We start from the raw sequence: 115,343 nt of genomic DNA, 5'->3' as shown, positions 1-115,343 counted from the left end.
TTACCAATACACCTCTACAGAGGCAGAAGGAAATAACGTTCACAACCGCCAACGTCTCGCCCAAGAACACCGACGTCTATCACAGACCCGTCAACACGGCGAATCCCTTGTCAACACGCTACAGGACGAAACCTCCACCACATTACTCATCACCACCGATGATATGAGCTACCTCGTTAGCTCCATCACCGCCGAAATTGCCGCAAATTACGGCGGTATTGCAACATTGAACCACCCCACCTTCATCGCTGAACGAGACGATAACGGAACACTCATCAGCCTAGAAGGAACAGGCGTAGAACAACCGGTCGTCAGCGGAGACACCGCAGCGTTACCCGTACTAGACCAAAAAACACCCTCGAACGGCAACACGCTCACCGTAGAATCATGGATATCCATCCAGCTCATCAAAACTCTTGACCCACAAACACAACAAGAACTCACAACACGTATTCACCAGATTCTCAAAAATGTACGTAGCGCCGTTACGGACGCTGACGCCATGGCACAACACGTACAAACCATCGCCCAACAACTCAGCGAGCGCACGAACACCACACAACAAACCTTTAGCGCCCATGACCCCATCCAAAAAATAAGCACTGCTCAAGAATTTCTTAACTGGTTAACCGAAGGAAACTTCTTGTTCTGGGGGATGGAAGAACGGCGCATTAACCCCGCAACAGCAACACTAGAGACCTCACCGCAGAATCGTTTAGGAATCTTTACCCAAAGCCAAGAACATCACGTCGAACTACCTGACCTCGACATCACAACGGTATATTCCCAACAGCCATTACACATCACGAAAGCGTATTCTCGCTCAACCATTCACCGTCACGAGTATCTCGACTATATTGGTGTCAGCATTGTGGACGACTCCGGTGCAATCATCGGGGAGCACGTTATCTTAGGGTTGTTCTCTGCTCAAGCGTATACACTGCCAGCTACACAAACTCCATTGATACGAGAACGTATTAATTCTATTCGTCACCGACTCGGGTTCCACTGCTCATCCCATTCAGAAAAAACTCTTACCGGAATGATCGAGCAGTACCCTAGAACAGAACTGTTCCACACCAACGTTGAAACTCTCAGCGAAACCTTCCGAGCTATCATGGGGCTTGAAGAACGACGCCTTACGAGGGTCTTTATCCGCCCCGATAGCTTAGGGCAGTTTATCTGTGCCGTTATTTTCTTACCGCGAGACCGTTATAACACTGGAGTCCGCCAACGAATCGAATCTGTTTTCTGCGAACAATTTGATGTCGCAGACATCGACTATGACGTACGTTTGTCGACTTCTTCCTTAGCTCGTCTTTTCCTTCGTATTCGGTTGAGTCAACCCAATACGATCCTCGAGATTAACACTGAGGACATCCAACAAAGAGTCCAACGAGCTGTGCGCTCATGGTCAGAAGCAACTGCTTCGGCACTAGAAAAAGCCCAACCAGAAGATAAAGCCCGTACGATTTCTCAGCTATGGGCTGATGCGGTTCCTGCAACCTATCGTGCCGACTATTCCGTTGAAGAAGCCGTCAACGATGTTGACATCTTTGAAGAGCTCTCAACACAACATAAAAAACCTGTAGCAGTCAGACTCTACACAAAAGATAGGCAAACTCGCCTCAAAACGTATCTCAATAGCCAACACACACTAACCGAACTACTACCGGTTATGCAGAATATGGGGCTGATCGTAATCGACCAGAGACCCTACCGTATCACCCCTGCAGACGGGCGAGACTTTATCCTCTATGATTTCGGTGTGGTGTTCCCTGAAGGGATTGACGCACAAGAAGTCGTAGATGTTTACGAACAAGCATTAAGCTCATTCCTTCAAGGACGCCGTGAAACAGACACCCTTGACCGTCTCATTCTCAAAGAAAAAATGAGCTGGAAATATGTGACTGTTCTGCGCGCTTACACACACTACCTTGGTCAACTTGGATGCGGATTCACCCCAGAATTCATGTCCGACACGCTGCTAGGGTACCCTGCTGTTACGAGCCTACTTAACGAATTCTTCGCTATCAGCTTCGACCCGAAACGCCAGTACAACACTGACGAAGAACGAGAACAAGCACGCCAAAAAACATGGGAAGAGCTCCTCTTAGAACTTGGCAAGATACCAACTCTTGACGCAGACCGTTTTATGCGTTCAATGGCTACCGTTATCGCAGCTACTTTACGCACTAACGCGTACCTACCAGATGAGTTCCTCGCGCTAAAAGTCTCTCCCGAATACATTGATTTTGCGCCTTTGCCTCGACCTAAATTTGAAATCTATGTGTATTCTCCCCGAGTAGAAGGCGTACACTTACGCTTCGGCTCCGTTGCACGCGGCGGACTCCGCTGGTCTGACCGTCGTGAAGACTTCCGCACTGAGGTCCTTGGCCTTGTCAAAGCCCAGATGGTCAAGAATGCGGTTATCATCCCAACTGGAGCTAAAGGCGGGTTCTTCCCGAAACAGCTTCCTTCCCCAGCACAAAATCGTGACGCATGGATTGCAGAAGGACGAGAATCCTACAAAATCTTTATTCGTGCGCTCCTCTCTGTAACCGACAACCTGCGTATCGATGAGAACGGCGTAGAACACATCATCCGCCCCGAAGGTATTATCGCTCGCGACGCAGACGACTACTACCTTGTTGTAGCCGCAGATAAAGGGACTGCAGCGTTCTCTGATACAGCTAATAGCATCAGCGAAGAATATGGATTCTGGCTTGGTGACGCGTTCGCGTCCGGTGGCTCTATCGGATACGACCATAAAGCAATGGGAATTACCGCAAAAGGCGCATGGGAATCTGTTAAACGTCACTTTGCCGAACTCGGTAAAGACTGCCAACAAGAAGAATTCACCGCAGTAGGTATTGGAGATATGAGCGGTGACGTCTTCGGTAACGGAATGATGCGCACACAAACAGTCAAACTCCTTGCCGCCTTTGACCACCGCGACATTTTCTTAGACCCCAACCCCGATCCCGAAACCTCTTTCAAAGAACGCGTACGCCTCTACGAATTACCACGCTCCTCGTGGCAGGACTACGACCGTTCACTCATATCTGAAGGCGGCGGAGTCTACTCTCGCGATAGTAAATCTATTCCGCTGACACCCCAAGTACGCTCCGCCCTAGGTATTGATGAGGACATCACAGAGATGTCACCACCTCAACTGCTTTCGGCTATTCTCAAAGCTCCCGTCGAACTCATCTACAACGGTGGTATCGGTACATATATTAAATCGTCTGCAGAAACTCACGCAGAAGTTGGCGACAAAACCAATGACGCACTTCGTATCAATGGTTGCCAAGTACGAGCCACCATTATCGGTGAAGGCGGAAACCTCGGAATGACCCAACGCGGCAGAATTGAAGCAGCAGAAGCAGGCGTACTTCTCAACACTGACGCTATTGACAACTCTGCCGGCGTAGAAACCTCCGACCGTGAAGTCAACATCAAAATCCTAATTGACCGACTCATCGCTCAAGGCAAACTATCGCCAGAGGAGAGAGCAACATTTATTGAAGCTCAACGGGAAGATGTGGGCCAACAAGTTCTTGAAACAAACCGTGAACAAAATGTTCTACTCCAAGCAGAACGGCACGGTGTTATCCCAGGGGTAAGCGCCTACATCCGACTCATCCACGACCTTGAAAAACATGCCGGACTGGTGCGTGAAGTAGAGTTCATCCCTGACGACGAACACATCCGCGAACGCTATGAACAGACCGGAATTACTCTCACTAGCCCTGAATTTTCAGTGCTTACCGCATACGTCAAAATGCACCTCACTGCGGAGCTTTGCAAAACATCTTTTGCAGAAGACCCCTATCTGCACCGTATTTTGCAAGAGTACTTCCCTCCAGCACTTGTAGAGCGATTCGGAGAAGACCTAAACACCCATCCGCTACGTCAAGAAATTATCTGCACGCGGGTTGCAAACCAGATAGTGAACACTGCTGGTATTACGCATGTCTTTAGGGTTCAAGAAGAAACAGGCGCCAGCGTAGACACTATCGCACGAGCCTTCTTCGTTGCCCGTGACCTTTTCGACATTGACAAGGCTTCTACCGTACACCGCGGACTTCCTGCACACACCCCGATTCAGGGTTGGCAGGCAACAATGCGAGACTGGCAACGCGTACTTGACCGTCTCGTACGCTGGTTTATCTCTGAGCGTTCTGTTGTTACAGGAGCACCAATCCTTGACATCATTAACACCTATTCAGAGGTTCTGCGACTGCGACGCAACCTCCCTGATTATCTTTCTGATAATTCTCGCGCTCGCGTTCGTGCTTTGCGCGAGCAGGGTGAGCAATGGGGTCTTCCTGAAGAATTGTTAGTTGTCTGGATTCGTGGTTTTGAAGGTTTCGCATTGATGGATGTGGTGCGGACTGCTCAGGCTCATCAACTCAGTGTTGATGCTGTTGCCCTGATTTACTTCTCGGTGTATGACCGTTTCGGAGTAGATTCTTTGTTGACGCTCATTAGCCGTCTGCCTCGTACTGACCGTTGGGAGATTCTTGCTCGTTCAGCTCTTCGCGATGACCTCTATGAGATTGCTGCTGGCCTTGCCCTAGCAATTTTGAAGGCTCAAGGTGAAAATGCCTCGGCTCGCTCGGTGGAACAAGGAGATTCTGCCGTTCAACAATGGGTCAAAGAACATCCTGTTCGTATGGAACGAGTTGATGACACTTTAGCTGAGGTGGTTCAGGCTGCTACTGGGTCTGATGGTCGCCCCCGTTTTGATGTGCTCTCTGTTGCGTTGCGTGCTTTGCGTGGTGCGTTGAGCTAACAGACACTGTGGTTCAGGTGTGGAAGTCATCGCTATTATTTTGATAAATAGCGATGACTTCCTTGCATTTGTTGATGTGCTAGCACCCTTGGAATGAATCACAATGCTACTCTAGAATAGTTATGTCTTTACAAAAGGACATATAGACACTATCCCCAGCAAGGTTGATGATGGCTACTATAGATTTTCCTGCAATTACTATTGATCGTTCTTCCCCTATTCCCCTGTACCATCAGCTTGTTAACGGCATTAACCACCATATTGCTGAGGGAAAGATTCCTACTGGTTCAATGCTCCCTAACGAACTAGAACTTGCTGCTCAGCTGCATTTATCACGTCCAACTGTGCGTAAAGCTATGGATGAGCTTGTTCGTGGTGGGCTACTTGTTCGTAAACGTGGGGTAGGTACACAGGTTGTTTCAAACGAAATTCGTCGCCCCTTGAGCCTGTCTTCTCTATACAACGATTTGCAACGAAGCGGTATTGAACCAACAACACGTGTCATTACCTATGAAGTGGTTGAAGCTGATGAGCAAATTGCAGAGAAACTTGCCTTAACTGATGACCTATCGGTTTATCATCTGGTTCGTGTTCGTTACGAAAACGGTACTCCACTAGCTTTAATGGAGAACTGGGTTCCTGTTAGTGCGGTCTCTTTGACGGAGGACGAATTAAATGAACGCGGTTTGTATGAACTCATGGGATCTCGTGGGGTGACGTTCTCTCTTGCTCAACAAAAAATTGGTGCCACTATAGCTAATAAGTATCAGGCGGTAGAGCTTGATACCCATGAGGGTGCACCGTTGGTGACGATGTTCCGCACCACTATGAATGACACCGGTGTTCGTGTTGAAACAGGAAAGCACGTATACCGAGCAGACCTATATTCCTTTGAAATGACGCTTTCAAACTAAAATTCTGAACTCTACGATAGGAGAGTACCGTGACACAGCAGTGGTTCTACCCAGCAGGTTCTGCTTCCCAAGACCAGTGGGAGGTTTCTTTAGGGGCTTCTGACTCTACAACGACTGTAGAAGGCTGGAAACATACTGGTATTCGTGTTGCTACTTTGGGGGAAGAACCTCTGAGCTTAGATGCAGCAGATGAAGAGCGTATCATCATGCCCTTGAACGGTGATGTTCACGTCACGATAGGTGACGAACAGTACCTTCTTGAAGGTCGCGAATCTGTATTCCACGGCCCTGCAGATATCTTATATACCGGTATTAATACCCCTGTGGTGATTAGCGGAGTCAAAGGTGCGCGAGTTTCTATTTCTTCTGCACCAGCACGTGCACACTATCCGGTTCGTCATGTTAAAAAGAGTGAGATTCCTGTAGAGCTCCGTGGTGCCGGTAATTGTTCTCGTCAGGTTCATAATTTTGGTACTCCAGCAGCGTTAGAAGCAGACCGTTTCATTGTCTGTGAAGTGATTACTCCTGCTGGTAACTGGTCTTCATATCCTCCTCATAAGCATGATGTGGAGCAAGAAGGGGAAACTGCTTTAGAAGAGATTTATTATTTTGAGACTCGCCCTGCAGTAGGTGCACCGGCAGAAGCGCAGGATGCGATTGGTTACCAGCGTGTATATGCTTCAGATGAACGTCCCATTGATGTCAACGCTGAAGTGCGTACCGGTGACGTGGTGTTGGTGCCTTATGGTTGGCATGGGCCAGCCATGGCGGCTCCTGGCTACGATTTGTATTACTTGAATGTTATGGCAGGTCCTGGACCTGTTCGTGATTGGCTGATCAGCGATGACCCACACCATGGCTGGGTCCGTTCGACATGGGACAATCAGGAGATTGATCCTCGTCTTCCTTTCACCGCAGAACAATAAAAATATAATATGTCCAGAGGTGCTAAAGAATTATTCTTTAGCACCTCTGGCTTTAACATGATGGGGCAAAAACAATGCTGAATATTATAGGGGAGTACTCTCTAATTTCTTGGGCTCTTCTAGGATGTGCAGCCTTTTTAGTGGGTATCTCTAAGACGATGCTTCCGGGAGTTAATCTTATTTCTGTTATTATTTTTGCTTCTCTCATGCCAGCAAAAATATCAACGGGCGCATTATTAATATTGCTCATCATCGGCGATATTTCAGCGTTAGTAGCGTATAGAAAACATGCTCATTGGAAAACACTCTTGACCTTGGTGCCGGCTGTGCTTTGTGGCTTAGTTGTGGGTGCTGCGTATCTTTTTGTTTCTAATGATCAGGTGATTCGTCGTAGTATTGGTTGGATTTTATTGGCTTTGATGGTGCTGACTCTTCTTCAGCGTCAGAGCCGTCATTCAGCACAGAACACTTCGCAGAAGTTTGCTTGGTTTTATGGGGGACTTGGTGGTTTTACCACGATGGTCGCTAATGCTGGTGGGCCAGTCATGAACATGTATTTCTTGGCGAGCCGTTTTAACGTTCAGCTTTTCTTAGGGACAACAGCTTGGTTTTTTGCGGTGATGAACGTGCTGAAACTTCCTTTTTCTGTGAGTTTAGGGTTGGTGAACCCTCACACGTTAACATTAGGTTTAGTCTTACTTCCGCTGCTTCTTCTGGGAAGTTTTATAGGCTGGTTTTATGCTCGACGTATTCCACAAAAAGTTTTTGAGCGTCTTGTAATTGTTGTGACGTGGGTGGGGGCTCTTTACCTAGTTTTCTAAAAGATTTTGAGTATGCTTAAGGCTCTTTGAAACCGGTTTCCCCTCCAGTTTCAAAGAGCCTTAAGCATCTCTAGGAGTTATTTTCTTCTTATCGTTTGGAGAGGTCTTCTCCGCTGGCACTAGTGCCAGTAACAGGTTCCACTACCTGCCATGTCTGCGTTTCCGCAGAGTCTACTGCCGCTGAGATGACGCGGTTAGCGAGGAGTGCGTCGTGAATATCAGCGTGAATCTTTTCTTGTCCAAGATATGCTTGAAGGAATTTCTTCGCTTCAATAATTTTTAGGTCGTCATATCCCATGGAAGTTCCTGCCCCTGGCTGGAAGAAGGAGAAATCTCCAAAGCCTGGGCCGGCAAAAATACGAGTGTATCCAACCTGCTCGCCAGCTGATCCAAGAGCTAATTCGAGTTCGTTCATACGCTCAAAATCCCATTTGAGGGAGCCCTCAGTGCCGTAAATTTCAATAGCGTATTGGGCGCGTGGGCCAACACTCACACGAGAAGCTTCAAGAGTTCCTACCGCGCCTACGCCACCAAGACGTACTAAGAGTGCGGCGTAATCTTCATTCTCGACCGGTGCCATTTCACCATTTTCAATGACTGCGAAGTGGGTTCCGCTTCCCATAGGAAGTTTGGGGCGCTCGGTATGGACGGTATGGGTGAGCGCACAGACCTCAGTGATAGGGCCGACGGTGTAGTGAATAAGATCTGCTAGATGCCCTAAAAGGTCTCCTAATACGCCGGTACCAGCAAGGTCCCGTACAAAACGCCAAGAGAGCGCTCCACGGGGGTCTGAAGAATAATCTGCAAAGAATGAACCACGAACGTTGGTGATTCTTCCAAGTTTTCCGTCGCTGATGAGTTGACGAGCGTATTCAATAGCTGGTGTGTTGCGATAGTTGAATCCCACAGCAGTGACTACGCCATTTTTGCGAGCTTCATCAACAATTTCTTGGGTCTCTGCCGCGGAGCGTCCTGCTGGTTTTTCAATCCAGAAAGCTTTACCAGCTGCTGCTGCTTCCTTGCCGATTTGTGCGTGCAAGAAGTTAGGTGCACAAATAGAAACAACATCAATATCGGGGTTTGCGAGGACATCTTGATAGTTAGTTGTTCCGCTTTCAAAACCAAGAACGTTAACAGCGTAATCGACGCGTTCTTCGGAGGTATCTGCGGCTTGAACGAGACGAGTCTTGATGCCTAACTCAGGGTAGACCTGTGGAACTGCTGCGTAGGCTTTGCTGTGGACTTTTCCCATCCAACCGACACTGATAAGACCAACGTTAATGGTACGTGTTGTTGTCATGACGTGACCTTTTCAAAAAAGTAGTAGATGTATAGAACTGAGGAAAATGGAACCGTAGCCCCTATGCCCATCGTGAGCAATAGAGGCTACGGAACATCAAGAGAGGTTATTTCAGTGGTAGTTTATTTGTTCTTGACAATGTAGATAGCACCGGTAGTGACGCCAACTTCCACTTCTTCAAGGCTCTTACCGCGGGTTTCGGGTAGGAACTTGAACATCACGAACGCTGCGATTGCGTTGATGACGGCGAATCCGAAGAAGGTGGAGTTTAGTCCAACTGCTTTAAGGATTGAAGGGAACGCGAAGGAGATTGCAGCATTTGCAAGCCAGAGACAGAGAACTGCGAAGCCCATACCGAATGCGCGAATCTGCTGAGGGAAAATCTCCGAGAGAAGAACCCACGTTGCAACGTTCAAGAAGGTCTGCATCGAACCGACGAAGCCGACGATGAGAAGCAAGAGAATGTAAGGGCGAGCTGCAGAGTCAGTAGGTAGTACCAATGCTGCAGTACCGATGAGGAGGTGGAAGATAGTAACCAAAGTGTAGCCGGTGATAACGGTGGTACGACGGTTAATCTTTTCCATCATCCACAATGCGATGAATGCGCCAACAACAGCGATAATACCGGGGGCGATATTAGCGATAAGAGCTGCGTTCTTAGAGAATCCAGATTCCTGAAGAACAATCTGACCGTAGTACATGATGGAGTTGATACCGGTGAATTGCTGGAATACCGCAAGTGCAACACCAACAAGGACGATGCGAAGAATCCACTTGTCTTTGAGCATGGATGACACGCTAGGAGCAACCATGGTGGATTCTTTTTCGAGGGTTCGCTGAATGTCCTTAGCCTCAGCTTCTGCACGTTTTTCGGTGCGAATCTGTCGGAGGACTTCAGTTGCCTCGTCAAGACGACCCTTAGAAACTAGCCAACGAGGAGATTCTGGAACGCGGAGCATGCCGATGAATAAGAATACTGCAGGAATTGCGCAGATAGCGAGCATGATACGCCAGACACCATCAAGGTGGCCCCATACGTTACCGATAAATGCGTTGATGACGAATGCTGCCAACTGACCGACAACAATCATCATTTCGTTGCGTCCAGAGAGAGAACCGCGAATTTCGTAAGGTGCAAGTTCTGCAAGGAACACGGGAACGACGGTGGAAGCGCCACCGACGCCGATACCGAGTAGGACGCGTCCAAGGACGAGTAGGCCTAGGCTTGGTGCGAAGGAGCACGCTAATGCGCCGAGGAAGAAGATAATTGCGAGCCCCATGATGGTCTTACGACGACCAAATTTGTCGGAAATGCCACCGGAGAAGAGTGCGCCAAATGCTGCAGCGAAAAGGAGTGAAGAAGTAACGATACCTTCTGTTTTTTCGTTGAGGCCTAGCTCTTCTGACATGGGAAGTAGAGCACCGTTGATGACACCGGTGTCGTAGCCAAAGAGCAAACCGCCGAGAGTTGCTACAACCGCGACCTGGCCGAGGCGTTTACTGTGAGGCCCCTTGGTGAGAGGCGGTAAGTTCGCCTCCGACGCACTAACAGAGTGTCCTGACATTATGACTCCTTCGTCTATAAGAAATGTCGATAGTAGATATATGAGGTTAAACGATAGTCTCTGTAGGCGAGCTTACCTAACCTCATGCTCTATAGAGTGTGTGGTTTTAGTAACCGATTACTCAACAGAGAACCCAATGTGTTACTAAACACTATATATTTGTCATGACATAATGACAATCTTTTTAAGAAAATTTTTTATCCCCTTTTTCTTGAAACGACAATCAGCCCTAATCTAAGAAAAAGAGTGCAAAGACAAGCAGATACGCGAAGAGGGGGTACCAACGTGTTGGTACCCCCTCTAGCGTAGATACCCGAAAATATCTTTAGCGATACAAATCAGGTTTCTCTTCGAGAACAACCTGCTCAACATTTCCGGAATTCAACGCCGCAAAACCAGCTTCACAACAAGCAGCCGCCGCATAACCATCCCAAGCAGATGGGCCAGTATGCTCACCCTTGCTGATGGCATTAATCCATGCCTGAACTTCTTGATCATATGCATCAACAAAGCGAGGCTCAAAACTGGGGCAGGTCAAATCTTGACCGACAGAAATGTGGTTTTCTTCAAATACCGCGCGAGTAGTTACAGAATATCCAAAACGAGCAGTGACATGAGTGCTAACCGTTACCAGTACGCCAGACTCAGTCTCCATAATGACCTTTGCCGGATCAGCAAGCTCACCTTGAGCATGCTTGGTCTTCTTGCCAGAGATTACACGGACTGTCTTAATCTCTTCACCAGTCAGATAACGAACTCCGTCAAACTCGTGAACAACAGTGTCGTCAATGAGATTGCGCCCCGTATAAGAATCCAACACATACGGATTAATATGTTCGCAATCAAGCTGCAAAAGTTCACCATAAGAACCAGCTTGAACAGCTGCACGAATAGTGCGGTAACCGCCATCAAAACGACGCATGAAGCCAACCTGAATCAACTTCTTGCCGGTAGCAACTTCAGCCTTAACAATTTCATATGCAGAGGCTGAATCTGGGGTGAGTGGCTTCTCGCAAAGAATAGGCAATCCAGCCTCTAATGCAGGCTGTAAAACAGGTGCATGTAAGAAACCAGGAGTCGCAATTAAAACAGCGTCAACACTGTCAGACTCAAGAGCCTTGTGGAAATCAGTATAAACCTGAGCTCCATCAATACCTTCAAGAGCTTCAATAGCCTTAGACTCATCAATATCTACTACTGCGCTAACGCGTGCGCCATCAATACGTTCGTGAATACGACGAATATGGTCGTATCCCATACGTCCAGCGCCAACAACGGCAACACGAATATCCTGAGACATCTTTACTTCCTTTTCAATAACAGATGAAGTTGGGTTATCTTTAGCCAATTACGGTGCGAGAACCGCAACCAAGTAGATAAGTTTTGGTGCGCTGAGCGATAGGTAGTGGGATATCAAAAGATTTCACAGGATACATATCCTGCTCAACAATGCCAAAGAGTGGTCGGTTGAGAGCCTCAGCAGCTTCAATAACTTTCGACAAGTCAGGCAATCCGTGAGGTGGTTCGCACATCACTCCACTTGCGGTTGCATCTTTGAAAGTCATGTTTTCTTCACGTACTCGGCGAAGAATCTCAGGGTCTACCTGCTTCAAGTGCAAGTACCCGATGCGTTCAGGATACTTTTCAATGAGTTCAACAGAAGAAGCTCCACCATACTGGGCATGTCCGGTGTCCAAGCAGAGAGTAACAAGCTTCGGGTCAGTTACAGCAAGGAACTTTTCAATCTCTTCCATGGTCTCAACATGAGAATCTGCATGGGAGTGGAACTGCTGGAACAAGCCGAAGTCGCGCTGAAGGGTTTCTCCAAGCTTGTTATGTCCTTGAGCAAGATTATCCCACTGCTGTTCGGTCAAGGTTGATGGCTCTAGTTCTTCGCCGGTCTTGTCATCGCGCCAAAGAGCCGGAATAACAACAATGTGCTTTGCGCCCATAGCTGCTGTTAGTTCAGCAACCTTGCGAGCGGGCTCCCATGCGATATCCCACTGCTCCTGTCCGCCTCGATGGAAAGCCGTGAAAACAGTTCCAGCAGAAATTTGCAAATCGCGCTCTTTAAGTTCGCGAGCCAAAACCTCTGGTTCTGCAGGGAGGTAGCCGTAAGGTCCAAGTTCAATCCACTTGTAGCCAGCTTCAGCAACTTCATCTAGGAAACGCTGCCACGGTGTTTGAGCGTCGTCGTCGGCGAACCATACGCCCCAAGAGTCGGGGGCTGTGCCAATGATGAGGTTATTCTCGGTCATGTTCTCACGCTTTCATCGTTGAAAAGTGTTGTCTGGGTGAAAATGAAGAGTTTCAAAAACCCTTAACTATGTAAAGACATACTATCAAATAATGTGTGGTGGTGAACATAGTAGAAGAAAAAGTTTGAGAAAAATTATGAACCCTCAAAGAACCTACATCAACCCTAGCCACAACCACAAAAGAGGAGGGGCTAGTAACCAGTAATCACTAGCTACTAACCCCTCACAACCATCACACATCCAATAAAGGATCCTTTTTAGTCACTAGTTACGTGACTCAAAATTAAAGTTCGCTCCAGAAGCTTGCTTCGGCTCAGGCCAACGCTGAGTAATAGCCTTGCCACGAGTGTAGAAGCGAAGACCATCTTCACCATAAATATGGTGCTCACCAAAGAGCGAATCGTTCCAACCACCGAAAGAGTGATTTGCCAACGGAACAGGCAACGGAACATTGACACCAACCATGCCGACCTTAATCTTTCGGCTAAAGGTACGAGCTGCAGCACCAGAGGAAGTGAAGATGCAGGTACCATTTCCGAAGGGATTGGAGTTAATCAAATCAATACCTTCTTGCAAAGTATCAACACGAATAACTACCAAAACAGGACCAAAAATCTCTTCACCATAAGCGCTCATCTCAGGTGAAACATTATCCAAGATGGTCGGGCCAACAAAGTTACCCTTCTCATGGCCAGGTACAACAAGGTTACGACCATCAATAACAACGGTAGCGCCAGCCTTCTCAGCCTCAGTAATAATGCGCTGAACACGCTCACAAGACTGCGGAGTAATCAAAGGACCCATATCAGCGTCCTTATCCATACCGTTAGAAACCTTGATGTTACGAGCTAAAGCGGTCACCTTCTCGATGGTCTTCTCAGCGGCTTCTCCCACAGCAACAGCAACAGAAATAGCCATGCAACGCTGACCCGCTGCACCAAAAGCTGCAGCGTTAAGGTGCTCAGCAACAACATCCATATCAGCATCAGGCATAATCAACGCATGGTTCTTCGCTCCGCCAAGAGCCTGAACACGCTTGCCGTACTTCGTACCAGTCTCATGAACATAACGAGCAATAGGAGTAGAACCAACAAACGAAATGCCATCAACATCAGGATGAGTCAAAAGACCGTCAACGGTCTCTTTACCACCGTGCAAAACGTTGAAAACGCCATCAGGAAGACCAGCTTCCTTCCACAACTTTGCCATGAAGTTTGCAGCAGAGGGGTCACGCTCAGAAGGCTTCAAAATGAAAGCGTTACCAGCAGCAATAGCCAAAGGCGCCATCCACAACTGAATCATGACAGGGAAGTTGAATGGAGTAATACCAGCAACAACGCCCAAAGGCTCACGAACAGAATACGCATCAATACCAGTTGCGGCCTGCGGAGTGAAACGACCACTCACAAGGTTGGTAATACCGCAAGCATACTCAACGATTTCCTGACCACGAGCAATCTCACCGCGAGCGTCAGAAAGAACCTTACCGTGTTCTGAAACAACAAGTTCTGCTAACTCTCCAGTGTGCTTTACAAGAAGCTCACGGAAACGGAAAAGAACAGCGGTGCGCTTTGCCAAAGATAGCTCAGACCAGCCTTTTGCAGCAGTCTTCGCAGCAGCAACAGCCTTCTCAAGCTCGTCCTGAGAACCAAGGTGCAAAGACCCTAGAACATCTCCGGTAGCAGGGTTAAAAATTTCCTGACGAGCAGAACCAGAGCTAGGTACTTCTTCGCCGTTGATGAAGTGTAGAACTTCGTATGACATATTTACTCCTTGTATAGAGATAGAAAAATATCGGGATAATGCGTGCTGTAACACTCATGCGCCACAGCACACACGACAACTAAAACTTAAGGTCCAAGAAGAGAACGCTGCATGGCCTTCTTCTCACGATAGGTCTCATAAGCATTCTGAGTAGAAGAAAGCTCACTCACACCCGTAATAGGCACATCCCACCACGATTCAGAAGACGGCGCATCAATCATCGGATCAGACTCAACATGAATAACAATCGGGCCAGAACCTTCTGGTGCTGCTTTCGCCTGAGCCACAGCATCTTGCAAACGCTCGCGAACATCCTCACCCGGTTCAACACGAATAACCTTCGCACCCAAAGACTGAGCATTCGCTGCCAAATCAATAGGCAAAGTATCGCCATGATCAAAACTGTGAGTCTCTTTATCCAAGGTGCGGTACTTCGTACCAAAACGCTGAGAACCAACAGACTCAGAGAGTGCACCAATAGACGCATAGCCATGATTTTGAATCAAAACAACAATCAGTTTGATACCTTCTGCTACCGCAGTGACCAACTCAGTGTTCATCATCAGATAAGAACCATCGCCAACCATCACCACAACATCACGACCATCTTGGGTATCTAACGACGCACGCTTCACACCCAAACCGCCAGGAATCTCATAGCCCATACATGAATACGCGTATTCAACGTGGTAACCATAAGCGTCCTTAACTCGCCACATCTTGTGGAGGTCACCAGGTAATGAACCCGCTGCACACACCACAACATCGCGGTCGTCCATTGCCTCATTGACAGCACCAATAATTTCGTTTTGGCTCATCAACGGACGATAACGCTCAGCAAAAGCATCATCAACAATGCCATTCCAACGAGCCTTTTCTGAAGCAACTTCCTCAGTAACAGCAGAAGAAACTTTGAAACCGCTCAATGCGTCATTGAGCTTAATAAGAGCCTTCTTTGCATCAGCAACCATCGCAACAACACCACTGTGCTTATACGCATCAAATGCTGCAACGTTGATATTGACAAACTTAACATCAGGATTTTGGAATGCCGTACGAGAAGCCGTCGTGAAATCTTCATAACGAGTACCAATACCAATAATCACATCAGCATCACGAACAAGAGCATTAGATGCCGTAGAACCAGTGGAACCAACAGCACCCAAGCACAAAGGATGATCCCAATCCATCACACCAACAGCAGCCTGAGTGTATGTGACAGGAATGCCTGTTGCTTCTGCAAACTGACGTAGCTCATTTTGAGCAAACGCATAATGTACGCCACCACCAGCAACAATGACAGGTTTCTTCGCTTCGCGAATAACACTCATCGCTGCTTGAATATCAACGTCTTCTGGCTCAGGGCGACGGATTCGCCAATGGCGAGGAGCAAGGAACTCATCAGGAACAAGAATTTCTTCTGCCTGAACATCCTGAGGCAAAGCAATCGTCACTGCACCTGTATCCACGGGGTCAGTCAAAACACGCATACCGTTCAAAAGTGCAGAGAAAACCTGCTCCGGACGCCATACACGATCAAAATAGCGGCTTACAGGACGGAAAATATCATTAACCGTCACATCTGCTGCGTCAAAACGTTCTAGCTGCTGAAGAACAGGATCCGGAACACGAGTAGCGAACTGGTCTGACGGGAAAAGCAATGCCGGAAGACGGTTCGTTGTCGCAAGAGCTGCACCCGTAACCATGTTTGAAGCACCAGGGCCAATTGACGTGGTAACCGCGTATGTTGCACGACGACGAGTATGGCGAGCATACCCAACAGCTTGGTCTACCTGAGCTTGCTCATTACGGCCTTGATAGTACGGCATCAAGGAAGGATCTAATTCCTGATACTGGCGAAGAGCCTGCCCCATGCCGGCAACATTGCCGTGCCCAAAAATACCGAAAATACCAGGAATAGTGCGCTCACAGTATTCCTGCCCATCAATGGTGTCTACGGTGTACTGGTTCGCTAAGAACTTCACCACAGTCTGAGCTACAGAGAGTCTTTGAAAACCCATAATTTGTGTCCTTATACGTCAAAAGGTGAATGAAAGAAGATTAATCGGTGATGGTGTGATGTAGAAGCGAAGCGGCTGTTTCAACAGCACCAGCAACATTGCCATCTGCAGGGTATAGCAAGGTACGCCCTACCGTAAGACCCTGAACACCAGGGAGCTTCAACGCATTTTCCCAGCTAGAGAATACCTCTTCGGGAGAACCAGAAGGATCTCCACCCAGAAGAACAGTCGGCATCGTCGTAGCTGCCATAACTCGTTCCATCTCCTCAACAACAGGAAGTTTCATCCACGTATAAGCGGTGTTAGTTCCAAGAGCTTCAGCAATACCGATAGAGGTAATGACGGCATCAGCAGAGAGATTGTTACGAATAGCGCCGTTATGAGTTTCTGAGATAAAAGGCTCAACCATCGCGTAGAGTTCTTGTTCTGCTAAAGCATTAACTGCCTGAGCGCAAGCCTCTAGGGTAGCTACAGTGTTCTCATCACCGTAGTGAATGCGGGTGAGCATTTTGCCGCCGTCAGCGCCAATACGCTTGAGATATTCGGCAGTGTGTCCGGTGAAGCGGTCGTCCATTTCGTTGACAAGCCCACTAATACCACCACGGTTCATCGACCCGAAGACGAGCTTTCCGTCAAGAGCACCTAAAAGGAGTAAGTCGTCGAGAATGTCGGGAGACGCGAGAACACCGTCCACCGCTGGGTTTTTGAGTGCAATTTGTAGGCGGTCAAGAAGATCGCGACGATCTGCCATCGCCATTGCACGATCTTTGACGCGGTTTGCTCCGCGTGCAGGGTGATCTGCAGCGACGATAAAGTTTTGTTTTCCATAACGTGGGCCTTCGTGGCGAACACGGTTGTCGGCTGCACGTTGGATAGCTTGAGGGTCCTCTAGACGGATACGTGTGAGATGCTCATATCGTCTAGGGTCACGCTCTTCATCATGAGAATGGGACATTGTAATCTCCTGAAAAATTTGGCTCGTGCGGTGCTTAGAAGTTGCGCCCATATTGAGCGAGGAACTCTTGTACTTCAGATTCGGTAGGCATAGCATCCGAACATGCAATTTGTGATGCGACGATAGCGCCTGCACCATTGGCAAAGTCGAGTACCTTATCGAGTTCCCAGCCAGAGAGCACGCCGTGCACAAAAGCTCCGCCGAAAGAGTCTCCAGCGCCAAGACCATTAGCTGTTTCAACTGGTGTTGGTGCGCATACCACACGGCTGGTTGCGGTCTTTGCAAGAACACCGTTGGCACCCATCTTCACGACAGCAAGTTTGACGCCTGCTTCAAGGAGTCGGTCTGCTTGTTCATCTGGGGTGCCGTCTCCAACTGCTACGGCGCATTCTTCGCGGTTTCCGATAGCGATAGTTGCATAGGAGAGAAGCTGTTGAGCAGCTTGTTGTGCCTGCTCAATGTTTTCCCAGAACATGGGGCGGTAATCTAGATCGAGGATGGTGTGTTGTTCGTCGGAGAGGAGATCTCGTGGGCGTGCCTCATGTGCTGCAAGTTGCGCGCTACGAGCTGGTTCTTGGCACATTCCTGTTAGAGTGCTCCAGAAGATACGGCTCTCTTTGACAGCTTCTTTGTTGATGTCTGCTTCGGTGAGCTGTAAATCTGGTGCGGTGGGGAAGCGGCCGTAGAAGTATAGAGGGAAATCTTCTGGCGGCTTGATAGCGCAGAAAGTTACGCATGTTTGCAGCTGAGGATCAGTTGAAACATGAGCTTCGTCTACACCGTATTTTTTGAGTTCACGGCGAAGAAAAGTGCCGAAAGGGTCATTGCCAACGCGGGTAATGACCGAAGTTTTATGTCCGTAACGGGCAGCTGCTACCGCTACGTTTGCAGGGGAGCCACCGAGGTATTTACCGAATGATGTGACGTCTTCTAGTCCGACTCCAATGTCGTTAGGGTATACGTCAACGCTGATGCGGCCCATGGTGAGAAGGTCGTACATGAAATCTTTCCTTAGTGGGGTCGTATGGGTTTGGCGTCCTCGCCGAAAAGCTGTTAGTTATAGCGTGCCCCATCACACACCCAAATGTCAATGTTTGTACTGACATAGTTACAAAGTTTCTTTATTTTGCGTTAAAGACTGGAAAAAATTGCAAAAAACCTCACCCTGATACCCCACCCGAAAAAACAAGAACCCCCTACTTCTTGTCACAATAGAACGCCTAGAAAACCCCGTATAAACTATCTGGCTAGCAGAACATTTCCACCTGCCCCATACACCTCAGCCCCAGAACGTGATACCTAACTTGCACCGTGCACACCAGAACTGAAAAAACACTCATACCAAACAAACACCATACGAAAAAGGTCGCTCCACCAAACAGTGAAGCGACCTTCTACACCAAAAACGAGAAGAACTACCCTCTCAAAGTGCCTTAACAGGAACCCAAACCTGCATCATATAATTCTCAGAACTAGTATCCCCAGGACCATACACCTCCAGTGCAGGACCAGACGCCGTCAAAGCTCTCTCAGGCAAAAACGTACCCAAAAGATAATCCAAACCCGTCATAGACGCTAACGGGGCAGGGCCACGAACATCAACAATGGCATAATCACCAGCAGGAACCTCTGCAGCATTCAAACCCAAAGCCTGCGCGTTATCCCGAGAATTCACCACCAAACCAGCCATATAATCAAACTCTTGACGCATATTAGCACCAAAAATAATGGCAACCTGCTGAGTATCCTCAGTGCTAAAACCAGCCAGCTTAACCGTATTCAAAACACTCTCCCACACATCAGCATTGCCAACAGCAGGATCAATCGTCTCACGTAAACCAGCAAGAACAAGCGATGGGCGATGCTCCACTCGCGCAAAATCAGACATCATAAACGCCAGTATCCCTTAACGTGCAGCAACCGGAAGAACAAGCTCCATCATCTGAGTAAAGCTCTTCTGACGCTGCTCACTGGTGGTCTCTTCACCCTTAAACAAATGATCAGAAACCGTGAACAAAGCCAACGCCTCAACACCAGCATGTGCCGCAACAGAATAAATACCAGCAGTCTCCATCTCAACCGCAAGAACACCCATCTGAGCCCAACGCTGAGCATCAGAAGGATCATGACGATAAAACACATCAGAAGACAAAACATTACCCACATGCAACTGAACACCCTGAGACTCAGCTTCCTGCGCCACAGCAGAAAGCAGACTCCACGATGCAGTCGGGGCAAAAGTACCAGGAAGCTTGTACTGATGCATGAAATGAGAATCTGTAGAAGCTGAAGCCGCAACCACAATATCGAATAGTTCAAGCTGATCTTGCATGCCACCACAAGAACCAATACGAATCAGGCGCTCAACACCGAACGTATGAATCAGCTCATAAGCATAAAGACTCGCAGAAGGAATACCCATGCCAGAGCCCATCACAGAAACCTGCTGACCATTAAACATTCCTGTAAACCCAAACATGTTACGAACAGTATTAAACTGCTGAACATCGCTCAGATAATTCTCCGCGATAAACTGCGCACGAAGAGGATCCCCCGGCAAAAGAACAGTTTTTGCAAGAGGAACACCCTGAGGGTTGATATGAGGAGTGCTTGTCATAGGAGCGTCCTTTCAAAGACCATACAGAACTTCAACATCACTGCTGAAGAACACGCTAATAATTCTCAATACTTTAGTTTAGGTGATATGAACGGATAGACCCTATCCGCAACCACAGCCACCGCAACCACAACCCCCAGAAGCCGGCGCACCAGAGAGTCGACGCTCTACCTCAGATAATTCTTCGTCTGAAAACTCATCCTGATTCTCCGCAGACTCCATCAGGTTCTGACGCTGACCAATATCCGGTGCCCCAGAAGGATTCTGAGAAAGACCCGCTAACGTTGCAGCAAAACCTGCCGGAGCTGAAGGCTTTGCAGGGGGAGCCGACTCTGTGGCGACAGGGCCACAACCAGCGGCAGTCGCCGACACCTTTTTCTGCTGCACACTACGAGCGCGCGAAAAACGCTGTAACTGTTCAGCATCAGGGTAGTGATAAGACACCTTCACCTCACCATCAACCAACAAAATAGGGAGCACATCAGCACCCGATATCTCAATCTGATCAGCTACCGGAACACACTGCGTAAAAGCGCTCGGATAAGAATCTGTTGAATAAACAACAATATCTAAACCTTCATCAAGAAGTTGCTGAGCTGTCCTAAGAAACTCCTCACGCTCTATATCTTGCGGGTCGTCAGGATTCTCTCCCGGAGCGGGAATAAACACCTCAAGTTCAGCATTTTGTACAGTATCAGCCACAATTCTCCTCATCATGATAGAACTCGTATCAACGTTACCCGTGCAGAAGATACTTTGTATATAACAATGTCGAGACAAGCCAAGAACACGTAAAATTTCTGTATCTATGAGTGGCTAAATACCACTCAAGAGTGTTCTGGGTTACTCTCATGGTGTGTAGAGAAACAACATGCGTCCAAAGGAGAACGATGTTTGGATTCAGACGAAAAAAGAGAACAGCCACGCTCTCAACCACACCATATACGCCAGAAGAACTCTTCTCGCCAGTACAAGGAACATATAAGCCACTAAACCTTGTCGGAGACCCCGTATTCTCCAGCGGGCTACTAGGAGAAGGCTACGCCGTAGAAGCGACAGAAGAAACCATCAACGCGCCCGTGAGTGGACGTATCGTTCTCATTCAAAACACCCTCCAAGCATGCGCCATCTGCACGCCACAAGGGGCAGAAGTACTCATACACATTGGAGTAGACGTCGCCCAACGAAACCACTACGGGCTCAAAGCGTTAGTCGAAACAGGAACTCACATCACCGCAGGAGAACCCCTACTACGCATCAGCAGAGAAAAAGAATACGCCTCCACGCCACTGCCAGAAGTCATGGTCATGGTCACTAACATGAAGAACTTCGGCGTGAACATCACTAACAATGACGTACGTGAGGTCTCCAGCGGAGAGCACCTCGGCTACACTAAGCCACGCTAAAACGACTCCTAGCCAAGGAAAAACTTTTTGACCGCAGCTTTAAGAACACTCTCAGGCTCAGATTCTGCAAAATGACGTCTCTTCGGCTCCTCACGCTCTGCCTCAAGATTCTTCTCCTGAGCAGAAACAGGAAGTGACTCATCTGAAGAAGGTGACGATGTCTCGGGGTCAACAGCAGAAGACTCCTCGGAATCACCAAAAGCATGAGTCGCAAAATCTTGAGCAAACTCTTCCTGAGATTTCTGCTCAGCCTGCCTTGTCTGCCGTACAAACTCATCAACTTGTGAGCGATAAGATATTGTGTCGGATTCAGTAGAAGGAGTCTCTTCTTCTACCGGTAAAGAACCATCTGCAAGAACCTGAGAAGATGCAGGCTCTGTAAGAGAATCCATCGTCACCGCCGAAACAGCCTGCTCCTGCTGTGGCTGACTCTCATATGCGCTGTCATCTTTGATGGTGGTAGAGCTTATCCACTGAGCAGCCGACGAATCCTCCAAAACGCCCCAACTCTTACGGCGCTCCTCTTCGTTGACCCAGTTGCCAGTCACAAAATCTGAGAAGGAACGAGCAAGAAGACGAGGCGGCTCTGCAATACGCGGGTCGCGGCTAATAACCTGACCCTTTGCGCCAGAAGCTCCAGGGGCAAGATCTACCGCATAAAGAGTATCTGTGTCATGGGCAATCTCTACCCACAGTCGATGAGATAGCAACGGCTGTACAACATCGCTTGGTTGCGCTGGAATACGTGGAAGCTGAGCATCTGCAAGGTCGCTCGCTCCAAAATCTTCTTCAATATGTGATGCAAGAATATCCCCAAAGGGGCCGTCTGCAATCTTTCCATCGCGTACCGTCGAACGATAAAAACGCAACTCCGGCAATGTGATGCCACCACGTTTTTTAATAATGTAATCAATATCTGAAGGAGAATAACCCTTGGTATGCCCTAAACGAGTGAGCGTACGATGAAGCGCTAAACCATCATTTTGGGTGGTTGGTACGCCCTCTAAATCACCGGGGTTATCCTCAACGGCATAATCCCCAATATCTTCATGAGAAAGCGAAGTGTCAATATTGATAACGGCATTCGGGGGAATAGTGCCACTATTCAATAAATTCTGAGTAGCCACAAGAAAATTCTGGGTGAGCGTTGCATCAATAACAAGATTTCCGCTGTCGTTGGTCAACGAAAATTCAACTATTTCACCGTGAGAGCTAAGAAGGTGCGCGTGAATAGGCTCTTGCGCCTGCTGTGAGTAATTCTCTAGAAGCGAGGTCAGAACCGGTAAATCTACAGTGTTTGTGGGGGAGCTGTTCAAACTCATGGGGTCATTTTCTCATACCGTCGCATTGTGTACAGACTCTTGCGATAAGAAGATTAAAAATACCTTCAACAAAAGCCATTAATATCGTGATAACGGTAGCAAAAATAATAAAACCTCGCCAAAATTGCCTTAACCCATTAGGTTGGGGTGTGATAGAAGAATCATCATCTTCCCCCTATCATTCCAACATTCAATGAAGAACATGGAGAAAAGGACTAACGTGAACACCGCAATCACCGAACTCATCAACAAAGTACCCACCGGCTTACTCATTGGCGATCAGTGGAAAGAAAGCTCCACCGGAGAAACCTTTGACGTGTTAAACCCTGCAACTGAAGAAAAACTAGCAACTATTGCCTCAGCAACTTCTCAAGACGCTACTGAAGCGTTAGACGCCGCATGTCACGCCGCATATAAAAACAAGGGGTGGGTTGAAACTCCTGCACGTGAACGAGCTGAAATTCTTCGTCGCGCCTACGAACTGGTCACAGAACGTGCCGAAGACTTCGCCCAACTTATGACACTTGAGATGGGTAAACCGCTTGCAGAAGCTCACGGAGAAGTAAAATACGGTGCTGAGTTTCTTCGCTGGTTCTCTGAAGAAACCGTTCGCAACTACGGGCGATACGTTAACACACCCGAAGGAACAAACCGTATCCTCACCTCCCGCAAACCCGTTGGTCCGTGCTTGCTCATCACCCCATGGAATTTTCCTCTTGCTATGGCAACACGCAAAGTCGCTCCAGCTATCGCCGCTGGCTGCACCATGATTCTCAAGCCAGCACGACTCACCCCTTTGACCGCGCAATACTTTGCGCAAACAATGCTCGATGCTGGACTTCCTCACGGAGTGCTCAACGTCGTACCCTCAGCCTCAGCATCTGCTATTAGTGCACCCCTCCTTGCTGATTCTCGACTGCGTAAAGTGTCCTTTACTGGATCAACGGAAGTTGGTAAAAAACTCCTCGAACAAGCTTCCGCAAATGTTCTGCGCACCTCCATGGAACTCGGCGGAAACGCGCCGTTTATCGTCTTTGACGATGCTGATATTGATGACGCCGTCAACGGCGCAATGGGCGCAAAGATGCGAAACATGGGTCAAGCCTGCACCGCTGCAAACCGTTTTATTGTGCACGAATCAGTTGCTGAAGAATTCACTGAAAAATTTGCCGAAAAAATCCGTCAGATGAAAGTCGGCAACGGCATGGATGAAGGGGTTACTTGCGGTCCTCTCATCGAAAAGAAAGCACAAGAACAGATGAGCGAAAAAGTTGCTGACGCGGTAGCTCACGGTGCTCGTATCGTTGTGGGCGGTCACGCAATAGATGGTGCAGGATATTTCTTTGAACCAACCGTGTTAGCTAACGTTCCAGCAGAAGCATCTGTGATTCGTGAAGAAATCTTTGGGCCTATTGCACCCATTATGACCTTTAGCGATGAATATGAAGCTTACCGCATGGCTAATAACACCGAATACGGGCTTGCCTCCTACGTTTACACTAAGGATTATCAGCGTCAACTGCGTGCCGCTGACCACCTAGAATTCGGTTTGGTGGGTTGGAATGCTGGGGTTATCTCTAACGCGGCTGCACCCTTTGGCGGAGTTAAACATTCTGGTTTAGGTCGTGAAGGAGCCGCAGAAGGCATCGATGAATACACCTACACGCAATATATCGGAGTTAAAGACCCCTACGCTCTTTAGCAGATATGCTGTAAGTAATGCACGTCACCCCAAGACACAATGAAGGGTTCACCCCATGAAACGCCTACAATACTTCATTAACGGAGAATTTATCGACTCGCTTTCAGTCGAGACACTCGATATCGTTAACCCCGCAACCGAAGAAACCGTCGCACAATCACCTATTGCAACAGCAGAAGAGATCGAAGCCGCCATGAGTGCTGCTCGTGAAGCCTTCACTAGTTGGCGACGAACCACCCCATCACAACGACAAAAATACCTCCTTGAGCTGGCAACAGCCATGGAAGAAAACGCCGACAAACTGGTTGAAGCGCAACACCGCAATACCGGTCAGCCACGAGAAATCATCCGCAACGAAGAAGTTCTCGCCGGTGCAGACCAAATGCGCTTCTTTGCTGGTTGCGCACGCACCCTTGAAGGCAAAGCAGCCTACGAATACATGGCCGACCATACCTCCTATATTCGCCGTGAACCCGTAGGTGTTGTTGCCCAAGTCGCCCCATGGAACTACCCGCTCCTAATGGCCGTGTGGAAACTGGGACCAGCTTTGGCGGCCGGTAATACCGTTGTTCTTAAACCCTCGGACACTACCCCAGAATCCACTCTGGTGCTGGCCCAGCTCATTCAGAATATTTTCCCTGCCGGTGTGGTAAACGTACTCTTAGGAGACGCAAGTGTTGGGGCTCAGATGGTAGAACACCCCACCCCGTCCATGGTCTCTATTACCGGTTCAGTGCGTGCAGGCCAAGCAGTGGCCGCAAGCGCCGCAAAAGACCTCAAACGTGCACACCTTGAACTTGGTGGTAAAGCTCCCGCCATCGTTTTCGCTGATGCAGATTTACCTCGCGCGGCTCGTATGCTCACCGAATTCGGGTACTTTAATGCTGGTCAAGACTGCACTGCTATTACTCGTGTTCTTGTTGAAGAGTCTGTCTACGAACAATTCCGTGCACTGCTGGTGCAAGAAGCCGAAAAGATTACGACCGGAGACGCAGACGACTCAAAGAACTATTATGGCCCGCTCAATAACGTCAACCATTTCAAGACGGTTATGCAGAAGCTAGAGAACCTTCCTGAGCACGCGGTTGTTGATACGGGCGGTGTTCGTTGCACTGAGCGCGGATACTTCATTGCACCCACGGTGATTAGTAACGTCAAACAGCAAGACTCTATCGTCCAAGAAGAAACATTTGCGCCGGTTCTGACTGTGCAACCTTTTAGTGATGAGGCAGAAGCTCTAGAACTAGCTAATGACGTCTCGTATGCGTTGGCGTCTTCTGTGTGGACAAGCAACCACGGTGTTGCCATGCGCATGTCTCGTGACCTTGATTTTGGTGCTGTATGGATTAACACTCACGTCATGCTCACCGCAGAAATGCCACATGGAGGATACAAACTCTCTGGATACGGCAAAGACCTCTCCCTGTATTCAGTAGAAGAGTACACCCGCGTTAAACACGTGATGAGTGATATGAGCGTGTAATTCCTCTACGGCGGGAGTCTTTAGCTCCTGCTTGTGAAGTGACTGAACACAAAAGCTGCCGAGAAGAGACCCGAACGTTTCACGTGAAACGTCAACTCTTCTCGGTTGCTTCCTCTAAGAGAAAGTACATCAATGACAAACATAACCTACCGCCTGCCACAAGAAATCAAACTCAACGGCACCTTCCCCGGTGAACACTCACAACAACTAGCACAACGACGAGCAGACGCCGTACCCGCCGGAGTCGCCTCCACTGCGCCCATCTACGCACAAGACGCAGACGGCGGAGTAATCCTCGACGTCGACGGAAACTCCTTCGTAGACCTCGGCTCAGGCATCGCCGTAACCTCCGTAGGCGCAAGCGCCCCACGAGTGGTCAAAGCCATCCAAGAAGCCAGCGAACATTTCACCCACACCTGTTTTATGGTCACCCCCTACGAGGGATATATTGCGGTAGCAGAAAAACTCAACGAACTCACCCCCGGTAACTTCCCTAAACGGTCCGTCCTCTTCAACTCCGGAGCAGAAGCCGTAGAAAACGCCGTAAAAATCGCGCGCGCAGCAACCGGACGTAACGCCATCATCGTTTTCGACCACGCATACCACGGGCGAACCAACCTCACCATGGCACTCACCGCAAAAGCCACCCCCTACAAAAAAGGCTTTGGCCCATTCGCACCAGAAATCTACCGTGTGCCCATGAGCTACCCCTACCGTGACGGTGAAGAACTCACCGGCGCACAAGCGGCACAACGAGCTATCGACATCATCGAAAAACAAGTCGGAGCAGAATACATCGCCGCCGTGCTCATCGAACCCATTCAAGGTGAAGGCGGATTCATCGTCCCCGCAGAAGGGTTCCTCTCTAACATCGCACAATGGGCAAAAAGCAAAGACATCGTCTTCATCGCCGACGAAGTACAAGCCGGATTCTGCCGTACCGGACGATGGTTCGCCAGCGAATATGAAGGCATCGAACCAGACCTCATCACCACCGCAAAAGGCATTGCCGGTGGTATGCCACTATCAGCCGTTACCGGACGAGCTGAACTCTTCGAAAAAGTGCAACCAGGCGGACTCGGTGGCACCTATGGCGGAAACCCTGTCGCCTGCGCCTCAGCTCTCGCCACCATTGAAACCATGCAAGAATGGAACCTCAACGAACGCGCGTTACGTATTGAACAACTCATCCGCCAAAAACTTGAACCGCTCGTCCACGAACTGCCTATTCTTGGTCAAGTACGTGGACGCGGCGCCATGATGGCACTAGAGTTCGTTCTCGACACCGACTCACAAGAACCACACCCGCAAGCAGCACGAGATATCGCAAGCTACTGCCTAGAACGCGGAGTGCTTATCCTCACCTGCGGAACATACGGCAACGTTGTACGCTTATTACCTCCTCTGACCATCCCAGAAAATCTCCTTGAACAGGCATTAGATATTCTGGTTGAAGGTATACAACTGGTGTGACTTGTTTCACTGTTTTAGACATGTGGCAATGGTGATTTTATGATAAAATCAACGTGTAAGGAAAACGCAGATTGGAGATTTTGATCAACTGGTGATTTAGTATATTGTTAGACAGTTTATAATAGGTAGTGTTATATGAACCAGAATCATGTGAGATAGTAGCTGGTATATTAGGTGTCCTATCAAAGACTGTATGATTGGACGTAATTTTGCGCTTTGGGGATTGTTTTCCATGCGTTTACGCATAAAAAGACTTGCCATAAGGGATTGTGTCTTTTTTGAATTCGGTCTATCGAAGATTTTCGTTATCGACGGTTGCAATATTGATTCTATTCGGTATAGCGCGAATTGGTGAATTAGTAGTATTGCAAAGACCATGATTTTATGTTTCACCGTTGAGTTATCTGTGATATTTTCCGCGTAAAGGATTGTGGCTAATATCCTTAGTATTATTTTCATTGTTGTCCTTGTGAATTTAATTTTTCTCATCATGCTCCTTATGTTGATTATGATGTTTAGTCGACACTTTTGTGTCTACACGATATTTTAGTTGATTATTGTAACTTAAGTTAAATAAGTTTTAAGCTCTAAGCTTATTATCTTCTACTTCGATGTCGAACAGTTGGTTTCAGTCCCTATTCAGGATAATTTTTCCACCGAGAGAACCTTAAACGTTGAAAGCGGTTTTTCTCCTTTACCGCAAGACTCACGTGCCGGAGCAGTCTTCGTTTTAGCTGTGACAACAACCCACGAACGACCATCCTCATGGTGAACAATAGAGCGCTGAACACCCTTATGCGCGGACGAAAAAACTTGAGAAGACCCAGTATCCTGCCCACCATGAAGCAACGCATACTTTTCACGACGGTACTGCTCTTTAACCTCACGATACCGCCGATTAAGCTCATTGAGCTCTACCAGCTCTTCAACACATGCCTGACCATAAGACAACTTTTTGCGTAGAACCTTCGCCCGCGCCTTCTGCTCACGCCACAGTCGACTCTTACGCAACCGCGCATACTTCTTCTTCAACTGCCGATACTCTCGAGACTTCTTAAGATTCTTCTTTTTCTTTGAGGACTTCTCACTTTTAACAGAAGAAAACGACAGCTGAGAAATAGTAGGCTCTTCTCCACCCTGAGCAAGATACTCACGAACAGCAACCTCTGCCACCTGATGAACCACCGCAAGAGAAGAACAACCACGAATACCAGCCAACGACGGAACCTGATACTCCTCTAAAGACACCACCGCCATAAGAGCAGTAGCAGGAGTTAGCCGACCATACATATAACCAGCAGGCAACACCACACCTGTGGGAGCTAAACGATGCCCACCAATATGCGAACACTCCCAAACCGTCTCCGGAGGGCGAACCTGCTTGAGATACTGTGCAATAGGTCGTCCTGCTAACGCACAACACCGATCACGCTTACCATGAGTACACAAAAATATGAGACTATGAGGAACCTTCTTAACACCCTTAATCTTCTGCGGTGAGTGCAACGGAAGAGAGAGCATCTTCTCTAGATGAGGAACCTCAAAACGGTACGTGTGCTGCTTCCCCTGTGCACTATTAACAATAAAAATGCGGTGTGTTTGACGCTTCTGCTGAGATTGACTTCCACGTGAAGCCGGCTCCCTAATAAACAACAGCTTATATCCGCGAAGTTTTTTAACCTTACGCGCAATTCTTCGAGCAAGTGCAGAATGAACACTGCCACCTTTGAGGATATCTCGCCCCCACTGCCCTGGCACCTCAACACCAACCCACCCGCGGGTACGTGTAGCCGTCCCATAAGTTTCACCCTCAACATTCTGAGAACAAGACTCTGGTGGAAGAACAGGGAAACGGATAGTAGAAAGAATCTCCTCATGCGAGCAGGGTGGGAGGGCGAGGGTGGTAGTCATATCTTCAGCTTAGCTGGGTATGCTAAGAGAGTCATATTTGTTTTGAGGAAAGGCACAGAAAATGAGTCAGGACAACCTCAGCTCATCTCATCAACATAATCCACCAGTTCGGGTTGATGTGTGGTTGTGGTCTGTGCGTATCTTTAAAACACGATCCTTAGCGCAGAGTGAATGTAAAGCAGGGCACGTACGTATCGACGATAGCGCTGTTAAACCCTCGCGAACAGTAAAACCGGGAGACGTGATACGTGTACGATACCCCGGATATGAGAAGGTCCTGAAAGTTATTCGTACCATTTCTCGTCGAGTAGGCGCACCTATTGCGGTGACCTGTTACGAGGACTTATCCGAACCATACCCATCATATTTACTGCGTGGCGGTGTTCCCCGCCGTGAACCTGGTGCGGGGCGCCCAACAAAAGCTCAACGTCGTGAACTCAACAAACTTCGAGGATACGAAAAATCTTAAAATCTGATGCTCAACCTATAGAGAGGAAAAGCTCTCTTCCGTCGACTCACCCCTACCACTAGGATAGAGCGAGTGATACATGAAGAAACCCCAAACTACCGGTTAGCAAACCTCAACGACGCACCCATACTGCACACCTTCGCACAAAAGATGTTCCCCGACGCAACACCGTCCTACATCCCCCAAGAAGCAGTACAAACCTTCATCAACGAAAAACTCTCACAAAAAATCTTTGAAGAATACATCCGCTCAGAACACTACCAAGTAGGCATCCTCGAAAAGAACAAACAACCTGTCGGGTACACCGTCCTCTGCACCAACACCGCCGAAAACCCCGAAATCGTTGCAGAAGCAGCATGCTTAAGCAAGTTCTATCTAGACCCATCCGTACGCGGCAACGGAACAGCCCAAAAAATGATGGATGCCGTCTGCGAACAAGCACGACAAGCAGGATTCACAACACTATGGCTCGGCACCGCAAAACTCAACATACGTGCCAACAAATTCTACGAAAAATACGGTTTCCGTATCGTCGGAGAACGCAAATTCTACCTCACCCAAGACATCTACGGAGACGACGTCATACGCCGTCTCAACCTCTAAACACCTGCCCCACACAAGTAGAGTAAAGATTATGTCAGCTACCCGCCCTGCACCCTCCAACACCTTGCACCGACAAATCCTTCACCTAGCAATACCAGCCTTCGGCGCACTCGTCGCTGAACCGCTCTTCGTCATGGCTGACTCTGCCATGATCGGACACCTCGGCACCGACAAACTAGCAGGACTCACCCTCGGCTCGACCATCATCCAAACAGTCATAGGGCTAATGGTGTTCCTCTCATACTCCACAACACCGGCAGTTGCCCGAGCCTACGGAAAAAATAACCTCGCTCAAGCCTACGCTGCAGGACGAAACGCGCTCTGGGTCGCCCTCGGACTAGGGGCACTACTTGGCATCTTAGGGTGGGTTTTCTCTCAACAGCTCTTCACCGCATTAGGAGGAGACACCGCCACCACCATCAACGCCCAAGAATACTTACACCCCTCACTACTTGGACTGCCCGCCATGCTCGGTGTACTCGCAATCGTAGGGGTGCTACGAGGTTTACAAGACACAAAAACCCCGCTCTATGTTGCCACCGTCGGCGCGATTGTGAACATCGTCCTCGACTGGGTGATGATTTACCTTCTGGGGTGGGGACTTGCCGGCTCTGCTATTGCTACCGCCACCGTACAATGGGGCATGTTCGCTGTCCTCAGTGTGAGTCTGTGGCGGGGTATCACCCGATACGGTGTGCAACTTTCACCCGAACTTTCGGGGCTTCGCCACGTATTTGCTCTCGGCTCATGGCTCATGTTGCGCTCGCTTTCTATGCGAGTGGCGTTACTCGGCACGGTTATTGTTGCCACACATCAAGGGCAGACAGCTCTTGCAACCTATCAGCTCACCATGAGCTTTTTCAGCTTTCTTGCTTTTGCACTCGACTCTTTGGCTATCGCTGCACAGGCTCTTTTAGGTAAAGAACTGGGGGCGCAGAACCTCAACACGGCACAAGGAAAGAACGCTGTTCTTGATCTTAAAAATGCTTTAGTGCGGTGGAGTCTTTATTTTGGTGTAATTACAGGAATTTTCTGTGCACTCATCGGCTTTACTGGTAGCTGGATTTTTAGTTCTGACCCGCACGTTCAACACCTTTTTGCGTTGTCCTTATTAGTTGTGGGACTCACCCAACCATTAGCCGCATATGTTTTTGTTCTAGACGGGGTGCTGATGGGCGCAGAAGACATGCGTTATCTTGGCATTGCTTCACTCATTGTTTTAGGTGCCTACGTGCCGTCACTTCTACTCGTTGACGTCCTCACCCCGCTCATGGGGCAGAGTGCGGCCTTTATCGCTCTATGGTTAGCGTACTCCACGATTTTTATGGGTGCTCGTGCCGTGACTCTTGGCCGACGCGCTCGCACTGAGATATGGGTTCGGTAGGACTTGCTCCACATCGAATGCTCATAGAACCTAAGACGCTTGAAAACCTACATGACGACTAAGACCAAGACAAGGCTCACCACAGCCGCAACAACACTCGCAACAGCACCCAAAACAACAGCACTCAACCCCGTCGTCATAATCTTCCGAAGATGAACATTAGTGCCCATCGCACCCATCGCAACAGTAATCAACACCGTTGACAGAACCTCAGCACCCCTCAACACGCTGCTAAGAACACCATCAAACCCCATATAGGTCAACACCGAACGCAAAAATACTGCAACAAGGAAACCCACCACAAAAAGTGGCAACAACGGTGGCCGCTTCTGAGACGACACCCCACGACGAGCTTTCTCTTGCCCCTGCCGATACCCCACATAAGCAACCAAAGGAGCAAGAAGAACCACACGACCCAACTTCGTCACCGTAGCAGTTGCCACCACATCCGTACCGATAAACCCAGCACCCGCAACAACCTGACCCACCTCATGGATAGAAGTACCAATCCAAACCCCAGCCTGCTCGGACGAAAGACCAAACTGAACAGCTAACGCCGGAATAAGAAACATCAAAAATGTTCCAAACAGTGTTACACAAGCAATAGCAGTAGTCGCAGAAGACTCCACATCCTCTTCGGAATCATCTTTTTTCTCTAACACCGCAGACATACCAGCAACCGCAGAAGCACCACAAATAGCTGTACCCGTCGCAATAAGCATACGAGAATTATGGGCAACACCCATCAAACGTCCGCACCACAACGTCACCAGATACGTGCTCAGCACCGTGACCGCAATGATAAAAAGCACGCCCCAACCTAGCTCAAGAATGTCAGGAATTGCCAGACGCAACCCCAAGAGCACAACACCAACCCTCAAAAACGTTTTACTCGAATACGTCAAACCTGCTGAACAAGAATCGGGGATAAAACCCACATTCCGCATCAAAATGCCGAGAACAATCGCCAACAGGAGAACGCTAACAAGCTGAAACCCCGGAATAAACGTGATGAGATAAGCTCCCACTGTTAACGCAATTGCAAAGAGAATACCGTGTAAGCGGGAGGTAAAAGTACTGAACATAAACTAAACATAACCCATATCTACGATACGTACACCAAGATATGACAGCTTCAACGTTTAAGACAGAGAACAGAATGATGATTTAAAATTCGTCATGCTAAGCAGCTCACGATGAATCGTTGTATCGCCCGTAAGTTCAGGGTGAAAAGAAATACCCATAACATTGCCCTGCCGAACACCGACAACCTGCCCACCATGATGAGCTGTTACCTGAACATCTTGACCCACTCGACTCACTCGAGGAGCCCGAATAAAAGCCGCATGAACAGGGTGTAGCTGTTCATCTGCCCCACGCCAAAGAACCTCTGTCTCGGCAGAATCAACCTGCGAACCAAAAGCGTTACGATCTACAGAAATATCAAGAATATCGAGTGTTTGCTGACCCGGTGCAGGGTCGTCTACAGTGTGCGCTAACATGATGAGCCCAGCACAAGTACCTAACGTTGGTACACCTGAGATAATAGCTTCGCGTAAGGCATCCCGTACCCCAAAAATACGAGTAAGACGGTCAATGGTAGAAGACTCTCCACCGGGAAGAATCAACGCGTCTAACCCATGAAGGTGCTCAGCCTTTTTAACAAGAACTACCTGCGCGCCCAGAGATTCCAGCATCTGTGCGTGTTCTGCGACGCCACCTTGAAGGGCAAGAACACCAACAGTTTTACCGTTCCCAGAATTGTTAACAATAGTGGTCAATGTTTGTACCCTTCGTGTTTTTCTCGCGCAAACTTATACAGATAAAATCTGTGGCTAAACTAAGCATACTCGTTTTATTGATTCGTTCTGATAAGGAAATATGTCTCTACTGTTTATAAGAAATGTATTATCAAACTCATATAAGAGAGAATGACGTCTTAGAAAGACCTATATAGAAGAGAATATTCATTAAGCACTTCGAGAAAGCTGATACCTTGAAACCAATCATTGTTGCAGAAGGCTTAGTCAAAAAATTTCCCAAGAAAACAACACCGGCAATAGACAACGTAAACCTGACTATCAACCCAGCAGAAGTCATAGCAGTAGTAGGACATAACGGCGCAGGAAAATCAACCCTTTTTGACCTCGTCAGCGGTTTTACACACCCAACAGCAGGAACACTATCAACGAATATCAACCGTTCAGAGATAGGGTGGTGTCCTCCAACGAGAAATCATCGATTGGTCTCTTACCGTGCGTCAAAACATTGCACTCGGTGTAGAGCTTCGACGTAGTGCCTTACAGAAATCACAGCGTGTTTCCATAGACGAAGTCGCTCACACCCTTGGGCTGAGCGATTATCTCGGAAAAACTGCAGAAACTCTGTCTGGGGGAGAGCTGCGACGAACTCAAATTGCACGTGCAATCGTCGGAAACCCCCAACTAATGATTCTTGATGAACCAACTACCGGTCTCGACCCTGAAGGTATAGAAACAGTTTTTAAATATCTTGATGAACGTAAAGAACACGGAACAACAGCATTAATAAGCACTCACGAAACATCACGATTCTCGAAACACTGCACCCGAGTAGTGGCTATCGACCACGGAAAAATAATCGCTGACTTACCCGTTGAAGACTATCTAAGCCTTTCCCCTAGAGAGACAGATGATTTATGGGATATCTACACACATATTAGGGAGACTGTTTTCTAATGCTACGCCCTCTAACCCTTATAAAATTTCATATCCTCTCCTTATGGAATTGGCGTACGTCCTATCTTGGCCGTTTTATAGAACCTGTTGCTTACTTAGTTTTCCTGTCTACAGGGCTTCGACCTTCGTTGGAAAATAAGGTCGATGTGTATAGCGAATTTGTGTTGGCAGGACTGGTATGTTTGCTGGCCTTTCGTTCTGCCACAGCAAGTATGAGTGATGTCGCTAATGACCGTAAGTGGGGAGTGCTGGCCTTATATATCCTTCAAGGCGGTTCGGTTATCGGGTATGTAGTAAGCATTGTGCTCTTTGGAGCATTGGTATTTATTGTTCAGTTTGCGCTCTTGTTTGCGTGTTCTCTGCTTATTTTCCCTGAGTCTGCACCAGATATGTGGAGGGTTTTAACCTTATTAGGTGTGGGTGTTCTTTTTGTTGCTGGATGGTGTGGCTTTGGTGCAGCCTTAGGTGGGAAAGTGGACTCGTACGCTACACGTGATTTTGTTGTTACTGTGACGTCACTTCCAGCAGTTTTTACTGCTCCCTTGTTTTACCCCATTCAGGGGAATTGGCTTGCTGTTCTTGCTGGTTTTAACCCTTTGACGTATCAAGTTGGTGTTTTGAGACAGATGAGTTCTTTGGGTATTTTATGTGCGGGGTTATGGGTCATTCTTGGTGTTATGACTGCAGTGATGCTTTTGCGTAAGACTGAGTATCTGAGCCGAGAACGCTAAATTTATGTATTTAACGTGGTAGTTGTGCGCACCCTTTCCCTAACTTTTGATACGTCCCGCTGGTCTCAGCATAAAACCGTGCGCAACTTTTTGTGCGCGGACAATACTCGGCGCAGAGCACCGATGTGTTGAGTAGATGGTACGGGTTCGGTCTGAGGTATTGGGTTGGTGGCGCCTACGCGCTGGTGCTGATTGCAAAACTATAATGTCTAGTTAAAGCTTCTAGAACTTAGGAACTGAATCTGCCAGCTTCCTGACTTTTTAGAGGACTCTACAGTAGCTTTTATACCCCCTGAGAGTGCAATCTTTTGGATTTCATGAATCTCATAAACTGATTTATCACAAGGTACAGTTTTTTCGATTTCTGAATCGATAGATACAGTCATCTCCTCTCCTTCACTGCATGCTATATAAGCAGTGAAAGGGCCTTTTCCGGAAGCGTCAGAAGCGACTAAAGAACTCTTCGGATTGTCCAGCGGAAAATTGCTGTAGAAAGTCCTGGTATAAGAACCATCCTTTTCAATTGGTGAAAACAGTTCAGGAACTTTTGTTCCAGCGCTGGACAGTGATGAAGATGAGGGAAATCCACAAGACGTAATAGCTAAAGAAAATAGCGTAAAAGTAGTCAGAAAATAAAATTTCTTCATATGTTCATCAATCCTTTATACGCTTACATTATTTTCTTTCTCGAATTCTTTAATATATCGTGCGACACTGCTTTTGGAAATATCTAGTTGATATGCGATAACTCGGATGGATAAGCCGGTAGCGCCTAGCTCTGCTACTTACTGTTTTAACCCTTCGACGTATCAAGTCGGTGTTTTAACGTGATAGTTGTGCACATCCTCGATGAGGAATACGCACAACTACCACAAGAATTTTTGTGTAATTACAATTCTTACCAGCCGCGCTCAGCTAAACGATGAGGTGCTGGAAGGTCCGCAACATTAATACCAACCATCGCTTCACCCAAACCACGAGAAGCCTCAGCGATAACAGCAGGGTCGTTATAGAACGCAGTGGCCTTAACGATGGCACGTGCACGAGCAACAGGGTCACCAGACTTAAAAATGCCAGAACCAACAAAAACACCATCTGCACCAAGCTGCATCATCATTGCAGCGTCAGCGGGGGTTGCCACACCACCAGCAGTAAAAAGAACCACCGGAAGTTTTCCTGTGCGTGCCACTTCCACAACGATGTCGTACGGTGCAGCAAGCTCTTTAGCTTTCACATACAACGCGTCAGGAGAGGTCGCATGTAGTGCTTGTAGCTCAGCAATCTCAGATTTAATCGTGCGAATATGCTTTGTCGCTTCAGAAACATCGCCCGTGCCAGCTTCGCCCTTAGAACGAATCATCGCCGCACCTTCAGCAATACGGCGAAGTGCTTCACCCAAATTAGTTGCACCACACACAAAGGGAACAGTGAACTGCTGTTTATCAATATGATTCACATAATCAGCAGGAGAAAGAACCTCAGATTCATCAATATAATCCACCTTGAGAGATTGAAGAACCTGCGCCTCAACAAAATGTCCAATGCGTGCTTTAGCCATCACAGGGATAGACACCGCGTTAATAATGTCTTCAATCATGTCAGGGTCACTCATACGAGCAACGCCACCTTGAGCACGAATATCGGCAGGCACACGCTCCAGTGCCATCACCGCAACCGCACCAGCATCTTCTGCAATTTTTGCTTGTTCAGCGTTGACGACGTCCATAATGACGCCACCTTTGAGCATATCTGCTAATCCTCGTTTGACGAGGGGAGATCCATGAAGTTCAGTATTTTCAGTCATGGTCTCTACTGTGCCCTAAAACGCTGGTCTAAGATAGAGCCAAGAATCAACAAAAATTTTAGACCACTAGGTGGAACTACTACACTCCTATGCACACCTCAGCTTCCGTAGAACTACCCATCACCCTCAACCGCAACCTCACAACCTCACTACCAAGCCAACTGGCAGAAAAAATACGCGAACTCATCCTCAACGGCACACTCATCGCATCAGACCCGCTACCCTCAACACGAACACTCGCTCAACGCCTCAACGTCTCCAGAGGAACAATCGTCTCCGCCTACGAACAACTCACCGCAGAAGGATACCTACACACCACACACACCGGAACAACCATCAACCCCCACCTACCTCACCCCCACAACCAACACCACACCAACACACCACAGCCCACCACGCCAACACACCTTTCCACTAGTCACCTGAGAACACCTCAAAACACCCTTATCGACCTACGCCCAGGCACCCCAGACACCTCCACACTCGCCAGCACACCATGGAGAGCAGCATGGAGAACCGCAGCAGCCAACGTCGGAACAACATACCCTGCCACCGGTTCTCCCACCCTCAAAAAAGAACTAGCCGAACACCTGCGAATCACCCGAAGCGTCATCACCCACCCCGAAGAGCTACTCGTCACATCAGGAGCACGAGACGGATTTAGACTCATCCTCTCAACACTAAGAACCATCATCAAAGACCGCCCACTACGTATCGCCGTTGAAAACCCAGGGTACCCCTCACTACAAAAAATTCCTGCCACCTTCGGACACACCATCATGCCGATACCCCTCGATACACAAGGACTCAACCCCCAACACCTACCTCCTCACACCCCACCAGATATCATCCTTCTTGCACCAAGCCACCAATACCCACTAGGCACCACCATGCCTATCACACGCAGACTCGAACTGCTCGAATGGGCACACAAAAACAAAGCCCTCATCGTCGAAGACGACTACGACTCCGAACTGCGTTACACAGGAGACCCCGTCCCCGCGCTCGCTTCACTCACTCGCTCACATCATCTAGCATCACACTATGATTGTGTCGTTACTCTCGGATCGTTCGCTAAAACCCTTTCCTCAGCCGTTGGGCTAGGCTACCTTCTCACTCCGCAACACCTACATGAGCCACTTAGCAGGCTCAGAACCCAGCTCGGCTCACCTGTCTCTGCCATTACTCAAGAAGCGATGACACTCCTCCTACAAAACGGTACGGTACGTCGCCATATCGCAAAGATGCGAAGAATTTACGCCACAAGACGTCGTCTTGTACAAAACTATTATGACCACAGCAAACTTTCTCAACAATGCACACTCCTACCCATGGACGGCGGGCTACATGCCATCCTCAAATTCACGTCGAGAGCGCACCTCAGCGCAGAAGAACAATACCTCAAAGAACAAAAGGTTGTAGCGCGAGCTAAAGAACAAGGAGTATCCGTCAGAAGCTTAGGAGAATACTGGTCGCATAATGGTATGCCGCGTCAAGACTACGGGCTGATCATCGGCTTCGGTGCAGTATCAGAACGGCACCTTGAACAAGCGATGACGCTGCTAACCCGCATCATCTGCAATCCCTAAAAACAGACTCTGAGAATTATCAGTTCTCTACTCGCACGAAAATACTCTTTTCCGATAGCCTTATACCGTGACTCAAAACCGTACCCACTCAAAATCTTCAAACAACCAATCAGAGCAGAAAAAACAGTTGCTAAGCCAGTGGACTGCCGTCCACGCATCAATATACGTTGTATTCGGTCTCATCACGTTATTCATGGTGAACCCCAGTCTTGACGTACTTCGCTATACGATTTCACCATTTATGGTCATGTTGGCAGTTGTGCATAGCTACCTATACAAAACTTTATCTGCAACAGAAAAAGACAAGAGTCGGTTTCTCTTTGTCACCTCGTCCGTAGTATTGTGCATAACTACGCTGATATATTTATTTTTTGCAAGGGAAGAGACTTCAGCCGGAGTTATCCTCGGAATAGGATGGTGTATTTCTGGTGCGGCGCAAACCATCTTTTCAAACAAGTTAAAGAACAACAACGCACTTGCTAAAGATTGGCGTTTTGAAGGAATCATGATGCTTGCAACAGGGCTGAGCTTCTGGGCTGTGAGCGGTATCGGCGATAGAGCCATGCTTGGAGTGTTCAGCTGTGGCGCAATCATTACCGGTGTGTTTCTGAGCACCGGTGTTATCACGTGGTACCGGCTCGGGAAACCTCTAGAAATATAGAACACCTACAAAACGACGTCTCTTACCTCATCCAAGTTCCCAGTAGCTTGAAGTTTTCTTTGGGGAAATACACACGACAAGCTGAAAGATTAACATTCTCTGCATGCTCGCCGGTTAACGAGTAGACTGGATGAGACACATCAGGAGGAAAGTTTAGTGGTACAACAGCGCCCTAGAGGTTTCAAAGAGCAGGTGACAGGGCCGCTCGTCATCGCCTCAATTCTAGCCGTCGTTGCGTTTTGGGGAACCTTCATCACTGCAACAGGTGGAACAAATAACCGCCCACAATATGTTTTAGCGTTTACGGTTGCTGGTGCAGTTTTTATCGTTACCATCGTTGTTTGTGCAACATTAATTCTTGTTGAAAAACCGAACTCTCCTGAACTAGGGCAAGGTACCGGAATCAACCGTTCGTCAGCAAAACTTTACGCCGAAGCCCGTGCCCGACGTGAAGCCCAAGCACGCGCAGAAAAAGCACAACAGAAAACCTCTCAAGAGGAGAAAAACCCTCAAGAACGCTAAAGACGTTATGGCGATAAAACTTAAAATAAATATGCTGGGGACGAGGGAAAACTCGTCACCAGCATATTCTTTTAGCTATTGACAACGTCTATATGAAGAACCACTGGCTCTTCCACAATACGACGGACAACCTGCGCTACAGTCCGTACAGTATCTGGAACATTCGCACTCGAGGTTGTTCCTAAACGAAGAACAATATTTAGTTGGGGAGTCTGCACCGCACTCTGTGAAGAACGAGAACGATCAGAGTCAATACCTTTTTTCTGCTCAGATGAGGCAGACCCGTTAAGGGTTTCTCGAACCGTTGAACCCACCGTAGAGTTAACCGCGCTCATCGCCCGCAAAATACGTGTAGCACCAGCATAATGAGGGTAGATTTTCTCTACACCCTCTACCGCTAATACTTCCTTGCGTATCCGAGAAATATCAATTGATAATTCAGAACCTTGGTATTCTTCTTGCGTGTTATTTTGGGAATCAGAATCGTGGGAGGAATGTGGCTCAACATGAATGATTTGTGGCATATCACGCACCTTTCCGGTATTCGAAGGCAGCTTCGTCGCGGAGCATCCCCCAAGCACCAGTTTTCTTCTGACGTGTGTGTTGCGTTTGAGCAGCATCAAAAATATCTTGAATCGTCACGTTCACCATCTGAACGTTCAGCTCACTAATACGCTCAATTTCTTTGAGAATCAGTGTCCGTAACTCTTCAGCAGCGTTGTCAATAACTGTGCCAAAACGAATAGATGCAGTGACATTAACCGTAATGGGGGAATCGATAACAGTCACATCACCATCAAGATGGCATTTACCAATAACGACATCCTCTAACTCATCAGCAGCTGAACGGATAGCTGAGATAACTGAACCTTCCGTCTGCGTTAGACGGTCAAACTCGTTATCTGAGCGTAGGGGGATAGAACGTCCAGCTTTAGTTTCGAGAGCAATATTATTCAAGAGCGTATCAATCCAGCTCGTATCCTTATTTTGCTCTTTAAGGTCATGCTCAGAGAGCTCAGCGGTGAGTGTGCCGAGCTTACGTAGCGCCTTGACCCGTTGTGTACATACAGGACATTGATCAATATGTTCTGTTGTTTTTCTATGGGCTACCGTTTCATTATTTTCGTGTTCATCATCCAACCAGTCACTTAAGACGCTGAGAGGGATTCTACAATCAGACATTATTTCCAGCCCTCCAATCCATCAAGCAGTGCGATTCTTGCTCGAGCAAGTTTTCCTCGAACACTAGATTCGCTAATCATCAATGTCTGTGCAATTTCTTTATATGAGGCTCCACCAAGTTCCCTCATCACCCATATCTGCCGTTGCTGAACGGGTAATGTTTTGAGCACTTCGGAGAGCGCACCCATCTGTGAACCCGTAATAGCACTTTGCTCAGGAGTAGCTCCTGCAGCGACGGGTTCGGGTGAATTATCAATGTCGGCGTTGAGCTTACGCGCTCTAATAAGATCGATTCCTTTACGGTTGACAAGCATCATGAGCCAGCTTTTAACACGTTCAGGGTTCTCGACCGTATCCATTTTCTTCCACGCCTGAATAAAGGTTTCTTGGAGAACATCGTCTGCGTCAGCGGCGCTTCCTGTTAACCGAATAGCGTAGGCCCTCATGGAAGGAGCATGTCTACGTAATAGAGCTTGAAATGCGTCTGAATCGCCGTTTGCAGATCTTTCGCACAATAATGCGTCAGATAGTCCTGCTACTCTATCGGGGGTGAGTAATGCCATGTGTTTTCCTTCCCGGTCTCACAAAAACACAAGGCAGAACCAACAACATTAATAACTCGTGTGGTTCTGCCTTATGTGTTCTAAGGGTTAGTTTACCCGTTGTGTGTCCTTGGACATCATGGTGCGAATCCCGCCGGTCAAATAGACCGTTACAGGAATTTCTTGTCCTGTAAGGGCATCTAAACCAGCAACAGTCTTATCAACTGTTTCCCGTAGTGAGAGAGGGTTTGCGCCCTGTCGAACTTCAACCTTGACAAATAATCCAGAGGTTTTCTTGGGGAGTTTAAGTGCCGTAACACTTGTACTTAGAACGTCAGGGTTTTGCTCAAAAGACTCTTTGACAGCGTCTTTAGCGAAACTAGCAGCAAGTTCTGTGCGTCCCTGAGAGCCCTGCGACTTTACCGAGTGCTGACTAGAAGCTACAGAATGAGCGCGGTTACCATGCTGAGCAAAAATCCAACGTACCAGAAGGAAAACGGTGATGACCGCTAGAACAACAACTCCGACTGTTACCCAGCTAAAACCCCAAGGAGTCGCAGCTGCCGCAAACACATCGCGTGCTGGCTGTTCTACCTGATCAACAGCATCATTCCAGTACTGTGCCAAAGGCTCAGAGACTTTCAATGCGATAAGCCCTGCACCTAAAGCAAGGAATACTAAGCCGAAGAGGGTCAGTAAGATTCTATTGAGTGCGCGAGGTGCGTTACCCATCTTTATGCCACCAGCCCTTCTCCAGCAACAGTGACCGAAGCGCGCATTGTCGGTACAAAACCGTATGCGTCCAAGGTTTTTTGTGCAAAATCAGTGATTTCTTGAGTCGGTACAACCGAACCAGATGTCGGAACAATCTCTACAACAGCCTTAGCGTGGTAGATACTTGTGGTGACCTGCTCCTGATTGAAACCGAATTGACGGCGTACCGCCTCGCTCATTGCCGCAGCGATGACTTTATCATCTGCAACAAAAGCGACTCTCTGGCGAGATCCTAAAGAATGCTTTGCCAAAGTCCCAGGTGACAACGCTTTTTGAACAGCGAAGATACCGAGGATGACGAGAACAGCACCCGTTAGGTAGAGTGCCCAGTCAGGTATGCCTGAAGGTAGCTGAGCTACACCATCAAACATCTGCTCACCGCTGAGAAAAAGAGCCTTCTGCCCTGCCATACTCAAAACTAGTTCAATACCAGCCCAAAGAATGACGGCGAGCAATAAGACCGCGAAGAAAATGGAGACGCCAGCACGTGAAGAGTGCGTTTCGCGACGAACCATATATTTAACAAACGGCCCTGGAGCGCGACGAGCGGTGGGATATTCTTCGACATATTCTTGATGACGACTCATTGAACACGCACCTGCTTTCCGTACTCGGTAATACCTGAAATGCTGACATTTACTGCGCCAATCTCACGACCAGTAATCTCACTGGCCTGTGCGATAACTAGCGCACGAGCGCGCTCCACCAAATCAAAGACCGTGCCACCCATTTCTTGAAGAAAGTCAGGTGAAGTGGGAATCTCGTCGAGACGTGGAGCACGAAGCGGTATAGAAATGTTCACGCCGAGCTTACCTGAGTGATCGGTGAGCGTCGTCTTAATATCAGACGACGCCACACCGAACGCCTCAGAAGCAACAGCAGTGCACACGGTAACCAGAGCCTTGCGGGCAACAATCGTGTTTCCGCGACTACTTGAATTCATTGCTTGTACTTTCGTGGACTATTCACCGAAGTGACATGGATTAGTTGGAGGAAGAGCCCTTTTTATTTACGAGAGACTTCCATGCTTCATCAAGGTTCAAAGAACCGTTTTCGAGCGTTGCCCCGAGGAATCCACCTGCTGCAAGGAAAATTACAGCGAGGAGGAATCCGCCAAATCCATGATCAAGTGCTGCATATGCAAGCACTGCGGCTACTAATAATCCGATTAGAGTCTTACTCACTACTTAACACGGCTTTCAGTTTTGGTTTCTTCTTCTACTTCTTCTTCGTCATCTTCAGAAGCAACATGAACATCGAGAATTTCGATGTTTACTTCAGTTACCTCAAGACCAGCGAGGTCTTCAATTGCCTTGATGACGGAGTTACGTGCGTCTTCAGCGACCTTGTAGAGGGGGTAAGGGTACTCAACAACGAGGGAGAGATCTACAGCAGCCTGAGTCTGGCCAACCTCTACAGAAACACCCTGCTTGAGGTTTTCTTCCTGACCAGCGAAGGAACGAATAGCGCCCAATGCGCGAGCTGCGCCGCCACCAAGTGCGTAAACGCCTTCTACGTCGCGAAGAGCGAGGCCAGCAATCTTAGCGATAACTGCGTCATTGACGTGGGTGGTACCCTGACCGCTATCTGCGCCAATGTTCTTTGCAGGACCAGAGGAAGCTGAAGTGCTCTTGGACTCTACATCTGCAGGGGTTACCTTAGTGTTCTGTGCCATGATTCTTTCTCCTTGCGAGTTTATTGTCATAATGGCTAAAAAAATTTTAGATAACGGCACCCCAAGAGATATTGGTCGAAGCGCCTGAGGTGCCGTCACTAATAAGACGAAATGACAAGAGAAAATGTCACGGTATTTTCTCAAAAATGTTCAGTGGACTTATGTTTTTGCTGATTTACTAGCTGTTTTACTTTGAAGAATTTTCTTGGAAACGCATCAACCTCAAAGAATTAAGAACCACAATCACCGAGCTAGAAGCCATCGCAGCGCCAGCAATCATCGGGTTCAACAATCCCAAAGCAGCCACAGGAATAGCAATAAAGTTATACCCAAACGCCCACACAAGATTAGACATAATCAGCCTCAACGTTGCTCGCGAAAGCTCAATTGCTGTCACGATAGAACGTACATCGCTACGCATCACCGTCATATCAGATGCTTCCATGGCAATATCTGTTCCAGAACCCATCGCAATACCAAGATGGGACTGTGCCAAAGCAGCCGCATCATTGACACCATCACCCACCATGGCAACACGTACCCCACCTTCTTGAAGGCGTTTAACAGTCTCTACCTTTTGAGATGGTGATACCCCAGCAAAAACATCCTCATCTGCAATACCCACTTGACGTGCGATAGATTCTGCAACAGGCTGAGCGTCACCGGTTAGCAACACTGGGCGTAGTCCCTGCTTCTTTAATGCGGCAATAGCCGTTATTGCATCATCTTTTGGCGTATCTTGAAGCGCGATGAGAGCAACTGGGGTAGCGTCAATAGCAACCATGACTACCGTTAAGCCCCGTTCTTGCTCCTGCCGTAATAAGAGGGCATCTTTCTCACTCAACTGCACTGAACGCTCCTCAAGGAAAGAACGCTGCCCAACCATCACAGTGTGCTTTTGCTCCGAAGACAGTACACATGCTTGTACGCCGCCACCTGCGGTCATCGTAAAATCTTCTATAACTGGCTCAACCACAGAACTATAATCAGCGTTTACATGACGGATAATTCCCTGAGCAATAGGATGCTCTGAACGTTTTTCAACACACGCAGCATAGGTAAGAGCCTGCTCAACAGTAAGACGCGAGGAACTACCGCTCAACGGCAACGTATGAACAACGTTAAACTTTCCTGCAGTAACTGTTCCTGTCTTGTCGAAAATAATTGCACCAATATCGCGAGTATCTTCTAGCACTTGTGCAGAACGAATTAGAATACCTAGCTGATAAGCACGCGTGGTTCCCGCAAGAAGCGCAGTAGGAGTTGCAAGACCCAAGGCACAAGGGCATGCAATCACCAAAACAGATACTGAGGCAATGAAAGCGCTATTGACGTCCTGAGAGAACACCCACCATGCAAGGAATGTCAGCACCGCAATCACAAGAACTACCGGAACAAAAACCGCAGAAATCCTATCTGCTAGACGCGCAATAGGTGCTTTAGTTGCCTGAGCCTCAGAGACAAGAGCACCTATCTGAGCTAAAGTCGTCTCTTCCCCCACACGAGTGGCCCTGACCGTCAAAGCACCAGAAAGATTGACCGTAGCACCTGTGACGGTATCTCCCACTCCAACCTCAACCGGAGCAGATTCACCGGTTACGAGAGACATATCAACAGAGGATTTTCCCTCAACCACCTCACCGTCAGTAGCAATTTTCTCTCCAGGTAAGACCATAAACTCATCATCTGGCATAACATCTTGAGCTGGAATCTTGACCTCTTGACCATGACGAAGAATACGAGCCTCTTTAGCGCCCAGCTCAAGAAGTTGATGAAGAGCGCGAGAAGAACGCTGCTGAATACGCTGTTCGATGTAACGTCCTATCAAGAGGAAAAAAGCAACCATCGTTGAAGAATCAAAATAAAGTTGATGGCTATGCGCAGAATGAGCATGCACAGCTGCTGTCATTGCAGGGTCGATCAGTAGCTGAGCTAAAGAAAAGAAATAACTCGAAAGAACACCTAGCGAAATGAGAGTGTCCATCGTAAACATGCCATGTCGCAGATTGGTCCATGCTGCACGATGGAAAGGAATCGCTGACCAAAACACCACTACACTCGCAAGGAGTGCAACCGCCCAACCCCAATGCGGAAACTGAACAGAAGAGAACATCGATATAAAGAACACCGGAACAGCAAATACTGCTGTAACCCAGATTCTTTGTTTGAGAGAATCTAACTCCGTATGCTCAGGAGAAGAAGACGCTCCTTGGCTCATCGTTGGTTCTTTAAGTTGTGCCGTATACCCAGCTTTCTCAATCGTGCGAATTAGTTCTTCAGCTTCTACACCTTCTGGAACAAGCACTCGAGCAGAAGACAATGGTAGGTTGACGGATGGGTCTACTCCGTCGATTTTGCGTAATTTGCGCTCTACACGCCCAACGCAGGAAGCGCAGGTCATGCCTCCAATATGAAGATTGATAACGCGTTGGTTTTGTTGCTCGTTCACAGTTATTTTCCTAGAGAATAAGAGGGATGTAAAAGGCAGAGGGCACCTCAGTTCTATGAGAGCTATGAGGTGCCCTCAAGGTCAGTGAGGACTAATCCACTAGGGTGAAGCCGGCTTCTGCGATGGCTTCACGAATCTTATCTTTGCTTAACTCTTCTTCGTGCGAGATCGTGACGGTGGATTCTCCATCCTTCACAACGTCCACGTTGACCTCTTGCACTTCAGAAAGCTCTTTGAGCTCTTCTTCTACGCTCATTGCGCAGTGGTTGCAGGTAAGTCCAGTTGCTTTGACAATAGTTTCTGCCATGATATTTCTCCGTATTCTTAGGTTTTATGGTGTACAAGGAAAGTTTGTTTAGGAGCGTAAAAGCCGTGAAATTGCGGCACTAGCTTCAGAAACTTTATGCTCGACGATGCGGTGGTCTCCTGTGCGCTGAGATTCTTCTGCCGCGTGAACAACACAATGTCCGATATGTTCTTCGAGCAAGCCGATAGAAACAGCATGTAGTGCCTTATTAGCTGCTGATATTTGCGTCAAAATATCAATGCAATATTGGTCTTCTTCTACCATGCGTGAGATGCCGCGAATCTGCCCCTCAATGCGACGTAACCTTTTGAGATACGCTTCTTTTTTAGAGGTGTATCCGTGAGGCGGTGAGGTGTCTGTATGGACTTCTTCTTGGTGGCACATATCGCAGTTCCCTCCGTAGTGTTTGGTGTTCTATGGTGAAACACTCACCTCTAAGATATACCCCCTAGGGGTATAAAACAAGAGGTGTCAAGAATGTATTTATTTCTGCAAAAAACCACGAAAGACGCTTCTACCCTCCCCAGAAAACTAAGCTTAGGTTAGTGTTAACCCCATGGCTTCTTTTATCGAGGACTACGCATTATTATCTGATATGAACACTGGAGCGCTTGTCTCCCGCGCAGGATCCATTGACTGGTTTTGCGCCCCAAGATTCGACTCCGGTGCCGTATTCGCCGCCCTACTAGGGGACAGAGAACACGGACGCTGGCTGCTTGCGCCCCTAGAATCAGTAAACCCCGCCCCCGTAGAAGAAGTCCGCACAGAACGCTCCTACCGAGAAAACACCTTCACTCTCCAAACCATCTGGCACATCGGAGACGCCAGCGTACGCGTCACAGATTTTATGCCGCTAACCGGCGGAACCTCCATCGTACGAAACGTCGAAGGGCTCACCGGAGAGGTCGTCATGCTCCACGAACTCACCATGCGATTCGACAACGGAAAAACAACACCATGGGTCACCCGCTACACTGACGGAGACACCGACCCCATGGTCATCGGAATGGCTGGACCTCACGCACTCGTCTTCCGTGGAGATACCATTCCCGACACCCAACATGGTGCCCATACCGACACCTTCGTTGTATCTGCCGGACAACACTATTCTTTCTCCCTGAGTTATTTCGCTTCAAACCACAACCCGCCCGCACCCATCGACTATGACACCGCCTTGACCTACGCCAACGAACAATGGAGCGAATGGTCAGAACTTTTCACCGCAGGGCGCAACGAACCAGCACCAGAAACATCATCACGCCCTGTCATCACCGCAACAGAAGCTGTCTCAGACTCAACGAACACCAACGAAACCGCTGTTTGGGCAACACGCTCTATCGGTGAAGCTCTCAACACTGAAAATGACCCTGTGACCAATACGCAACTACCAGAAATTGATTCACAGACCTACCACGAACTCGCGCAAACAGCAACGCACACCATCCTGCCAAACACCGCAGAAGACACCCAAAATGAACACGATGCACTCTACCGAGAAGCACGGCTACGCGCACTACTCACACTACGCGCCCTCATCTCCCGAGAAACTGGCGGACTCGTCGGTGCCCTCACCACATCGCTACCTGAAACCCTAGGCGGTAGTAGAAACTGGGACTTTAGATTCTCATGGCTACGAGACGTCGCCATGGCAATGGACGTGACCCTTACACACGGACACGAACGAGAAACTGCCCAACTAAGAAACTGGATACTTCGTGCCGTAGCAAATAACCCTCAAAAACTTCACGCCGTCTACGGTGTCGCCGGAGAAAAAGACGACCTAGACCGTCGCCTCGCATTACCCGGCTACGAAGGTTCACAACCGGTTCGCTCAGGTAACGGCTCAGGAGAATATTTCCAAGCAGACGCTCTAGGGCAGATGCTCGTCACCTTCGCAAACTTGCGTCATAACGGAGTAGGGGAGGACCACCTATCATGGCCGCTACAAAAAGAACTCCTCAACTCAGCCGTTGAACGAATCGGACAAGCAGACCGATCACTATGGGAGATGCGAGCAGAACCTCGCATCTACACTCACTCTCAAGTCATGCTATGGGCAGCCTTTAACGCCGGAGTATCAGCAGTTGAAGACTATGGTCTTGCCGGAGACGGAGCATTATGGGCACATTGTCGAGACAGCCTTGCAGAAGAAATTCTCGAACACGGCTACAACCCAGAATTGAATTCCTTCGTGCAAACCTACGACGGAACCACCGTAGACGCCTCCTTGTTGCAACTTCCACAGGTAGGCTTCTTAGACTGGTCTGACGAACGCATGCTCGGCACTGTCCGCAGAATTGAACAAGAATTACAGCATGCTAGCGGAATGATTTATCGCTACATTAACCGCAACGGGTTTGACGGTTTTGAAGACCAAGATAACCTACACTGCGCAGCTTCGCTCTGGTTAGCAGAACAATACATACGTTCTGGCCGAGAACAAGACGGGCGAAGAATTCTCGATACAGTACTGGGGGTTGCGAACGATCTTAACCTGATGAGCTCAGAGTATGACTACGCTGCTCAACGCATGACGGGTAACTTCCCGCATTCTCTAGCGCATATTTCTCTGATTCGCACAGTAGAAGCTTTAGTGCTATAACCGTCAGGAAATCCGAAGAATATAGGATATGACAGCTTGTCAAGAGCCGTTATATCCTATATTCCTTTTTTGGCATATTGAGTAGCTTGATGAGCGCACACCATCAATTGCACCTGATGGAAAATCATCAACGGAACAATCAAAACACCCACCTGAGTGCTACCAAAAATAACAGCAGCCATCGGAAGACCCGTCGCTAAAGATTTCTTCGTTCCACAGAACTGAATAGCGATAATGTCCTGACGGCTAAACCCAGCACGAGAAGCAACCGCACGTGTTAGCCACAACATGGCGTACACAAAAACTATTGAAAAAATTACTAGAAGAGATAACTGCCACCAGCTGATACGGCTCCAAACACCGTGAACAATGCCCTCAGAAAAAGCCATATAAACCACCATGGCAATAGAGAGACGATCCACCTGTTTTGTCACCGGACGGTGCGCAAAATCTGCACTCCAACGACGCATCAGCTGTCCTGCAATAAACGGTGCAAGTAACTGTATAGCAATGTCCAAAAAGATATTTCCACTAATGGCAATGCCATCAGAGTGCATCAAAAACATGACTAAAAGTGGTGTCGCAAAGACCCCCACAATATTCGAAACAGAAGCAGAAACAATTGCACCAGCAACATTACCGCGAGCAATAGAAGTAAAGGCCACAGAAGATTGCACCGTTGAAGGAACAAGAGTCATATACAAAATGCCTAAATATAGCTCATGCCCCAACACCATACCCATTGGGAACAGAAGGACCCCTATACAAGGAAAAATAATAAAAGTGAAAGCAAGAATCAACACATGAAGACGCCAATGCTTTAACCCCTCTAAAGCCTGCTGAGGAGAAAGGCGAGAACCATAGAGAAAGAATAATAAAGCAATAGCAATTTTTGTTGCTAATGAAAAGCTCTCAGCAAAAGCGCCTGTGGCTGGTGCGATAAAAGCAATCACCGCTGCCAGCAAAATCAACATGATGAGCGGGTCAGCGGTGATGCGTGGAATACGAAGAGCCATAGAGGCTATTTTACGATACGGCCCTCATCGTCATTGCCTTCTTCTGCAGATGTAGAAGTATATGACGTTTCTTCACTCTGTGATTCCTGTGCATGATTCTCAGCTGGCATCTGAGGGCGCAAATGCGGTGGAACCCATAGTGTGAAGAGGGTGTCGGATATGCGGCGGTCACGCTCGGTAGCTGGCTCTTTCTTCTGCGTTTGAACGATACCCCAATGCTCATTATCAGCACGTTCTGGGTAAATATTCATGAAGTCTGTTGCCTGCAACGGGTCTGGCCATAGACGAGCTGGATCAGCTGCTGGAACAGCAGATAGAGGATACTGTGGATTGACTTTTGGACGCCAAATGAGACGCCCTGGCTCGGAGCGGTCACGCAAAGCATGTGCACGCCACGTTGTTGGAGGGTGCGTCAAGGATAGGTTGCTCATCCACGTAAAGAACCCCTTTTCGTAGACTGCGCGGTTTGCTAGCTCATCGCTATTGACCTCGTTGCACAAGTATTTTCCAGCAGAAAGAACACCCATCGTTTGGAGCGCGCCTTGAGGTGCAAGACGATACCCAAAATTATCGGCGGTATATTCTTGTGCTCGTGAGAGCGTCGACCCAAGAACCGGAATCTGCATAAAAAATGACGTAAAGATGAGGCGGAAATAGCTGACGTGTCCAGCAGCAATATGCCCCACCTCATGCCCAATGATAAAGCGTAGAGCCTCGGGGTTTCTTGCTTTCCCACCTATCTCAAAAAGGTCTGAGTAGATGACAATAAAACGACGATGACCATGACCCGACGCAAAAGCGTTAATCTGCCCGTTGCCTAGTTGTACGTAGGCATCTGGTACGCGACGAAGTCCGCTAGCGCGCGCCGCGTCAACAACCATTTGGTAGGCTTCAGGGAATTGAGTGGGCGTTATACGAACGGCAGTAAGCCTAATTCTTGCGTAGGCTAAAGCACGAACAATAAATATTCCCAGCGGGGCATATATTGCTAAGAGGAGAAGCTGCTTGAGCGTTGCACCAAGAGTAGCACCTTCGGCTGCACCCGTCACCACCGATACAAAATTAACAACGAGATAAATAAAACCAGCAATATATACCCCAAAGGTCAGCAAATACGCAGCAATGACCCACGGTAATTCACCAGGGTGCCGAAGCGAATTCACAAACTTAAACGGCATCAACGATTGATATTTCAGCAACGCTGGTGCAGGTAACGGCGATATTGGGCGTTGACGCGTATCTTCTGGAATCCACCCGCGGGAGAGATCGTCAGGCAAGGGGCGTTCTCTTAGATTCGAGGCTCCTACCGGCAAACTACTGTGTGAAGCTCTGCCTTCAGAAGGCTGCCCTGTTGTGGGAACATCGTCGTGTGGAGGTTGACTCATTGCTATTTCTTTCACTCTCGACAAGGGTGTTTACTGGTTACTATAGTACGCATTATCGACGAGGAGAACCTCATCTTAGGGACGAATTAACGTCCGAAGCCGTTCCAGAGAAAACTGCAAAATACTCTGCGGGGCGTACCCATCATTGAGATGAGGGTACGCCCCGCAGAGTAGCTAGAACCGAAAAATAATTATGCTGAAGCTACAATGACTTCGGTTGCCTGAGCAATAGCCAACTCTTCATTGGTTGGAATAACAAGAACAGGAATAGCAGAATCTTCCGTGGAGATAATACGTGGATCATCACCGCGAACAAGATTTGCCTCAGAGTCAAGAGTGATACCCAGAGCACCCAATCGTTCGATAGTGAGCGCACGGAACTCAGAAGAGTTTTCGCCGATACCTGCAGTGAAAATAAGAGCTTGCATACCTCCAACAGCTACATGGTAACCGCCAATGTATTTAGCTAGACGGTAGGTTGTCATATCCAAAGCAAGTTTTGCTCGTTCATTGCCGTCCTTCATCGCATTAACAACTGCGCGCATATCATTATCTCCGGCAATCGCTAATAAGCCAGATTCTTTATTGAGAATCTGGTCCATACGCTCAGCAGTAAGCTCTGGATTACGCATCATCAAGGAGGTAAGAACAGAAGGATCGATATCACCGCTACGAGTGCCCATCACCAAGCCAGCAAGAGGGGTATAGCCCATAGAAGTATCTAGGCACTTACCGTGAGCAACAGCAGTAGTGGATGCACCGTTACCGAGGTGAGCAACAACAGCATTAAACTTTTCACGCTCAATACCAAGGAATTCTGCGGCGATACCAGTAACGTAATCGTGGCTGGTGCCGTGGAAACCGTAACGACGAACGCCATATTTTTCGTAGAACTCTTCTGGAACAGCGTAACGATACACATGTTCTGGCATGGTGGAGTGGAACGCATTATCAAAGACTGCCACCTGAGGAACACCAGGGTATGTTTCAGTCGCTGCTTTAATACCCAATACGTGTGCAGGATTGTGCAGAGGCGCTAGCGGGGATAAATCATCAATCTTTTGAAGAACTTCGTCATCGATAAGTACCGGTTCTGTGAAAATATCTCCGCCTTGAACAACACGATGTCCAATTGCTTGGATTTCACGACCGTGGAGAGGTTCCTTGAGATCTTCTGCCATGATGGCAAGAGCCTCTGTATGGCTTGGGATTTTAGTGCCAATGTTTTCGATGAGTCCTTTAGCGAGAACCTGCTCAGCTTCTGGCAAAGAGGTGTCACGTGCTTGATACTTGACGGATGATGAACCGCAGTTCACAACGAGAATAAGCAAAATATTTTCCTTTTCTATAGAGAATCTAAGGGGGTTGTGCAACAGCATATGCTGTTGCACAACCCTAACGCTTTAACGGGAAGCCTGCTATTTTGAGCAGATCCACCGTTGTACCTTTTAGAGAGTTTGAGCCTGAATTGCGGTGATAGCAACGGTGTTGATGATGTCATCAACGGTGCAACCACGAGAGAGGTCGTTGACAGGTTTACGTAGCCCCTGAAGTACCGGACCAACAGCAACGGCACCAGAAGTTTGCTGTACAGCCTTGTAGGTGTTGTTACCGGTGTTCAAATCGGGGAATACGAACACTGTTGCTTGGCCAGCAACTTTGGAGTCTGGCATCTTTGAAGAAGCGATAGACATATTAGATGCTGCATCGAACTGGATGGGCCCTTCAACCTCAAAGTCAGGGTTGTTTCCCTTGACGATTTCGGTTGCTTCACGTACGACCTCAACATCTGCTCCAGAACCGGATGTTCCGGTGGAGTAAGAGAGCATCGCAACCTTAGGTGTCACACCAAATTGACGGGCAGTTTCTGCTGAGGCTGTAGCAATATCAGCAAGCTGCTCTGCATTGGGGTTGGGGTTTACTGCGCAGTCGCCAAAGACGAGAACACGGTCTTCCATGAGCATGAGGAATACGGAAGAAACAATTTTAACGCCGGGGCGAGTTTTTACGAATTCAAGGGATGGACGGATGGTGTTTGCGGTGGTGTTAACAGCACCAGAGACCATACCGTCAACAATGCCCTTGTAGACGAGCATGGTGCCGAAGTACGAGGCATCTTGTTGCATACGGCCACGAGCTGCTTCAACCGTCATGCCTTTATGCGCGCGTAGCTGAGCATATTCTTGTGCAAAATCTTCGGTGTATTCATTATCGTTAAGGTCGATAATGCGGATGCCGTTCTTATCTTCTCCGGCAAGCGGAAGGTTGATGCCTTCAGCCTGGCAGATTTCAGAGATTTTTGCGGGATTACCGATGAGTACAAGATCACAGAAATCGCGCCGAGCAATAATCTCAGAGGCACGGAGGATACGTACATCATGGCCTTCGGGTAAGACAATGGTGCGACGGCTTTGGCGTGCTTTTTCAATGAGGTTATGCAAGAAGCGTAGCGGAGTCATGGATGCAGGACGCTCTAACTCGAGACGTTCAAGCAACTCATCAGGGTCTACAGAGCGGGACCATTCACCGAGTGCTGCAGCAATTTTACGAGGCTGTCCGTTAGAGAGTGAGCCTTCGACACGTGATACTGCTCGTCCTGATTGGAAGGTATCCATATTGGTTTCAAAGACAGGGAATGGAGCATTACTCATGAGGGAGCTAATGACAGTGTCATTTTTGACCTCAGAGAATCCGCCGGTGAGCAACATGCCAGCAGGAGCTGGGAATGTGGGGGAGAGAGCCGACGCAAGTGATGCAACAACAACATCAGTGCGGTCACCTGGGACAATGACGAAGTCTCCGTCAGTGAACTGGTCAAGGAAGTTTGCGACGGTCATTGCCGCAATTTTGACATCGTGAATATCGCGGTTGAGGTGCTCTTCATCGATTCCTTCAGCGGATAGTTCCAGTGCCGCCACCATTTCGGAGATTGAAGGTAGGGCAAGCTCAGGAATTTCTGGAAGAACGTAGACAGGGCGTTTTGAAGGACCGCGTTTGACGCTCTTGAGAATTTCCTCGCGTAATTCTGGTTTGCAACGGTTGACCATAATACCCAAAATGTCGACTTTGGCGTTGGTCAATTCGGTGCGTGCAACATCTACGGCGTTGACGATGTCTTGCACAGAGGATTCTTGTGCACCAACTATTGCGATAACGGGTAGCCCAAGATCGCGAGCGAACTGCACGTTGAGGTCGAATTCGACGGTGACTGCGTTGTGAGCCATGAGGTCAGTACCATCGACGATGATGACATCACATTCTGAGGCCATTTCTGCGTAGACAGATACTGCAATAGAGGACATTTCTTCGTGGTTGCCTTGAGCGAGAAGCTCACGGCAACGTTCGAGGGACACTCCTCCGCGGGCTTGTAGGCTGGTAAGCCCAAAGTTTTGCCGCATGAGGTTGAGCATTGGGTCTTGGGCTTCGGTTTGTCCATTGAAGACAGGGCGGAAGTAGCCGACTCGATCTGCACGTTTGATGAGGGAGTCTGCTAGACCTAAGCTCACCAAGGACTTGCCAGAAAGCGGGTTCATTGCTGAAAGGTAGATACCGGTTGTCATGTCTCGTTTCTACTATCTCTTGTACGTCCCGATGGTGGGGCGGATGTCACGGCACTCTTTTGTGTCGATAGTTCATTTGAATTTTATGCCTTAATAGGCGGGTGGTGGGGTAGATTAGTTCCCTCTGTGGGGTAACTCATGAGAATGTTCTATTTTTATGACGATGCTTTGACACGTGGTATTGAGTGTGTGTGTGATGTGTCGTAGGGTGAAAATATGTTATTTGCTTTTTCTGTTGCACCCACTGGTGGTGCCTATGAAGATGGTTCTGTCCATACTGCTGTTGCTCAGGCTGTGAAGATTGTGAATGAGTCTGGTTTGCCGAATGAGACGAATGCGATGTTCACCATTATTGAGGGTGAGTGGGATGAATGCATGGATGTTATTAAGCGTGCGACGGAGGCTGTTTCTGCTGTTGCTCCTCGAGTGTCTTTGGTGGTTAAAGCTGATATTCGCCCGGGGCATGATAGCGGTGAAATAACCGGTAAAGTGGAGCGTCTGAATAAGGCGTTGTCTCAGGAGAGTTAACTATTTTGGGTGGCTTTGTTGCCACGTGTGAGCGGTCTATTGTTCTTGACGAACGATAGGCCGCTTTTTTGTGGGTGTGGCATGAGGTGAAAATTTTACTAAAACGACATAAGTGCTTAAATATGCAACATATGTTGTAGATTTTTTATTTTCTATATACAGTAGGAATAGTTTCCCCAAGTTAAACCAATGTTTTTAAATGTTTTTAATTTTATTCTGTATATTTTTTCGCCTATTTGAAGTGTCTTCATAACGCACAAACCGTAGAAGAACACCCCAGGGCCTGCGCCATCTTCCCCCATATGCGCAACCCCACACTAATAGAAGCCCCCTCCTATGAAAAATATTGACTCTTACCTCTCAACACTATTTTCCGAATACCCACCAACCCCAGCGTTTAAACATGCCAAAAAACGACTCCGACTACGCATGAAAAAACGCCTAAAAACACTCATCAAACACGGTAAAACACCCAGCGAAGCACAAAACATCGTCATAGCAGAGCACAGCTCCTTAGAAGCTCTAGCCGATGAACTCAACATCGCAGAAGAAATCATCTCTTATAGAACGGGCAAAAGCTTTTACGGAATTGCTCAACCCATGTACTCCCTCGTCACCCAAGAATGCGCCCAAAAATATTCTCGGGCACTCAAAGAAAGCTCCGCCCAAAGAGCAACAGGAACCATCTTCTTTATCCTCGGATTAGCTTTCTTCCTGCTCTGCGTCTCAATCTGCGGAGAACACCATACCGTATCAATACCCCTTGCAACGTTAGGGCTTATCCTCTGTATCGTAATAGGCCGCTTCTTGCTCCATCGGGTCAAAAAATACATGAGCCCCTTTAGCATGGTCGAAGAATACGGTTTCATGGCAGACCCAGCCGTCAAACAATGGGCGCATGAACAAGAACAAGAACAGAAAAAACATACGCGCACCCCCAAAATTGCCGGTGTACTACTTATCGCAACCTCACCCATCGGCGTCATCGCTCCTGCTCTCTTAACGGATAATCATCGAGTATCCGCCGCGGGGCTTGCCCTGTTACTTTGTATGGTTGCTGCGGGCGTATGGATCATCATATTCTGCTCCTGGGCAACAAGAGCCGCCGACACTATCTGCGTACTATCTCAAGATTGGGGAGATGACACAACGCGCCCTACGCCCTTACTGCACCTTTTAAGGAAAGCATACTGGGGTATCGTCATCATCATTTTCTTACTCTGGGGATTTGTAGGAAAACGATGGACAGAAGCATGGATTGTTTTTCCCGTGGCAGCAATTTTGTGCTGTGCTTTGGACGATATTGTCTGCTGCGGTAAAAAGAAAAAATAACCTCGCTATTCTAAGGGCTCGAGATGCCTTAAACAGAAGTGTGATTCTCTGTTATGTCTATCCCTCGAAACATACGTCCTACGCGCATACTCTGCCCCTCGGGGTTATGCCAGGACCCCAAACAAGTCAAAGAAAACCCCTCATGGCTAAAACCATTCTTCTCATAGAAGCGTTGTGCCTTCGCGTTACCTTCGACAATGTGCAGATACGCTGGTTCACCCGATACGAGAACAGCATCCAAAAGTGCCTGACCCAGCCCGTGCCCCTGAGCCTGCTCAAGAGTATATAACTGAACTAGCTCACGAGAACCAGCAGGAACCTGTGCAAAATCAAGTTCACTCTCCCACGGCAATGGACCCAAACGAGATAACCCAAAACCTACTGGATGTGAAAAATCTGCAGAAGTATCGTACGCAAGAAAAGCGCGCGACTGAGCAGAAGAAACATTGTCCAAAAATTCCTCAACTAGCTCATCACGAGAATCATACTGACGCTGCATAAAGCCGTCATCCCCATAACCAGCATAAGTTTGGGCTAAACACTTTAACTGTAAATCAACATACACATCTGCATCTTCAACAGTGGCAGGAATAAGCCTATACTGACGGTGAATGATTTCCACGAACATCGTCCTTATCTCATGGGTAGATTGCTGATAGATACCCTCAACACTGTACCCTTAAACCTGTGGCTAGACGCAGAAGAAAAACAAAGAACACCGCAACAGACCAAAGCACGCTTGTCGAAGGAAAATACCCCATCTCTACAGGGGTAGCGGAACTCATTGAAGATGACTACACTCCCGGTGGATGGGTCCTTGAAATCAACGGTATGGAATCATCACATATCGTCTTAGACGATCCCAGAGCACTGGACTTTGAATATATGCGATGGATAGCTGCCGCCGTCGAAACCTATGCAGAAAGTACCCTAGACACCGAAAAATTGCGTTTAACACACCTCGGCGGAGGGGCGTGCTCCATGGCACGCTACTTTGTGGACGTTTACCCAAAATCACGCAATACGGTGGTAGAACTTGACGCAAAACTCGCAGAATACGTACGCCAGTGGTTCTCACTACCGCAAGCACCGCAGCTTAAAATACGAGTAGGCGAAGCGCGAGCTGTGACAGAAACGTTTACCGCCCAATCGCGTGACATCATCATTCGTGATGTTTTTGCCGGATACATCACCCCCGAACCGCTCACAACACTAGAATTCACGCGCATCGCCTCAGAATCCCTATCGCACAAGGGTCTATACATTATTAACTGTGGTGACTACCCAGAACTCTTAGGGGCAAAAGCAGAAGCTGCCGCTATCGCAGAAGTCTTTGAACATACCTGCATTATTGCTGACCCTGCCATGCTCAAAGGCCGCAGGCGAGGCAACATCATTATTGCTGGTGCTCACTCTCCGCTGCCATTAGACGGCGAATATCTTGCCACCCAACTGACCAAGAGACTCCTTGGCGGTGCCGTACCAGCACAATATAAAGATGACCGCTGGGTACGAAAATTTGCACAAGGTGCAGCCCCTCGCCACGATAAGCCGGTGACGGAAAACTAGTTTTATACGAGGAAGACAGAGGGTGCTCACCAGCTAACTGGTGAGCACCCTCTGTCTGATATGTCACTATAAAACTTTTAGTCAACTTTAAAAAAGCTGATGGGTGTTGTGCCCTTTTGTCCAAGGCATACGAGAATGAAATCTGAAATAGGCAAAAGTGTAAACAACTGCAGAAAAAATACCGCAGACAACAAGAATGAAAAATGTTGTTTTGAGGATAGCGGCCATACTCTGTAACTCCATGCCAGAGCGCCCAGTCACCATAATCGCCACAGCGATTGCAACCATAAAAGAAACAATCGCAAGGTTTCGGGGGAGTCTTTCTACTGTTTTCCGAGACATAAAAACCTCCTTGAGATGTAACTAAACTAACATTACACGAGGCTTTTAGTCAACCTACTTAGTATTTTCTTCTGGTGCCAACATCCACTACCATAAGAAACCTTCCGCCTATTTACCGGCACAAACAAAGACGAGTAAGGTAGTACCGTGAAAAAAATTCTGCAACAAATCCCCGGGTTCTCCACACCAAAAAACACCACCGAAGAACACCGCCACGAAAACACCGCCACCACACACCAACCAGAAGAAGCCCCCATCTACCTCATCTCCATGGCAGGCTACCCCAACTACGGCGACGAACTCATCACCCGCAGATGGCTCGAATTCTTTGCAGAACACAAACCCAACACCGAAATCTGGCTCGACGTTCGCGAACCCGGAACAGCCAGCGCCCTCTTCAAAAACATCCACCCCAAACTCCACATTGTCAACACTGTATTCCGCGCCATCTTCGAATACGAACACAACCTCAACCGCCACCCCAGCGAACTCATCAAAACACTCGGCTCACCACGCTTCGACGCAGGACTACTCCAACTACGCAGAGCCGGAACCATACATCTGCTCGGCGGCGGATTCATCAACAGTGTCTGGCCATCCAACGCCCTCATCATCGAAACCATGCAAGCAACAGCCCAAGAAACCGGAGCGCGACTCATCGCCACCGGACAAGGACTCATGCCACGCATCACCGAAAACTTCACCGGATTCTCACACATCAGCGTACGAGACACCCCCAGCTCCTACGCCCTAGGCATTACCCGCGGACTCGACGACGCCTACCTCATCAACCCCAACACCCTCACCCAAAACACCGCAGAATTCTCACCAGAGAACACGCAGCTCTACCTCTGCGTCCAAAACGACGCCGTAGAAGACGGACAACACCAACGAATGCTCAACTTCGTCCGCGCACAAGTCAAAAAACTCGACATACCCCGCGACAACATCCACTACGTCGAAGCAATCCCCGGCGCCGACTACACCGGATACGAAGCACTACAAGACATTGTTAACCCCCACGGATTCATCTCCTTCCAACAATTCTGGGACGAAGACTTCACTTTCTCACCAGAACAACTCTGGATAACCAGCCGATTCCACCACCACCTCATGGCATCTCTCGCCGGCGCCCGCGGAATCGCATTGAGTGGAAAACCCGACTATTATGACGTCAAACATCAGTCCCTCCTAGAACTAGGAAGCCATTGGAAACTTTCTGGCGCAGATTCCCAAGAACTCTACAACTGGAGCGACTTCACTGCGCCCGAAGATATGACTCGACACGTCCACACTAAATATCAACAAGCTTGCACACTATATAGCGTTGGATAACTCATAAAGAACAATGGGGGCTCGATAGCGGTATGCTATCGAGCCCCCATTGTGTATGAAGAGCACTTCTAATAACTAGTGGAGTACACCTTCAATGACGCCCATGCTGAAGTAGAGGACAAAAGCACCAGCAACTGCATACATAAGCGGGTGAATATCACGAGTGCGTCCCTGAACCAGACGAATGAAAACGTAGCAAATGAATCCGGCACCAATACCATCGGCGATGGAATAGGTGAAAGGCATCATAATAATCGTCAAAAATGCTGGAATACCAAGACCCCAGTCTGCCCAATCAATATGAACAGCTTGGCGGACCATCAAGAAACCAACAACAACCAATGCTGGGGCAACAGCTTCAAAGGGAACAATATTAACTAGTGGAGAAATAAAGATCGCAAGTAAGAACATCGCACCGGTGATGAGGTTGGCAAAACCAGTACGAGCACCGTCGCCGATACCTGTTGCTGATTCAACATAAATCTGGTGAGAGGAGCTCGAAGCACCACCACCTACAACAGAACCCAACGCATCAACGAGAAGAACCTGATTGATTCCTTCAATCTTTCCATCTTTGCTGAGAGTTCCATTCTCAGCAGCAAGACCAACAGAAGTCCCCATTGCATCAAAGAAAACTGCCAGCAAGATAGAGAATACAAGCAAAGATGCCGCAGCACCGCTGAGTGAACGGAACGCACCAAAAAGGTCAGCCGAACCGATGAGAGAAAGATCTGGCAAGCTAAACCAATGAGGTGGAACACTTGGAACCATCAAAGACCAGCCAGTGGGGGAATCAAGAGAAGAACCGGAAGGCGCAATGGTCTCAAGGAAAATAGATAACGCTGTTGATGCAACTACCGAAATCAGAATTGCTCCACGAACATTGCGAATAAAAAGTGCAATAGTAAGGAACAATCCGAAAAGGAATACGACAGTTGGCCAGCCCATAAGATGACCGCCAACACCGAAAGAGACAGGAACAGTTGTTCCTGCTGTGTCTGGCATACGGCGTACAATACCTGCTTCAACTAATCCGATAAAAGCAATAAATATACCGATACCAACAACAATAGCCGTTTTAAGGCTTTGCGGTACCGCGTTAAAAACAGCAGTCCGGAAACCAGTAAGCACCAGCAAAAGCATGATAATACCCGCCCAAACAACAAGCCCCATAATTTGGGGCCATGTAAGGTTCGGGGTGGTTGCAATAGTAGAGGCAAGGAGCGCATTAACGCCTAATCCTGCTGCCATGGCAAAGGGCTGGCGCGCCCAAATGCCCATGACAATGGTCATGATGCCAGCAATGAGAGACGTAACAGCTGCTACCTTCTCTGGTCCGAGGACATTACCTGCAGAATCTGCTCCAGTACCAATAATGAGGGGATTAAGTACCACGATGTAGCTCATGGCGAAGAAGGTTGCGAAACCACCTCGAATTTCTGTTCCGAAGGTAGAGCCTCGCTCGGTAATTTTGAAGAAACGGTCTAACCCATTAGTAGGGGTGGGTGCCGATGCGGATGCGTGAGCCGCGGTGTTCTCAGAAGACATTCGTTGAATCCGTAGTTACTCTCGTGTGAATGGGGATTAAAAGCCCCAAAAATGAAGAAAGCGTTAACGATGCGCAAATACGCAATGTCAACGCTGATAATTACCTGATAATAATACGTCTTGAGATGCTATATGTGTGGTAAAACCTGCCGTAATTTTCGAGAAAAACCTTAACAAAAATGCAGTAATGTTTTCAAAGGGTGCTTCACCAGAGGATTACTTGGAACAAAGCTATAGAATTCACAGCAAATCCAGGGTTACTTTCGGCATTGCCAGACTGTTAGTGTAGACGAGAAGAAAAACCGTTAGTTGATTGATGACGTACCCTGAAGGACACCCTCGTGAGTGTATATCCTACTATTGTAGAGATGGCATATTCTGCCCAAGCTGTTGTTGAGACTTCTCGGCCTGCACGATACGCAAAACAGCTGATATCGCATATGTGCCATAAAGTCCCTTGTGAAGAAATAGTTGATGGCCATCGAATCACTTTCAACCGAGAAGGTATTTTTAGTGGTTATGGTGATGTTCTCGTGACAGATATTGCTGGAGAAACGAAACTGGTTCTATGGGCGTATGCAGAGGACGAAGAGCGCTTAGAACGTGTCAAAGGTATTCTTGTACGTCATCTTGAGCGATTTGGAGAACGCGAAGGACTTACTGCTCAATTTAATAACTGAGAATATGTCGTAATGTCTTGTCAGAGATGTGAACAAAAGTTCATTTGACAAGGTGTTTTGACGAAATATCGTATTTAATAAATCCTAAATCATTGAATACCGTTCACTCGAACGATATTTGTATCATTTAGGAGGAACACCATGCTGGATTTCTTCGCAATCCGCAAAGCCCCACCGTCTGGCCTATCTACCAGCGAACAACGCAAACTCTGGCTCCGAGAATTCCTTAAAGCCTTCTTCGTTGTGTTCTTGGTGTACATGTCAATGTACCTGATTCGCAACAACTTTAAAGCCGCTCAACCGCTCCTTAAAGAAGAATATGGGCTAAGCACCCTCGAACTGGGCTATATTGGTCTAGCGTTCTCTATTACCTATGGTTTAGGGAAAACCCTTGTTGGGTATTTTGTAGACGGCAGAAATTCTAAACGTATTGTTTCTGCCCTACTCGTCTCTGCCTCCCTCATGGTTCTGCTCATGGGACTATTACTGAGCGCATTCGGCTCTGTCATCGGTATCTTTGTGGTGCTATGGGGGCTCAATGGTGTCTTCCAGTCTGCTGGTGGACCTGCCTCATACTCGACTATTTCACGGTGGACGCCCCGCGAAAAACGAGGACGTTACCTCGGCTTCTGGAATGCTTCACATAATATTGGTGGCGCTATTGCTGGTGGTCTTGCCCTATGGGGAGCTAACGTCTTCTTCAACGGCCACGTTGTTGGTATGTTCATTTTCCCTGCGCTGATTGGACTCGCTATTGGTATCGCAGGTCTTTTCATCGGAAAAGACGACCCCGAGGAGCTTGGCTGGAACCGTTCAGAAGAAATATTTGACGAACCCATTGAAGAAGAGAACACCCAATCTGAGTCTTTGACCAAATGGCAGATTTTTACCACCTATGTTCTCAAAAACCCGTGGATTTGGATTCTATGTACTTCAAATATCTTCGTTTATATCGTGCGTATCGGCATTGATAACTGGGCGCCACTATATGTGAGTGAAGAACTGAACTTTAGCACTTCAGACGCGGTAAACACGATTTTCTTCTTTGAGATTGGTGCCCTTGTCGCAAGTATGTCGTGGGGCTACATCTCTGACCTGCTCAAAGGACGCCGTGCACTGGTCTCTGTTGGTTGCCTCTTCCTCATCTTCTTCGCCGTCGGACTCTATAAGAATGCGCATAGTGTTACAGAAGTTAACATTGCCCTCTTCTGTTTAGGTGCGCTCATCTTTGGTCCACAGTTACTGATTGGTGTTTCCTTGGTGGGCTTCGTCCCTAAACGTGCAGTGAGTGTAGCAAACGGCATGAGCGGTACTTTCGCATATCTTCTAGGGGACTCGATGGCAAAAGTTGGTCTGGCTGCCATCGCTGATCCTGAACGTTCTGGCCTTACTGTTTTTGGCCATGTGCTACACGGCTGGGACTCTGTGTTCACCGTATTCTATGCTGCCTTGATCATCGGGATTATCCTTCTGGGCATCGTTGCTTATGGTGAAGAACGCAAGATTCGTCGTTTACAAAAAGTTGAGCAATAAACAGGCTTATCTCTGATAAAAAGCGGTGTTGTTGTGATGAAATCTCATCACAACAACACCGCTTTTACTATCCGGGGAAACCTGCCGAGTACACGTTTTATCTTTGCTATTTTTTAGAATGCAGAGCGAGTTGAGCACCCTAACACTAAAAAAATAAATATTATGAATACGTAATATGCCGTTGTATCTCCATAGGAATAAGCCGATGACTAGCCGTATTCGTGGAATAATCCTCATTGCCCTTGCCTCAATTGTAGGGTTGATCATGCTCTTAAACCCCCTCACTAATGTTCTAGAATCAGCTCAGCTCTTTTGGGTTTTCCTCACCTATACGTGGTTCGCTCTCGCCATACTTCTGAGTATCATCTATGTCTTCACAGAGACACTAAAACTCGGACCAAACATTCCCCTAGCAGTCTCCCTGCTGCTTGGCGGAGCTGTCTCTATGCTTACAACGGCTTTTGCCCGCCAGACAGAAAACACCATCTCTATGGTGTTCTCAATTCTCTGGTTGCTTGCCTTTTGCCTCATCGGAATTATCGAGTTCAGGCAACGCTCTCGCACTAATCAGTCATTTTAAATAAGCCCAAGAACATTCCTATGAGCCACAACGCTACGCCTAGAACACAACAACGAGACCGGCGGATTCACCACGTTATACTTCTTATCAAAACCAGCAAACTATTAGATGTACGAGCTGTTGCACCAGAATTTCGTCTCACCCGCAACGCTTACTTCCTCCTTGGCTTAGCTTGCCTGCTCATCAGCATGTTACTGGGGCTATTCCTCACGTTCTTTGTGATTGTTGCCCCCACACTATTTGCCTATATTGGCGAATCGCAGCACCTCGTCCCATCACTACTTTCTCTCGGTGGAATTTACTGCTTGACTCGTCACCTCCTAAAAATATCGGGTCGCACTGCACGCGAAATCAATGCTCCAGCTGACGCCACCATCCTTACGCACGCCGGTTTCACCCGAGGGCAACTATTCACAGCACGGCTCATTCTTCCCCTAACATTCGAAACGCTACTGATGGTCATTGCCTTGTGCTCATACTCCATCATTGCAATCTGGAACTGGGAAATACCAGCACACATCATCCTTAAACCGCTACTGATAGGGGTATTACTTAGCATCTCTGGAGGACTCTTTCGAGGCACTGCACTGTGCCTACTAGCAACAGGCAGAACGTCAATGACCACGCTACGAGTACTTCTTTGGTCTTTCTTCTTGTACGGTGCCGGAAGTATCTTTGCAGGGGTTCTACTACCTATCATGATGGGAGAAAACAGCTTCCGTGAGGCTATACAAAAATGTTTTGCTTTCCTCCTCTCCGAGCAAGGAACAATAACACTCCTCAGCCTGACACTCATCCTTTTAGGCGTATCAGCAGCAGCGTTAATCCGTCTACGACACAAAATCTTCTGGAATAACGCACCCATAGACTCTGCCCCCACCTACACAACATGGCGCATACCATTACCGCAAAATGCGTGGAGACGACTCATTGCCCTGCCACTGACCATCACCCGAGATGCAACAGACGGAGAATCTGGAGAATTTCTCATCTCTGCCCGCATCACATATTTTTCAGCAGCTTTCTGCACCGGCATGCTGGTCAATAACACCGTGATAGAGCCCTTCTTACCGGCTGAAGCCGCATGGGGCATAGCCATGGGAGCACCCCTACTATCTACCGGTGTAGCACACGGAATCTGCTCGGTAAACGCGTATCGTCCACTACTTCCTCACCTAACAGCATCACTGCTCGGGGAACGCGGCGTAGCAAGCGCAATAGTCTGCTCAACCACTTTAGTATGTGCACCATTGAGCCTATTATCTTTACCACTACTCTTGCTCATATCGTCAGTCTCAGCCTCTTCACTCCTGATCGCATGGCTGACTGGAATACTCATCTCGCCGGCTCTCACCCTCTGGGTAGACTGCCTGTTCCCCGGTCGTCTACCCTCACAATCTAACGGGCGTATCCGCCAAAACCCCATCGCCTCCACCCTCGTCTCTGTTATAGCCGGCATATTTGCGCTCATCGCCTATGCACTCCTTCACCAAAATACGCCCCTCTACGTTCTACCCCTCATCAGTATCTGCCTCACAACACTATTCACCCTGACCGCCCGAATCCCCAGAAAAACACTCTAATGGCTCTATTAACCACCACTCACCTACATTTTGGGTTTACACCCACCCAACCCATACTCGAAGACATCAAGCTCAGCCTCGACACCCATCAGGCAATAACACTCAACGGACCCAACGGCGCCGGAAAAAGCACCCTCCTAAATCTCATAGCCGGAGCACTACGACCCACTGGCGGAGAAATCACCCTAGCAGGACACCCACCCCACAGCATAGAGGGGCGACGTACCCGCTGGCATATGAGCACACAACCAGCACTCTTTAGACTCCTCACCGTCCGCGAACAACTAGAGTTCTACTGTGCCGCCTACGGCACAGACCCCGCCGCAGCACTAGACCTTCTACAAAAACTCGTGCCAGAAGACATTACCGACCAACTATGCACACAAATCTCAAGCGGACAAGCACAAAAAGTATGGTTCGTAGCCACCATCGCAGCCCACCAAGCACCACTGTTATTGCTCGACGAACCATTCTCCACTATCGACATAGGCTCCGTGCCCCTCCTGATCGATATCCTCGAAACAGAACGCCTATCAGGGCGCTCAATCATTCTCATAACCCATACACACCAACACCTTTTGCCCAATACATGGATAGAAAAAGATATACGCTCTCTGAACGCAAACCACAGCGCATAAAACCGCAACACCCCTGAAAGAAAAGTTAAGTAAACCTAAGTTTTTAGAGGTTCAGCACACAAGAGAGTCCACACAGAGGTATCTGATAGGTAAACTAATGCCCAAGTGTGTAAATCATCCAGCCAGCCCCACCACATCAGGGAACTGGCACCGAAAGGAAAAACTGTGTCTGAAACACGCCCCCTGCGCGTTGCCGTCATCGGCTCTGGACCTGCTGGCATCTACGCGGCAGATATCCTCACCAAATCAAAAGAAGTCAAAAACGGTGAACTTGAAGTATCCATCGACATCTTCGACCGCTACCCTGCACCCTTCGGCCTCATCCGCTACGGTGTAGCACCCGACCACCCCCGTATCAAAGGAATCATCACCGCACTACATAAAGTCCTCGACCGCGGTGACATCCGCTTCTTCGGCAACGTAGAATACGGCAAAGACCTCTCCCTCGAAGACCTCCGCGAACACTACGACGCCATCATCTTCGCAACCGGCGCCATCAAAGACGCAAACCTTGACATCCCCGGTGTAGAACTCGACGGCTCCTACGGCGCATCAGACTTCGTCTCCTGGTACGACGCACACCCCGACTACCCTCGCGAATGGCCACTTAACGCCCGCGAAATCGCAGTACTCGGCAACGGCAACGTAGCGCTAGACGTCGCCCGTGTACTTTCCAAACACGCAGATGATCTACTCGTCACTGAAATTCCTGACCACGTCTACGAAGGACTAAAATCTTCACCAGTTACCGACGTACACGTCTTCGGACGCCGTGGACCAGCACAGATTAAATTCACCCCGCTAGAACTCCGAGAACTAGCACACTCCCGTGACGTAGACATCGTCCTCTACGAAGAAGACTTCCAATTCGACGAAGCATCACAAGAAGCGATGGAAACCAACTCTCAAGTTAAAGTCATGATGAAAACCCTCAACGGCTGGCTTGAGAAACAAAAAGAAGAACCACAAACCGCATCCCGCCGACTACACCTACACTTCTTGCAATCTCCAGCAGAAATCCTTGGTGAGGACGGCAAAGTAACCGCCCTAAAGATGGAACGTAACGAACTCGACGGCAACGGTGGTATCAAAGGCACCGGAGAATTCGTTGAATACCCCATGCAAGCGGTTTACCGTGCTATCGGCTACTTCGGTTCAGAACTTCCTGAGGTTGGCTTCGACCCCGTACGCGGTGTCATCACCAACGTTGAAGGCCGCGTCGTTGATAACGAAGGGACACCTGTTCCCGGGCTATACGCAACAGGGTGGATTAAACGAGGCCCCGTCGGACTGATCGGTTCAACTAAATCAGACGCATTAGAGACCATCACCCACCTACTATCTGACCGTGAGAACCTCTACACTGCAACAGAACCATGCGCCGAGACCTTCAGCGCATATCTCGACTCTAAAGGCATCGAATACACCACGTGGGAAGGCTGGCATAAGCTAGACGAACACGAACGAGCCCTCGGAGCTGCCACACAGGACGCCTCCGGTGAGCCACGCGCTCGCGTAAAAGTGACTGACCGTGAAGAGATGATTCGTATTTCACGTTCACTCTAAGACTTCTAAAGTTTGGGCCTACCATGAGAATTCTCATGGTAGGCCCAAACTGTTAAGTTTTTTCAACACTAGGTAAGCAAACGGCGTAGCTGAGCGTTAAGAAATATCCCCTGAGGGTCTAGCTCTTTTCGGAGAGTGCAGAACCACTCAAAACGTGGGTAGAGTCCCTGAAGTTCTTCTGCACTATTGGTGTGATAGTGTCCCCAATGCACTCGCCCGCCATGCGCTTTGAAAATCGTCTCTAGTGTATTGAACGCTTGCTGTGGTGGTGTTTTCCAGTATTCACGTGCGCAGATGAAGACGGTGTCTTGTTGGTATGCCGGTGATAGTGCAATGTTGTCTGCGGCTGCTGTACGAACTAGAAGTGGATAGCTGAGGTGTTCTTTGCTATCACGGTAGGCAGCACGGATGTCTTCCATAATGCTTGCAAGTTGGTGTACTTCGAAAGCGTATTCCATGGTGTGGCGGCGGACTGTGCGCTTTTGTGTGTAGACCTGTGGTGCTAAATCTGCGTAACGTCTGTTGCCTTTGCCCCAGCTTGAGATATTGTTGAGGGCTGCTTTTGTTGCTGGCTGTTTATACCCGAGATAGCTCATAAGGTGGAACGCTCCGTTATTGAGCGTGTTGTCTCCGAGGTGTCGTCGGGCTTTGCTCAATAAAGCGGAAGGGTTCATATACCCGTCAGTGAGTAGAGGCAATCGGGTAAGTCGTCGAGTTCTAACTTGTGAAGAGCCTATGAACCATGTTATTTCGTAATGGTCTGCGTTTGATGAACGCTCTGCGAAATGGTGGATGATGTCTTCGTAAGCGCGTTTTCGTTCTGCTGCGTGGAGTCGAAAGAGTGGTTCGATATGGAACGTCAGTGAGAAGACGATGCCGAGTGCGCCTAGTCCAAGTTGCGCTGCGGTGAAGATGTCATTGTTCTTATGCGGGGAACACGTGAGGATCTCTCCACGAGCAGTGATAAGTGTCAGTTCTTGTAGCTGTGTGGCGAAGATGCCGTAGGTGTTACCTGTTCCGTGCATGCCTGTGGAGATTGCTTCGGCGAGCGTTTGTTCCCCCGTCCTTCCCATGTTGGTGAAGGTAAACCCGTGCTCTGCCAGAATTTTTGATGCTTGGCTAAGAGTTGTTCCGGCGAGGAATGTAGCTTGTTGTCGTTGCGGGTTGATAGCGGTGAGACCGCTAAGCTGATTGAGTGAGAGTATGCGGGTTTCAGATTCTGTAATGTTTTTGGAGTCGTATCCTGTATCGAACACGGTGATGGTTTGTTGGTGTTCGCCAGCATTTTTAATGGTTTTTTGTATTTCTTGAATATTTCGGGGCGCCATGATGCGGTGTTCTTGATTCTGTGTGTTCCAGCGATGTTGACGCATTGTTCCTCCCAAGGTGGATAAAGTATCCCTGTCTATTCTCTCATTGATGTTGCTTCGCTTCGGGGTAGGAACGGGGAAACCTGGTTTTAAACCGTCTTTTATGGAGCGTGATGTTGTGATGGTGTTGAATGAATGTTTTCTCTTCAGGTTGGAATGCCCGAAACCCTGGCACATGTGATGGTCGGCACCTATGATTAAAGTGGGTTCTTGAAAAGCTAATGGTAAGACGCTTAGCTTCGTTCAAGGCTCTTGATGAAAAGGAGAACGATAATGACTGCCCAAGAATCGGCTCAGAAAACTTTTGGACATCAGGCGGTTGAATCCCGCGAAAAGAACCGTGACGTCACACAATTTTCGGGAGAAATTGTTGTTGGTATTGATGGTTCGGAGCAATCCTATGGCGCTTTGCGTTGGGCAGTGAACGAGGCTCGACGTCGGAACACTCCGGTGCGTTTGGTAACGGCATATTCTTTGCCTATTTTTACTGGTACTGGTTTTGAGGCTGGGTATTCGGTCGTTGATGAACAGGCGTTGCGTGAAGGGGTGGCTCAGATACTTGATGAGGCGTACTCCCGTGTTGATACGACTGGTGTTGAGCTGCGTGCCACCGTTGAGACAGGTGATGCTACCGCTATTCTTGTTGAGCTATCAAAGCGTGCTGAACTAGTTGTTGTGGGTTCTCGTTCTCACGGCAGCTTTTTAGGGCGACTTTTAGGGACGGTCTCTGTGTCTCTTCCGGCTCATTCTCATTGCCCGTTGGTTGCGGTGCCTGCTTCTTATAGCGAGAATCTTGAATCTACTAGTTTAGATGCTGACGCGAAGAAGCCTATTGTGGTTGGTTCAGATGGTTCTGCCCAGGCGCGTGTTGCTATGTTGAAAGCCGCCGAAGAGGCTCAGCGTCGTGGGGTAAAGCTGACGTTGGTAAATGCTTTGGCGCCTTATACGGGTGCTCTGAATTGGGTTCCTGCTGCTGTTGATTTTGAAGCGATGTATCGTGAGATTGCGCAATTGCAACGGAAGGCTGCGCAGTGGCTGCGTCGTTATTTCCCGCGTTTAGAGATTGAGTTTAAGTTAGTTGATGGTTCTCCTGTGCAGGTACTTTTAGAAGCTGGTGAGGACGCTGGAATGGTGGTTGTTGGTACCCGTGGCCGCGGTGGTTTGGTGGGGATGATTCTTGGTTCTACATCTCATGGGGTTTTGCACCATGCTAAGCGTCCGGTGATGATTGTTCCTGAGATGGAAGATGAGCGTTTAGAGACTGCACCTTCGGCGGATATTAGCTGGGGTTAGAGTGAGTGCTCTACGTCAACGGTAGTTGAGTTTGACGGTACGTATATGACAGTGGCGGGTCAAGAGAGTTCTTGACCTGTCACTGTTGTATTGAGCATATAACTGTTAGTTGAGTGTCGCAGCGCCGAATGGGGAGCTGAAACGTTCGCACCAGATGACAACACTCTTAATGGTGTTGATGTCTACGTTGGAGGGAATGGGGTAGTTCTGGTTTCCATTGGTTGCTTTAAGGTCTCCGAGGTTGGTGTAGTCCTCTGCGGTGAGGGTGGTGAAGTCTCCTGTTTGGTCGGTGAGGATGACTTTGAGGTCGGGGCCATCTAGCGTTGAAAGATCTTCGAGGCGTAGTAGGTGTGTTCCATCGTTGAGGGTGATGATTGCTGCGGTTCCTGTTGTGTCGTGGTCGAGGGAGTGGAATGTTCCTTGTGCGGCTGTTTGTGGTGTTGGTGTGCTTTGAGCTGTTGGCTGTTGGGTGTTACTAGTTACTGGTTGTGTTGATTCTGGTAGTGCTTCGTCGATAGTTGAGCTGGTGAAGGCTCGCCAAGGTTGGGTGAGGGATAGGACTATTCCTAATACGACGAGTGCTGCAATGGAGAGGATAAGCAGAATATTTTTCTTGTTTTTCATGTGTGTCCTTGTTCTTGTTTGATGTATATGGTGTGGTTTATCTGTATAGCATGATGTGGGTGCTTTTTATTCCGAGTCGGGCGTTTTGGGTGAAAGTGTTCTGTTTCTGTGTGAACAGGAGTAATGTTGGTAACAAAGGTGAATATTGTGCGCTGGCGTTTTTGAGGTAATGGCATCGTGGATGAGGTGTTTTTAGGCGTTGGTGGCGGTTTTTTGCGGTCTCTTAAAACTTTTTTGAGAAATTTTTTTACTTGATAAGGAAAGTATATTTTCTGAAACTTCCTTGATTTTTAGCGGTTTTTATGGATTTTATTGTGCTGTTATCTCGCGTATTGGTCGGTTTTTAACAAGAAAAAATGGTTTTTTGTCCATTTTGAGTTTGCATGCGTCCCAAAACTGTCGTAAGCTTATTGAGTCTTGAACGGCGGGGTAAAAACCGCTGGTTCAGTCCAGGCCCCCATCGTCTAGCGGCCTAGGACGCCGCCCTTTCACGGCGGTAACACGGGTTCAAATCCCGTTGGGGGTACTTGTAGATTACATCTACAAAGCCTAGTTGATAATTTCAGCTATGGCCCCGTAGCGCAGTTGGTTAGCGCGCCGGCCTGTCACGCCGGAGGTCGCGGGTTCAAGTCCCGTCGGGGTCGCTCCGACCGCGTATTTCTTTATGATGAAATATCGCGGTTGTGGCATATCTACAGCATATGCCTGGCTCTGTAGCTCAGTTGGTAGAGCGTGCGACTGAAAATCGTAAGGTCACCGGATCGACGCCGGTCGGAGCCACAAAATCCACTTGTACGGGCTTCTAACGTGCAGGTGGATTTTCTATTTAACACACTTCACCAAGAAACATTCCTTATGGGTGTCATTAAAATTAAAAGAGCGCCTAACCAGAACCAAAACAGGCTCTCAGCCAAGCGCTCTCCCGCCACAAGGTTTAGAAGCTAGTCTGCAATCTCTACAACAACAGGCGTATGATCACTAGCGCCCTTCCCTTTACGCTCCTCGCGATCAATATGAGCACTTTTTACACGCTGCGCCAACGCTGGAGAATATAACTGAAAATCAATACGCATACCCTCATTCTTCGGGAAGCGTAGCTTCGTATAATCCCAATACGTGTACTCGCCCTCCGTGAACGGACGAACGACATCAGATAGTCCGCTCTTGTTCATAAAAGCAAAGAACGCGTCGCGCTCTGGCTCACTAACGTGCGTCATCTGATGCTCACGGAAATAGTCAATATCCCACACATCATGGTCGTAAGGAGCAACGTTCCAATCTCCTACCAGCGCAAACTGTGCTTGAGCATCCGCGCTCAGCCAAGAATCAACATTAGAACGTAGCTCTTTGAGCCATTCCAACTTATACGCCATATGAGGGTCTTCAAGTCCGCGCCCATTAGGAATATATAAGCTCCAAATGCGAACGCCGGCGCACGTTGCACCAATAGCACGCGCCTCCTGAACCGGAGTGTCACCAGGTTTAGCGAAACTTGGCTGACCTGCAAAGGTCCGCTCAACATCTTCTAATCCCACGCGTGAAGCAATGGCCACACCATTCCATTGACTTAACCCAAAATGAGCAACTTCATAACCCATAAAATCAAAAATTTCATAAGGGAAATTTTTCTCTTGAGCTTTTGTCTCTTGAATAGCAAGCACGTCAACGTCAGAACGGTCTAGCCATTCTTCAACGCGTTCAGCTCGTGCGCGAATAGAGTTTACGTTCCAGGTAGCAATCTTCATACCCTCTAGGGTACATGCTCTATCGTGCGGGCGGGAATGCTGGAATATGCAGACCTGCCATCTTCTCTACGACTCGGATTACCTGACAAGAATACCCAAACTCATTGTCATACCACAGATACAAAACCGTTGTATCCTCGGTGACCAGCGTGGCTAACCCGTCGACAATGCTCGCCGTGCGTGACCCCACAAAATCAGTAGAAACCACCTCGTGTGAATCGGTGTAATCAATTTGACGGCGTAATGACGAGGTTAAAGATACCTCACGTAAGAGAGCATTAAGTGACTCTTTAGAATCTGGTTGTTTTTCTAAACGCAGATTCAAAATAGCTAGTGATACATCTGGTGTTGGAACACGAATGGCACTACCTGTCAGCTTTCCCTCAAGCTGAGGAAGTGCTTTAGAAACAGCTTTTGCCGCACCTGTCTCAGTAATAACCATGTTCAACGCTGCAGAACGCCCACGCCGGTCACCACGATGGAAGTTATCAATAAGGTTTTGATCATTGGTGAAGGAATGAACCGTTTCAACGTGACCAGAGAGTACCGTAAAGTTTTCGTCCATAACTTTCAGTACTGGAGTGATGGCATTAGTTGTACACGATGCTGCTGAAAGAACGGTGTCTTCGGAAGTAATAACAGAGTCGTTAACACCGCAAACAATATTTTTAATATCTCCTTTGCCAGGGGCTGTGAGCAATATTCGAGAGGCTCCTTTGCTCTTGAGATGTTGGCTGAGCCCTTCGTGATCGCGCCAACGCCCAGTGTTATCAACGATGATAGCGTCACGAATACCGTATTCTGTGTAGTCTATGGTTGCTGGGTCGTTGGAATAGATGAAACGAATTGACGTCCCGTTAGCAATGATGGTGGAATTCTGCTCGTCTACGCGGATAGTTCCTGCGAATGCTCCGTGTACGGAGTCTCGTCGCAAGAGCGAGGCCCTTTTGTAGAGATCGTTCTCTCCATTTTTACGGACGACAACGGCACGTAAATTAAGCCCGGAACCACTTGTTCGCTCAAGTAGTATGCGGGCTAGAAGACGGCCGATGCGACCAAAACCGTAGAGAACAACGTCTTGGTTGGTTGCTGTTTGTGTTCCTGCTTTTTCAACAACGGGGGATAGTTCCTCGCGTAACCATTTTTCGAGCTCTGTTGATCCAGAACGCTCATATTGTCGGTATAGTTCTGCTAATCCGATAGAGCAGGGTGCTAATTGGAGTTGGACGAGTGTTTGTAAAATTTCTAGAGAGCGATTGGGGTCGAGCTCTTCATGGTCGATTTGCCGAGCAAATCGGTGTAATTTCAGAATCTGAATGACGGATTGGTTGACGAGGGAACGTCCATGAATACTGATAACTACACCGTATTCTCGATTGAGTTTTCCAATGAGCGGAATCATCTGTTCTGCCGCTGATTCTGCGTCGTTCCATACGGCGTGTTTTAGGGTGCTAGAGAGCGCCACGGCTTCCTTCTTCCTTGCGGGGATACGTCTTCGTATTCTCCGAGCATATGTGATTGCAAAACGTTAGATGTACGCCTCGTTGCGTCCATCTAACGTTTCACAGCTTACCTGCAGAAATAAGGTAATTCCGTATTTTACAGAGTTTTTCTTTATATACCGATTAGGGAATAGAAGGAGGGTGTGTATTTTCTATGCCTGATCAAAAGCACGAATTCCCCACCGTGAAATATGCTCTTCACCAGGAGAAAGAACCACAAGATGAGTTCCGCTATTAAACGCATTGGCAGGTGCTGTCATCGGTTCGACGGCTAAAGCGCGGCGTTCTGAACCATCGGTGTATACCTGAACCCACCGAATACTTTCATCAAAAGTGAGTTCCACACCAGAAGAACGATGAACATCAGCATAAAGACGAACATGGCCGCGCTTATCAGCGTAAGAGAGCGAACCGAAAGTATGGTCTAGCTCCATCTTGCCTAAGAGTGCACCAGCACGAAAATCTAAGGATGTTCCTTCAACAGAATGTTCTGCTACGGGTAGTAAGCGCTCATCTGTTTCAAGGTAACTTTCTGCAGGAATCTCTAGCACCCACTGATTGAGGGCTGATGTTTGGTCAACATCCCCACCGGCACTCAGATAAGGGTGAGCAGCGTACGCATAGGGTGCGGGCTCGTCTCCCACATTTTGCGCAGAAAACTCTACCTGAAGTCCTTCATCGTTGAGAGTATACGTCACGGTGTATTTCAGAAAGAAAGGGTACCCGGGGCATGGCGGAAGCTCAAGAGCGCCTGATAGCTGAGCCTGATGAGAGTTTATGACGGGCTCTTCAAAAGACCATCGTTGCCACATCACGAGCCCGTGAATAGCATTATGTCGTTCCACTTCAGAAATGGGTAGTTGATGCTCGACCTCGGAAAAAGTGTATCGTCCGCCGTCGATACGGTTGGGCCACGGTGCAAGGTGTGAGCCACATGCTCCAGCGCGTAATTCGTTGGGCGAAGCTGGAAGAATAAGCTGTTTGCCTTGGGGCGATATGAGGGATTCTAGGTTAGCTCCCACCTCGGCAATGGTGGCGCTATACCCACCAGCGTTTAACGTGTAGGTTGTCCCAGAAAACGATGCAGACATAAAATTCTCCGTAGATAGACGATTGTGCGAGAATCTTGCAAGAAAATAGCACTGTGGCTCAATAGTTCATACTATTGAGCCACAGCATTATTTTTAGTGTTCTTCAGCTAAAGTGCTTGCTTCACCTTCAGCAATTTTTTCTTCAATAGATTCAACATTGGCGAGAATATCCTCAGCTGGGACAGGGGAGAGCCTCGCCCATAAGAAGAAGAGGATGCCACCGGCAAACATGCTCAACCCAGTCCATAGGTTGATGGGGATACCGCCGGTCAGTGCCTTGTCTGCTACTGGGTCAAGAATCCCTGTAGCTGTTACAAGAACACCATAAACAACGAAGAGTGCGCCGATAATGTTACGTAGGTCAGTACGACGGGTAGAGCGAACAAGTTGCTCTTTCTCTTCGGAACTAAGCACTACAGCTGTTGGTTGGTTTTTGTTGCTCATAGTGACTCCTTAGATAATGGGAAGATAGAGCAGAACGCAGAGGACAAGAGCAATGGTTCCAAGAAGCGCTGGGGAACGGTACCATGCGGTATCGCTCGCTACAGAATCTCCGGTGAGGTCGATGGTACCAATACCGTAAACCAATCCTGTCAGCTCTTCTTCTGCCTTCGGTGTAGTAACCATCGATACAGCAACGGAAACAACCATCACGGTCACGAAGGAAATAATAGCCATGTAGAGGGTTCCTGCAGTGCCGGTTTCGAAGAGGGTTGGATCGTTCAAGTACCAAATCCACACCAGTGCAGGTGCGATGATACCGCTGACATAACCCCAAAGACCTGCTTGAGGAGTCATCTTCTTCCACAATAGGCCGAGAATAAATACGGCAAATAGTGGTGCATTGAAGAATGAGAATAGGGTCTGCATATAGGTCATGATATTACCGAACTGAGCCGCGAGGAATGCGGTGAAAACTCCGATAAGAACGCCAGCAACGGTAACCCACCGACCTGTAGAGAGATAGTAGGAATCGCTCATCTTAGGTTTGACGTATTCTTGCCAAATATCGTAGGTGAATACGGTATTGAAAGAGGAGACGTTTGCTGCCATACCTGCCATGAACGATGCCATGAGGCCGGTAACAGCGACACCAAGGACACCAGAAGGTAGATACATCTGGATTAGTTTTGGAATGGCGTCGTTGTAGGTGAGAGTTCCATCTGCAAATTGGTTACCGATGGTTGCTGCGGCAATCATTCCGGGGATAACCACGATGAAAGGAATGAAGAGTTTGGGGAAAGCGCCAATGAGCGGGGTGCGACGGGCTGCAGACATGTTCTTTGCAGAGAATGCGCGCTGAACTTCGGTGAAATTGGTGGTCCAGTAACCGAAGGAAAGGACGAATCCTAGTCCAAGAACAATCGCGAGCCAGTTAGCACCAATCGGGTTGGTAACATTGCCAATCTCGGTACCTTGCCATGCAGAAAGATGGAGTTTATTGACACCCTCGGTATTCATGAGTGCGGTTTTGAGTCCGCTCCAACCACCTACGCGGTGCATACCGACAACGGTTAGTGGTACGAGGCCAGCAATAATGACGAAGAATTGCATAACTTCGTTATAGATTGCTGAGGATAGTCCTCCGAGGGTGATGTATACGAGAACGAAAAGTGCAGAGACGATAATTGCGACCCATTGTGGCCATCCGAGCATTGCTTCAATGATGATAGCCATAGCGTAGAGATTGATGCCTGCAATAAGTACGTTTGATACGGCAAAAGCTAAAGAATTGACGAGGTGTGCTGGTCGTCCGAAGCGTCGGAGCATAAATTCGGGGACGCTTCGTACCTTTGAGCCGTAGTAGAACGGCATCATGACAAGGCCAAGGAATACCATCGCGGGGATAGCGCCGATGAAATAGTAGTGCATGGTGGACATGCCGATTTCTGCGCCATTTGCTGCCATACCGAGAATTTCGGTGGCTCCAAGGTTTGCAGAGACGAAAGCTAGGCCTGTAATCCATGCCGGCATGGACCGTCCAGAGAGGAAGAAGTCCATGGAAGTTTTGACGCTTCGGCGTGCGATAATGCCGATGGCGAGAACGGTAACGAAGTAGATGATGAGCATTAGATAATCTACAAAATGTAGATCGAGTCTCACTCCATCAGCAGATGCTACAAGAGACATAGTGGAGCTCCTGGGTTTTGAAAACACAACAACGGCTACGTTGCCATGTTTGATTTTGTTTATATGTGGTGTGAGGCAACATTGCCAATTAATGACAAGTAAACTCCTGTAATGCTTTTAATGCAAGGGTTAACCAACAATATTTCTGAAATTATCTGAATGTTTTAGCTCTAGATAAAAAACTTGTGTTCAAAAATGTTCGTTTATGGTTCAATGGGAACTAATGTATCCCCACATCCATCAGCCAACGGCACAACACCAGGAGACATTATGCTTGCTTCAGAACGGCACAGCCAAATTCTGCGTGAGATTGAAGCCCGCGGCACTGTTCTCACCGGCGAACTTGTAGACCTACTTAACGTCTCTGCAATGACTATCCGCCGAGACCTCAACGAACTTGCAGACCTAGGGTTACTTGTTAAAGTCCACGGTGGAGCAACTTCATTTAGAGCCAGTAGCGAACCAACCTTCGCTACAAAAATGCTCCTGCATGAGCCAGAGAAACAACGGATTGCTCAGCGCGCCCTACAATATGTACACCCAGGACAAACTATCGGGTTCTCTGCCGGAACAACGTGCACAACCATCGCCAGGAACTGCCTTAAAGTTCCAGAACTGACCGTTATTACTAATTCTCTTCGCGTTCATGACACTTTTCATCAGTCGCCATCTGACGCGCAAGTACTACTGACCGGAGGGCAGCGTACTCCATCAGACGCTCTCGTCGGGCCTATCACGGATCTTGCACTGGCAACTTTGCACATGGACGTACTTTTCCTGGGTACTTACGGCGCAGACCTTAAGCAAGGACTAATGAGCCCCACTCTGATTGAATCTGCAACAAACCGTGCCCTCATTGCCTCAGCCTCACAGGTTATCGCCGTCTTTGACCACAGTAAATGGGATATTCGAGGGTTGAGCCAATTCGCCCCTTGGGAAAATATCGACACCGTCATTACCGGCGCAGATATCCCTCACGAGGCTCTCACTATTTTGAAAAATACTGTAAACGAGGTAGTTCTAGCATCATGACAACCACACGCACACCATTGACACCCACCGTCGTCAAAACCTCAGCAACACTCGCTGACGGACGAGAAATTATCTTCTACGATGATTCCGCAGAATATGTTAGCGGAGAAAAAACGCGTACTATTCACGACCCGAGACCGCTAGAAGCCCGAACCTTACCACCACACGACGCCGCATCCATACGCACCGACCCTCTCACCGGATACCCCGTAGCTATTGCAGCGCATCGACAAAACCGCACCTTCCTCCCCCCAGCAGATGAAGACCCATTAGCACCTGCAGGACAAGGAAGCGTCCCCAGCGAAATTCCTGAACCAGAATACGATGTCGTCGTTTTTGAAAACCGCTTCCCTTCACTGCAAGGGCCTTACGAAGTCCTCAATGATAGTACTCTCAACTATGAGACAACTCCTGCTGGGCGCTGCGAAGTTGTCTGCTTCACCTCTAATGCTGTTGGTTCTTTTGCAACGCTGAGCCAACAACGAGCACGCACCGTCTTTGAAGCGTGGAAAGACCGCACTAAAGAATTACTCGCTTTAGACTCCGTACGTGAAGTCTTTATCTTCGAGAATAAAGGTGAAGAAATTGGTGTAACGTTGCACCACCCGCACGGGCAAATCTACGGTTACTCGTACCTTACCCCGTATACCACAGCCCTTAAAAGACAGACAGACGCTTATGCGCAAAAGAACCGCAAAGACCTTCTTGCCGATGTGCTATTGAGCGAAGTCCGAGACGGGCGGCGCATCATTCGACGAACTGAAAACTTTACTGCTTACGTCCCGTTTGCGGCTAAATGGCCTGTCGAATTCATGATTATGCCTCATAAAGCAGTCAAAAACTTTACGGGTTTCACCTCCGAAGAGCTTGATGAGCTAAGTGAACTCTACTTAGACCTACTAGGACGACTTAACCGCTACTTTGACGGTATCGAACTGCCCTATATCTCTGCATGGCATCAGGTTCCCTCCGACGGTGCAGAGCATATCTCCCGCATGTTCTTGCACGTATTCTCCCTCAAACGTGCCCCCGAAAAACTCAAATATCTTGCCGGTTCTGAATCTGCAATGGCAGCGTGGATCAACGACCGGACACCCGAAGAAATTGCTGCTCGTCTGAAAGAAGTTGAACTCCCATGAGCACTCCACAATGGATTACTAATCCCACCCAAGAAGACCAAATTCACACGGTTGTTAACGCATTCATCGCAGAATACGGCTACGAACCAGCTGGCGTATGGGCTGCACCTGGGCGCGTAAATCTGCTTGGTGAACATGTTGATTATGCCGGCGGAACTGTTATGCCCCTAGCGTTGCCACATCGCACTCTCGTTGCAGCATCACCCCGTCAAGACGGCATGCTACGAGCTGTATCAGATCAAGCTGATGGTGTTGAGCAGATAGCTCTCAAAGATATTGCCCCAGGTGCGTTGAGCGGCTGGTTTACTTATGTTGCTGGTGTTCCGTGGGGAATGAAAAAAGTTGCTGATATTGACGTTGTGGGCGCAGACCTCGCCATCACGTCAGCCGTTCCCGTGGGAGGCGGACTGTCCTCTTCTGCAGCGTTGGAATGTTCTGTCGCGCTAGCTCTGGACGAGCTCACCGCTCAAAGGCAAGAAACTGCACCGCTTCATCAAACCGATGAAGGGCGCGCAACCTTGGCACAGATATGTATCGCTGCAGAAAACGATATTGCCGGCGCTCAAACGGGCGGAATGGACCAATCCATTTCCTTACGTGCTCTTGAAGGCTCTGTGCTGACCATCGACTGCCGTGATTTTAGCACTAAACCCCTCACTGTTGATGTGGCTTCTGCCGGTTTGGCACTCCTGGTAATTGACACAAAAGCACCACACCAACTAGCTGACGGACAGTATGCTCGCCGCCGCGCCATTTGTGAGCTTGCAGCAGAGGCATTCAACGTAGACAACGTGCGTAACGCTATGCCAACGCATATGAGCTACGCAGACGCAGAAGCCGTTGTCCGACGCTGGGAAGAAAGCTTAAACGACGTCGAACTTCCTGAAGACACCACACCAGAACAAGCCATAGCTCGCATACGTCACGTAGTTCGTGAGATGGTGCGAGTCCAAGAATGTATCGATATATATTCTGCTTCTGTGACCGATGAGAGCTGGAAACGTCTAGGAGAGCTATTGAGTTGTTCTCATGCTTCACTACGTGATGATTATGAAGTGACTGTCCCTCAACTAGATGTCGCTGTCGAAGCTGCTGAGCATGCCGGTGCTTTAGGCGCTCGCATGGTAGGCGGCGGTTTTGGCGGTTCGGTGCTTGCTTTGGTCCCTCAACAGAAAATTGAGGATATCGCTGAGGCTGTGGTGAATGCTTTTGAACGGCACGGTTTTGGTGCTCCTGCTTTTGTTGAGGCGACGCCCGGTGCTGCAGCAATTCGAGTGAAATGATAAAGTAGCTAGAATCTTTCCAAACGAGGAACATGTCTATTGTTGTCTGTGATTCCTCGTTACATACTAGGGGGTGTGTTTGTGTGGCTTATGCGACTCAAGGGGAACTCTAAAGGCTAGAAAGCCTGTATCCTGTCGAGAGCCACCAAACTCATCCTCTATTTTCTCTGGAGTTGATGTCTGTCTGGGTAGACTCCTGAACGACGTCAATTCCTTGAGTGACATCAAATGCTACGCGTCCTTTAACAAACCATGCCCACGGCAATGGCAATGGATAAACCCATGCACCATGAGAGATGCGTTCACCGTTGACTATCACATGCTGATAACGAGCAATGCCTTTCCACACACAAAGTGTGCGCAATCGTGCTGGCTCTAGTGCCTCAGAAATAACGTCGTGAGAGGGAAAATAAAAGTTTCCCTCTATCAACAGCGCATCTGAGGTGCGAGCAATCTCTTGACCAGATGCTACTGCGCGTACCGTATAACGGCGCATCTTTTAGTTCTGCCTTTCAATGTTCATGAGCTTCTGAGAGATAAGGGATACTAACGCTTCAGCAGACTTATGGCATTGTTCAAGCTCTCCAGAATTAATCAAAATAAAGCCGGTTCCGTCTTGAATATATGCAATAGCAGGAGCCTGTGTATCAGGAATAATCTTTTTTAACAGGTCATCTCGTTCGTTCAAATGTACGGCGCTAAAAGGAACTGACAATGTTGCACAGGCTGTTTTCCATTCTTTTTTACCGAGCGGGTTAAGACCATGTGTAATATCGCAAAGCGCACAAGAGCGCGTATGACGGAGCTTTCCCCACACATACGAAAGCTCCCCTTTAATTCCTCCATCTGCGGCATAAACACCAATAAGTTGTGCAGAAGAAATTGAATGATCGGTCACTATGTTTATTTCCTTAAATCATCGCTTGAAGGGTGAATAGATGCTTGCGTATATAATGCTGGCATATCCGTAAGAATGACTTTTCCACGTCCTTGCCGCACTATTCCCTGAGTAGCAAAATCTGCCAAGGTTTTACTTGTAATCTCACGGCTCACACCTACAAGATTTGCAATCTGTTCATGAGTTAGACGAACGATAGGTTTTCCTGTGATGAGGGTTTTTTCTGATGTTTTGAGAAGAACCCGTGCAATACGTGCTGGAAGTGGCCTCAACAGATTATCTGAGAGCCGTTCCTCTAGCTCTTGAACGCGTTCAGCCAAAATTTTTGAGACTTGCACCGTAAACTGTGGATCAGTGTTCATGAGCTCTTCAATATGGCTGACCTTTAAAGCGCATACCTGACATTCTTCGAGAGCTTCTGCATAGTTTTCATGCATTGACTGTCCCATGAGCGCCATCTCGCCAAAAACCATTCCGGGAGTCAAAATGGCGATGGTTAACGTTTTACCGCTATCGATAATGCGAAATACACGGATTCTTCCCTTTTTAAGGATAAAGAGCGTTTGCTGCTGGTCTTGTCGAGAGAAAATCAGTTCACCACGGCTAAAAAACTGCGCAGGAGCAAGTGATTCTAAATGACTCATTTGTTCGGGCGAACAATGAGAGAAAAGATCTGATTCGCGAATACAAGCAAAATCGCTATCCATATTTGCTCCAAGCTACTGACAGTCGGTGTGCTGAACCCGAAAATATTATGCGCGTTGGAGAACCACCATAGCAGTGAGTCCCATAACAACACCATAAACGATGTGTCCCATCAAAGAGAGCAAGGTAGCGGATGTAATGGTGAAGACTGGTGCTCCCATCATCAGTGGCATCATTAGAAGAGGTCCAACAATCCAGAACAGTACTCCGATAAGGCTACCTGCAATGAGTGCACCGGAAACGTTAGTAAGTGATTGGTCTTGACCTGAGAAGTGAATAATAGCGCCGGCAAGAGCACCAAATACACCAGAAATCATCATGTGCATTGCAAAGCCTACAAAAGCTGATTCTGAGCCAATCATGCTAGCAAGCATGGGGAGCATCCCCATCATTGCCATCATCATGCCAAAAATAACGCCTCCTGCTAACCCGCCGATAGTAGTGGCTAGAATGGTGGACTTGGTGGTGTTAGAAAACGATTGAGTGTTCATCATATGTTCTTTCTTCCATGTGCAGAATGTATGTCATACTCTATGAAGCATTGAAAAGAAGTTCTGTGAAGGTGTTTACAGAAAGACAAATACCCTCTGAATTTTTTGAGAACGCATGGTAAAGGACGGCTGGAAAAATACACTTTTCACCTTTATTTAGTGTGTTTTAGCAGGTGAAAGCCTAAAAGTAGAAAAATTTTCTAAGGTAAATCTCATCTTTGGCTTCTATGATGATTCCTATGTTCTTGACGTGTTAGTCCAAGAACGCCCTTACCCTGATTCACTATGAGCAATACTGTTATTTTTTATGGTTATGTCATGAATAGACAAGCTATTGTTCTTCAACTTTCTGGCAACATGAGATAAAGGTTTATGCCAGTTCAGAATCAGGGTAATCTAAAGATATAAACTACTCTCATATAGGAGTGCACCCCCATGCTTCAACGCGAACCCTATGCACAGCTACCACAGCTACCCTCTTTCACGCTTACATCTGAGGATCTTCGTGACGGAGAAAAAGCTCCGCAGTGGCTCACATCAGCTCTTTTTGGTGTTGAGGGAGGAACTGACACTTCACCACAGCTATCGTGGGAAGGTTTCCCTGAAGAAGCAAAGTCTTTTGTGGTGACATGTTTTGACCCTGACGCACCAACTCCTTCTGGTTTTTGGCACTGGTGTGTTTCAAATATTCCTGCCCAGGTGACATCTTTAGAGCGCGGTGCTGCACAGAAGCTACCAGAGGGTGCGCTTGCACATCGTAATGACGGTGGCACTGACTCCTTTATCGGCTGTGCTCCTCCTGCCGGACATGGTGCTCACCGCTACATTTTCTGTGTTACCGCATTAGATGTTGAAAAGCTTGAGGTGGATGAGAATACTGCCCCTGCCGTCGTGGAATTTAACATTTTCTTCCACGGTATTGCTCGTGCTTTCTTAACAGTGACCCATGAGGAACATCCTTCTTCATGATGCGGTTAATTGCTAGCGATTTGGACGGCACCGTACTTGGAGAAGACTTTCGCTTTCGCCCCCGTACTATAGCTGCTTTAGAGGCAGCTATATCGGCAGGCGTTGAAGTGGTCTTTGTGACGGGCCGTCCCATTCGTTGGCTTACCCCTTTGCATGAGCAACTTGCTTATGATTCGTATGCGATTTGTTCTAATGGTGCGGTGGTGTATCACCTGGGGCGGGGTGAAATTGTTTCAACCTCTTTGACTCCTATGCGTGATATCGCCACCGCCCATCAGTGTTTAACAGAGTCTTTTCCTGAAGCAACGTTTACTCTTGAGACGCTTGAGAAGATTTATGTTCAGGGTGAGTTTGAAATAACGTCTGTCTTAGAAGGTGCTCCGATTATTTCTGGTGATTTATCAGATGCGTTTATCGAAGAAGATGCTGCAGTGAAGTATCTGATTCATCATCCACACGCGGATCCGTACGAGTTGTTAGAACGTGTACAAGCGGTGATTGGGGAATCTTTAGGAGCGACGCTGGGTGTGAAAGGTCAGGCGCTTGTTGAGATTGCTCGTGCTGATGTTCATAAAGGACATACCTTAGAACGTTTCGCGTATGAACGTGGTATTCCCGCTGCTGATGTTGTTGCTTTTGGTGATATGCCGAATGACGCGCAGATGTTGTTATGGGCAGGGGAGGGGTATGCGATGGCTTCTGGCTCTGCTGCTCTGATTGAGCAGGTAGGGCGTACCTGTCCTGCTTTTAGTGAAGATGGTGTAGCTCAAATTATCGAAGAGTTTTTGAGTGCGTACTGTGATAATTCTGAAAAATAACCCTTTTCTTTATCTTTTGTGCAGTAAATATTTCCTCGCATAATCAGCTTGACTAGGATAAATATTATTTCGATATCGAATCGTTATGAGATGTTCAGGTTTCTCTCACTTTATACCTATTCTTCCCAAAGGTGAACAGTGTTAACTATTGATTAGACGGTTCGATAGAGCCCTTGCTGAGAAGCGAAATGTGTGTGTGATAATGTTATCGACTTTCGAGTTGATGATAAAAGGAAGAAGCCAGGCTGGGGAGCCTGGCTTCTTCCTTTTATCTAAAAGATACTAACCTCGTAGCAAGCAGAACAGCCTAGAGAATTGCAGAGCGTTCTGAATCGTCGGTAGAAGAATCTGAAGACATCGGTTTTAGCGGTTCAGGGGCACTTTCACGGGAACGCGCAATAAACGCCATCGCATGGTACACCACAAGAGTTGCCGCAGTACCTAAAGCAATACCAGCGAACTGAAGATTACCAATATCCCACGTGTAGTCAGCAATGCCAATAATGAGAGCTACAGACGCCGCACTCAAATTCACTTGATTTGAGAAATCTACACGGTTTTCTACCCAAATACGCACACCAAGCATACCAATCATGCCGTAAAGCACAGTCGCTGCGCCACCAAGAACACCAGCAGGAACAGACGCTACAGCCGCACCAAAGACAGGGAATACGGAAAGCGCAATCGCAAAAAGAGCCGCAAACCAGTAAGCAGCAGTCGAATACACCTTAGTCGCTGCCATGACACCAATATTCTCTGCATAAGTGGTAGTACCAGAGCCACCACCCATGCCCGCAATTGTTGTTGCAAGACCGTCAGCCATGATGGCACGTCCCGAATAAGAATCAAGATTTTCACCAGTCATCAGAGCAACAGACTTAACATGTCCAATATTCTCAGCGACCAGAATAAGAATGACTGGAATGAACAAACCTGCTAGGTTCCAATGGAACTCAGGCGCTTGGAAATGAGGAAGGCCAATCAGCCCTTGCTCCTCCCACGTTTTATGAATAACGCTAAAGTCTACTTCTCCACGAATGACAGCAGTCAGGTAGCCAATCATAACGCCCAAGAGGATGGACAAACGTCCTGTCATCCCTCTAAAGATAACGGAAATGAGAAGTATGGAACTAAGAGTGACGAGAGCCGTAACAGGTGCTTTCATGAAGTTATCTTTTGCGCTAGGGGCAAGATTGAAACCGATGAGAGCAACAATAGCGCCCGTAACGAGCGGCGGCATTAACGCTGTGAGCCATGCGGTGCCAGCCACCTGAACGATAAGTCCCACGATAAAAAGTGAGATACCTGCCATGACAATGCCGCCAAGAGCACCAGCTGGTCCTGCCTGATTCATTGCAGCCCCGATAGGTGCAATAAAAGCAAAAGAAGATCCAAGGTAGGAAGGTACTCGTCCTGCGGTAATGATGAGGAAGAGAATTGTTCCTAATCCAGAGAAGAGAAGCGTCGTTGCCGGCGGAAAACCGGTAATCAGAGGCACAAGGAAGGTTGCACCGAACATGGCAACAACGTGTTGAGCGCCAATTCCGATGGTGCGTCCCCATGTGAGTCGTTCGTGCGGAGCAACGACGTTTCCGGGAGAAATATGTTTACCGTCGCCGTGTAGTTCCCAGCGGAAGGGGGAACGAGGTGAGGTATTTGAGCTCATAAGAGGCTCCTGCTGATTGTGAGTATGTAAAAGAACCGCTGATTATTGTACGTCAAAATATGACATGAAACCCCACCTGAACCCAAGAAAAACAATAGATAGAGCACACATACAAGGTGAAAACACTCCACCAACATATGCCGAACTCAACGGTTAAGAGCCATATAACGACATCTCTTAAACCACAAAACACCGCATAAAAAACCGGTGGGTGCACCATCATCATGGTGCACCCACCGGCAGAATAATAATTCTTGAGCGCTTATAGGTCTCAGCTCATTAGCGGATACCTTTCATACGCTGAAGAATCCAACCATTGAAGAACCAGAGGATAATGCCGATAACAATGGTGCCAACACCGAGGATGGAGAAATAGGCTACCTCAGTCTCCTCAGAATAGAACTGTGCCAACCAACCAGAAAGAACGGTTCCCATTGAGACTGACGTAAAGTAGAACGCCATCATATTGCTTCGATGAGCTTCAGGGGCAAGCTTTGTCGCTAGAGAGAAGCCCACCGGAGAAATGGTCAATTCAGCGATGGAGTACACAAAGAGGATAAGAACAATCCAACCAACGTTGACAGAAGGGTTACCTGCCTGTGTAAGGAAAATCAGGAACGCAATACCTACACCAATGATGCCAAGGGCAAATTTAATAGGTGTTGGAGGCTGACGATCACCAAGTTTCGTCCACATGGTGCTAAAAACAGTACCGAAAAGGATGATGAACACAGGGTTAATAGAGTTAATAGTGCTGGGAGGGAATTCAAAACCAAGAATGTTCCAGTCAAGGCGAGTATCGGAGTATACTGCCATGACGGTGAACTGCTGCTGGTAAAGTGCCCAAAATACGGCGTTACCAACCCATAGCGGCAAGAACGCAATAACTCGTGAATGCTCTGTCTCAGTGGTCTGCTGTGAGGTTAGTAGCTGGTACGCCAACGCAGAAGCGCCAAGGAGGATAAGACCCATGACCCAGCTAGAGAGGTTATTCGCAGTTACAACACGCAAGGAAAGAAGAAGCGCGATGATGCCGAGCACCGCGATAGCTGCAATGCTGTAACGGCGTTTTTCGTGTCCTTGGAGAGGATCAGAAATGGTATGAACCTCAGCGGGAAGATTCTTACGTGTCAAAGAATATTGAATGAGACCAAACGCCATACCAATGGCAGCTAGACCAAAACCAAAGTGGAATCCAAGAGTCTTCCATGCAAAGCCAGTCAATAGAGGACCAAGGAGAGCACCAATATTAACACCGATATAGAAGATGGTGAACCCAGCATCTCGTCGCGGGTCAGTTCGTGAGTAGAGTGATCCGACGAGCACTGACGCGTTAGTTTTAAGGCCACCAGAGCCGATTGCGACAAGGACCATACCGATAATAACTCCCGCAACACCGGGGAGTAATGCAAGAGCTATATGCCCTGCCATAATGGCAAGCGCCGAATAGAACAATGTTCGTTCTGGCCCAAATACGCGGTCACCGAAGAACCCTCCGACAATAGCGAAGAGGTAAACCATCGAGCCATAAGCACCGATGATGCCGGTAGCTGAACTTTCTGGAAGACCGAGGCCGCCGTCTGCTACCGAATAGTAGAGGTAGTAGACCATGATGCCTTGCATACCATAGAACGAGAAACGTTCCCACATTTCTACGGAGAAAAGGTTTGCCAGCATACGGGGATGGCCAAAGAATTTTTTGCCGGTCGGGTTATGAGGATCCGATACCGGAGAGTTTCCTGCTGCTGCAGAATTCATATCAACTCGCTAAATTTTTTTTTGGGGTACTGATACATCTTGTACACAGATGTTTTCTTGTAAAACCTTAGTCCAAAAACTGGTTTATCTGCATATTCTTAGCATATTGCCTTGTAAAACATGCTTTATCGAAAGAAACACATCGTAAATGAGGAGAAACTTTTTAACATTCCTTCAAAAATCCTCTTGTTGGTTCGTTCATCTAATGGAAGAGTTGTATCTAACGTCCGTATTTCTAGGAGTATAAAATCATGAATGACGAGCTATCGCAAGTAACTGTTGAACAGATTCCTGAAGGCGCTAAAATTCTTGACGTTCGAGAAGACTTCGAATGGGAAGCTGGCCATATTCAAGGCGCTCAACATATCCCACTGGGAGAAGTACCTGCACGTTACGGAGAAGTACCTACCGACGTTGACGTGTATGTTATCTGTCGTTCCGGTGGACGTTCTTTGAAAGCAACTGCCTATCTTAACCAGTACGGTTTTGATGCGATTAACGTTCTTGGTGGAATGGGCGCGTGGGCAGATGCTCAAAAACCTATGGTTTCTGACAATGGAGACGCTCCTCAAGTTCTCTAAAATGCTGTACTTTTCCACGCCTCTTATGAGGTCTTAGAGAACATCGAGAACCAGAGGTGCTCTCACTAAGTATTTTAGTGAGAGCACCTCCTGTCTGTATGGCAAAAGAATCTACCGGATAGAAGAAAATTATCAGTCCCGTACATCCGGTAGCATATATTGGGTGAATAAGCCTGTGGAACTAGAGATTTTAGCTCTGAGCTACCCTATTGAACCTGCCCAAGCCTATCCGGTTATTACTGCTGATAGCAGGTATTCTTATTGGCTTGATAGCGCTTTAGCCAGCTCTAGCATGTCTCATTATTCTTATATCGGTGTAGTTCCTGAAGACTCCCAGATATTGCACTATGTTCACGCTGGAACACCAACCCCACAGGTACACCTCTACGACGGAAACGGAACACCTAACGGCACCATTGATGGTGACATCTGGGAAGTTCTCCACCAAAAATTAGAGACAGCACCCACCCCCATATCGGGCACCATGTTCTCTCCTGAAGAGACTCTACTACTGGGCGGATACGTCGGATATTTTGGGTACGAAGCACACCTCGATTTAGATATCGGGGCGAATACTCCGTACGCAAAAAATGCTCCCCGTACTACACCAGATGCTTTATGGTTTCCTGCAACGAACTACCTCATCTATGAGCATCGCACAGCAAAGAGCTGGCTGGTTGGAGATAGCACATGGGTCCATCACATGGAGCGGCAGCTTCGTAACCTCACGATATACCAGCCAATTCCGGCGCCTCAGTTGAACTTTCCAACGCCCTCAAAACAGGACTATTGCCAGCATGTAGAAACATGCCTAGAGCAGATACATGACGGCAACAGTTACGAAGTATGCCTCACCACCGCCACACACATACACACAGAAAAACCGTTGAGCGCAGAAGAAGCCCTAGGGATTTATCTCGCTCAAAGAGAAAAGAACCCTGCCCCTTACGCCGCTTTCTTCAACTGTGCAGGATGGTATGTGCTCAGTTCTTCCCCAGAACGTTACCTTCAGGTGAAAAACACTGGAATCGTGGAAACGAAACCTATCAAAGGCACCATTCCTCGCAGCCACGACCCCGTAGAAGACCAACAACGAGCACAATGGCTCAGGGACGACCCAAAAACACGGGCTGAGAACCTGATGATTGTTGACCTACTGCGAAATGATCTCTCAACAGTAAGCCAACCAGGTACGGTTAACGTTCCGGTGCTGATGGGAGTAGAAAGCTACTCTACGGTACATCAACTTGTGTCCACTATTCGTTCACAGTTACGTGAGGGAATCACTGCTGTTGATGCAGCAGCCGCATGTTTTCCTGGCGGTTCAATGACCGGAGCACCTAAAGCATCTACGATGAGCATCATTGACTCATTGGAAAAACGCGCTCGCGGAGTATATTCGGGTGCTCTGGGGTTTTTTAGTGCAGACGGTTCGGCTGAGCTATCCATTGTGATTCGCACACTCATTATCGACGCTGACGGCACCATATCTGTGAGTGCAGGAGGCGCTATCGTCTACGACTCTCATCCTGAAGCTGAGTATCACGAGATGCTGACGAAATTGCGCGCTGCTGTGCCACATAAAGGGCAGCCATAATTAACGGTAACTGCAAGGGCAGACGACGTAGCCGTTGAGCATCTGTCTCAAATACCCCTGGAATATCAATCCCTTCAAGATATTGATAAATATTGGCAGGGAAAACTGCCACAAATAGTGCTGTGGCTGCTAAACCAGCAGCTTTTCGTGCTCGTGGTGCGAGTAGGAGTGTTCCTCCGATAGCGAGCTCTGCTACGCCAGAAAGGTACACAATATTTTCAGCTGAGCCTGGAACTATGGGTGGAACAATACTCGCGAATTTTTCGACTGAATCTTTTTTGAAGTGCAGTGCACCCATGAAGCTCAGACCGGCACCAAGAACGTAGCGTGTCATTTTTTGGGATGTTTTTTCGCTTGGGTCAGAAGAAAAAATACTCATATTTTCAGTCTAGTCGGTTCTCGATGCAGCAGAGAGATGCCAACTAGTTCCGGAAAATGTATCTATAAGATTCAAAACATCATCACATATAGTTGAATCATCTAATTGGGTAATAGATGATTCTCGTCATTGGGGGAGTGAGCGTGAAAAAGAGGTGTAAGACAATCAGCTTGTATGCTGCTAGAAGCATATGTGCTCTCCAAAATATGTTCAAGAAGTCTTGTTAATCGTTGGCTAGAGAGTCCTGAGGTTCGCTATATTCTTGTCTGCGTTGTACTATTCAAAGGGTCAGAAAACAATCATGGATAGCAGCGTGAACACTGAAAAAAATAATTTGCTGAAATATGTTTGGCCTTCCCTTCTCGCATCGCTGGGAAGTATCGTTGTTGGTTTAACAGATTCAGCATTAATTTCTTATTACTCAACTAATGCCCTTGCAGGTGTTTCTTTAGGAGCATCATTCTACGAACTCCCAGTAAATTGTATTCTTGGCGCGTTAATGGCTTATAGAATTCTCGCACCGCGTGTAAACTCTGATACGGTCCGCGAGACTGTAGGAATTAAACTATTTTTAAAAACCTTTGTTCCTCTTTCGTTATTTATTTCTTTGGTAGGTATAGTATCCCCGATACTACTTTCTAAAAATAGTTCTGATTCTATCTGGGCCGCTGCGCTGTTATACTTTGCCGCTAGAATTCCTAGTATTATTGCAGAGACTATCTCAACACTTATCGTAATACAATTAGTTTCTTGGGGAAAAACAAAAGTTCCAATTATTGTATTCTGTATAACCGCGCCATTCAATATAATTATTGATTTTTTCCTTATCTATGGACTATTCTTTGCTCCCGAACTAGGAGTTGTTGGAGCAGGCTTAGGAAGTACTCTTGCTTCATTTATTCCTCTTGTATACCTTTATCTGGTTTTCAATAAAGAGAAGAATAAATTTAATGAAAACTCAGAAAATGTTGAAAGAAACTATAAGGGGTGGGGCAAAATTTCTTTACCTTCACTTGGGTCTGCTTTCGTAGACTATGGGGGTAATATAATCTTTACCGCATTGATTTCTGCTGCAGGAATTGTTGAACTTGCAGGAATGAGATTTGCTGTTCAACTCCACATCGTTATTTTTATAATAATCTCAAGCTTCTCGAGTGGTATTTTATTTATCTTGGGGAGTAAATATAAAGAAGAAACCCAAGGTGAAGATTTTATATTTATCAAGAAGTATATAGACAGGGTGTTTGTCAGAGTTTCTGCTTTTACTCTTGTCTTATTTATTATTTTCTGTGTATTCTTTGGACGTTTTATATCTCCAGATGAAGAAGTTGTTCATGCGTTTTATAAGCTGGCTATATTCCTAACGTTTATTATTCCTTTTGCTTGTGTTGCGTACTCAAATATTACATTACAACGCTTTTATGGGTTTACTATAGATGATTTCAAATCTAACTCTTTAGCAGTCTGGGTAATTCAAATTCCTATTGCATTGTTGTTATTAAATATCTTTTCTGGTATCTGGCCTTTTGCTGGACTGCTTGGGTATTGGATGTTTAGAGCGATGTGGAGTAGAAAACAGGTTAGAGCGAGGTTTATAAAGGCTCAGGCTAATTAGCGGTTTTGTGGCTGAACCGGCACTTGTCTGGCAAGCATGGTCTATATGTGCAGGCTTGGTTGTTTGCTGGAAATACGTGTCGGGAACAAGGTATGACTGTTAACGGTCATCAGAATAATTTGTTCTTCAAAAATCATGCTTTACTGTAGTGATACTTAACCTAACTTTTCGGCAACTGCTTACCTGTAATACGACTCCTTCAACGCATGTAAACCTAGTTACAGCCTCAAGCTGAACAAAATACCGGAAAGGTGCATCACAAAATCTGGTTGGGTTACCGTTGCGATGTTATGTCTGCAAAAGCGACGATGAGTAGTGTAAAAAAATATGGATTTTTTCTTGTTTCTGCCATGGCGTTGAGGCACGGAGCGCCGGTTACCAAATGAAGATTCTGTCAGAGGGTTGCTGCTTGTGCCATCAATGAAAACTGAGTAATCTATGGAATAAATATTATTATTTTAAAAATTTTCTTGAGAAAATTTAAGCCTCACTTTAACAAGGTGGTTTAAATGAAATAAGCGATTACCTGTTTTGGTGACATTGTTTATCAATATCCATCAGCTGATAGGAGCCTCAGATGCTTACATGGCTAGGAATCAAAAACAACACGCAGGAACAACCAGCCCGCCAGTTCTTTGGTCGCTCAAAGAAAAAGACAGTTACCCTCACCCTTATAGGAGCGCTATGGCTCCTATGGTGCGTGCCAGTAGTTGTCAAAGCGCTATTACCAGAGGCATGGGGCAATGATCCGGTAGGGGCAGTCATGCCGGGACTCATTGGGATACTGGTAGCAGTACTCATGGTGATGGTTGTAGAGCGACTAGACTGGGACAAACAACCCCCACGATAAAGGGTAAGAGCTGCATTTATGAGTTACATAGATGATTTCTTTAAAAGGTCTGACACTAAAATTGCCACAGGTATAGCTTGCGTAGCACTATTTCTAGGAAGCTTTGGAGATGAGGCAACGCAAGTTATGTTTGCCTTACGTTTTTCAGAGACAGGTCAAACTGCACCTGCACAAGTATCTGCATTACTTGCTGCTGGGCTTCTTGGAGGTATATCAGCTGGCTTTTTTTCACCTCGTTTGCTTGCATTTTTCGGCGCTCGGCGTGTAATCAATATTGTATTTATCGCTGAAGCAACACTTATTGCTGTTGCATCATTTATGAATACACTGTTCTGGTGTCTCATAGTTTCCGCAGCACTTGGGTGTCTAGGCTCTATACTCTGGTCTGCGGTGATGGTTGCGCTTCCCGCGTTGTTTACTGATGAGGCAGGAATCGATAGAGCAAACCGAGTGATTCAATCGGTACGTAACCTTGGATATGTTGTTGGACCACTCATTGGAAGTATCTTTTTTGCCTTATCACCCGGCCCTCAGGGGTTCTTGTCTGTAGCTATTCTCATGCTTATTTCTGTAGCCTGCACTGCTATATCGTTGCCTAAACTATTGGGCGTTGGTGTAGGTAAGGAAAATAGTTATGGAGATGGTAAAAGCGTAGATATATTGGGGTTACTCCGGACTGAAGGAGTATCTCGTGCAATCACGCCGCTCCTCATTACAGTGTTGGTAACTAGCGTATTAAACGTTCTTCTTCTGGTAAGAATCCGTAATGAACTCGGTATAAACGCCGAGATTTATGGAGTTATCGTTGCAACACTGAGTGCTGGTCTGGTAGCAGGCCCCGTAATTTTTTCTAGCTTTGTGGGAAAGAAAATCGGTGAGGCGTCTGGTGCTTCTATAGCAGCAGCCGTAATTGGTCTCAGCATCGTAATAGTAGGTTCAACACAACTTACTTGGCAGATAGTGGTAGCAGCAGCATTCATTGGCGTTGCTAACGGTGTTCAGAATTCTCTAATGTCAGGGTTTATCATCAAAAGAGTAGATTCGACAAAGCGAGTTCTTCAGATGCCTGCCTATGTTTTACTCCTGCAAACGGCAGTATTTATAGGTTTTATTGGTTCCGCTTTTATACATGTTGATCAAGCTGGTCTTGCTTTAGTTATAGTCGGTTTTATAGCTACGTTCGTAGGATTATTTGGCGCGTTTGTAAATCGGTCTAATAAACAACAACTTTCAAAAAAGAAAAGAGGATGCTGAAATAACTGCTGGAACAAGCAGATTCGAACATAATCAATTAGCATTAGATGCCATTGATTTGCAACCACCAATAGACAAAATTGTGAGGTCTGGAATAGCAAAACTTCGAGTAAGCCAATACTCTTTCGATGAGCCCTCGTTTGATGAATATGAAGCAACAACTGTCCGAGCGACATGGGACTTTGCCGCCGCTGAGAGCATCGTAAACGACGGAGATGAAGTACTTGACCTTGGATGTGGTGATGGGCGTCTTCTCTTGCACATTGCTGGGCAACGTTTAGGGTGATTCCAAGTGTTCAAGAGCCGTTTTCACGAAGCCAGATTTTCTCTTTGACTGCACGATAGGGAAGGCAAACAGCTCATTAATCTAGGGTGTGACATTTGGGTGGAAGTTAAAAATCCATGTAAGACTATTTAACCTGGTCAATAGCTATTTTGCCCCTATTTTTACCCCACTACAAAAAGCTTCTTTCAAGAAGCTTTTTTCATTAAGCCTCCTACTTAAACGTGCTTGTGAGAAGCTGTGGATAACTCGCCACCTCTCAGAGGTGTTTCATCTGCTTATCAAAGATCTTCATCCATAAAGAATTAGCTACGTTATAGACCTAATTCAGCGCGGACTTCATCAAGGGTATATGTGCGGGCTCTACCTTCACGTACTGCTTGAGCACAAGTCTGCAACTCATAAGCATGTTCAAGTTCTGAGATACTCTGTTCCAATGCCTCTTTGACGTAAAAAGCGACAGGGCGTTCAGTGCGCTGAGCCAATGCATTTAAACGCTTTTTGAGGGTGGTTGGTATGCGTACTGTGAGTACGCTATCTGATGTAGTAGCCATGTAATATACATGGCACATTGTATTGTGTGAGGTCAAGGAGTTTGAATCAAGAATTTTGGGGATATTTTATTTCTCATCCCTTATGTGCGACTCTAAAAAGATTTCCCCGTACACACGGGGTTTGTGTTTTATCAATTTGTGATGTGATAAGTTGACTGATTATTTTTGCCATGATTGGATTAATATTACGCTAACCACCAGAGTAGAGGTGCTCAGATGGAAACAGGAAAAGCTTAAAGAATGTGCTCAAGATGGAAATGGGGTCACTTTCACAGAAATCAACGGAATTGTTACAGGCTGTTCATCTCAATAAAGGTGCTGAATTAAAGTGCTAACAAAAAATAAAATTATCCTGCCTTTGGTATTTTTTGCTATCGGTATATCTCTACTAGTTGCTAGAAGCATGGGCTTTATAAATGACGCTGTCAGTAACTATTCGATGCTAGCTCTGCTAATTATTGCGATAAGCACTGGGATATATGCTGCAATCGTTGCGCAGTCACGCCATTCATAAGGAACCGATAGAGAATCTAGAACGGACTTAGAGCAGTTTTAGATAAAAAAGAACCGGAAGGGTTATCGCTCTTCCGGTTCATAAATTCCGTCTCGCGTCTTACCGCGAAAGGAATTCAAGCTTGTGTCTACGCGTCTAGCAGTACCCAGCAGAGCCGCAACAAAAGAAGCCCGGTTCGCCGTACACGTCACAGACACCCAGAGGGTCTTTCTCTGTTGGAAACCAAGAGCGCCCCGCTGACCAAAACCCTACGGGTAGACCTATACAAGTACGCATTTTACCAGACCAGCCCCTCTTTCTATCGTGTGTTGGTTATCGACATTGACCACGTTTTCGCGTAGTTGATGTTGGCTCTGGTGGCAACTGTTGGTGTTGGAAGCTAAGGGGTGGTTCTTGTCGCCGTGTGGTGGTTTGTAAGAGTAACTAACTGGACTTGTACTATCTAGTTGCGTCCAGCGCTCACTCTTTGCCGAACAGAGCAGGGGGGATACCCCAAGTAACTAGAAAATACTTGTTTTGATATTTAAAAATACCTGTTTTGACGTTTACTTCTCTCAAAAAGCTCTCTACAGTGAGATACAAGTCATGCATAACATATGTTTTGCATAATAAGAGCGGGAGGGTTTCATGATTTTTAAGAAACTGCTTCTGTGCTTAACGCCTTCAGGTGTGAAGTTGACTGGAACTATGGTTGCCCAGCTCCTACAGCTGGATTTTTGCCGGTCAGCGACTATCTTCTAGCAACTCAGAATTGGTATGAAGTAGCTTGGGCGTTAGCTTGGCTAGTTGATGTCAATGTGCTTGAAGGCGGACTCGTAGGTATCGTGACATATCTGGTAGCTGCAGGTGTCTGGTGTGCAACCCCATGGGTGATTTAGGAGAAAAATGTTTGGAAATGAAAAGGTAAAAACTCTGTTACGTATGTTTCAGACGAAAGGTGTCTACGAGTATTTTGCAACACCAGAGCTACAGGCGTTCTGTGGTTATGTTGTAGCAGGTCAACGTAGACAAGCAATTGCAGAGTATGCGCGGGTATTTCCAAATGCCTCAATTGTTGAGAGATATGTGGCATTTGAAGCAGCGAAATCTTTGGGGAATGCTACTTTAACTAGTTTCCAAAAGTAGTATTCTCACCAAATATATAACCCGTTCCAATTTCACTGGTTTTGGCACGGGAACAACGAGCAACCAGTACACCCGAAAAACCCATATCGAAAACCTGCACCGAAAAGGCTCCTCGGCAAACACATCAGGGAGTAATTCAAAGTGTTCAAGAGTTGTTTTTACGAAGCCAGCTTTTCTCTTTGGCCGCACGATAGGGAATGCTTCAATAAGTGAATTGTGCGGGGTGAAAGTTGCGGCTGGTGGGAAATGTCAGCCTTTTGACTGTGTCTATACATACTGTAAGAAATACTGTGTGTCTATCATTGAAAATATGAAAAATATGAAATGGCTTCCAGCTTACTATCTCGGTGTCGTTGCTATTGTCACCGTCATGTTGTTCGTTCCGATGGTGCTAAATCTAAGTGTGGCCACTTCTGTTGCGCTTGCTGTTCTTGGTGTTTTTATGTGCGCCGTGATGACATTTTTATTTGTCAAAGCAGCACGCAAAAATAGTCATTCTATAAGGTAAAACGAGCATGCTCGAGTACCCCCTAACTGGGGTGCACACTTTTAACTATTCAGGGTCAAAAAGTGTTCCCGCTTGTGAAAAGTAGCAGGCCCAACGCAGAACCAGTTGCTTCGCAAACAGAATAACTGTGTACTACCGAATCAAATGTTCACCGCTGGCAACCAAACTGGCCATGATGCCGAAGCGTAGATACCTACGAGTTTTTCATCATCTTAGCGATGCTTTATCTCGTGTGAACTGAAGAAGATGACTAGACTAGAGAGCATGACTAAGCTCTCCGAAAAAATGCCCATTGAACAAGCTCGCCAACGCCTACAAGAACTTATCCGAGAACTTGCCGTTGTTCGCGGAAAAGTAACTCTCGCTTCTGGTCAGGAAGCAGACTACTATGTGGACTTGCGTCGAGTAACTTTACACCATGAGGCTTCACGTCTTGTCGGTCAGGTCATGTTAGACCTGATTGACTCTGCCGGTATTGAATTTGATGCCGCTGGTGGGCTCACCATGGGCGCTGATCCTGTCGGGCATGCCATCATGCGCGCTGCCGGCGACGAAGACCGCGCTATTGACACTTTTGTGGTTCGTAAAGCGCAGAAATCTTACGGTATGGGACGTCAGGTAGAAGGCCCTAACGTGCAAGGACGCCGTGTTGTCGCTGTTGAAGATACCTCAACCACCGGTGGGTCTGCTTTGACCGCGGTTGAAGCCCTACGCGCTGCCGGCGCTCAGGTAGTTGCTGTAGCTGTGATTGTAGACCGTGCTACTGGCGCAAAAGAACATATTGAAGAGGTTGCAGGAGTCCCTTGCCTCTACGCATACTCAAAAACTGATTTAGGTCTCGACTAAAAAACTTTTCTGGTGGTAGCAGCTGCACCTTTTCTGGTGTCGCTGCTACCACTCTTTTCTTGGCAGATGGAGATAAGGTGAGTGAAGAATACGCTAGCTCAAAAGATGAAAAAACCTCCGCGGAGCTATCTCACACCATTGGTGTTGGTCCGTGGGAAGGAAAGCTTCCAGAAGGTGACTGGTGGGATGAGCAGCTCCTACGAGAAGGCGACCGTCGTAACGTTGTTGATAAATACCGTTACTGGAAGATGGAAGCAATTATTGCTGATCTTGACACCAAACGTCACAACTTCCATGTTGCTATTGAAAACTGGCAACACGATTTGAATATTGGAACTGTTGTGCGTACAGCCAATGCGTTCCTTGCGCGAGAAGTACATATTATCGGTAAACGGCGTTGGAATAGACGCGGCGCAATGGTAACTGACAGGTATCAGCATGTGCGTCACCACCCCACGATTGAAGAGTTCTTAGAGTGGGCGCGTAGTGAAGATATCGCTGTTATTGGTATCGATATTTTTCCAGATTCACAGCAGTTAGAAACTTACGATCTACCTGAAAAATGTGTTCTTGTTTTTGGGCAAGAAGGCCCCGGTCTTTCACCAGAGATTCACCATGCAGCAGAAGCTACTTTATCTATCGAACAGTTTGGTTCTACCCGTTCGATGAACGCGGCAAGTGCTGCAGCAGTGGCCATGCACGCATGGGTGCGTCGCCATGTCTTTGGGCAAAAAGTGCATTCGTCCTAGGATTTTATAACTATTAAAACGATGCTGGTGGGGCGGTTAAGAACATTCTTAACCGCCCCACCAGCAATGTATCTCTTAGTTTTGGGTCGTTATATTTCTGTTGTTAGAGAGAAAAGACCCAAGTGGCTAGAGTCATGGTCGTTGCGGTAATGAGGAAGATGCCGATGACATTGAGCCAAAAACCGCCTTTAATCATTTGCGAGATGGAGACATAACCAGAGCCGTAGGCAATAGCGTTGGGTGGGGTAGCTACTGGAAGCATGAAAGCGCAGGTTGCTGAGAGCGCAACAGGAATAGCTAATAGCATTGGGTTGAATCCCATTCCCATAGCGATACCACCAGCAACAGGTAAGAAAGTTGCTGCTGTGGCAGTATTTGAGGTTAGTTCAGTTAGGAAAATAACGCCGGCTGTCACCAAAAGAACCATGAGCGTAAGCGGCAACGCATCGAGATGACCTACTGCTTTACCAATCCATTCGGTAAGACCGGATTTTGTGAACTGACTAGAGAGTGCAAGGCCCCCACCAAAAAGCATGAGGACGCCCCACGGCAGTTGCATAGCGGTATCCCAATCGATGAGGCGAACACCTTTTTTACCGGCTTTGCCAGCGGGGAGCATGAAGAGAATACATCCGACGAGGATGGCAATTCCAGCATCGGTAATAGGCGCTTGCTTACCCCAGATAACGGGGACGAAAATCCATGCAAGTGCTGCACCAATAAAGATGATAAGCACTTGAAGCTCTCCTGAGCTCATGGGCCCAAGCTTCTTATATTCGTTATTGATGAGTTCTTTACCGCCTGGAATCTCTTTAATTTCGGGTCGGAAAACTACTTGGGTGAGCATAAACCAGCAAATGAATAACATGATGACGGCTAGAGGAACGCCGACAAGCATCCATTGTCCAAAACCAATGACGATGTTGTGCGTATCAGCAAGGTAACCGGAAAGCAGAGTGTTTGGTGGGGTTCCAATGAGCGTTCCTAGCGAACCAATAGATGCAGAGTACGCGATACCGAGCATGAGTGCCGTACCAAAATTTGATGTGACGAGTTCTGCTGTCGCATCTTTGGTGCTTGTTCCTGTGTCTTTATGCTGAATTTGAGCGATAAGGGTCAGAACTGAAACGCCGATGGGGAGCATCATGACAGCTGTTGCAGTGTTAGAAACCCACATGGAGAGGAAGCCTGTAGCTATCATGAAGCCGGCAACCATGGCTGAGGGCCGGGAGCCCATAACTCTTAGGGTGAGAAGGGCGATACGCCGGTGCAGGTTCCAGCGTTGCATGGCAAGGGCTAGGAGGAATCCTCCCATGAAGAGGAAGATGATGCTGTTGCCGTAGGAGGCTCCTACGTCGTTGATTTTTACTTCTGGGTTGAAGACCGGAAAAATCACTAATGGTAGCAGTGCTGTTGCGGGTATGGGGAGAGCTTCTGTCATCCACCAGCCACCCATGAGGACGGCCGTAGCTGCGGTGAGTCGTGCTGCGTGAGGCATATCTGCTGGCAGGATGCAATACATCAGAAGTGCTGCGAATAGACCTCCGAATAGGCCGATGAGTCGCTTGGTGCGTTCGCCTGATTCTATTTCTTCTGCTCGTGAGCCTCGTGAAAGTTGTACCTGATCGATAGTTTGTGTGGGGACTGGCTCATAGTTTTTGAGGTGATCCCCTGTGACGTGTGGGTGCGGATTACTCATAGTGGTAGTTCCTTTATTGCTGTGTGGAGGGCGCGTCGTTGAACCCTCACAAAATGTGATGCATATTCGGCGATTCTAGCCACAAGGTTGGTGGTAAAGCTATCTTAGGCGCGCCGATAGTGCAGAAAAAGACATCTTTTATTCCAAAAGATGAGAATTGTTCTAGGTGTGTTGTGTAGGGGTGTGATGTGCCATTGTGTGAGATTTAGTTAGTTTTCTTGGTGGTGGTATTTAATGGCGTGGAAAAGCGTGGGTTTTGCTGTGACATTTGAGTTTAGTAGGCTTTTCCTTCCCCCTGGAAAGGGTGTTAAAGCTGGTAATAGTTGTTTGTAAGGTGGCGAAATAGCGTGTTATTAAGTGGGTTTATGTCCGAAACATTGCGAAAAATTCCGTAGCTATTAGCCTGTAAGTTGCTAGAATAAGAAGTACGAATGTGCGCTTATGCCACATAGCTGAACAAGCGTACCGTGAACACGCAGTCATCAATACCGGTGGCTATCTAACAAAACTCCAAGGAGTCCGCATGCCTATTGCAACCCCGGAAAAATACGCAGAAATGCTCGAAAACGCAAAGACTAAAGGTTTTGCGTACCCTGCAATCAACGTTACTTCCTCTCAGACACTCAACGCTGCTATCGCAGGTTTTGCAGAAGCAGGGTCTGACGGTATTATCCAGGCATCAACCGGTGGCGCAGCTTACTGGTCTGGATCTAGCAAAAAAGACATGGTCGTTGGTGCACTCGCATTTGCCGCATACGCCAAAGTTGTCGCAGCGCAATACGATGTAAACATTGCACTACACACCGACCACTGCCCCAAAGACAAGCTAGACTCCTATGTTCTTCCCCTTCTCGAAGAATCTGAAAAAGCTGTAGCTCGTGGCGAAGACCCCATCTTCAACTCTCACATGTGGGACGGTTCTGCTATCTCACTAGAAGAGAACCTCGAAATCGCTCAGCAGATGATTGCACGTACCGCAAAGAACCACCAGGTTCTTGAGGTTGAAATTGGTGCAGTCGGCGGCGAAGAAGACGGTGTAGAAGGCGCTATCGACGACTCTCTCTACACCACTGTTGAAGACGCTATCAAAACTGTAGAAGCTATTGGACTTGGCGAAAAAGGCACCTACATGGCAGCTCTTACCTTCGGCAACGTCCATGGCGTTTACAAGCCCGGTAACGTGCACCTCCGCCCTGAACTTCTCAAAGAAATTCAGGAAGAAGTCGGCGCGAAGTACGGTAAAGAGAAGCCCTTCTACCTTGTATTCCACGGTGGTTCTGGTTCTACTGAGCAAGAAATTGCCGATGCTGTATCTTACGGTGTTGTCAAGATGAACATTGACACTGACACCCAGTACGCATATACCCGCCCTGTTGCTGGACACATGTTCTCCAACTACGATGGTGTTCTTAAAGTTGACGGCGAAGTCGGAAACAAGAAGACCTATGACCCTCGTGTATGGGGCGCTGCAGCAGAAGCTGGCATGAGCGCTCGCGTTGTTGAGGCTGCCCAGCAGCTTGGCTCTGTGGGAACATCTATCAAGTAGTTCTTGCAAGAATAACGTTTTATCGTTGTTACGGTGCGACAGGTTCACAATGTGAGCTTGTCGCACCGTATTTTTTATTGATTTTCTAAAGATTTTGTTGACTTTCTAAGAATATGAAGAGTAATATTGCTCACAAGGGTGAAATGTTTTACCCAAAATGCATCGGCAATCTTAAGGAGAATCTGCGATGTCTGTAGAAACAACAACGGTGTTTGTTCTCGTATATCTTTTAGTGGCGCTTGCTGTTGGAGCGTTGGTTGTCGCAGTGCTAATTGCTCAGCTTAAAAAGAACCTTCTTGCTATCAAATGGTACAAAACTCAGAACCTTGAGCAGGTAGAGCACCCTGAAACATCAAAAAGAGATAGCGTTCTAGGCGTCAACGGTGTGACCTCTTTTGCCGAATAACGTAACTAAGTATTTTCTCTTAGAGGTAGCTAACTTTTATTAGGTGATTGAAAAGCTGCTCGTCATCAACTTGTTGTGGCGGGCAGCTTTTCTTGTGTGCCGTAAATGAACTAAGGTCAGGGTAATCCTCGGTAGGATGACTGCGTATACTCCTTGCATAATAGGTGAGGGATAAAAAATTGTAATTACACAAAAAGAGGGAAAAATATCATGTCTTTAGCCGGAAAAAATCTTCTAGACGGGCCTGCCCCCACCTATTTGCCAGAAGAAACGGAATTGCTTGCCCGCATTGAACAAGGGGAATCGCCTGAAGCGTTAGCGCAATCCTTTCCTAAATCGTCACTGGCTTGGGCGCTTCTTGCGGAAAAAACGCTGGAGGAAGGTAATCTGATTCAAGGTTATGCTTATGCTCGTGTGGGATACCACCGCGGGCTAGATTCTCTCCGTGCTAATGGCTGGCGTGGGCACGGTCCCATACCCTATACTCACTTGCCAAACCGAGGTTTTCTAAAAGCCTTATTCTTGCTCGGAGAAGCAGCTGATGCAATAGGAGAATCAGATGAATCTGCACGCATTGAAAAATTCCTCAATGATTCTGACCCTGAAGCAGCGCAACGACTAAAACAAACTTCCTAAAATATCTTTACCTGATACAAGCACAGTGCGTCATAGGGGTGGTGTTCAAGAATTTTGTTCTTGAACACCACCCCTATGACATATGAACAAGCGGGAACTTACTTCACTAAATCAGGAAATGCGTCTGCAACGGCAGGGAACATAATTTTTCCGCTATCGGTGTTGAGCCCTGCTTGCAAGGAAGAATCTTCTGCTAATGCTTGATCAACGCCCTGTGCAAGCTTGAGGATATAAGGCAAGGTGGCATCGGTCAGTGCCACCGTAGAGGTACGTGGAACAGCCCCCGGCATATTTGCGACACAATAATGACGGATGCCATCGACCTCATAGATAGGGTCTTGATAGGTGGTTGGTCGGGAAGTCTCAAAACAACCACCCTGATCAATTGCTACGTCGATGAGCAATGCACCAGTTTTCATAGAAGACAGGTGCTCTCGGCGTACTAGCTTAGGAGCTTTTGCCCCGGGGACAAGCACTGACCCAACGACAACGTCTGCCTCGGAAATCTCACGCGCAATATTGCGTGGTGTTGAGTTCAGAATACGAGCTGTAGAACCAAAAATAGTATTCAATTCGCGTACTCGAGGGCCGTATCCTTCAAGAATGGTGACTTCGGCGCCAAGTCCTACACACATCTGTGCCGCATGGGTACCAACATTGCCGCCGCCAAGGACAACGACTCGTGCTGGTGCAACACCTGGAACGCCACCAAGAAGGATGCCGGGGCCACCTTGGGAGCCGAGTAGATATTGTGCTGCTGCAGAGCCGGCAAGACGACCTGCAACCTCACTCATGGGTAGCAGTAACGGTAGGGCTCGCCCAACACGTACTGTTTCATAAGCAATAGCACGTGTCTTTGCTGTTATGAGAGCTTGTGTGAGTGGTTTGTCTGCTGCAAGGTGAAGATACGTAAATAGGGTTAAATCTTCGCGTAGATACTGGTATTCGGATTCGATGGGTTCCTTGACCTTAACAAGGAGTTCTGCGCTGTTCCATGCCTCATCTGCGCTGACAAGGCGTGCACCAGCTTCTTGGTATTCTTTGTTGCTAAAGCCTGCACCGACGCCGGCGTCGGTTTCTACAAGAACTTCATGTCCCGCTTCGACGAGAGCGTGAGCACCGTCTGGGGTCATGCCAACTCGTTGTTCTTGTGGTTTTATCTCGCGGGGTACGCTAATGCGCATGAGATCCTCCATTGGACTGAAATATACAAATAGGCCTTGTGTGACCTAAATATCATTCTCTAGCGGTTGCGCAAAGATAACAATTATGTGTGAGATACTTCACCTTTGGGTGGTTGTTTAATATGTAAAACACCGTCATGATGCCTAACCCAAGCATTTTTTATACACCTGTCGCTACGTCAAAACACCTCCTAAGAAACCAGATACACTAGAACGCATGCGCTACACCTTCCTCGGACCATCTGGAACCTTCACCGAATCGGCACTTCTGAGCATCCCCGAAACTCATACCAGTGAACGCTTCCCCTCACCCACCGTTCCTGCCGCCTTTAGAGCACTTCTCTTAGATCAAGCAGACGCGGCTATGGTCCCTATCGAAAATTCTGTAGAAGGAGGAGTCAGCGCAACGCTTGACTCTATCGCTCGTGAAAAAAGCTTGCGAATTATCCGCGAAGTGCTCGTACCCATCGAATTCTCCCTCGTAGCACGCAAAAATATCAACCTTGACGATATTCAACGTGTATCAACACATTCCCATGCATGGGCACAAATACGACAGTGGGCAGAACAGCACATTCCACAAGCAGACTATGTTCCAGAGCAATCAACAGCGGCTGCCGCCATGGGTCTACTTGAAGATCACCCCACCTATGATGCTGCCGTCTGTGCACCAGCTGTCGCTCAAAACAACCCTGAGCTAACTGTCCTTGCAGAAAACATTGGTGACAACAAACAAGCTGTTACACGGTTTATTTTGGTTGCAAAAAACCCCGTTATCCCGGAACCTACTGGTGCAGATAAAACAACGCTGGTAGTTCCGTTGCCTCAAGATGAACCTGGAGCATTACTTAACCTCCTAGAACAATTCTCGACTCGTGGTATTAACCTTTCGCGTATCGAATCGCGTCCAACAGGACAGTTCTTGGGGTCATACTTTTTCTCAATTGACGCTGACGGTCACCTCTTTGAATCACGGATGCAAGATGCGCTACGTGGACTCCATAGAATCAGCCCGCAACTCACCTTTTTAGGGTCATATCCTCGTGCACTCTACGAAAAAAATACTGTAGACCCTGTGCATACTGATAAGGCATTCTCTCAAGCTGAGCAGTGGGTAAAATCCCTACTGCAATAACTTATCCCTTAGATGACTATAAAATCACGGGGTGTATATTCCATCTTCAGAATATACACCCCACCATTTAGCTCTTATTCTGATTCTTGAGGATAAAGCGAAATCTTCACCGCGCCTGGTAAGACCTCCGCCTGTAAACGAATCGCATGAGGAAGAGTGTCCCCATCAATCTCTACCGGCTGTTCTTCTCGAACGAACTTAATATTTGCACTCTTGCCCACTACATGTTCAAGAACTCGTCGGCGCTTATTGAATATTTGAGGACCTAGAACAAACTGCACTCCTACAATAATCCACTCACTCAAATTGCGAGGAGCCAGAATAATAACTTCTAGCTGACCATCTTGAGCATTTGTCGTAGACGTAAGATTTACCCCGCCTTGCACCTGACCGCAGTTAGCAATAAGAACTGAACGGATTTTACGTCGTATAGGAGGCCGATCATCTACTGTAATTTTGACAGACTTACGTGGCTTGAGAAGATTTTTTAAACCTGCCTGCAAATACGCAACCCACCCAAATCTAGTTTTTAACTTTTCATCAGTGTCATGCATAATTTGGGCATCAAAACCTGCCCCACCCATGATGATGTAGCGCCGTTCAGTGATGCTCTGATCTCGATGAGTCATTTTCATCTGAATCATGTCAACCCGTTCGGGAGTCCCATACAAGGCAGTATTAACTGACTCTGCAACATCTCCATAGGCTAAGTTAAGATTGCGTGCGAGAAGATTACCTGTACCCATCGGCACAATACCTAACGTGGCCTCGCTGCCGGCTAGAGCTGAAGCAACTTCACGAACTGTGCCATCACCACCAATAGCTATAACGCGCTGTGCCCCATGCTCTAAAGCCTTTTGCGCAACTTGATAGCCGGGGTCTTCAACCGTTGTTTCATAAAATAATGCCTCTGGCCATTGCGCCTGAGCCAACTGTTCCTTGATGGTCTGGCAACTTAACTCTGCCTGAGGTTTCGTTGGATTAAAAATAACCGCAACCTTCTGAGGCTCTCCCGGTGACAGCATCACATGTGATGGCTGGTATATAGGGAAAACGTCTCGCCCTCCGTGTCTGCTGAGCATATTAAACGCCCACGTAGCGACGCTACATCCTGCACCTAAAGCGAGAGTGCTATAGATGACTATTTTCCGTGTGCTGATGTTCATGATAGTTAGCGTATCAACTATGGGGTGTGTGAATTTGAGCGAACCCGCAGTAATTGCGGTAAATTTATACCGTGATTGATATTAACCTTCTTCGTGAAAACCCAGACCTATTCCGTGAATCGCAGCGTAAACGTGGCGCTGATGAGTCTTTGGTAGACCAGATTCTTGAAGCTGATGCAACCCGCCGTTCTAGCATCACTGAATTTGAGAATCTGCGTGCTGAACAGAAAACATTCGGCAAGAAGGTCGCTCAGGCTCAAGGAGAACAAAAGCAGGCATTGCTTGCTGAAGTCAAAGAACTTTCTGAACGTGTAGCTCAAGCGAAAATTGCTTCTGAAAAGGCGCAAGCTCAGCAAGAAGAACTCCTGACTCGCATGGAAAACCTTGTTATTGATGGTGTCCCCGTCGGCGGAGAAGATGACTATGTTGTTCTCAAGACCGTTGGTGAACCTCGAAACTTTGAGGCAGAAGGTTTCTCCCCTCGTGACCATCTTGAGATTGGTGAACTAGTAGACGGTATTGACATGGTGCGTGGGGCTAAAGTCTCTGGCTCTCGTTTTTACTTCCTCAAAGGCCATGTTGCTCGTTTAGAACAAGCGTTGTTGTTCATGGCGTTAGATCAGGCTGCTTCTGACGGTTTCACCATGATGACAACACCTACTCTGGTACGCCCAGAAACAATGAACGGTACCGGTTTTAACGTCAAACACGACGATGAGATTTACCGTTTAGAACGTGACGACCTGTATCTTGTCGGCACTTCTGAGGTTGCTTTAGCTGGTTACCATGCAGACGAGATTATTGACTTCTCTCAGGGTGCAAAGAAATACCTTGGTTGGTCTTCTTGCTACCGTCGCGAAGCTGGTTCTGCCGGAAAAGACACTCGTGGAATTATTCGTGTGCACCAGTTCAATAAAGCTGAAATGTTTGTGTACTGCCCCGTAGAAGAGGCTGAAGATATGCATGCTCAGCTTCTGAGCTGGGAGGAACAGATGCTTCAAAAATGCGAGTTGTCTTATCGTGTTATTGATACAGCAGCTGGAGACCTTGGATCTTCTGCTGCCCGTAAATTTGACTGCGAAGCGTGGGTTCCTACTCAAGGCACCTACCGTGAGCTGACCTCAACCTCAAATTGCACAACTTTCCAAGCTCGTCGTTTGAACATTCGTGAACGTCTTGCCGATACCGTTGATTCTTCAGGGAAGACGAAGAAGGGTGGTACTCGTGCAGTGGCTACATTGAACGGTACTTTAGCAACGACCCGTTGGCTTGTTGCCATTCTAGAAACACACCAGCAGGCTGATGGCTCTGTTCGTATCCCTGAAGCATTGCGTCCATATATGGGCGGGTTAGAGGTTATTCCTGTGGCTCAATAATACTTTTGCTGTTTTAGTCGCTAAAAAAGAGGCGATCCTTGGGCGTTCAAGGGTTGCCTCTTTTGTCGTATTTGGAGTGTTAACGGGACACTCTAAAAAAATGTTCGTCTAGACGAACATTTAAGCTATACTCGTCAATACACACAGACTTCTAATCCTCACCTAATGCAAGGTATAGCCTTATCAAACATCATGATGTGAAAGGTATTCATCGTGAAAAAATCACCTAAATTCCTAGCCCTGTGCACCTCAGCAGTCTTGCTCCTGAGCGCTTGCGGAGGCGCTGGCTCCCCATCAGCAAAGAGTAACGCAGAAGCATCAGCCTCCACCGGCAAACCACATGTCCTCACCACCTTCACTGTTCTTCAAGACATTGCACAAAATGTTGCTGGTGACCATCTCGACGTTCAGTCGATTACAAAGCCTGGTGCTGAAATTCACCATTATGAACCAACTCCTGGTGATATTGAAAAGGCAACTCACGCAGACCTCATTCTCGATAATGGACTCAACCTTGAGACCTGGTTCAAGAAATTTGTTCAGAACACCCATGCACCTCACGTAAAAGTTAGTGAAGGCGTTACACCAATTAGCATCACCGAAGATGCGTATGCGGGAAAACCTAATCCTCATGCTTGGATGAGCCCACTCGTAGTCAAAAAATACGTAGATAACATTGCTGACGCATTCGTTAAACTTGACCCTGCTCATGAGTCAGACTATCGAGCAAATGCTAAGGCCTATCAAGAGAAACTTCAGAAAGTTCATGATGACTTGGTATCAAGTATCTCCACTATCCCCAAAGAACAACGGGCCCTTGTGACTTGCGAAGGTGCGTTTTCCTACCTCACTAAAGATGCTGGACTTCAGGAAAAATATATCTGGGCTGTCAACTCTGATGCCCAAGCAACACCTTCACAAATTGAGTCAGTCGTTAAATTTGTTAAAGACAAAAAAGTTCCAGCAGTATTCTGCGAATCTACTGTATCTGATCATCCGATGCAACAAGTTGTCACCGAAACAGGAACACCTTTTGGTGGAACTCTTTATGTGGACTCCCTCTCTGAAAAAGGCGGACCTGTTCCGACCTATTTAGACCTCATCACCTACGATGCAAAGACCATTTCCAAAGCTCTAACTCAGGAAAAGTAAAATATATTATGAGCGCCATTAAAGTTACTGGGGTTTCTGCCCATTATGGTTCCGTCCATGCCCTTGATGACGTTAACTTTAGCGTCGAATCAGGGCGTATCTGTGGTTTGATTGGGATGAACGGATCAGGAAAATCAACTCTTTTCAAAACCATGATGGGAGTACATCGTGACTGTACAGGTACTGTTACCCTTGATGGTCACAGCCCACAACAGGCGCGTTCGACTGGAGTCGTCAGTTATGTCCCCCAAAGCGAAGAAATAGATTTCACCTTTCCGGTGTCTGTTCGTGATGTGGTTTCAATGGGGACATACTGGCGGCTCGGCACAACTCGTCGTCTCGATGCTCAAGCAAAACAGGCGGTTGCACGGGCATTAGAACGCGTAGAACTCACAGACCTTGCAGAACGCCAAATCGGCGAACTCTCTGGCGGTCAACGGAAACGAGCTTTTGTTGCGCGTGCGATGGCGCAAGGAGCGAACATTTTCTTACTTGACGAACCCTTTGCAGGGGTTGATAAACGTTCTGAAAAGATGATTGTTAGCCTCCTCAATGAGTTAGCACGAGATGGGGCAACTATTCTCGTGTCCACCCACGACTTAAGCTCTTTGAGTCAGCTCGCAACCGAAGCAATTCTATTGCGACGCACAGTACTTGCTCATGCTGACGTCGAAACAGTTCTTCGTCCCGAAAATCTTATGAAGGTTTTTGGTACGGATGTTCTATCTTCCCAGTAACTTTTCTTTTCCCCTTCAAAACCAGCCCGCATTAACCACACCAACAATGCGGACAGAAAGCGAACCTTGCCATGCTTGAATTTCTTCTTTCCCCGCTTAGCCTAGGGCTGATGCAACGAGCTTTTGCCGTAACTATTGTCGCGGCACTAGTCTGTTCAGTGCTCTCTTGTTGGTTGGTTCTTGTGGGCTGGTCTTTGATGGGGGATGCTATCTCTCACGCTGTGCTGCCTGGAGTAGTCTTTGCCTATATCCTTCAGATTCCTTTTGCTATTGGTGCACTTGTCACTGCTCTAGTCGCAGTGATGCTCATCGGGGTTGTTGGCTCACACCGAAAGATTCGACAAGACTCTGCCATGGGTATCGTCTTTACAACTCTTTTTGCTTTAGGCATTGTGATGGTTTCTATAACGCCGTCACATATTGACCTCAACGAAATCATCTATGGTAACGTTCTTGGCGTCAGTACCGCTGCTCTTACTCAGGTATGTGTACTAGCTGCCCTCGTAACAGGTGTTTTGCTTTACAAACGTAAAGACCTTACCCTCTACGCTTTTGACTCCTCGTATGCTGCAGCTATTGGATTATCTACCCGTGTGCTATCAGGCATCCTGCTATTTTCACTGGCGTTAACATCTGTTGTTGCACTGCAAGTTGTTGGTGTTATTTTGGTTGTTGCAATGTTGATTATCCCCGGTTCTACCGCACGTCTTTTGACAAATAAATTCACAACAATGCTGTGCTACTCAGTGACTTTTGCATTAGTCGGGTCTATTAGCGGACTATACATTAGTTACTATGTTGATATTTCTCCTGGTGGGGCAGTGGTGCTTACTCAAGGAGTCATGTTTGCGGTAGTCTTCATTTCAGAGCGTATCTACACTAAGATTCGTACTCAATCACAAAAATCTTCTGCCCCTGTTCAGAGCTAAGTTCAATACTTTCTGACGACCCTTCATGACGAACTTGTATATCTTCTAGGTTCCTGCTGCCACGTACAAGAATAGTCTTTCCTGGGACGAGTTGGTGTTGAATAAAGAAGCTGAGAATTTTGGCATCTTTATCACTAACACGTTCTATTCTTAGGCGCTGTGGATCTTGGCAGCAATGTTCTAGAAGATAGTCTGTGAGAGTGCTCTGTTCTGGGTTATCTACTGTGCCGTCTTCGGCAGGAATTGGGTCACCATGAGGGTCACGGGTGGGATGCCCTAATAACGCATCAATACGTTCAATCATGATGTCGGAAACAGCATGTTCTAAAACCTCTGCCTCATCGTGAACCTTGTCAATAGGGTAGTTGAGAACTTGCACAAGAAAAGTCTCTAAAAGGCGGTGTCGACGAACCATCGACACCGCATATTTTTTCCCTAGTTCTGTTAGCTCAATCGGAGCATATGGGCGATACGAAATCAGATCAGCATTCGCTAACCTTCTGAGCGCATCAGAAACACTTGAAGGCCTATTGCCAGTTTTTTGTGCCAGTAATGTTGTGGTCGGTACTTGCTGAGACCACTCCGATATTCCCCAGATTTCTTTAAGATAGTTTTGGGTGCTTTCAGATAAATCAGAAAGAGACATAGGAATATACTAACAGGAGAGAATACTCGCTAATACTCCAGTATGATGGGTAGCCTATTGAGCGGGTAGAGTCTTTGAACGACCGCTATTTTTACCCTGAACCCACCACAAGAAAAGACACCTGAAACTATGATGGAAAAACTACGAGTCCACCCGCCTGTCTCAAGTCATTGGGTTCTTGAACCAGATACCCGTTACCTTATTGCCATAGATATTGACGGTACTCTAGTACATCACGACGGAACACTAAGTGAGGCTGTCAAAAAGTCTGTTCAAGATGTTATCTCAGCCGGACACGCCGTGATTATCGCGACGGGGCGTTCTCGTCAAGCGGCACTTCCCATAGCGCAACAGCTCGGCATGAGCGAAGGCTATATGGTGACTTCAAATGGTGCGGTTACCCTCAAGCTATCAGCTAATGATGGTTACCACGTTATTGATAGTGTTGCGTTTAACCCGCAGCGCGCATTGAGCTTATTGCAGGAGAAAATCCCGTACGCTCAGATGGCGTTAGAGACCGTCGCCGGTGATATTTACGCAACAGATGATTTTGAAGACGGATCTTTTGGTGCACAATCGATACCCGTCACAAAATCTGAACTCCTTGAACATCGTGAAGCTACTCGTGTTGTCGTTTTTGCTGAGGACGTTGATCCTCAAACCTTCAAAAAAGCTATTTATGCTGCAGGTCTTCATGGAGTAAACTATGCCGTCGGCTGGACCGCATGGTTAGATATCGCTGCACACGGTGTGTCAAAAGCCTCATCTCTAGAGCAGCTACGGCGCACCCTCGGCATAGACCCCGCGCATACGATTGCTATTGGGGACGGGCACAACGATAAAGAGATGTTACATTGGGCAGCTCGTGGAGTTGCCATGGGACAAGCACCTGAGGAAGTGATTGCTGTTGCTGATGAGGTCACTACTAGTGTCTATGACGATGGCGTAGCACGTACCTTAGCGACTCTTCTTCCTTAGGCGATACTGCATGAAACTCTATTATGACCCTGACTGTGGTATTTGCACTCAAGCAGGACGTTGGCTTGCTCAGCAAGAGGTGCGTGCTGACATTCTTCCGGCCTGGAGCGATGAGGAGTTTTCTTCGAAGGTTGACCCTCAACGTTTTTCTCGAGCTATTCCACTTGTGACAGATGACGGACATACCGTTTATGGTGTGGTTGCGGTAGGTCTTGTTCTGAAGACGAGTCAGCACCGTTCTTTGCGAGTTTTAGGGCGTTGCTTGTTGTCTTCTATGGGGCGTTTGCCTGCTGAAAAAGTGTATGCTCTGATTGCGCAGAATCGTTGGCGGCTTCCGGGTTCTACTTGTTCTTTGCCACGACGTTCGTAAGAGTTCTAATGCTTTGGCGTCAGCCGATGGATAGAGCTGAGGAGCTCTTGAAGCACCGGTAACGCCGCTTCTTGTTCATGCCATTGCGCTCTAACTAGTGTTTTGCTGACTGCTTGCGAACTGATACCGAGGGCTTGTGCTACTGCTTTTTGCTGTCCTCGAACACCTGGGATCAGTAAGGATATAACACGGTTTTCAGCTTCTGAACGTTCTGCACAGACTCGATAGAGCAATCGTGCAATACCTGTGGCGTGCTGTGAGAGCTTTTGGTCATGACCGAGTACCACAACGCATTTTGAGGGTGCTCCGGTGGGGGCTTGTTCTACGGCAAGACGTGAATAGCTAATGGCTTCTCCAGAGCATTCTGGTATTCCCACAGCTCCTAAAGCCATCGCAAAGCGTGGGGCTCGTAGTCCTCCCACTCCGATACCAATCCAGTACCCGTTATAGAGGGCTCCGAGGAGGAATGCTCGTATGGCATGTTCTGGGTGATTAAATGCGCCTTGTAGTTCGTCAGGGTAGGTTTTGGTGAACGGGATGAACGGCTCTAGGGTGTTGAGCTTGTCGCAGAGCTCTTCTAAGGGGAGAGATTTTGCGCCCTTGCGACGAATAAAGGTCAAAACATACACGAGTTAAGTATGCCAGTCTTCGCGCTTAAAAGAGGCGTAGCTTACTCCCAGAAAAAAGAATCGTAGTGTTTTCCTTGCAGTGTGAGCTTATCTTCAAGGGTGTTTCTGCATGTCATAGGTAGTGCTAGGCACTGGTACTGTGCATCATCACCAAGGTAACCTGTGGCGTATTCGAAGTGCTCTCTTATGGGCGCGATGTCTTTGCATAGGTGAAGTATCTGTTGGAGTGTTTCTGGTGAGCTAAAAATCCAGAATGAGTTTTCGTCTGTGAGCTGGAAGAGGGCGATTTGGTGGTTTGGTAGTACATGTCCTTTGACGTGTATCCATCCTCCGAGAGCTCCAAGCCCGTCAGGTGGGCAGATGGGGTCATATTCCCATGACGGTGCGTTGTTGAGCCATGGGGGTGTGGTGGGGTAGTAGAGGGTTCCCTCTGGATGTGTGGGCCAATGGGTTTGCAGAAGGAGCCCCTCTGTGATTGTCTCCCAGAAATTTTGGCTGGTCAGGGGTGTGGCGATGGAGCTTATGAGTTCTTCTGATGTGTGTTGCCCCCAGTATGTTGTCGTGGTGGGTGTTTGGGTGGAGTGTATGAGTTCTTTGATGGTTGCTAGCTGTGCTGATTTTCCAAGGATTATGGTGAGGTTTTCTTGGTGAAATAGGTATGGGGTGTGTTCTTCGAACTCTTCTGAACTCATGGTGTCTTTCGTGCTATGAGGGTGCCTGTTCGTGGACGAGCTTGTGGTCTTGTTGTACTGATTTTAGCGGTCGTGGTTTGCGTTGTGGGGGTAGTGGTAAAACCTGTGCATTCTTGAGTGGGTGCAGAGGATTATGTCGTTGTACGGCAAAAAATGTTGTGGTTTTAAAGGCGGGTAAATAGATGGTAAATGTTCCGCTAACAGCGTCTAATGGGAATAAATTTGTCAGGTTAAAGTCAAATTTTTGCGTG

The 115,343-nt window shown here is 47.7% G+C and carries 112 protein-coding genes and 3 tRNA genes (1 of these 115 running past the window's edge); 58 read left to right on the top strand and 57 right to left on the bottom strand.

Annotated features, from left to right (window positions below; translation table 11 throughout):
• The 4 genes from ACN08X_RS04960 to ACN08X_RS04945 all read left to right on the top strand — a co-directional run.
• Positions 1 to 4,798 carry the 3' portion of an NAD-glutamate dehydrogenase gene (locus ACN08X_RS04960; protein WP_419108075.1) on the top strand. The gene continues 62 nt to the left of window position 1, outside the view, so 4,798 of the gene's 4,860 nt are visible here — the last part of the coding sequence; its start codon lies off the left edge, out of view; the stop codon is at positions 4,796 to 4,798.
• 167 nt (positions 4,799 to 4,965) lie between these two features.
• Positions 4,966 to 5,712, top strand: a complete 747-nt coding sequence (locus tag ACN08X_RS04955) for a GntR family transcriptional regulator (RefSeq protein WP_419101222.1) — start codon at positions 4,966 to 4,968, stop codon at positions 5,710 to 5,712.
• A gap of 29 nt (positions 5,713 to 5,741) precedes the next feature.
• Positions 5,742 to 6,638 (top strand): 5-deoxy-glucuronate isomerase, encoded by an 897-nt coding sequence (iolB, locus tag ACN08X_RS04950; protein ID WP_419101221.1) that lies wholly within the window; start codon positions 5,742 to 5,744, stop codon positions 6,636 to 6,638.
• A gap of 74 nt (positions 6,639 to 6,712) precedes the next feature.
• Positions 6,713 to 7,459, top strand: coding sequence for a sulfite exporter TauE/SafE family protein (locus ACN08X_RS04945; RefSeq protein ID WP_419105837.1), 747 nt, complete (start codon positions 6,713 to 6,715; stop codon positions 7,457 to 7,459).
• 88 nt (positions 7,460 to 7,547) lie between these two features.
• Here ACN08X_RS04945 and ACN08X_RS04940 read toward each other — a convergent pair whose 3' ends face one another.
• The 11 genes from ACN08X_RS04940 to ACN08X_RS04890 form a co-directional block, all read right to left on the bottom strand.
• Positions 7,548 to 8,759, bottom strand: coding sequence for a Gfo/Idh/MocA family protein (locus ACN08X_RS04940; protein WP_419108074.1), 1,212 nt, complete (start codon positions 8,757 to 8,759; stop codon positions 7,548 to 7,550).
• Positions 8,760 to 8,881: 122 nt separating this feature from the next.
• Positions 8,882 to 10,324 carry a sugar porter family MFS transporter gene (locus ACN08X_RS04935; RefSeq protein WP_419108073.1) on the bottom strand — a complete coding sequence of 481 codons (1,443 nt, stop codon included), beginning with the start codon at positions 10,322 to 10,324 and terminating at the stop codon, positions 8,882 to 8,884.
• Positions 10,325 to 10,649: 325 nt separating this feature from the next.
• Positions 10,650 to 11,624: a Gfo/Idh/MocA family protein gene (locus ACN08X_RS04930; protein ID WP_419101217.1), complete on the bottom strand. Its 975-nt coding sequence runs from the start codon at positions 11,622 to 11,624 to the stop codon at positions 10,650 to 10,652.
• Positions 11,625 to 11,664: 40 nt separating this feature from the next.
• On the bottom strand, positions 11,665 to 12,582 hold the full coding sequence (locus ACN08X_RS04925) for a sugar phosphate isomerase/epimerase family protein (protein ID WP_419101216.1): 918 nt from the start codon (positions 12,580 to 12,582) through the stop codon (positions 11,665 to 11,667).
• Between the two features lie 264 nt (positions 12,583 to 12,846).
• Positions 12,847 to 14,346 carry a CoA-acylating methylmalonate-semialdehyde dehydrogenase gene (locus tag ACN08X_RS04920; RefSeq protein ID WP_419108072.1) on the bottom strand — a complete coding sequence of 500 codons (1,500 nt, stop codon included), beginning with the start codon at positions 14,344 to 14,346 and terminating at the stop codon, positions 12,847 to 12,849.
• Between the two features lie 86 nt (positions 14,347 to 14,432).
• Positions 14,433 to 16,367, bottom strand: a complete 1,935-nt coding sequence (gene iolD / locus ACN08X_RS04915) for a 3D-(3,5/4)-trihydroxycyclohexane-1,2-dione acylhydrolase (decyclizing) (protein ID WP_419108071.1) — start codon at positions 16,365 to 16,367, stop codon at positions 14,433 to 14,435.
• 40 nt (positions 16,368 to 16,407) lie between these two features.
• Positions 16,408 to 17,322: a Cgl0159 family (beta/alpha)8-fold protein gene (locus tag ACN08X_RS04910; RefSeq protein WP_419101213.1), complete on the bottom strand. Its 915-nt coding sequence runs from the start codon at positions 17,320 to 17,322 to the stop codon at positions 16,408 to 16,410.
• 34 nt (positions 17,323 to 17,356) lie between these two features.
• A complete protein-coding gene (iolC, locus tag ACN08X_RS04905; RefSeq protein ID WP_419101212.1) occupies positions 17,357 to 18,322 on the bottom strand; it encodes a 5-dehydro-2-deoxygluconokinase in 966 nt (321 codons plus the stop codon).
• A 423-nt stretch (positions 18,323 to 18,745) separates the two neighbouring features.
• Positions 18,746 to 19,213: a GyrI-like domain-containing protein gene (locus ACN08X_RS04900; protein ID WP_419108070.1), complete on the bottom strand. Its 468-nt coding sequence runs from the start codon at positions 19,211 to 19,213 to the stop codon at positions 18,746 to 18,748.
• A 15-nt stretch (positions 19,214 to 19,228) separates the two neighbouring features.
• Positions 19,229 to 19,939, bottom strand: a complete 711-nt coding sequence (gene deoD, locus ACN08X_RS04895; RefSeq protein ID WP_419108069.1) for a purine-nucleoside phosphorylase — start codon at positions 19,937 to 19,939, stop codon at positions 19,229 to 19,231.
• Between the two features lie 102 nt (positions 19,940 to 20,041).
• The gene (locus tag ACN08X_RS04890) at positions 20,042 to 20,641 is read right to left on the bottom strand and encodes an arsenic metallochaperone ArsD family protein (RefSeq protein ID WP_419105831.1); all 600 of its coding nucleotides are present in this window, start codon (positions 20,639 to 20,641) and stop codon (positions 20,042 to 20,044) included.
• A gap of 188 nt (positions 20,642 to 20,829) precedes the next feature.
• Here ACN08X_RS04890 and ACN08X_RS04885 point away from each other — a divergent pair, with 188 nt between their 5' ends.
• Positions 20,830 to 21,345: a PTS sugar transporter subunit IIA gene (locus ACN08X_RS04885; RefSeq protein ID WP_419105830.1), complete on the top strand. Its 516-nt coding sequence runs from the start codon at positions 20,830 to 20,832 to the stop codon at positions 21,343 to 21,345.
• Between the two features lie 8 nt (positions 21,346 to 21,353).
• Here ACN08X_RS04885 and ACN08X_RS04880 read toward each other — a convergent pair whose 3' ends face one another.
• Positions 21,354 to 22,667: a hypothetical protein gene (locus tag ACN08X_RS04880; RefSeq protein ID WP_419108068.1), complete on the bottom strand. Its 1,314-nt coding sequence runs from the start codon at positions 22,665 to 22,667 to the stop codon at positions 21,354 to 21,356.
• A gap of 193 nt (positions 22,668 to 22,860) precedes the next feature.
• Here ACN08X_RS04880 and ACN08X_RS04875 point away from each other — a divergent pair, with 193 nt between their 5' ends.
• From ACN08X_RS04875 to gabT, 3 genes are all read left to right on the top strand, one after another.
• Entirely contained in the window at positions 22,861 to 24,369 is a 1,509-nt protein-coding gene (locus ACN08X_RS04875; RefSeq protein ID WP_419108067.1) for an NAD-dependent succinate-semialdehyde dehydrogenase, read from the top strand.
• A 55-nt stretch (positions 24,370 to 24,424) separates the two neighbouring features.
• Positions 24,425 to 25,852 carry a gamma-aminobutyraldehyde dehydrogenase gene (locus ACN08X_RS04870; RefSeq protein WP_419108066.1) on the top strand — a complete coding sequence of 476 codons (1,428 nt, stop codon included), beginning with the start codon at positions 24,425 to 24,427 and terminating at the stop codon, positions 25,850 to 25,852.
• 132 nt (positions 25,853 to 25,984) lie between these two features.
• Positions 25,985 to 27,325, top strand: coding sequence for a 4-aminobutyrate--2-oxoglutarate transaminase (gabT, locus tag ACN08X_RS04865; protein WP_419108065.1), 1,341 nt, complete (start codon positions 25,985 to 25,987; stop codon positions 27,323 to 27,325).
• Between the two features lie 639 nt (positions 27,326 to 27,964).
• Here gabT and ACN08X_RS04860 read toward each other — a convergent pair.
• Complete coding sequence (locus ACN08X_RS04860) at positions 27,965 to 29,236, bottom strand: sucrase ferredoxin (RefSeq protein WP_419108064.1); 1,272 nt, start codon at positions 29,234 to 29,236, stop codon at positions 27,965 to 27,967.
• Between the two features lie 61 nt (positions 29,237 to 29,297).
• Between ACN08X_RS04860 and ACN08X_RS04855 the strand changes: the two genes are divergently transcribed.
• The 3 genes from ACN08X_RS04855 (at position 29,298) to ACN08X_RS04845 (ending at position 31,692) form a co-directional block, all read left to right on the top strand.
• Positions 29,298 to 29,705, top strand: a complete 408-nt coding sequence (locus ACN08X_RS04855; protein WP_419101202.1) for an RNA-binding S4 domain-containing protein — start codon at positions 29,298 to 29,300, stop codon at positions 29,703 to 29,705.
• Between the two features lie 72 nt (positions 29,706 to 29,777).
• On the top strand, positions 29,778 to 30,308 hold the full coding sequence (locus ACN08X_RS04850) for a GNAT family N-acetyltransferase (RefSeq protein WP_419108063.1): 531 nt from the start codon (positions 29,778 to 29,780) through the stop codon (positions 30,306 to 30,308).
• A 31-nt stretch (positions 30,309 to 30,339) separates the two neighbouring features.
• Positions 30,340 to 31,692 carry an MATE family efflux transporter gene (locus tag ACN08X_RS04845; protein WP_419108062.1) on the top strand — a complete coding sequence of 451 codons (1,353 nt, stop codon included), beginning with the start codon at positions 30,340 to 30,342 and terminating at the stop codon, positions 31,690 to 31,692.
• Positions 31,693 to 31,739: 47 nt separating this feature from the next.
• Here the strand turns inward: ACN08X_RS04845 and ACN08X_RS04840 are convergent, their stop codons facing one another.
• Entirely contained in the window at positions 31,740 to 32,777 is a 1,038-nt protein-coding gene (locus ACN08X_RS04840; protein WP_419108061.1) for a YeiH family protein, read from the bottom strand.
• A gap of 57 nt (positions 32,778 to 32,834) precedes the next feature.
• Positions 32,835 to 33,473: a pyridoxal 5'-phosphate synthase glutaminase subunit PdxT gene (pdxT, locus tag ACN08X_RS04835; RefSeq protein ID WP_419108060.1), complete on the bottom strand. Its 639-nt coding sequence runs from the start codon at positions 33,471 to 33,473 to the stop codon at positions 32,835 to 32,837.
• A gap of 215 nt (positions 33,474 to 33,688) precedes the next feature.
• On the opposite strand from pdxT, the gene ACN08X_RS04830 reads away from it, so the two are divergent.
• Genes ACN08X_RS04830 through ACN08X_RS04820 form a run of 3 tightly spaced genes read left to right on the top strand, consistent with a single transcriptional unit; the run spans position 33,689 to position 35,140 of the window.
• On the top strand, positions 33,689 to 33,988 hold the full coding sequence (locus ACN08X_RS04830) for an ATP-binding cassette domain-containing protein (protein WP_419108059.1): 300 nt from the start codon (positions 33,689 to 33,691) through the stop codon (positions 33,986 to 33,988).
• A complete protein-coding gene (locus tag ACN08X_RS04825; protein WP_419108058.1) occupies positions 33,948 to 34,409 on the top strand; it encodes an ATP-binding cassette domain-containing protein in 462 nt (153 codons plus the stop codon). The genes ACN08X_RS04830 and ACN08X_RS04825 overlap by 41 nt, the downstream gene beginning before the upstream one ends.
• The gene (locus ACN08X_RS04820; protein WP_419101196.1) at positions 34,409 to 35,140 is read left to right on the top strand and encodes an ABC transporter permease; all 732 of its coding nucleotides are present in this window, start codon (positions 34,409 to 34,411) and stop codon (positions 35,138 to 35,140) included. The genes ACN08X_RS04825 and ACN08X_RS04820 overlap by 1 nt, the downstream gene beginning before the upstream one ends.
• A gap of 209 nt (positions 35,141 to 35,349) precedes the next feature.
• On the opposite strand, the gene ACN08X_RS04815 is transcribed toward ACN08X_RS04820, so the two are convergent.
• Together ACN08X_RS04815 and pdxS are read right to left on the bottom strand one after the other, a co-directional pair.
• A complete protein-coding gene (locus tag ACN08X_RS04815) occupies positions 35,350 to 35,787 on the bottom strand; it encodes a hypothetical protein (protein WP_419101195.1) in 438 nt (145 codons plus the stop codon).
• Positions 35,788 to 36,038: 251 nt separating this feature from the next.
• Positions 36,039 to 36,944, bottom strand: coding sequence for a pyridoxal 5'-phosphate synthase lyase subunit PdxS (pdxS, locus tag ACN08X_RS04810; protein ID WP_419108057.1), 906 nt, complete (start codon positions 36,942 to 36,944; stop codon positions 36,039 to 36,041).
• 89 nt (positions 36,945 to 37,033) lie between these two features.
• Here pdxS and ACN08X_RS04805 point away from each other — a divergent pair, with 89 nt between their 5' ends.
• The 3 genes from ACN08X_RS04805 (at position 37,034) to ACN08X_RS04795 (ending at position 39,716) form a co-directional block, all read left to right on the top strand.
• Positions 37,034 to 38,533 (top strand): PLP-dependent aminotransferase family protein, encoded by a 1,500-nt coding sequence (locus tag ACN08X_RS04805; protein WP_419108056.1) that lies wholly within the window; start codon positions 37,034 to 37,036, stop codon positions 38,531 to 38,533.
• Positions 38,534 to 38,600: 67 nt separating this feature from the next.
• Complete coding sequence (locus ACN08X_RS04800; RefSeq protein WP_419108055.1) at positions 38,601 to 39,194, top strand: hypothetical protein; 594 nt, start codon at positions 38,601 to 38,603, stop codon at positions 39,192 to 39,194.
• A gap of 156 nt (positions 39,195 to 39,350) precedes the next feature.
• Positions 39,351 to 39,716, top strand: coding sequence for a hypothetical protein (locus ACN08X_RS04795; protein WP_419101191.1), 366 nt, complete (start codon positions 39,351 to 39,353; stop codon positions 39,714 to 39,716).
• Between the two features lie 71 nt (positions 39,717 to 39,787).
• Here the strand turns inward: ACN08X_RS04795 and ACN08X_RS04790 are convergent, their stop codons facing one another.
• From ACN08X_RS04790 to ACN08X_RS04740, 11 genes are all read right to left on the bottom strand, one after another.
• On the bottom strand, positions 39,788 to 40,240 hold the full coding sequence (locus tag ACN08X_RS04790; RefSeq protein WP_419101190.1) for a hypothetical protein: 453 nt from the start codon (positions 40,238 to 40,240) through the stop codon (positions 39,788 to 39,790).
• Position 40,241: 1 nt separating this feature from the next.
• Complete coding sequence (locus ACN08X_RS04785) at positions 40,242 to 40,898, bottom strand: Asp23/Gls24 family envelope stress response protein (RefSeq protein ID WP_419101189.1); 657 nt, start codon at positions 40,896 to 40,898, stop codon at positions 40,242 to 40,244.
• Positions 40,898 to 41,461, bottom strand: a complete 564-nt coding sequence (locus ACN08X_RS04780; protein WP_419108054.1) for an RNA polymerase sigma factor — start codon at positions 41,459 to 41,461, stop codon at positions 40,898 to 40,900. The genes ACN08X_RS04785 and ACN08X_RS04780 overlap by 1 nt, the downstream gene beginning before the upstream one ends.
• Positions 41,462 to 41,548: 87 nt before the next feature.
• Positions 41,549 to 42,172, bottom strand: coding sequence for a hypothetical protein (locus ACN08X_RS04775; RefSeq protein WP_419108053.1), 624 nt, complete (start codon positions 42,170 to 42,172; stop codon positions 41,549 to 41,551).
• Positions 42,173 to 42,174: 2 nt separating this feature from the next.
• On the bottom strand, positions 42,175 to 42,801 hold the full coding sequence (locus ACN08X_RS04770) for a hypothetical protein (protein WP_419108052.1): 627 nt from the start codon (positions 42,799 to 42,801) through the stop codon (positions 42,175 to 42,177).
• A complete protein-coding gene (locus ACN08X_RS04765) occupies positions 42,798 to 43,157 on the bottom strand; it encodes a hypothetical protein (RefSeq protein ID WP_419101185.1) in 360 nt (119 codons plus the stop codon). The genes ACN08X_RS04770 and ACN08X_RS04765 overlap by 4 nt, the downstream gene beginning before the upstream one ends.
• Before the next feature lie 40 nt (positions 43,158 to 43,197).
• The gene (locus ACN08X_RS04760; RefSeq protein WP_419105814.1) at positions 43,198 to 43,398 is read right to left on the bottom strand and encodes a hypothetical protein; all 201 of its coding nucleotides are present in this window, start codon (positions 43,396 to 43,398) and stop codon (positions 43,198 to 43,200) included.
• The gene (locus tag ACN08X_RS04755) at positions 43,398 to 43,889 is read right to left on the bottom strand and encodes an Asp23/Gls24 family envelope stress response protein (RefSeq protein WP_419101183.1); all 492 of its coding nucleotides are present in this window, start codon (positions 43,887 to 43,889) and stop codon (positions 43,398 to 43,400) included. The genes ACN08X_RS04760 and ACN08X_RS04755 overlap by 1 nt, the downstream gene beginning before the upstream one ends.
• A gap of 187 nt (positions 43,890 to 44,076) precedes the next feature.
• Entirely contained in the window at positions 44,077 to 46,338 is a 2,262-nt protein-coding gene (locus tag ACN08X_RS04750; RefSeq protein ID WP_419108051.1) for a heavy metal translocating P-type ATPase, read from the bottom strand.
• A 91-nt stretch (positions 46,339 to 46,429) separates the two neighbouring features.
• Complete coding sequence (locus ACN08X_RS04745) at positions 46,430 to 46,645, bottom strand: heavy-metal-associated domain-containing protein (protein WP_419101181.1); 216 nt, start codon at positions 46,643 to 46,645, stop codon at positions 46,430 to 46,432.
• Positions 46,646 to 46,693: 48 nt separating this feature from the next.
• Entirely contained in the window at positions 46,694 to 47,029 is a 336-nt protein-coding gene (locus tag ACN08X_RS04740; RefSeq protein WP_419101180.1) for a metal-sensitive transcriptional regulator, read from the bottom strand.
• 172 nt (positions 47,030 to 47,201) lie between these two features.
• Between ACN08X_RS04740 and ACN08X_RS04735 the strand changes: the two genes are divergently transcribed.
• The gene (locus ACN08X_RS04735) at positions 47,202 to 49,247 is read left to right on the top strand and encodes a glycoside hydrolase family 15 protein (protein WP_419108050.1); all 2,046 of its coding nucleotides are present in this window, start codon (positions 47,202 to 47,204) and stop codon (positions 49,245 to 49,247) included.
• Between the two features lie 56 nt (positions 49,248 to 49,303).
• Here ACN08X_RS04735 and ACN08X_RS04730 read toward each other — a convergent pair whose 3' ends face one another.
• The 4 genes from ACN08X_RS04730 to pta all read right to left on the bottom strand — a co-directional run bounded on the left by ACN08X_RS04730 (position 49,304) and on the right by pta (position 55,208).
• A complete protein-coding gene (locus ACN08X_RS04730) occupies positions 49,304 to 50,263 on the bottom strand; it encodes a bile acid:sodium symporter family protein (RefSeq protein WP_419101178.1) in 960 nt (319 codons plus the stop codon).
• Between the two features lie 5 nt (positions 50,264 to 50,268).
• Positions 50,269 to 51,648 (bottom strand): M48 family metallopeptidase, encoded by a 1,380-nt coding sequence (locus ACN08X_RS04725; RefSeq protein WP_419101177.1) that lies wholly within the window; start codon positions 51,646 to 51,648, stop codon positions 50,269 to 50,271.
• A 191-nt stretch (positions 51,649 to 51,839) separates the two neighbouring features.
• Complete coding sequence (locus ACN08X_RS04720) at positions 51,840 to 52,979, bottom strand: acetate/propionate family kinase (protein WP_419108049.1); 1,140 nt, start codon at positions 52,977 to 52,979, stop codon at positions 51,840 to 51,842.
• A 117-nt stretch (positions 52,980 to 53,096) separates the two neighbouring features.
• On the bottom strand, positions 53,097 to 55,208 hold the full coding sequence (gene pta, locus ACN08X_RS04715; RefSeq protein ID WP_419108048.1) for a phosphate acetyltransferase: 2,112 nt from the start codon (positions 55,206 to 55,208) through the stop codon (positions 53,097 to 53,099).
• Between the two features lie 216 nt (positions 55,209 to 55,424).
• Here pta and ACN08X_RS04710 point away from each other — a divergent pair, with 216 nt between their 5' ends.
• Together ACN08X_RS04710 and ACN08X_RS04705 are read left to right on the top strand one after the other, a co-directional pair.
• Positions 55,425 to 55,736 carry a thiamine-binding protein gene (locus tag ACN08X_RS04710; RefSeq protein WP_419101174.1) on the top strand — a complete coding sequence of 104 codons (312 nt, stop codon included), beginning with the start codon at positions 55,425 to 55,427 and terminating at the stop codon, positions 55,734 to 55,736.
• A gap of 336 nt (positions 55,737 to 56,072) precedes the next feature.
• Positions 56,073 to 57,068, top strand: coding sequence for a hypothetical protein (locus ACN08X_RS04705; RefSeq protein WP_419108047.1), 996 nt, complete (start codon positions 56,073 to 56,075; stop codon positions 57,066 to 57,068).
• 28 nt (positions 57,069 to 57,096) lie between these two features.
• Here ACN08X_RS04705 and ACN08X_RS04700 read toward each other — a convergent pair whose 3' ends face one another.
• Positions 57,097 to 57,690: a GNAT family N-acetyltransferase gene (locus ACN08X_RS04700; protein ID WP_419108046.1), complete on the bottom strand. Its 594-nt coding sequence runs from the start codon at positions 57,688 to 57,690 to the stop codon at positions 57,097 to 57,099.
• Positions 57,691 to 57,755: 65 nt separating this feature from the next.
• On the opposite strand from ACN08X_RS04700, the gene ACN08X_RS04695 reads away from it, so the two are divergent.
• The gene (locus ACN08X_RS04695; RefSeq protein WP_419108045.1) at positions 57,756 to 58,637 is read left to right on the top strand and encodes a spermidine synthase; all 882 of its coding nucleotides are present in this window, start codon (positions 57,756 to 57,758) and stop codon (positions 58,635 to 58,637) included.
• An 87-nt stretch (positions 58,638 to 58,724) separates the two neighbouring features.
• Here ACN08X_RS04695 and ACN08X_RS04690 read toward each other — a convergent pair whose 3' ends face one another.
• Positions 58,725 to 58,979 carry a hypothetical protein gene (locus ACN08X_RS04690; RefSeq protein WP_419108044.1) on the bottom strand — a complete coding sequence of 85 codons (255 nt, stop codon included), beginning with the start codon at positions 58,977 to 58,979 and terminating at the stop codon, positions 58,725 to 58,727.
• 147 nt (positions 58,980 to 59,126) lie between these two features.
• Between ACN08X_RS04690 and ACN08X_RS04685 the strand changes: the two genes are divergently transcribed.
• A complete protein-coding gene (locus ACN08X_RS04685; RefSeq protein ID WP_419105803.1) occupies positions 59,127 to 60,314 on the top strand; it encodes a polysaccharide pyruvyl transferase family protein in 1,188 nt (395 codons plus the stop codon).
• Positions 60,315 to 60,389: 75 nt separating this feature from the next.
• Here the strand turns inward: ACN08X_RS04685 and ACN08X_RS04680 are convergent, their stop codons facing one another.
• Entirely contained in the window at positions 60,390 to 61,862 is a 1,473-nt protein-coding gene (locus tag ACN08X_RS04680) for an NCS2 family permease (RefSeq protein ID WP_419108043.1), read from the bottom strand.
• A 341-nt stretch (positions 61,863 to 62,203) separates the two neighbouring features.
• Here ACN08X_RS04680 and ACN08X_RS04675 point away from each other — a divergent pair, with 341 nt between their 5' ends.
• From ACN08X_RS04675 to ACN08X_RS04650, 6 genes are all read left to right on the top strand, one after another.
• Positions 62,204 to 62,542 (top strand): DUF2218 domain-containing protein, encoded by a 339-nt coding sequence (locus ACN08X_RS04675; protein WP_419108042.1) that lies wholly within the window; start codon positions 62,204 to 62,206, stop codon positions 62,540 to 62,542.
• 141 nt (positions 62,543 to 62,683) lie between these two features.
• Positions 62,684 to 64,075, top strand: a complete 1,392-nt coding sequence (uhpT, locus tag ACN08X_RS04670) for a hexose-6-phosphate:phosphate antiporter (protein WP_419108041.1) — start codon at positions 62,684 to 62,686, stop codon at positions 64,073 to 64,075.
• 205 nt (positions 64,076 to 64,280) lie between these two features.
• Positions 64,281 to 64,655: a hypothetical protein gene (locus tag ACN08X_RS04665; protein ID WP_419108040.1), complete on the top strand. Its 375-nt coding sequence runs from the start codon at positions 64,281 to 64,283 to the stop codon at positions 64,653 to 64,655.
• A 20-nt stretch (positions 64,656 to 64,675) separates the two neighbouring features.
• On the top strand, positions 64,676 to 66,238 hold the full coding sequence (locus ACN08X_RS04660; RefSeq protein ID WP_419108039.1) for a hypothetical protein: 1,563 nt from the start codon (positions 64,676 to 64,678) through the stop codon (positions 66,236 to 66,238).
• Entirely contained in the window at positions 66,238 to 66,876 is a 639-nt protein-coding gene (locus ACN08X_RS04655; protein ID WP_419108038.1) for an ABC transporter ATP-binding protein, read from the top strand. Before ACN08X_RS04660 ends, ACN08X_RS04655 begins: the two co-directional genes overlap by 1 nt.
• 165 nt (positions 66,877 to 67,041) lie before the next feature.
• Positions 67,042 to 68,442 carry an FAD-dependent oxidoreductase gene (locus ACN08X_RS04650; RefSeq protein ID WP_419108037.1) on the top strand — a complete coding sequence of 467 codons (1,401 nt, stop codon included), beginning with the start codon at positions 67,042 to 67,044 and terminating at the stop codon, positions 68,440 to 68,442.
• A gap of 68 nt (positions 68,443 to 68,510) precedes the next feature.
• Here ACN08X_RS04650 and ACN08X_RS04645 read toward each other — a convergent pair whose 3' ends face one another.
• A complete protein-coding gene (locus ACN08X_RS04645; RefSeq protein WP_419108036.1) occupies positions 68,511 to 69,815 on the bottom strand; it encodes a D-arabinono-1,4-lactone oxidase in 1,305 nt (434 codons plus the stop codon).
• 270 nt (positions 69,816 to 70,085) lie between these two features.
• Here ACN08X_RS04645 and ACN08X_RS04640 point away from each other — a divergent pair, with 270 nt between their 5' ends.
• Positions 70,086 to 71,105 (top strand): universal stress protein, encoded by a 1,020-nt coding sequence (locus tag ACN08X_RS04640; protein ID WP_419105798.1) that lies wholly within the window; start codon positions 70,086 to 70,088, stop codon positions 71,103 to 71,105.
• Between the two features lie 105 nt (positions 71,106 to 71,210).
• Here ACN08X_RS04640 and ACN08X_RS04635 read toward each other — a convergent pair whose 3' ends face one another.
• The gene (locus ACN08X_RS04635; RefSeq protein WP_419105797.1) at positions 71,211 to 71,729 is read right to left on the bottom strand and encodes a DM13 domain-containing protein; all 519 of its coding nucleotides are present in this window, start codon (positions 71,727 to 71,729) and stop codon (positions 71,211 to 71,213) included.
• A gap of 453 nt (positions 71,730 to 72,182) precedes the next feature.
• On the opposite strand from ACN08X_RS04635, the gene ACN08X_RS04630 reads away from it, so the two are divergent.
• The 3 genes from ACN08X_RS04630 to ACN08X_RS04620 all read left to right on the top strand — a co-directional run bounded on the left by ACN08X_RS04630 (position 72,183) and on the right by ACN08X_RS04620 (position 72,509).
• Positions 72,183 to 72,255: transfer RNA gene (locus ACN08X_RS04630), tRNA-Glu, on the top strand.
• A 44-nt stretch (positions 72,256 to 72,299) separates the two neighbouring features.
• Positions 72,300 to 72,373, top strand: a tRNA-Asp gene (locus ACN08X_RS04625).
• Positions 72,374 to 72,436: 63 nt separating this feature from the next.
• Positions 72,437 to 72,509: transfer RNA gene (locus ACN08X_RS04620), tRNA-Phe, on the top strand.
• 161 nt (positions 72,510 to 72,670) lie between these two features.
• Here the strand turns inward: ACN08X_RS04620 and ACN08X_RS04615 are convergent.
• The 5 genes from ACN08X_RS04615 to ACN08X_RS04595 form a co-directional block, all read right to left on the bottom strand.
• A complete protein-coding gene (locus ACN08X_RS04615) occupies positions 72,671 to 73,474 on the bottom strand; it encodes an exodeoxyribonuclease III (RefSeq protein WP_419101158.1) in 804 nt (267 codons plus the stop codon).
• Between the two features lie 19 nt (positions 73,475 to 73,493).
• Positions 73,494 to 74,939 carry a glyceraldehyde-3-phosphate dehydrogenase gene (locus ACN08X_RS04610; RefSeq protein ID WP_419105796.1) on the bottom strand — a complete coding sequence of 482 codons (1,446 nt, stop codon included), beginning with the start codon at positions 74,937 to 74,939 and terminating at the stop codon, positions 73,494 to 73,496.
• A 189-nt stretch (positions 74,940 to 75,128) separates the two neighbouring features.
• A complete protein-coding gene (locus ACN08X_RS04605; protein WP_419108035.1) occupies positions 75,129 to 76,067 on the bottom strand; it encodes an aldose 1-epimerase family protein in 939 nt (312 codons plus the stop codon).
• Positions 76,068 to 76,160: 93 nt separating this feature from the next.
• Positions 76,161 to 76,511 (bottom strand): hypothetical protein, encoded by a 351-nt coding sequence (locus ACN08X_RS04600; RefSeq protein ID WP_419108034.1) that lies wholly within the window; start codon positions 76,509 to 76,511, stop codon positions 76,161 to 76,163.
• 9 nt (positions 76,512 to 76,520) lie between these two features.
• Positions 76,521 to 78,197 (bottom strand): sodium:solute symporter family protein, encoded by a 1,677-nt coding sequence (locus ACN08X_RS04595; protein WP_419108033.1) that lies wholly within the window; start codon positions 78,195 to 78,197, stop codon positions 76,521 to 76,523.
• 270 nt (positions 78,198 to 78,467) lie between these two features.
• On the opposite strand from ACN08X_RS04595, the gene ACN08X_RS04590 reads away from it, so the two are divergent.
• The 3 genes from ACN08X_RS04590 to galK are packed head-to-tail and all read left to right on the top strand — an operon-like array spanning position 78,468 to position 81,651.
• On the top strand, positions 78,468 to 79,229 hold the full coding sequence (locus ACN08X_RS04590) for a DeoR/GlpR family DNA-binding transcription regulator (protein ID WP_419108032.1): 762 nt from the start codon (positions 78,468 to 78,470) through the stop codon (positions 79,227 to 79,229).
• Positions 79,226 to 80,368 carry a galactose-1-phosphate uridylyltransferase gene (gene galT / locus ACN08X_RS04585; RefSeq protein ID WP_419108031.1) on the top strand — a complete coding sequence of 381 codons (1,143 nt, stop codon included), beginning with the start codon at positions 79,226 to 79,228 and terminating at the stop codon, positions 80,366 to 80,368. The genes ACN08X_RS04590 and galT overlap by 4 nt, the downstream gene beginning before the upstream one ends.
• Positions 80,365 to 81,651 carry a galactokinase gene (gene galK, locus ACN08X_RS04580; protein WP_419108030.1) on the top strand — a complete coding sequence of 429 codons (1,287 nt, stop codon included), beginning with the start codon at positions 80,365 to 80,367 and terminating at the stop codon, positions 81,649 to 81,651. Before galT ends, galK begins: the two co-directional genes overlap by 4 nt.
• A gap of 151 nt (positions 81,652 to 81,802) precedes the next feature.
• Here the strand turns inward: galK and ACN08X_RS04575 are convergent, their stop codons facing one another.
• From ACN08X_RS04575 to ACN08X_RS04560, 4 genes are read right to left on the bottom strand one after another with little or no spacing between them, the layout of a single operon-like run.
• Entirely contained in the window at positions 81,803 to 82,147 is a 345-nt protein-coding gene (locus ACN08X_RS04575) for a DUF427 domain-containing protein (protein WP_419105790.1), read from the bottom strand.
• Between the two features lie 3 nt (positions 82,148 to 82,150).
• The gene (locus ACN08X_RS04570) at positions 82,151 to 82,549 is read right to left on the bottom strand and encodes a hypothetical protein (RefSeq protein WP_419105789.1); all 399 of its coding nucleotides are present in this window, start codon (positions 82,547 to 82,549) and stop codon (positions 82,151 to 82,153) included.
• 5 nt (positions 82,550 to 82,554) lie between these two features.
• Entirely contained in the window at positions 82,555 to 83,256 is a 702-nt protein-coding gene (locus ACN08X_RS04565; RefSeq protein ID WP_419108029.1) for a Crp/Fnr family transcriptional regulator, read from the bottom strand.
• 45 nt (positions 83,257 to 83,301) lie between these two features.
• Complete coding sequence (locus ACN08X_RS04560; protein ID WP_419105787.1) at positions 83,302 to 83,748, bottom strand: hypothetical protein; 447 nt, start codon at positions 83,746 to 83,748, stop codon at positions 83,302 to 83,304.
• 432 nt (positions 83,749 to 84,180) lie between these two features.
• Here ACN08X_RS04560 and ACN08X_RS04555 point away from each other — a divergent pair, with 432 nt between their 5' ends.
• Positions 84,181 to 84,714 carry a YbhB/YbcL family Raf kinase inhibitor-like protein gene (locus tag ACN08X_RS04555; protein WP_419108028.1) on the top strand — a complete coding sequence of 178 codons (534 nt, stop codon included), beginning with the start codon at positions 84,181 to 84,183 and terminating at the stop codon, positions 84,712 to 84,714.
• Positions 84,711 to 85,532 (top strand): HAD-IIB family hydrolase, encoded by an 822-nt coding sequence (locus tag ACN08X_RS04550; protein ID WP_419101145.1) that lies wholly within the window; start codon positions 84,711 to 84,713, stop codon positions 85,530 to 85,532. The genes ACN08X_RS04555 and ACN08X_RS04550 overlap by 4 nt, the downstream gene beginning before the upstream one ends.
• Before the next feature lie 307 nt (positions 85,533 to 85,839).
• Here the strand turns inward: ACN08X_RS04550 and ACN08X_RS04545 are convergent, their stop codons facing one another.
• Together ACN08X_RS04545 and ACN08X_RS04540 are read right to left on the bottom strand one after the other, a co-directional pair.
• Positions 85,840 to 87,198, bottom strand: a complete 1,359-nt coding sequence (locus ACN08X_RS04545; RefSeq protein WP_419108027.1) for a uracil-xanthine permease family protein — start codon at positions 87,196 to 87,198, stop codon at positions 85,840 to 85,842.
• Positions 87,199 to 87,477: 279 nt separating this feature from the next.
• Positions 87,478 to 88,956 carry a peptide MFS transporter gene (locus tag ACN08X_RS04540; protein WP_419108026.1) on the bottom strand — a complete coding sequence of 493 codons (1,479 nt, stop codon included), beginning with the start codon at positions 88,954 to 88,956 and terminating at the stop codon, positions 87,478 to 87,480.
• 251 nt (positions 88,957 to 89,207) lie between these two features.
• On the opposite strand from ACN08X_RS04540, the gene ACN08X_RS04535 reads away from it, so the two are divergent.
• Positions 89,208 to 89,537 (top strand): rhodanese-like domain-containing protein, encoded by a 330-nt coding sequence (locus ACN08X_RS04535; protein ID WP_419108025.1) that lies wholly within the window; start codon positions 89,208 to 89,210, stop codon positions 89,535 to 89,537.
• Positions 89,538 to 89,700: 163 nt separating this feature from the next.
• Positions 89,701 to 91,134, top strand: coding sequence for an aminodeoxychorismate synthase component I (gene pabB / locus ACN08X_RS04530; protein WP_419108024.1), 1,434 nt, complete (start codon positions 89,701 to 89,703; stop codon positions 91,132 to 91,134).
• Here pabB and ACN08X_RS04525 read toward each other — a convergent pair.
• Entirely contained in the window at positions 91,046 to 91,513 is a 468-nt protein-coding gene (locus ACN08X_RS04525) for a hypothetical protein (RefSeq protein WP_419108022.1), read from the bottom strand. The two genes, pabB and ACN08X_RS04525, sit on opposite strands and share 89 nt — an antisense overlap.
• A gap of 301 nt (positions 91,514 to 91,814) precedes the next feature.
• Between ACN08X_RS04525 and ACN08X_RS04520 the strand changes: the two genes are divergently transcribed.
• From ACN08X_RS04520 to ACN08X_RS04505, 4 genes are all read left to right on the top strand, one after another.
• Positions 91,815 to 93,128, top strand: coding sequence for an MATE family efflux transporter (locus tag ACN08X_RS04520; protein ID WP_419108021.1), 1,314 nt, complete (start codon positions 91,815 to 91,817; stop codon positions 93,126 to 93,128).
• Positions 93,129 to 93,705: 577 nt separating this feature from the next.
• Positions 93,706 to 93,978, top strand: coding sequence for a hypothetical protein (locus tag ACN08X_RS04515; RefSeq protein ID WP_419108020.1), 273 nt, complete (start codon positions 93,706 to 93,708; stop codon positions 93,976 to 93,978).
• A gap of 18 nt (positions 93,979 to 93,996) precedes the next feature.
• Complete coding sequence (locus ACN08X_RS04510; protein ID WP_419108019.1) at positions 93,997 to 95,232, top strand: MFS transporter; 1,236 nt, start codon at positions 93,997 to 93,999, stop codon at positions 95,230 to 95,232.
• Positions 95,233 to 95,314: 82 nt separating this feature from the next.
• A complete protein-coding gene (locus tag ACN08X_RS04505) occupies positions 95,315 to 95,518 on the top strand; it encodes a methionine biosynthesis protein MetW (protein WP_419101136.1) in 204 nt (67 codons plus the stop codon).
• A gap of 311 nt (positions 95,519 to 95,829) precedes the next feature.
• Here ACN08X_RS04505 and ACN08X_RS04500 read toward each other — a convergent pair whose 3' ends face one another.
• Entirely contained in the window at positions 95,830 to 96,069 is a 240-nt protein-coding gene (locus tag ACN08X_RS04500; protein WP_419101135.1) for an antitoxin, read from the bottom strand.
• 1,164 nt (positions 96,070 to 97,233) lie between these two features.
• Here ACN08X_RS04500 and ACN08X_RS04495 point away from each other — a divergent pair.
• The 5 genes from ACN08X_RS04495 to ACN08X_RS04475 all read left to right on the top strand — a co-directional run bounded on the left by ACN08X_RS04495 (position 97,234) and on the right by ACN08X_RS04475 (position 99,811).
• Entirely contained in the window at positions 97,234 to 97,461 is a 228-nt protein-coding gene (locus ACN08X_RS04495; RefSeq protein WP_419105777.1) for a hypothetical protein, read from the top strand.
• Positions 97,462 to 97,468: 7 nt separating this feature from the next.
• A complete protein-coding gene (locus ACN08X_RS04490; RefSeq protein ID WP_419105776.1) occupies positions 97,469 to 97,708 on the top strand; it encodes a hypothetical protein in 240 nt (79 codons plus the stop codon).
• A gap of 292 nt (positions 97,709 to 98,000) precedes the next feature.
• A complete protein-coding gene (locus ACN08X_RS04485; RefSeq protein ID WP_419108018.1) occupies positions 98,001 to 98,216 on the top strand; it encodes a hypothetical protein in 216 nt (71 codons plus the stop codon).
• 264 nt (positions 98,217 to 98,480) lie between these two features.
• On the top strand, positions 98,481 to 99,062 hold the full coding sequence (gene pyrE / locus ACN08X_RS04480; RefSeq protein WP_419101131.1) for an orotate phosphoribosyltransferase: 582 nt from the start codon (positions 98,481 to 98,483) through the stop codon (positions 99,060 to 99,062).
• Positions 99,063 to 99,139: 77 nt separating this feature from the next.
• Positions 99,140 to 99,811, top strand: a complete 672-nt coding sequence (locus ACN08X_RS04475; RefSeq protein ID WP_419108017.1) for a TrmH family RNA methyltransferase — start codon at positions 99,140 to 99,142, stop codon at positions 99,809 to 99,811.
• A gap of 103 nt (positions 99,812 to 99,914) precedes the next feature.
• On the opposite strand, the gene ACN08X_RS04470 is transcribed toward ACN08X_RS04475, so the two are convergent.
• Entirely contained in the window at positions 99,915 to 101,510 is a 1,596-nt protein-coding gene (locus ACN08X_RS04470) for an SLC13 family permease (protein ID WP_419108016.1), read from the bottom strand.
• 523 nt (positions 101,511 to 102,033) lie between these two features.
• Here ACN08X_RS04470 and fbaA point away from each other — a divergent pair.
• From fbaA to ACN08X_RS04455, 3 genes are all read left to right on the top strand, one after another.
• Complete coding sequence (gene fbaA / locus ACN08X_RS04465) at positions 102,034 to 103,056, top strand: class II fructose-bisphosphate aldolase (protein ID WP_419105772.1); 1,023 nt, start codon at positions 102,034 to 102,036, stop codon at positions 103,054 to 103,056.
• A gap of 187 nt (positions 103,057 to 103,243) precedes the next feature.
• Positions 103,244 to 103,462, top strand: a complete 219-nt coding sequence (locus ACN08X_RS04460) for a hypothetical protein (RefSeq protein WP_419108015.1) — start codon at positions 103,244 to 103,246, stop codon at positions 103,460 to 103,462.
• A gap of 210 nt (positions 103,463 to 103,672) precedes the next feature.
• Complete coding sequence (locus tag ACN08X_RS04455; protein ID WP_419101126.1) at positions 103,673 to 104,098, top strand: DUF3151 domain-containing protein; 426 nt, start codon at positions 103,673 to 103,675, stop codon at positions 104,096 to 104,098.
• Between the two features lie 98 nt (positions 104,099 to 104,196).
• Here ACN08X_RS04455 and ald read toward each other — a convergent pair whose 3' ends face one another.
• A complete protein-coding gene (gene ald / locus ACN08X_RS04450; protein ID WP_419108014.1) occupies positions 104,197 to 105,282 on the bottom strand; it encodes an alanine dehydrogenase in 1,086 nt (361 codons plus the stop codon).
• A gap of 217 nt (positions 105,283 to 105,499) precedes the next feature.
• Between ald and pheA the strand changes: the two genes are divergently transcribed.
• Positions 105,500 to 106,417, top strand: a complete 918-nt coding sequence (gene pheA / locus ACN08X_RS04445) for a prephenate dehydratase (RefSeq protein WP_419108013.1) — start codon at positions 105,500 to 105,502, stop codon at positions 106,415 to 106,417.
• Between the two features lie 74 nt (positions 106,418 to 106,491).
• On the opposite strand, the gene ACN08X_RS04440 is transcribed toward pheA, so the two are convergent.
• On the bottom strand, positions 106,492 to 107,583 hold the full coding sequence (locus ACN08X_RS04440; protein ID WP_419108012.1) for a diacylglycerol/lipid kinase family protein: 1,092 nt from the start codon (positions 107,581 to 107,583) through the stop codon (positions 106,492 to 106,494).
• A 71-nt stretch (positions 107,584 to 107,654) separates the two neighbouring features.
• Here ACN08X_RS04440 and serS point away from each other — a divergent pair, with 71 nt between their 5' ends.
• The 4 genes from serS (at position 107,655) to ACN08X_RS04420 (ending at position 111,777) form a co-directional block, all read left to right on the top strand.
• Complete coding sequence (gene serS / locus ACN08X_RS04435) at positions 107,655 to 108,959, top strand: serine--tRNA ligase (RefSeq protein ID WP_419108011.1); 1,305 nt, start codon at positions 107,655 to 107,657, stop codon at positions 108,957 to 108,959.
• A 213-nt stretch (positions 108,960 to 109,172) separates the two neighbouring features.
• Positions 109,173 to 110,111 (top strand): metal ABC transporter substrate-binding protein, encoded by a 939-nt coding sequence (locus tag ACN08X_RS04430; RefSeq protein WP_419105766.1) that lies wholly within the window; start codon positions 109,173 to 109,175, stop codon positions 110,109 to 110,111.
• 8 nt (positions 110,112 to 110,119) lie between these two features.
• Positions 110,120 to 110,848: a metal ABC transporter ATP-binding protein gene (locus ACN08X_RS04425; protein WP_419101120.1), complete on the top strand. Its 729-nt coding sequence runs from the start codon at positions 110,120 to 110,122 to the stop codon at positions 110,846 to 110,848.
• 71 nt (positions 110,849 to 110,919) lie between these two features.
• Positions 110,920 to 111,777, top strand: a complete 858-nt coding sequence (locus ACN08X_RS04420; RefSeq protein WP_419105765.1) for a metal ABC transporter permease — start codon at positions 110,920 to 110,922, stop codon at positions 111,775 to 111,777.
• Here the strand turns inward: ACN08X_RS04420 and ACN08X_RS04415 are convergent.
• Positions 111,728 to 112,423 (bottom strand): metal-dependent transcriptional regulator, encoded by a 696-nt coding sequence (locus ACN08X_RS04415; protein ID WP_419105764.1) that lies wholly within the window; start codon positions 112,421 to 112,423, stop codon positions 111,728 to 111,730. The two genes, ACN08X_RS04420 and ACN08X_RS04415, sit on opposite strands and share 50 nt — an antisense overlap.
• Before the next feature lie 129 nt (positions 112,424 to 112,552).
• Here ACN08X_RS04415 and ACN08X_RS04410 point away from each other — a divergent pair, with 129 nt between their 5' ends.
• A complete protein-coding gene (locus ACN08X_RS04410) occupies positions 112,553 to 113,401 on the top strand; it encodes an HAD family hydrolase (RefSeq protein WP_419101117.1) in 849 nt (282 codons plus the stop codon).
• Between the two features lie 10 nt (positions 113,402 to 113,411).
• On the top strand, positions 113,412 to 113,771 hold the full coding sequence (locus tag ACN08X_RS04405; protein ID WP_419108010.1) for a thiol-disulfide oxidoreductase DCC family protein: 360 nt from the start codon (positions 113,412 to 113,414) through the stop codon (positions 113,769 to 113,771).
• Positions 113,772 to 113,776: 5 nt separating this feature from the next.
• Here ACN08X_RS04405 and ACN08X_RS04400 read toward each other — a convergent pair whose 3' ends face one another.
• From ACN08X_RS04400 to ACN08X_RS04390, 3 genes are all read right to left on the bottom strand, one after another.
• Positions 113,777 to 114,400 carry a recombinase RecJ gene (locus tag ACN08X_RS04400; protein WP_419108009.1) on the bottom strand — a complete coding sequence of 208 codons (624 nt, stop codon included), beginning with the start codon at positions 114,398 to 114,400 and terminating at the stop codon, positions 113,777 to 113,779.
• Positions 114,401 to 114,441: 41 nt separating this feature from the next.
• Positions 114,442 to 115,092: a hypothetical protein gene (locus tag ACN08X_RS04395; RefSeq protein WP_419108008.1), complete on the bottom strand. Its 651-nt coding sequence runs from the start codon at positions 115,090 to 115,092 to the stop codon at positions 114,442 to 114,444.
• 13 nt (positions 115,093 to 115,105) lie between these two features.
• A partial coding sequence (locus tag ACN08X_RS04390; RefSeq protein WP_419108007.1) for a hypothetical protein occupies positions 115,106 to 115,343 on the bottom strand: 238 nt, incomplete at its 5' end.

The organism is Rothia sp. P6271 (assembly GCF_048512995.1).
In the GTDB taxonomy this organism is placed as follows: domain Bacteria; phylum Actinomycetota; class Actinomycetes; order Actinomycetales; family Micrococcaceae; genus Rothia.
The sequence above is the reverse complement of the archived record's forward strand: the minus strand, read 5'-3'. Positions and strand labels throughout refer to the sequence as shown.

Coding starts and splice junctions, on each gene's coding strand:
- ACN08X_RS04955 (WP_419101222.1), top strand. CDS start 4,966: ATGATGGCTACTATAGATTTTCCTGCAATTACTATTGATCGTTCTTCC.
- ACN08X_RS04945 (WP_419105837.1), top strand. CDS start 6,713: ATGCTGAATATTATAGGGGAGTACTCTCTAATTTCTTGGGCTCTTCTA.
- ACN08X_RS04940 (WP_419108074.1), bottom strand. CDS start 8,759: ATGACAACAACACGTACCATTAACGTTGGTCTTATCAGTGTCGGTTGG.
- ACN08X_RS04935 (WP_419108073.1), bottom strand. CDS start 10,324: ATGTCAGGACACTCTGTTAGTGCGTCGGAGGCGAACTTACCGCCTCTC.
- ACN08X_RS04930 (WP_419101217.1), bottom strand. CDS start 11,624: ATGTCTCAGGATATTCGTGTTGCCGTTGTTGGCGCTGGACGTATGGGA.
- ACN08X_RS04925 (WP_419101216.1), bottom strand. CDS start 12,582: ATGACCGAGAATAACCTCATCATTGGCACAGCCCCCGACTCTTGGGGC.
- ACN08X_RS04920 (WP_419108072.1), bottom strand. CDS start 14,346: ATGTCATACGAAGTTCTACACTTCATCAACGGCGAAGAAGTACCTAGC.
- iolD (WP_419108071.1), bottom strand. CDS start 16,367: ATGGGTTTTCAAAGACTCTCTGTAGCTCAGACTGTGGTGAAGTTCTTA.
- ACN08X_RS04910 (WP_419101213.1), bottom strand. CDS start 17,322: ATGTCCCATTCTCATGATGAAGAGCGTGACCCTAGACGATATGAGCAT.
- iolC (WP_419101212.1), bottom strand. CDS start 18,322: ATGTACGACCTTCTCACCATGGGCCGCATCAGCGTTGACGTATACCCT.
- ACN08X_RS04900 (WP_419108070.1), bottom strand. CDS start 19,213: ATGATGTCTGATTTTGCGCGAGTGGAGCATCGCCCATCGCTTGTTCTT.
- deoD (WP_419108069.1), bottom strand. CDS start 19,939: ATGACAAGCACTCCTCATATCAACCCTCAGGGTGTTCCTCTTGCAAAA.
- ACN08X_RS04885 (WP_419105830.1), top strand. CDS start 20,830: ATGTTTGGATTCAGACGAAAAAAGAGAACAGCCACGCTCTCAACCACA.
- ACN08X_RS04880 (WP_419108068.1), bottom strand. CDS start 22,667: ATGAGTTTGAACAGCTCCCCCACAAACACTGTAGATTTACCGGTTCTG.
- ACN08X_RS04875 (WP_419108067.1), top strand. CDS start 22,861: ATGAAGAACATGGAGAAAAGGACTAACGTGAACACCGCAATCACCGAA.
- ACN08X_RS04870 (WP_419108066.1), top strand. CDS start 24,425: ATGAAACGCCTACAATACTTCATTAACGGAGAATTTATCGACTCGCTT.
- gabT (WP_419108065.1), top strand. CDS start 25,985: ATGACAAACATAACCTACCGCCTGCCACAAGAAATCAAACTCAACGGC.
- ACN08X_RS04860 (WP_419108064.1), bottom strand. CDS start 29,236: ATGACTACCACCCTCGCCCTCCCACCCTGCTCGCATGAGGAGATTCTT.
- ACN08X_RS04855 (WP_419101202.1), top strand. CDS start 29,298: ATGAGTCAGGACAACCTCAGCTCATCTCATCAACATAATCCACCAGTT.
- ACN08X_RS04845 (WP_419108062.1), top strand. CDS start 30,340: ATGTCAGCTACCCGCCCTGCACCCTCCAACACCTTGCACCGACAAATC.
- ACN08X_RS04840 (WP_419108061.1), bottom strand. CDS start 32,777: ATGTTCAGTACTTTTACCTCCCGCTTACACGGTATTCTCTTTGCAATT.
- ACN08X_RS04820 (WP_419101196.1), top strand. CDS start 34,409: ATGCTACGCCCTCTAACCCTTATAAAATTTCATATCCTCTCCTTATGG.
- ACN08X_RS04815 (WP_419101195.1), bottom strand. CDS start 35,787: ATGAAGAAATTTTATTTTCTGACTACTTTTACGCTATTTTCTTTAGCT.
- pdxS (WP_419108057.1), bottom strand. CDS start 36,944: ATGACTGAAAATACTGAACTTCATGGATCTCCCCTCGTCAAACGAGGA.
- ACN08X_RS04805 (WP_419108056.1), top strand. CDS start 37,034: ATGCACACCTCAGCTTCCGTAGAACTACCCATCACCCTCAACCGCAAC.
- ACN08X_RS04790 (WP_419101190.1), bottom strand. CDS start 40,240: ATGCCACAAATCATTCATGTTGAGCCACATTCCTCCCACGATTCTGAT.
- ACN08X_RS04785 (WP_419101189.1), bottom strand. CDS start 40,898: ATGTCTGATTGTAGAATCCCTCTCAGCGTCTTAAGTGACTGGTTGGAT.
- ACN08X_RS04780 (WP_419108054.1), bottom strand. CDS start 41,461: ATGGCATTACTCACCCCCGATAGAGTAGCAGGACTATCTGACGCATTA.
- ACN08X_RS04775 (WP_419108053.1), bottom strand. CDS start 42,172: ATGGGTAACGCACCTCGCGCACTCAATAGAATCTTACTGACCCTCTTC.
- ACN08X_RS04770 (WP_419108052.1), bottom strand. CDS start 42,801: ATGAGTCGTCATCAAGAATATGTCGAAGAATATCCCACCGCTCGTCGC.
- ACN08X_RS04765 (WP_419101185.1), bottom strand. CDS start 43,157: ATGAATTCAAGTAGTCGCGGAAACACGATTGTTGCCCGCAAGGCTCTG.
- ACN08X_RS04755 (WP_419101183.1), bottom strand. CDS start 43,889: ATGGCACAGAACACTAAGGTAACCCCTGCAGATGTAGAGTCCAAGAGC.
- ACN08X_RS04745 (WP_419101181.1), bottom strand. CDS start 46,645: ATGGCAGAAACTATTGTCAAAGCAACTGGACTTACCTGCAACCACTGC.
- ACN08X_RS04740 (WP_419101180.1), bottom strand. CDS start 47,029: ATGTGCCACCAAGAAGAAGTCCATACAGACACCTCACCGCCTCACGGA.
- ACN08X_RS04735 (WP_419108050.1), top strand. CDS start 47,202: ATGGCTTCTTTTATCGAGGACTACGCATTATTATCTGATATGAACACT.
- ACN08X_RS04730 (WP_419101178.1), bottom strand. CDS start 50,263: ATGGCTCTTCGTATTCCACGCATCACCGCTGACCCGCTCATCATGTTG.
- ACN08X_RS04725 (WP_419101177.1), bottom strand. CDS start 51,648: ATGAGTCAACCTCCACACGACGATGTTCCCACAACAGGGCAGCCTTCT.
- pta (WP_419108048.1), bottom strand. CDS start 55,208: ATGACAACCGGTATCTACCTTTCAGCAATGAACCCGCTTTCTGGCAAG.
- ACN08X_RS04710 (WP_419101174.1), top strand. CDS start 55,425: ATGTTATTTGCTTTTTCTGTTGCACCCACTGGTGGTGCCTATGAAGAT.
- ACN08X_RS04705 (WP_419108047.1), top strand. CDS start 56,073: ATGAAAAATATTGACTCTTACCTCTCAACACTATTTTCCGAATACCCA.
- ACN08X_RS04690 (WP_419108044.1), bottom strand. CDS start 58,979: ATGTCTCGGAAAACAGTAGAAAGACTCCCCCGAAACCTTGCGATTGTT.
- ACN08X_RS04680 (WP_419108043.1), bottom strand. CDS start 61,862: ATGTCTTCTGAGAACACCGCGGCTCACGCATCCGCATCGGCACCCACC.
- uhpT (WP_419108041.1), top strand. CDS start 62,684: ATGCTGGATTTCTTCGCAATCCGCAAAGCCCCACCGTCTGGCCTATCT.
- ACN08X_RS04665 (WP_419108040.1), top strand. CDS start 64,281: ATGACTAGCCGTATTCGTGGAATAATCCTCATTGCCCTTGCCTCAATT.
- ACN08X_RS04660 (WP_419108039.1), top strand. CDS start 64,676: ATGAGCCACAACGCTACGCCTAGAACACAACAACGAGACCGGCGGATT.
- ACN08X_RS04655 (WP_419108038.1), top strand. CDS start 66,238: ATGGCTCTATTAACCACCACTCACCTACATTTTGGGTTTACACCCACC.
- ACN08X_RS04645 (WP_419108036.1), bottom strand. CDS start 69,815: ATGCGTCAACATCGCTGGAACACACAGAATCAAGAACACCGCATCATG.
- ACN08X_RS04640 (WP_419105798.1), top strand. CDS start 70,086: ATGACTGCCCAAGAATCGGCTCAGAAAACTTTTGGACATCAGGCGGTT.
- ACN08X_RS04635 (WP_419105797.1), bottom strand. CDS start 71,729: ATGAAAAACAAGAAAAATATTCTGCTTATCCTCTCCATTGCAGCACTC.
- ACN08X_RS04615 (WP_419101158.1), bottom strand. CDS start 73,474: ATGAAGATTGCTACCTGGAACGTAAACTCTATTCGCGCACGAGCTGAA.
- ACN08X_RS04605 (WP_419108035.1), bottom strand. CDS start 76,067: ATGTCTGCATCGTTTTCTGGGACAACCTACACGTTAAACGCTGGTGGG.
- ACN08X_RS04600 (WP_419108034.1), bottom strand. CDS start 76,511: ATGAGCAACAAAAACCAACCAACAGCTGTAGTGCTTAGTTCCGAAGAG.
- ACN08X_RS04595 (WP_419108033.1), bottom strand. CDS start 78,197: ATGTCTCTTGTAGCATCTGCTGATGGAGTGAGACTCGATCTACATTTT.
- ACN08X_RS04590 (WP_419108032.1), top strand. CDS start 78,468: ATGCTTGCTTCAGAACGGCACAGCCAAATTCTGCGTGAGATTGAAGCC.
- galT (WP_419108031.1), top strand. CDS start 79,226: ATGACAACCACACGCACACCATTGACACCCACCGTCGTCAAAACCTCA.
- galK (WP_419108030.1), top strand. CDS start 80,365: ATGAGCACTCCACAATGGATTACTAATCCCACCCAAGAAGACCAAATT.
- ACN08X_RS04575 (WP_419105790.1), bottom strand. CDS start 82,147: ATGCGCCGTTATACGGTACGCGCAGTAGCATCTGGTCAAGAGATTGCT.
- ACN08X_RS04565 (WP_419108029.1), bottom strand. CDS start 83,256: ATGGATAGCGATTTTGCTTGTATTCGCGAATCAGATCTTTTCTCTCAT.
- ACN08X_RS04560 (WP_419105787.1), bottom strand. CDS start 83,748: ATGATGAACACTCAATCGTTTTCTAACACCACCAAGTCCACCATTCTA.
- ACN08X_RS04555 (WP_419108028.1), top strand. CDS start 84,181: ATGCTTCAACGCGAACCCTATGCACAGCTACCACAGCTACCCTCTTTC.
- ACN08X_RS04550 (WP_419101145.1), top strand. CDS start 84,711: ATGATGCGGTTAATTGCTAGCGATTTGGACGGCACCGTACTTGGAGAA.
- ACN08X_RS04545 (WP_419108027.1), bottom strand. CDS start 87,198: ATGAGCTCAAATACCTCACCTCGTTCCCCCTTCCGCTGGGAACTACAC.
- ACN08X_RS04540 (WP_419108026.1), bottom strand. CDS start 88,956: ATGAATTCTGCAGCAGCAGGAAACTCTCCGGTATCGGATCCTCATAAC.
- ACN08X_RS04535 (WP_419108025.1), top strand. CDS start 89,208: ATGAATGACGAGCTATCGCAAGTAACTGTTGAACAGATTCCTGAAGGC.
- ACN08X_RS04525 (WP_419108022.1), bottom strand. CDS start 91,513: ATGAGTATTTTTTCTTCTGACCCAAGCGAAAAAACATCCCAAAAAATG.
- ACN08X_RS04520 (WP_419108021.1), top strand. CDS start 91,815: ATGGATAGCAGCGTGAACACTGAAAAAAATAATTTGCTGAAATATGTT.
- ACN08X_RS04515 (WP_419108020.1), top strand. CDS start 93,706: ATGCTTACATGGCTAGGAATCAAAAACAACACGCAGGAACAACCAGCC.
- ACN08X_RS04510 (WP_419108019.1), top strand. CDS start 93,997: ATGAGTTACATAGATGATTTCTTTAAAAGGTCTGACACTAAAATTGCC.
- ACN08X_RS04500 (WP_419101135.1), bottom strand. CDS start 96,069: ATGGCTACTACATCAGATAGCGTACTCACAGTACGCATACCAACCACC.
- ACN08X_RS04490 (WP_419105776.1), top strand. CDS start 97,469: ATGTTTGGAAATGAAAAGGTAAAAACTCTGTTACGTATGTTTCAGACG.
- pyrE (WP_419101131.1), top strand. CDS start 98,481: ATGACTAAGCTCTCCGAAAAAATGCCCATTGAACAAGCTCGCCAACGC.
- ACN08X_RS04470 (WP_419108016.1), bottom strand. CDS start 101,510: ATGAGTAATCCGCACCCACACGTCACAGGGGATCACCTCAAAAACTAT.
- fbaA (WP_419105772.1), top strand. CDS start 102,034: ATGCCTATTGCAACCCCGGAAAAATACGCAGAAATGCTCGAAAACGCA.
- ACN08X_RS04460 (WP_419108015.1), top strand. CDS start 103,244: ATGTCTGTAGAAACAACAACGGTGTTTGTTCTCGTATATCTTTTAGTG.
- ACN08X_RS04455 (WP_419101126.1), top strand. CDS start 103,673: ATGTCTTTAGCCGGAAAAAATCTTCTAGACGGGCCTGCCCCCACCTAT.
- ald (WP_419108014.1), bottom strand. CDS start 105,282: ATGCGCATTAGCGTACCCCGCGAGATAAAACCACAAGAACAACGAGTT.
- pheA (WP_419108013.1), top strand. CDS start 105,500: ATGCGCTACACCTTCCTCGGACCATCTGGAACCTTCACCGAATCGGCA.
- ACN08X_RS04440 (WP_419108012.1), bottom strand. CDS start 107,583: ATGAACATCAGCACACGGAAAATAGTCATCTATAGCACTCTCGCTTTA.
- ACN08X_RS04425 (WP_419101120.1), top strand. CDS start 110,120: ATGAGCGCCATTAAAGTTACTGGGGTTTCTGCCCATTATGGTTCCGTC.
- ACN08X_RS04420 (WP_419105765.1), top strand. CDS start 110,920: ATGCTTGAATTTCTTCTTTCCCCGCTTAGCCTAGGGCTGATGCAACGA.
- ACN08X_RS04415 (WP_419105764.1), bottom strand. CDS start 112,423: ATGTCTCTTTCTGATTTATCTGAAAGCACCCAAAACTATCTTAAAGAA.
- ACN08X_RS04410 (WP_419101117.1), top strand. CDS start 112,553: ATGATGGAAAAACTACGAGTCCACCCGCCTGTCTCAAGTCATTGGGTT.
- ACN08X_RS04405 (WP_419108010.1), top strand. CDS start 113,412: ATGAAACTCTATTATGACCCTGACTGTGGTATTTGCACTCAAGCAGGA.
- ACN08X_RS04395 (WP_419108008.1), bottom strand. CDS start 115,092: ATGAGTTCAGAAGAGTTCGAAGAACACACCCCATACCTATTTCACCAA.